Source organism: Martelella alba (genome assembly GCF_006516955.1).
GTDB lineage: Bacteria > Pseudomonadota > Alphaproteobacteria > Rhizobiales > Rhizobiaceae > Martelella > Martelella alba.
The window spans coordinates 286,462-401,804 of record NZ_VHLG01000002.1 but is presented as its reverse complement, the minus strand read 5'-3'; the positions used below and the strand labels follow the sequence as shown (position 1 = coordinate 401,804).

At 58.7% G+C, this 115,343-nt stretch carries 95 protein-coding genes, 2 tRNA genes and 1 pseudogene (2 of these 98 only partly in view); 45 read left to right on the top strand and 53 right to left on the bottom strand.

What is annotated here, in order from left to right; genetic code table 11:
* A protein-coding gene (locus FJU08_RS05300; RefSeq protein ID WP_141147926.1) for an autotransporter outer membrane beta-barrel domain-containing protein crosses the window boundary here: on the top strand, positions 1 to 5,202 show its 3' portion. 798 nt of this gene lie to the left of the window's left edge; only the last 5,202 of its 6,000 coding nucleotides appear in the window; its start codon lies off the left edge, out of view; the stop codon is at positions 5,200 to 5,202.
* A 625-nt stretch (positions 5,203 to 5,827) separates the two neighbouring features.
* A complete protein-coding gene (locus FJU08_RS05295) occupies positions 5,828 to 10,906 on the top strand; it encodes an autotransporter outer membrane beta-barrel domain-containing protein (RefSeq protein WP_141147925.1) in 5,079 nt (1,692 codons plus the stop codon).
* 35 nt (positions 10,907 to 10,941) lie between these two features.
* Here FJU08_RS05295 and FJU08_RS05290 read toward each other — a convergent pair.
* Positions 10,942 to 11,560 (bottom strand): annotated as a pseudogene (locus tag FJU08_RS05290) (IS3 family transposase); the annotation flags it as partial.
* A gap of 581 nt (positions 11,561 to 12,141) precedes the next feature.
* On the opposite strand from FJU08_RS05290, the gene leuB reads away from it, so the two are divergent.
* The 4 genes from leuB (at position 12,142) to FJU08_RS05270 (ending at position 16,320) form a co-directional block, all read left to right on the top strand.
* Positions 12,142 to 13,257, top strand: a complete 1,116-nt coding sequence (gene leuB, locus FJU08_RS05285) for a 3-isopropylmalate dehydrogenase (RefSeq protein ID WP_141147924.1) — start codon at positions 12,142 to 12,144, stop codon at positions 13,255 to 13,257.
* Positions 13,258 to 13,446: 189 nt separating this feature from the next.
* A complete protein-coding gene (locus FJU08_RS05280; protein WP_181409755.1) occupies positions 13,447 to 14,103 on the top strand; it encodes a phosphatase PAP2 family protein in 657 nt (218 codons plus the stop codon).
* 164 nt (positions 14,104 to 14,267) lie between these two features.
* The gene (locus FJU08_RS05275; protein ID WP_181409754.1) at positions 14,268 to 15,032 is read left to right on the top strand and encodes a phosphatase PAP2 family protein; all 765 of its coding nucleotides are present in this window, start codon (positions 14,268 to 14,270) and stop codon (positions 15,030 to 15,032) included.
* Between the two features lie 256 nt (positions 15,033 to 15,288).
* Positions 15,289 to 16,320, top strand: a complete 1,032-nt coding sequence (locus FJU08_RS05270) for an aspartate-semialdehyde dehydrogenase (protein ID WP_141147921.1) — start codon at positions 15,289 to 15,291, stop codon at positions 16,318 to 16,320.
* 63 nt (positions 16,321 to 16,383) lie between these two features.
* On the opposite strand, the gene FJU08_RS05265 is transcribed toward FJU08_RS05270, so the two are convergent.
* Both FJU08_RS05265 and FJU08_RS05260 read right to left on the bottom strand, forming a co-directional pair.
* Positions 16,384 to 17,097, bottom strand: coding sequence for an aspartate/glutamate racemase family protein (locus tag FJU08_RS05265; protein ID WP_141147920.1), 714 nt, complete (start codon positions 17,095 to 17,097; stop codon positions 16,384 to 16,386).
* Positions 17,094 to 17,801 carry a GntR family transcriptional regulator gene (locus tag FJU08_RS05260; protein ID WP_141147919.1) on the bottom strand — a complete coding sequence of 236 codons (708 nt, stop codon included), beginning with the start codon at positions 17,799 to 17,801 and terminating at the stop codon, positions 17,094 to 17,096. The genes FJU08_RS05265 and FJU08_RS05260 overlap by 4 nt, the downstream gene beginning before the upstream one ends.
* Before the next feature lie 112 nt (positions 17,802 to 17,913).
* Between FJU08_RS05260 and FJU08_RS05255 the strand changes: the two genes are divergently transcribed.
* The 6 genes from FJU08_RS05255 to FJU08_RS05230 all read left to right on the top strand — a co-directional run bounded on the left by FJU08_RS05255 (position 17,914) and on the right by FJU08_RS05230 (position 24,796).
* Positions 17,914 to 19,617: a thiamine pyrophosphate-binding protein gene (locus tag FJU08_RS05255; RefSeq protein ID WP_141147918.1), complete on the top strand. Its 1,704-nt coding sequence runs from the start codon at positions 17,914 to 17,916 to the stop codon at positions 19,615 to 19,617.
* The gene (locus FJU08_RS05250; protein WP_141147917.1) at positions 19,618 to 20,868 is read left to right on the top strand and encodes an NAD(P)/FAD-dependent oxidoreductase; all 1,251 of its coding nucleotides are present in this window, start codon (positions 19,618 to 19,620) and stop codon (positions 20,866 to 20,868) included. It abuts the gene before it with no gap.
* Positions 20,869 to 20,906: 38 nt separating this feature from the next.
* Positions 20,907 to 21,881 carry a TRAP transporter substrate-binding protein gene (locus FJU08_RS05245; protein WP_141147916.1) on the top strand — a complete coding sequence of 325 codons (975 nt, stop codon included), beginning with the start codon at positions 20,907 to 20,909 and terminating at the stop codon, positions 21,879 to 21,881.
* A 68-nt stretch (positions 21,882 to 21,949) separates the two neighbouring features.
* Entirely contained in the window at positions 21,950 to 22,489 is a 540-nt protein-coding gene (locus FJU08_RS05240) for a TRAP transporter small permease (protein ID WP_141147915.1), read from the top strand.
* Positions 22,490 to 22,491: 2 nt separating this feature from the next.
* Positions 22,492 to 23,805 (top strand): TRAP transporter large permease, encoded by a 1,314-nt coding sequence (locus tag FJU08_RS05235; RefSeq protein WP_141147914.1) that lies wholly within the window; start codon positions 22,492 to 22,494, stop codon positions 23,803 to 23,805.
* 40 nt (positions 23,806 to 23,845) lie between these two features.
* On the top strand, positions 23,846 to 24,796 hold the full coding sequence (locus FJU08_RS05230) for a hypothetical protein (RefSeq protein ID WP_141147913.1): 951 nt from the start codon (positions 23,846 to 23,848) through the stop codon (positions 24,794 to 24,796).
* Here FJU08_RS05230 and FJU08_RS05225 read toward each other — a convergent pair.
* The 3 genes from FJU08_RS05225 to FJU08_RS05215 all read right to left on the bottom strand — a co-directional run bounded on the left by FJU08_RS05225 (position 24,781) and on the right by FJU08_RS05215 (position 27,801).
* Positions 24,781 to 26,022, bottom strand: a complete 1,242-nt coding sequence (locus FJU08_RS05225) for a zinc-binding metallopeptidase family protein (RefSeq protein ID WP_181409753.1) — start codon at positions 26,020 to 26,022, stop codon at positions 24,781 to 24,783. The two genes, FJU08_RS05230 and FJU08_RS05225, sit on opposite strands and share 16 nt — an antisense overlap.
* 23 nt (positions 26,023 to 26,045) lie before the next feature.
* On the bottom strand, positions 26,046 to 27,395 hold the full coding sequence (locus FJU08_RS05220; protein WP_181409752.1) for a M20/M25/M40 family metallo-hydrolase: 1,350 nt from the start codon (positions 27,393 to 27,395) through the stop codon (positions 26,046 to 26,048).
* A 262-nt stretch (positions 27,396 to 27,657) separates the two neighbouring features.
* Positions 27,658 to 27,801, bottom strand: a complete 144-nt coding sequence (locus FJU08_RS05215; RefSeq protein ID WP_141147910.1) for a DUF1127 domain-containing protein — start codon at positions 27,799 to 27,801, stop codon at positions 27,658 to 27,660.
* 369 nt (positions 27,802 to 28,170) lie between these two features.
* Here FJU08_RS05215 and FJU08_RS22695 point away from each other — a divergent pair, with 369 nt between their 5' ends.
* Positions 28,171 to 28,413 carry a hypothetical protein gene (locus FJU08_RS22695; RefSeq protein WP_181409751.1) on the top strand — a complete coding sequence of 81 codons (243 nt, stop codon included), beginning with the start codon at positions 28,171 to 28,173 and terminating at the stop codon, positions 28,411 to 28,413.
* A gap of 214 nt (positions 28,414 to 28,627) precedes the next feature.
* On the opposite strand, the gene FJU08_RS05205 is transcribed toward FJU08_RS22695, so the two are convergent.
* The 4 genes from FJU08_RS05205 to dgcN form a co-directional block, all read right to left on the bottom strand.
* Positions 28,628 to 28,771 (bottom strand): DUF1127 domain-containing protein, encoded by a 144-nt coding sequence (locus tag FJU08_RS05205; RefSeq protein ID WP_141147910.1) that lies wholly within the window; start codon positions 28,769 to 28,771, stop codon positions 28,628 to 28,630.
* Between the two features lie 259 nt (positions 28,772 to 29,030).
* Positions 29,031 to 29,966, bottom strand: a complete 936-nt coding sequence (locus tag FJU08_RS05200; protein ID WP_141147909.1) for a dihydrodipicolinate synthase family protein — start codon at positions 29,964 to 29,966, stop codon at positions 29,031 to 29,033.
* A gap of 204 nt (positions 29,967 to 30,170) precedes the next feature.
* The gene (gene dgcA, locus FJU08_RS05195; protein ID WP_141147908.1) at positions 30,171 to 31,157 is read right to left on the bottom strand and encodes an N-acetyl-D-Glu racemase DgcA; all 987 of its coding nucleotides are present in this window, start codon (positions 31,155 to 31,157) and stop codon (positions 30,171 to 30,173) included.
* Positions 31,154 to 32,155 carry an N-acetyltransferase DgcN gene (gene dgcN, locus FJU08_RS05190; RefSeq protein ID WP_141147907.1) on the bottom strand — a complete coding sequence of 334 codons (1,002 nt, stop codon included), beginning with the start codon at positions 32,153 to 32,155 and terminating at the stop codon, positions 31,154 to 31,156. The genes dgcA and dgcN overlap by 4 nt, the downstream gene beginning before the upstream one ends.
* A 444-nt stretch (positions 32,156 to 32,599) precedes the next feature.
* Between dgcN and FJU08_RS05185 the strand changes: the two genes are divergently transcribed.
* Positions 32,600 to 32,676, top strand: a tRNA-Pro gene (locus FJU08_RS05185).
* Between the two features lie 73 nt (positions 32,677 to 32,749).
* Here FJU08_RS05185 and FJU08_RS05180 read toward each other — a convergent pair.
* Entirely contained in the window at positions 32,750 to 33,403 is a 654-nt protein-coding gene (locus FJU08_RS05180; protein WP_141147906.1) for a ribonuclease HII, read from the bottom strand.
* 106 nt (positions 33,404 to 33,509) lie between these two features.
* On the bottom strand, positions 33,510 to 34,583 hold the full coding sequence (locus FJU08_RS05175; RefSeq protein ID WP_407943686.1) for a PA0069 family radical SAM protein: 1,074 nt from the start codon (positions 34,581 to 34,583) through the stop codon (positions 33,510 to 33,512).
* Between the two features lie 188 nt (positions 34,584 to 34,771).
* Here FJU08_RS05175 and FJU08_RS05170 point away from each other — a divergent pair, with 188 nt between their 5' ends.
* Positions 34,772 to 35,296: a glycosyltransferase gene (locus FJU08_RS05170; protein WP_141147904.1), complete on the top strand. Its 525-nt coding sequence runs from the start codon at positions 34,772 to 34,774 to the stop codon at positions 35,294 to 35,296.
* Positions 35,297 to 35,311: 15 nt separating this feature from the next.
* Here FJU08_RS05170 and moaB read toward each other — a convergent pair whose 3' ends face one another.
* The 4 genes from moaB to FJU08_RS05150 all read right to left on the bottom strand — a co-directional run bounded on the left by moaB (position 35,312) and on the right by FJU08_RS05150 (position 39,687).
* Positions 35,312 to 35,860, bottom strand: a complete 549-nt coding sequence (gene moaB / locus FJU08_RS05165; protein ID WP_141147903.1) for a molybdenum cofactor biosynthesis protein B — start codon at positions 35,858 to 35,860, stop codon at positions 35,312 to 35,314.
* The gene (locus FJU08_RS05160) at positions 35,857 to 36,765 is read right to left on the bottom strand and encodes a 4-(cytidine 5'-diphospho)-2-C-methyl-D-erythritol kinase (RefSeq protein ID WP_141147902.1); all 909 of its coding nucleotides are present in this window, start codon (positions 36,763 to 36,765) and stop codon (positions 35,857 to 35,859) included. Before FJU08_RS05160 ends, moaB begins: the two co-directional genes overlap by 4 nt.
* Complete coding sequence (locus FJU08_RS05155; RefSeq protein WP_141147901.1) at positions 36,762 to 38,597, bottom strand: tetratricopeptide repeat protein; 1,836 nt, start codon at positions 38,595 to 38,597, stop codon at positions 36,762 to 36,764. Before FJU08_RS05155 ends, FJU08_RS05160 begins: the two co-directional genes overlap by 4 nt.
* 73 nt (positions 38,598 to 38,670) lie before the next feature.
* Positions 38,671 to 39,687, bottom strand: coding sequence for a polyprenyl synthetase family protein (locus FJU08_RS05150; RefSeq protein WP_235890581.1), 1,017 nt, complete (start codon positions 39,685 to 39,687; stop codon positions 38,671 to 38,673).
* A gap of 109 nt (positions 39,688 to 39,796) precedes the next feature.
* Here FJU08_RS05150 and FJU08_RS05145 point away from each other — a divergent pair, with 109 nt between their 5' ends.
* The 10 genes from FJU08_RS05145 (at position 39,797) to glyS (ending at position 51,289) form a co-directional block, all read left to right on the top strand.
* Positions 39,797 to 40,021, top strand: a complete 225-nt coding sequence (locus tag FJU08_RS05145) for a putative signal transducing protein (protein WP_141148144.1) — start codon at positions 39,797 to 39,799, stop codon at positions 40,019 to 40,021.
* Positions 40,018 to 40,809 (top strand): tRNA1(Val) (adenine(37)-N6)-methyltransferase, encoded by a 792-nt coding sequence (locus FJU08_RS05140; protein ID WP_141147900.1) that lies wholly within the window; start codon positions 40,018 to 40,020, stop codon positions 40,807 to 40,809. The genes FJU08_RS05145 and FJU08_RS05140 overlap by 4 nt, the downstream gene beginning before the upstream one ends.
* A 105-nt stretch (positions 40,810 to 40,914) precedes the next feature.
* Entirely contained in the window at positions 40,915 to 41,772 is an 858-nt protein-coding gene (locus FJU08_RS05135; protein WP_141147899.1) for a S49 family peptidase, read from the top strand.
* A 30-nt stretch (positions 41,773 to 41,802) separates the two neighbouring features.
* A complete protein-coding gene (locus tag FJU08_RS05130) occupies positions 41,803 to 41,994 on the top strand; it encodes a hypothetical protein (protein WP_141147898.1) in 192 nt (63 codons plus the stop codon).
* A 410-nt stretch (positions 41,995 to 42,404) separates the two neighbouring features.
* On the top strand, positions 42,405 to 43,895 hold the full coding sequence (gene putP, locus FJU08_RS05125) for a sodium/proline symporter PutP (RefSeq protein WP_141147897.1): 1,491 nt from the start codon (positions 42,405 to 42,407) through the stop codon (positions 43,893 to 43,895).
* Between the two features lie 178 nt (positions 43,896 to 44,073).
* On the top strand, positions 44,074 to 44,997 hold the full coding sequence (locus FJU08_RS05120) for a glycine--tRNA ligase subunit alpha (protein WP_141148142.1): 924 nt from the start codon (positions 44,074 to 44,076) through the stop codon (positions 44,995 to 44,997).
* 85 nt (positions 44,998 to 45,082) lie between these two features.
* Complete coding sequence (locus FJU08_RS05115; protein ID WP_141147896.1) at positions 45,083 to 45,646, top strand: LemA family protein; 564 nt, start codon at positions 45,083 to 45,085, stop codon at positions 45,644 to 45,646.
* A gap of 41 nt (positions 45,647 to 45,687) precedes the next feature.
* Entirely contained in the window at positions 45,688 to 46,956 is a 1,269-nt protein-coding gene (aroA, locus tag FJU08_RS05110) for a 3-phosphoshikimate 1-carboxyvinyltransferase (protein ID WP_141147895.1), read from the top strand.
* A gap of 77 nt (positions 46,957 to 47,033) precedes the next feature.
* Positions 47,034 to 48,956 (top strand): DUF2207 domain-containing protein, encoded by a 1,923-nt coding sequence (locus FJU08_RS05105; RefSeq protein WP_235890601.1) that lies wholly within the window; start codon positions 47,034 to 47,036, stop codon positions 48,954 to 48,956.
* Positions 48,957 to 49,174: 218 nt separating this feature from the next.
* Positions 49,175 to 51,289, top strand: coding sequence for a glycine--tRNA ligase subunit beta (gene glyS, locus FJU08_RS05100; protein ID WP_141147894.1), 2,115 nt, complete (start codon positions 49,175 to 49,177; stop codon positions 51,287 to 51,289).
* A gap of 293 nt (positions 51,290 to 51,582) precedes the next feature.
* Here glyS and FJU08_RS05095 read toward each other — a convergent pair whose 3' ends face one another.
* Both FJU08_RS05095 and cdd read right to left on the bottom strand, forming a co-directional pair.
* Positions 51,583 to 52,326: a creatininase family protein gene (locus tag FJU08_RS05095; RefSeq protein WP_141147893.1), complete on the bottom strand. Its 744-nt coding sequence runs from the start codon at positions 52,324 to 52,326 to the stop codon at positions 51,583 to 51,585.
* Positions 52,323 to 53,282 (bottom strand): cytidine deaminase, encoded by a 960-nt coding sequence (gene cdd, locus FJU08_RS05090; protein WP_181409750.1) that lies wholly within the window; start codon positions 53,280 to 53,282, stop codon positions 52,323 to 52,325. The genes FJU08_RS05095 and cdd overlap by 4 nt, the downstream gene beginning before the upstream one ends.
* A 163-nt stretch (positions 53,283 to 53,445) precedes the next feature.
* On the opposite strand from cdd, the gene FJU08_RS05085 reads away from it, so the two are divergent.
* From FJU08_RS05085 to FJU08_RS05060, 6 genes are all read left to right on the top strand, one after another.
* Entirely contained in the window at positions 53,446 to 54,789 is a 1,344-nt protein-coding gene (locus FJU08_RS05085) for an amidohydrolase family protein (protein WP_141147891.1), read from the top strand.
* Positions 54,790 to 54,893: 104 nt separating this feature from the next.
* A complete protein-coding gene (locus tag FJU08_RS05080; protein ID WP_141147890.1) occupies positions 54,894 to 55,949 on the top strand; it encodes a BMP family lipoprotein in 1,056 nt (351 codons plus the stop codon).
* A 71-nt stretch (positions 55,950 to 56,020) separates the two neighbouring features.
* On the top strand, positions 56,021 to 57,562 hold the full coding sequence (locus FJU08_RS05075) for an ABC transporter ATP-binding protein (RefSeq protein ID WP_141147889.1): 1,542 nt from the start codon (positions 56,021 to 56,023) through the stop codon (positions 57,560 to 57,562).
* Complete coding sequence (locus FJU08_RS05070) at positions 57,562 to 58,635, top strand: ABC transporter permease (protein ID WP_141147888.1); 1,074 nt, start codon at positions 57,562 to 57,564, stop codon at positions 58,633 to 58,635. Before FJU08_RS05075 ends, FJU08_RS05070 begins: the two co-directional genes overlap by 1 nt.
* A gap of 11 nt (positions 58,636 to 58,646) precedes the next feature.
* Positions 58,647 to 59,597, top strand: a complete 951-nt coding sequence (locus FJU08_RS05065; protein WP_141147887.1) for an ABC transporter permease — start codon at positions 58,647 to 58,649, stop codon at positions 59,595 to 59,597.
* A gap of 214 nt (positions 59,598 to 59,811) precedes the next feature.
* Complete coding sequence (locus FJU08_RS05060; protein ID WP_141147886.1) at positions 59,812 to 61,209, top strand: MATE family efflux transporter; 1,398 nt, start codon at positions 59,812 to 59,814, stop codon at positions 61,207 to 61,209.
* Between the two features lie 40 nt (positions 61,210 to 61,249).
* On the opposite strand, the gene FJU08_RS05055 is transcribed toward FJU08_RS05060, so the two are convergent.
* The gene (locus FJU08_RS05055; protein ID WP_141147885.1) at positions 61,250 to 62,566 is read right to left on the bottom strand and encodes a serine hydroxymethyltransferase; all 1,317 of its coding nucleotides are present in this window, start codon (positions 62,564 to 62,566) and stop codon (positions 61,250 to 61,252) included.
* A 106-nt stretch (positions 62,567 to 62,672) separates the two neighbouring features.
* Here FJU08_RS05055 and FJU08_RS05050 point away from each other — a divergent pair, with 106 nt between their 5' ends.
* The 3 genes from FJU08_RS05050 to ubiA all read left to right on the top strand — a co-directional run bounded on the left by FJU08_RS05050 (position 62,673) and on the right by ubiA (position 65,952).
* Positions 62,673 to 63,578 carry a LysR family transcriptional regulator gene (locus tag FJU08_RS05050; protein WP_141147884.1) on the top strand — a complete coding sequence of 302 codons (906 nt, stop codon included), beginning with the start codon at positions 62,673 to 62,675 and terminating at the stop codon, positions 63,576 to 63,578.
* A gap of 91 nt (positions 63,579 to 63,669) precedes the next feature.
* Positions 63,670 to 64,929 carry an SAM-dependent methyltransferase gene (locus FJU08_RS05045; protein WP_141147883.1) on the top strand — a complete coding sequence of 420 codons (1,260 nt, stop codon included), beginning with the start codon at positions 63,670 to 63,672 and terminating at the stop codon, positions 64,927 to 64,929.
* 69 nt (positions 64,930 to 64,998) lie between these two features.
* Positions 64,999 to 65,952, top strand: coding sequence for a 4-hydroxybenzoate octaprenyltransferase (gene ubiA / locus FJU08_RS05040; protein WP_141148140.1), 954 nt, complete (start codon positions 64,999 to 65,001; stop codon positions 65,950 to 65,952).
* Here the strand turns inward: ubiA and FJU08_RS05035 are convergent.
* The 4 genes from FJU08_RS05035 to FJU08_RS05020 form a co-directional block, all read right to left on the bottom strand.
* Positions 65,949 to 66,470 (bottom strand): DUF6101 family protein, encoded by a 522-nt coding sequence (locus FJU08_RS05035; protein WP_235890580.1) that lies wholly within the window; start codon positions 66,468 to 66,470, stop codon positions 65,949 to 65,951. The genes ubiA and FJU08_RS05035 overlap by 4 nt on opposite strands.
* Positions 66,471 to 66,728: 258 nt before the next feature.
* The gene (locus FJU08_RS05030) at positions 66,729 to 68,219 is read right to left on the bottom strand and encodes an FAD-binding oxidoreductase (protein WP_141147881.1); all 1,491 of its coding nucleotides are present in this window, start codon (positions 68,217 to 68,219) and stop codon (positions 66,729 to 66,731) included.
* Positions 68,182 to 69,153, bottom strand: coding sequence for an L-threonylcarbamoyladenylate synthase (locus tag FJU08_RS05025; protein ID WP_141147880.1), 972 nt, complete (start codon positions 69,151 to 69,153; stop codon positions 68,182 to 68,184). The genes FJU08_RS05030 and FJU08_RS05025 overlap by 38 nt, the downstream gene beginning before the upstream one ends.
* A 364-nt stretch (positions 69,154 to 69,517) precedes the next feature.
* Entirely contained in the window at positions 69,518 to 71,107 is a 1,590-nt protein-coding gene (locus FJU08_RS05020) for a pectate lyase family protein (protein ID WP_141147879.1), read from the bottom strand.
* A 344-nt stretch (positions 71,108 to 71,451) separates the two neighbouring features.
* Here FJU08_RS05020 and FJU08_RS05015 point away from each other — a divergent pair, with 344 nt between their 5' ends.
* The 4 genes from FJU08_RS05015 (at position 71,452) to FJU08_RS05000 (ending at position 77,376) form a co-directional block, all read left to right on the top strand.
* A complete protein-coding gene (locus FJU08_RS05015; protein WP_141148139.1) occupies positions 71,452 to 72,696 on the top strand; it encodes an aromatic ring-hydroxylating oxygenase subunit alpha in 1,245 nt (414 codons plus the stop codon).
* A gap of 32 nt (positions 72,697 to 72,728) precedes the next feature.
* Entirely contained in the window at positions 72,729 to 73,814 is a 1,086-nt protein-coding gene (locus tag FJU08_RS05010) for an FAD-binding oxidoreductase (protein ID WP_141147878.1), read from the top strand.
* 118 nt (positions 73,815 to 73,932) lie between these two features.
* Entirely contained in the window at positions 73,933 to 74,916 is a 984-nt protein-coding gene (gene mbfA / locus FJU08_RS05005) for an iron exporter MbfA (RefSeq protein ID WP_141147877.1), read from the top strand.
* Between the two features lie 183 nt (positions 74,917 to 75,099).
* A complete protein-coding gene (locus tag FJU08_RS05000) occupies positions 75,100 to 77,376 on the top strand; it encodes a putative bifunctional diguanylate cyclase/phosphodiesterase (protein ID WP_141147876.1) in 2,277 nt (758 codons plus the stop codon).
* 2 nt (positions 77,377 to 77,378) lie between these two features.
* Here FJU08_RS05000 and rocF read toward each other — a convergent pair whose 3' ends face one another.
* The 7 genes from rocF to FJU08_RS04970 form a co-directional block, all read right to left on the bottom strand.
* Positions 77,379 to 78,302, bottom strand: a complete 924-nt coding sequence (gene rocF, locus FJU08_RS04995) for an arginase (RefSeq protein ID WP_141147875.1) — start codon at positions 78,300 to 78,302, stop codon at positions 77,379 to 77,381.
* A 114-nt stretch (positions 78,303 to 78,416) separates the two neighbouring features.
* A tRNA-Phe gene (locus tag FJU08_RS04990) sits at positions 78,417 to 78,492 on the bottom strand.
* Between the two features lie 164 nt (positions 78,493 to 78,656).
* Complete coding sequence (locus FJU08_RS04985; protein WP_141147874.1) at positions 78,657 to 79,013, bottom strand: ArsR/SmtB family transcription factor; 357 nt, start codon at positions 79,011 to 79,013, stop codon at positions 78,657 to 78,659.
* Between the two features lie 118 nt (positions 79,014 to 79,131).
* Positions 79,132 to 79,608 (bottom strand): glyoxalase superfamily protein, encoded by a 477-nt coding sequence (locus FJU08_RS04980; protein ID WP_141147873.1) that lies wholly within the window; start codon positions 79,606 to 79,608, stop codon positions 79,132 to 79,134.
* A 208-nt stretch (positions 79,609 to 79,816) separates the two neighbouring features.
* Positions 79,817 to 79,990: a hypothetical protein gene (locus tag FJU08_RS22690; protein ID WP_176086160.1), complete on the bottom strand. Its 174-nt coding sequence runs from the start codon at positions 79,988 to 79,990 to the stop codon at positions 79,817 to 79,819.
* 22 nt (positions 79,991 to 80,012) lie between these two features.
* The gene (locus tag FJU08_RS04975) at positions 80,013 to 80,675 is read right to left on the bottom strand and encodes an acyl-homoserine-lactone synthase (RefSeq protein ID WP_141147872.1); all 663 of its coding nucleotides are present in this window, start codon (positions 80,673 to 80,675) and stop codon (positions 80,013 to 80,015) included.
* A gap of 257 nt (positions 80,676 to 80,932) precedes the next feature.
* A complete protein-coding gene (locus FJU08_RS04970) occupies positions 80,933 to 81,670 on the bottom strand; it encodes a helix-turn-helix transcriptional regulator (RefSeq protein WP_235890578.1) in 738 nt (245 codons plus the stop codon).
* A gap of 463 nt (positions 81,671 to 82,133) precedes the next feature.
* Here FJU08_RS04970 and FJU08_RS04965 point away from each other — a divergent pair, with 463 nt between their 5' ends.
* The 3 genes from FJU08_RS04965 to FJU08_RS04955 all read left to right on the top strand — a co-directional run bounded on the left by FJU08_RS04965 (position 82,134) and on the right by FJU08_RS04955 (position 85,635).
* Entirely contained in the window at positions 82,134 to 83,906 is a 1,773-nt protein-coding gene (locus FJU08_RS04965; RefSeq protein ID WP_141147871.1) for a sugar phosphorylase, read from the top strand.
* A gap of 457 nt (positions 83,907 to 84,363) precedes the next feature.
* Entirely contained in the window at positions 84,364 to 85,257 is an 894-nt protein-coding gene (locus tag FJU08_RS04960) for an MBL fold metallo-hydrolase (RefSeq protein ID WP_141147870.1), read from the top strand.
* Between the two features lie 42 nt (positions 85,258 to 85,299).
* Positions 85,300 to 85,635: a protein tyrosine phosphatase family protein gene (locus tag FJU08_RS04955; protein ID WP_141147869.1), complete on the top strand. Its 336-nt coding sequence runs from the start codon at positions 85,300 to 85,302 to the stop codon at positions 85,633 to 85,635.
* Here the strand turns inward: FJU08_RS04955 and FJU08_RS04950 are convergent, their stop codons facing one another.
* On the bottom strand, positions 85,636 to 86,454 hold the full coding sequence (locus FJU08_RS04950; protein ID WP_407943678.1) for a molybdopterin-synthase adenylyltransferase MoeB: 819 nt from the start codon (positions 86,452 to 86,454) through the stop codon (positions 85,636 to 85,638).
* A 71-nt stretch (positions 86,455 to 86,525) separates the two neighbouring features.
* Here FJU08_RS04950 and FJU08_RS04945 point away from each other — a divergent pair, with 71 nt between their 5' ends.
* Positions 86,526 to 86,732 (top strand): SlyX family protein, encoded by a 207-nt coding sequence (locus FJU08_RS04945; RefSeq protein ID WP_141147868.1) that lies wholly within the window; start codon positions 86,526 to 86,528, stop codon positions 86,730 to 86,732.
* Here the strand turns inward: FJU08_RS04945 and recF are convergent.
* From recF to FJU08_RS04910, 7 genes are all read right to left on the bottom strand, one after another.
* Positions 86,726 to 87,853 (bottom strand): DNA replication/repair protein RecF, encoded by a 1,128-nt coding sequence (recF, locus tag FJU08_RS04940; RefSeq protein WP_141147867.1) that lies wholly within the window; start codon positions 87,851 to 87,853, stop codon positions 86,726 to 86,728. The genes FJU08_RS04945 and recF overlap by 7 nt on opposite strands.
* Positions 87,854 to 88,470: 617 nt before the next feature.
* Positions 88,471 to 89,343 (bottom strand): hypothetical protein, encoded by an 873-nt coding sequence (locus FJU08_RS04935; protein ID WP_141147866.1) that lies wholly within the window; start codon positions 89,341 to 89,343, stop codon positions 88,471 to 88,473.
* A 391-nt stretch (positions 89,344 to 89,734) separates the two neighbouring features.
* Positions 89,735 to 90,331: a hypothetical protein gene (locus tag FJU08_RS04930; protein ID WP_141147865.1), complete on the bottom strand. Its 597-nt coding sequence runs from the start codon at positions 90,329 to 90,331 to the stop codon at positions 89,735 to 89,737.
* Positions 90,332 to 90,794: 463 nt separating this feature from the next.
* Positions 90,795 to 91,934 carry a molecular chaperone DnaJ gene (gene dnaJ, locus FJU08_RS04925; RefSeq protein ID WP_141147864.1) on the bottom strand — a complete coding sequence of 380 codons (1,140 nt, stop codon included), beginning with the start codon at positions 91,932 to 91,934 and terminating at the stop codon, positions 90,795 to 90,797.
* 93 nt (positions 91,935 to 92,027) lie between these two features.
* Entirely contained in the window at positions 92,028 to 93,953 is a 1,926-nt protein-coding gene (gene dnaK / locus FJU08_RS04920; RefSeq protein WP_141147863.1) for a molecular chaperone DnaK, read from the bottom strand.
* 196 nt (positions 93,954 to 94,149) lie between these two features.
* Positions 94,150 to 96,312 (bottom strand): transglycosylase domain-containing protein, encoded by a 2,163-nt coding sequence (locus FJU08_RS04915; RefSeq protein WP_141147862.1) that lies wholly within the window; start codon positions 96,310 to 96,312, stop codon positions 94,150 to 94,152.
* A gap of 186 nt (positions 96,313 to 96,498) precedes the next feature.
* Entirely contained in the window at positions 96,499 to 97,884 is a 1,386-nt protein-coding gene (locus FJU08_RS04910; RefSeq protein WP_141147861.1) for a M20/M25/M40 family metallo-hydrolase, read from the bottom strand.
* A gap of 476 nt (positions 97,885 to 98,360) precedes the next feature.
* Between FJU08_RS04910 and polA the strand changes: the two genes are divergently transcribed.
* Both polA and FJU08_RS04900 read left to right on the top strand, forming a co-directional pair.
* Positions 98,361 to 101,351: a DNA polymerase I gene (gene polA / locus FJU08_RS04905; protein ID WP_407943677.1), complete on the top strand. Its 2,991-nt coding sequence runs from the start codon at positions 98,361 to 98,363 to the stop codon at positions 101,349 to 101,351.
* A 31-nt stretch (positions 101,352 to 101,382) separates the two neighbouring features.
* Complete coding sequence (locus FJU08_RS04900) at positions 101,383 to 101,727, top strand: DMT family transporter (protein WP_141148136.1); 345 nt, start codon at positions 101,383 to 101,385, stop codon at positions 101,725 to 101,727.
* 35 nt (positions 101,728 to 101,762) lie between these two features.
* Here the strand turns inward: FJU08_RS04900 and phnN are convergent, their stop codons facing one another.
* The 14 genes from phnN to phnG all read right to left on the bottom strand — a co-directional run bounded on the left by phnN (position 101,763) and on the right by phnG (position 114,055).
* The gene (gene phnN, locus FJU08_RS04895) at positions 101,763 to 102,341 is read right to left on the bottom strand and encodes a phosphonate metabolism protein/1,5-bisphosphokinase (PRPP-forming) PhnN (protein WP_181409749.1); all 579 of its coding nucleotides are present in this window, start codon (positions 102,339 to 102,341) and stop codon (positions 101,763 to 101,765) included.
* Entirely contained in the window at positions 102,341 to 103,480 is a 1,140-nt protein-coding gene (locus FJU08_RS04890) for an alpha-D-ribose 1-methylphosphonate 5-triphosphate diphosphatase (protein WP_141147859.1), read from the bottom strand. The genes phnN and FJU08_RS04890 overlap by 1 nt, the downstream gene beginning before the upstream one ends.
* A 22-nt stretch (positions 103,481 to 103,502) precedes the next feature.
* Positions 103,503 to 104,189 carry a DUF1045 domain-containing protein gene (locus tag FJU08_RS04885; protein WP_141147858.1) on the bottom strand — a complete coding sequence of 229 codons (687 nt, stop codon included), beginning with the start codon at positions 104,187 to 104,189 and terminating at the stop codon, positions 103,503 to 103,505.
* A gap of 115 nt (positions 104,190 to 104,304) precedes the next feature.
* Positions 104,305 to 105,822 (bottom strand): phosphonate ABC transporter, permease protein PhnE, encoded by a 1,518-nt coding sequence (phnE, locus tag FJU08_RS04880; RefSeq protein WP_141147857.1) that lies wholly within the window; start codon positions 105,820 to 105,822, stop codon positions 104,305 to 104,307.
* Between the two features lie 14 nt (positions 105,823 to 105,836).
* A complete protein-coding gene (gene phnE, locus FJU08_RS04875) occupies positions 105,837 to 106,802 on the bottom strand; it encodes a phosphonate ABC transporter, permease protein PhnE (protein ID WP_141147856.1) in 966 nt (321 codons plus the stop codon).
* A gap of 81 nt (positions 106,803 to 106,883) precedes the next feature.
* Positions 106,884 to 107,789 (bottom strand): phosphonate ABC transporter substrate-binding protein, encoded by a 906-nt coding sequence (phnD, locus tag FJU08_RS04870; protein WP_141147855.1) that lies wholly within the window; start codon positions 107,787 to 107,789, stop codon positions 106,884 to 106,886.
* 86 nt (positions 107,790 to 107,875) lie between these two features.
* Positions 107,876 to 108,745, bottom strand: a complete 870-nt coding sequence (phnC, locus tag FJU08_RS04865) for a phosphonate ABC transporter ATP-binding protein (protein ID WP_141147854.1) — start codon at positions 108,743 to 108,745, stop codon at positions 107,876 to 107,878.
* 150 nt (positions 108,746 to 108,895) lie between these two features.
* On the bottom strand, positions 108,896 to 109,507 hold the full coding sequence (locus FJU08_RS04860; protein ID WP_141147853.1) for a DapH/DapD/GlmU-related protein: 612 nt from the start codon (positions 109,505 to 109,507) through the stop codon (positions 108,896 to 108,898).
* Positions 109,504 to 110,211: a phosphonate C-P lyase system protein PhnL gene (gene phnL, locus FJU08_RS04855; protein ID WP_141147852.1), complete on the bottom strand. Its 708-nt coding sequence runs from the start codon at positions 110,209 to 110,211 to the stop codon at positions 109,504 to 109,506. Before phnL ends, FJU08_RS04860 begins: the two co-directional genes overlap by 4 nt.
* 3 nt (positions 110,212 to 110,214) lie before the next feature.
* Positions 110,215 to 111,000, bottom strand: a complete 786-nt coding sequence (gene phnK / locus FJU08_RS04850; protein WP_141147851.1) for a phosphonate C-P lyase system protein PhnK — start codon at positions 110,998 to 111,000, stop codon at positions 110,215 to 110,217.
* On the bottom strand, positions 110,997 to 111,872 hold the full coding sequence (locus tag FJU08_RS04845; RefSeq protein WP_141147850.1) for an alpha-D-ribose 1-methylphosphonate 5-phosphate C-P-lyase PhnJ: 876 nt from the start codon (positions 111,870 to 111,872) through the stop codon (positions 110,997 to 110,999). The genes phnK and FJU08_RS04845 overlap by 4 nt, the downstream gene beginning before the upstream one ends.
* On the bottom strand, positions 111,869 to 112,969 hold the full coding sequence (locus tag FJU08_RS04840) for a carbon-phosphorus lyase complex subunit (protein ID WP_141147849.1): 1,101 nt from the start codon (positions 112,967 to 112,969) through the stop codon (positions 111,869 to 111,871). Before FJU08_RS04840 ends, FJU08_RS04845 begins: the two co-directional genes overlap by 4 nt.
* A 4-nt stretch (positions 112,970 to 112,973) precedes the next feature.
* Positions 112,974 to 113,582: a phosphonate C-P lyase system protein PhnH gene (gene phnH, locus FJU08_RS04835; protein WP_141147848.1), complete on the bottom strand. Its 609-nt coding sequence runs from the start codon at positions 113,580 to 113,582 to the stop codon at positions 112,974 to 112,976.
* Positions 113,582 to 114,055, bottom strand: a complete 474-nt coding sequence (phnG, locus tag FJU08_RS04830) for a phosphonate C-P lyase system protein PhnG (protein ID WP_141147847.1) — start codon at positions 114,053 to 114,055, stop codon at positions 113,582 to 113,584. Before phnG ends, phnH begins: the two co-directional genes overlap by 1 nt.
* Positions 114,056 to 114,187: 132 nt before the next feature.
* Here phnG and phnF point away from each other — a divergent pair, with 132 nt between their 5' ends.
* The gene (gene phnF / locus FJU08_RS04825) at positions 114,188 to 114,937 is read left to right on the top strand and encodes a phosphonate metabolism transcriptional regulator PhnF (RefSeq protein ID WP_141148134.1); all 750 of its coding nucleotides are present in this window, start codon (positions 114,188 to 114,190) and stop codon (positions 114,935 to 114,937) included.
* A gap of 269 nt (positions 114,938 to 115,206) precedes the next feature.
* Here the strand turns inward: phnF and FJU08_RS04820 are convergent, their stop codons facing one another.
* Positions 115,207 to 115,343 carry the 3' portion of a 2,3-bisphosphoglycerate-dependent phosphoglycerate mutase gene (locus FJU08_RS04820; protein ID WP_141147846.1) on the bottom strand. It continues 499 nt past the right edge of the window, so the window shows 137 of its 636 coding nt (coding positions 500-636); the start codon falls outside the window, past its right edge; it ends in the stop codon at positions 115,207 to 115,209.

Below are 115,343 nucleotides of genomic sequence, written 5' to 3'. Positions count from 1 at the left end.
AAAATCGCCGACGGTGGCAGTTTCAACATCGACAATTTTGGAGTAACAACGCTCGGCCCGTCAAATGTAATTTCGAATGAAGAGCAATTAGGTGGCACATTCACTATTTGGGGGGACGACAGGGATCGCGACATAGTGGTTCTTAACTCAGATTCATCCGGTTTCACCGGAGAAACCACGGTTAAGAAGAAAGCGCAACTTACCGGTAACGGTAAAATATCCGGTATCGTCAATTTCGAATATAACACTTATCTTTCCGGCGTAGCCGGCACAACGCTGACGCTTGGCGATAGTTCACTCAACTTCAACACTGGAACCAGTGACCCGGACGTCGCTGCAATCAAAGTCGAACTCGATAAGAACTACAAGCAGATGGCGCTTTTTGAAACCTATGATCTTAGCCTCAAAGGTGTCGAATTTATAGTTAGCTTCAGTTCGGACGCCGATGTCGGGGTGTATTCAATCATAGATTATACCGGAAACCTCAATGACGATCAATTCGAAGAGACAATAACTGGCGTTCAGGGCTATATTCTGGCGGACAGCCACTTGGTGCGTTTGGTCGTTTTGGGCACTGTTCCCCCCATTCCCGATCCGACTTTTGCGCAGTATTGGGATGGCGACCCGACCAGCACCAACGAAGATGACGGTACAGTAGAAGGCGGCAATGGCACTTGGAAGATCGGCGCCAATAACTGGACCAACGCAAGTGGCACCAATAACGCGGTCTGGGCCGAGTCAGAGGCGATATTTGCAGGTGAAAGCGGCGGCACCGTCACTGTTGAAGGCACGCAGTTGTTCAGCACGCTGACATTCAGGGCGACCGGTGATGGCAAGTCCTATACGCTTGTGACAGATGTCGGTGACACCGGTGAACTGTCTCTGACCCCATATTCTGTCACGTATGGTACAATTTATGTCGATGCCGGTGTGACAGCAACCATCGGTGTCGACATCGTCAAGGGCACCTCAAGAGATAATGGCACTGACATAAACGTCCTCACCAAGCTCGGTAGTGGCGCCGTGGTCTTTATCAATTCGGCCGGCAGCTACGAGGGCTCCACGAATGTTGAAGATGGAACCCTGCAGCTTGGAAACGGAAGCACGCCCGGCAGCCTGGATAAATCCTCTAACGTCATCATCAGCAGCGGTGCGACTTTTATCATTGATCCATCAGAAACGCCACAGAGTTTCAGCAATGTCCTGAAAAGCGCAACGTCAGTTTCTGGCGATTTTAGAGTCGTCGGTGGAGATACGAGCCTGGATATTGTTAAATTCACAAGTGATAGCAGCGAATTTTACGGCGCTACGACGGTATCCGCAGCCAGACTCGACCTCATTCAAGCAAAACTGGGCGGCGATGTCACGGTTGATAAGAGTGGTATACTTGCAGGATACGGCCAAATTGGTGAAGACGTCGTCGTTGAATCGAACTCGACAATTGCAGCCGAACAGGGGCAGAAGCTTGAAATTCTGGGAACGATAACCCTGGAGAGCAGCTCGAATTTCGATGCTGTTCTGCATGCAACGCCGAATGATAAACCTGCCGATGCGCTTATCATCGTGACGGGACTTGCCACCATCGATGACACTACGGTCATTGATCTCGGCGGTTCTACACTGGGATCTGGCACCTATTATCTTATGACATACGAGTCCGGCAGTTCCGTTAACGCGGCCGCGCTGAACAGCAATTTGCATTATACTAGTTCCCAATACACCGCTGTACTGCAGACAGACGCAACCTCTCTATTCCTGACCGTTCTCGATGTCGGGGAAGAATATTACTGGAACCCGGATCAGCACACTTCCACTCCGTTGGGCGGCGATGGAACATGGTACGGACCAAACTATCAACAAACAAAGGATTGGTCAGACTCGGATGGCTCCGATCAGAGATACTGGGCGAACGACAATTTTGCAATTTTTGACGAAGATGCCGGAACTGTCACGGTCGACAGCATAACCCATGGAAGTATCTCCGTTTCTGGTATGCAATTTTCAGAGCCCGGCTATCTCCTGACGCCAAACGACCCAGATAATGACAAGATCGAGCTGAAGGACGTTGCTGGCAATGTCCCTATAATCGATGTCCAGGACGGAACAGCAGTCGTCAACGTGATACTCACCGGTTCGCAGGGTTTCAAAAAGGCAGGACCGGGCCAGCTGGACCTTGGCGCCAAGAATGATGTGGCCGGAACGGTAGAGGTTAAAGAAGGTACTTTGCGTCTTTTGAATACGTCCTCAGCAGACGGCTCGCTGAGTGGCGCGATAAAAATTGACGAAGGTGCAATCTTTGCCACCTTCAGCATAAATGGGGACATTACGCTTGATACTGCAAATATACTGTCCGGCTCCGGCTCTTTCAACGTCGAAAGAGGCAAGACCGTGTTCGAGTCGACCAGTTCCAGTTTTACGGGTAAGACCACTGTCAACGGTGATGGCATTCTGACCGGCACAGGACAACTGGGCGGCGAAGTCACGATTTCGAAATCCGGAACGCTCTATGGCGAAACCGGCAGCGTGATGACAATGACGGACAGTCTCGAATTCGCATTGGGCTCGGTGCTGGAAGTCAAGCTGAATAATGACACATCGCCGGCTCTTTTTAAAACGAACACGCTAACATTGTCCGCGTCACAAGAGCTGAAGATAGACTCAAACCAGCCGCTGCCGCTGCCGGACGGCGAATACAAGCTCATCCTATATGATAACATCATCGGGGACGCAACCGACTTTGACCTGAAAGCTTACAACAACGCGAATGGCGTCTTCAGCAGGACGGCTTCAAGGACCATAGGCTCCGAAGATTACGTCGTCCTGCTCTCGGGGGCAGACTATGCGGGCCTCTATTGGGATGCCGATGGTTCTGGGCCGGGCGCAAAGAAAGGCGACGGTGGTAATGGAACATGGACCGCCATATCCACGAATTGGACGAACTACGAAGGCAATCTGGATCAGGACGACAGCTGGTATGACGGTGGCTATGCCTATTTCGCTGGAGCAGCCGGAACTGTTACCGTTGACGCCTCAACAAAGGGCGAAATAACTGCTGCAAGCCTGAATTTTTCGCAAAACTACACCTTAGAATCTGGAACTACGCAAGACGTCCTCGATCTTTCTGGGGACTTATCGCCAGACACTTTTGTCCATATCAGTGTTGCTTCCGGTTTTGAAGCCAAGATAACGGCGCAGCTGGCCATTGAGAGCGACCTGATTGTCGAAGGTGGCGGCACCTTGCGCATCGCCCCGGCAGACGCAAGCAATGAAACCACAGGAGATCGAAATGTGACAATTCAAAACAATTCGACCCTCAGCCTTGGCGACCCGACGTGGGATATAGAATCAAACTTAGCATTGCCAGAGAAGTCGAATTTTACCATCAAAAAAGGCTCCACACTGAACCTCGATGCGGGCCAGAAGTACAGTTATGATTTCAACGGGAAGCTGTCCGGCGAAGGCACGATGAATCTCGGCGGCGAATACCGCACCGTCGGGATTACCGGCAAAGAGAACGACTTCAAGGGCGTAACAAATATGATTGGTGGCTACCTGCAGATGGGGGATGGTTCAAAACTTCTTGGAACGCTGAATGTTTCGAATAACAGCCCGTTCTATCCAACAACATTGGCATTAGGCGGCAACGTGACATTGGGAACTGTGAATGTTTTAGAAAATTCCAGTCTTGATTTTTCGACGACTGCCAGTTTTAAATCCGTGGCTACTATGGATAATCTCGTTTTGAAAACAGGTGGCCAAGTCAAATTTATTGCCAGCGACGTCGAGGCTTCTTCATCGAAGATAGTAACGGAGAACGCGACCATCGATGGCACGGAATTTTACGTTGAACTCGGCGGCTCAATCAGTTCGCCTGCGACATTTACACTGATACAATCGACAAATGATATAAACTACGTGAATAAAGATAATATTACGGTGCAGCCACAGCAATCGCAGAAATATAGATTGTTAAAGGTGCTTAATGCTAAGAGTTTTCAGGTGGATCTGACCGTTAATAGTGATTTTTTCGCAACGGAGGCGGAAAGCGCATTTGGAACCAATGCCAGACGGACGGTCAATTCCCTGATTTCACTTGGAAGCAGGCACGACCTCATGTTCGACTACGCTGCAATCGACGATCCTCTTGAAAGAGAAAGGACGGCGGAAATCCTGTCTGGTGACATCTACGCATCGACGGCTTCGGCAATGGTGGCAAACAGCCGTTATGTGCGGGATGCGACCGGTCAGCATATGCGGGATATTTCGGGTGGTATTTCGGCGGGCCAGGCAATGTCGACGGTCTCGAATTATGCAGCCCAGCCCGCGACAACGACTCCGGCCTTCGATGGCTTCACCGAAACCAATAGCGGCATCGACCTCTGGTCCACCGGCTATGGCGCATGGTCGAGCGTTGACGGGGACAGTGATGCCGGAATCGCCGGCGCATCAAATAATGTCGGCGGGTTCATATTCGGCGCGGATGCCGCAGCCTTCGGCAATCTTCGCCTCGGCGCCCTCGGTGCCTATGGTCACTCGTCCTTCAAAGCCGACGACCATTACAGCAGTGGCAACAGCAATGATGTCACCTTCGGCATGTATGGCGGTGGCAATTGGGGCGGCATCGGCGCCAATTTCGGCGCGAGTTATACATGGCATGATATCACCACAAGTCGCAGCATCAATCTGAGCCACTTCGATGATAATCTTGACAGCGATTACAGTGCCGGAACCTTCCAGCTGTTTGGCGGTCTGGGTTATACCTTTGATTTTGGCAGCGGCTTCCGGCTTGAGCCCTATGCCGATGCTGCCTATGTGCATTATCAGTCGGATGACATGGGCGAGGTGGGCGGACCTCTTGCTCTGAGTGTTCTGGGGAGCGATATGAATACCGGCTACTCGACCATTGGCCTTCGGGGTGGCTGGGATATCAATGTCGGCGCCACCCAGAACAAACTAAGCGGTGCGATCGGCTGGCGTCATGCCTATGGTGATATCGAACCGTTTGCCAATATCGGCTTTGTCGCCGGGGGCGACACGCAGATGATACTGGGAACGCCCCTGGCACAGGACCAGGCCGTGCTGAATATTGGCTGGGAAACCCAGTTCAGCAACACCGTGTCCTTCGGTGTCGATTATACCGGCCTGTTCGGCGGCGGTTCTGACAGCCAGACCGTGTCGGGCAAGCTTAGCATCCGCTTCTGAGCAGGCAAGGTGTGCAAAACAGGCCGGGGCGCGGGCAGCGCCCCGGCCTCACGGGTTCATGGCTGCGTCATATGCGGCTCACCCTCTCTGTCAGCCCCCCTGTCAGCTGACCGGATCTTTCGCGCAGCAGGCTCTGGCGCTTCTGCCGATGGCGTCATTTCGGCGGAATTATTTGCCCGGAGACTGAAGGCCCCTTGCCCGGCATGTCGATAAGATGATGCGGAGAGGCAATAATACCAGGAATCAATGATTTCACGCGGAAAGCAGAAACCCGCAAGCCGAAGCATATCGGCTGAAATCCTCAACCCCGCCAAAACGGGGAGGATTACCACCCCGCGAGATCATCTTCCTGGCAAAGCCCTGCAAAGTCATGCCGTTGTCGGGCGCGGGCATCAAGGGCTGGAAGCATTCCGTCCGCTATCGCAAGTCTATGAAAAGATATATGATTCATTTCATTTGAAAATATTTATCAGTTGATAATATTGTGTGTATTTATCATCTGTAACAAGTAAATATTGGGAAAAATAATTAAATTGACAATATTTTTATTCTTTAATAGGTATTAAACAATGATTCCGAATATTGTATTCGAAATAGATTCGGATTTATATCGTAGGGGGCGAAATTGAGCGTTTCAACAGACTTTAATATTATTTCTGAGAAAAGTACTACTTGTATTGATTTTTGTCGCCAGAAACGGAAGAAAAGGCGTCTGTCGAGGACGTTGATCTCCGGAACCTTTTTGTCGTTGATAACGTTGATTGAAATCTATTCAGCCAAGCCATCTTATGCCGATACGCTTTATTGGATTGGCACCTTGAATTATCCGACTGATGGCACGTGGGCCACGACAGTGGAAAGCTGGACTGCCACGCCCTACACCGGCACGCCGGTGAGTTACGGCGACATGGTCGGATGGCCAGACACAACTGGCATGACGGCTTCCTTTTCAAATCTCAATACTGGCGCAATAGCTGTCACTGTCTATGGTTCGGTGAAATTCGAGAAGATCCATCTGGATCAGGTTTCAGGCAGTTCAGGTGATCGCAGCTACAATTTCAGGCAAGGATCGCTTTCTATCGCCCCCGATACAGGAACAACCAGCTATATTGAGGGCTATAAAATCCCTGATCTTATGGTTTCTAGCGGGTTAAGTAGCGCTGTTATTATTGACGGGGTCAACACTGCTGGCGAGCTGGCGAATAATATTGGCATAATCGGCGGAGTTTCATTTTATTTTGGCGTTGACCAGCAATATACTGGGACGACATCAATTCTTGATGGAAGTACACTCTATTTTGGAGGTACCAATAATACATCAACAGTGCTTGGTGGAATCATTCTTGATTCACAAAGTACGCTCTATATTGATCTTTATGCCGGTGACAGCGGCTTGACCCCCGACAACGTCGTTTCCAGCGCACATTCAACGGATACCGATGCATTGTTGCAGGTGGTCGGCAGCTCAACGGTGCCGACGTCGACTTTCACGATCGATTCCGTCAGTGATGACTATGTTGGCCTTACCGAAGTTAAACGTAATGTCAATGTCACTGGGACAGGGCGCATTGGTGGTGATGTTTCCTTCTACGGAGGAACCATGATCACAGGTACCGCCGGGACAACCCTGGGCCTTGGGACGTCGCTGACGCTGAACAAGGCGAGTTCTGCCTCGTCGGACTTTCAGTTCCTGGCAGATCTCGATCAGGCAAATTCCCACATACCTTTGGTCAGCACCGGCAATCTCACACTCGGTGGCGCTATAACCGTAAATGCGACCGGGGCATCAGGCGTTTACAACATTATTCAGTATGATAGTGGCAACCTCAGTGGAGAATTTGATCCGGCCGCGATCTCGATTTCGATTAACGGATCCGGATCAGAGCCGTATCGGCTACTCACGGATGGCGGCATGGTGCGGCTGGTGGCCCTTGACTCATCGACAGGGCAGATTTCGCAATACTGGAATGGTAGCGAGGATCCAGCCGATGGCGGCGTGCTGGTCGGCGGCAGCGGGACCTGGAATACGAGTCTGGCGAATTGGACGGATAGTTCGGCCAGCACCAACTCCGAGCGGATATGGTCTCAGTCCGTTGGTGTTTTCGGTGGTCTGAGTGCTGGTATCGTGACGGTCAGCGATGACCTGAATTTCGACGCGCTGCAGTTCCTCGAGACACCATCCACACCGGAAGGCTATAAGCTGACGGGCAGCGGCAGTCTCACCTTCAGTCCCTATTCTGCCGGCGTCGCGACAATTGATGTTGCCGCTGGGGCGAAGGCGACCATCGCAGTGGATATGAGAGATGGCAGCCTGGTCAACAGTCTTGAGAAGACGGGTGGCGGCTCACTGGTGTTAACCGGTCAGAAGTCCTTTTCCGGGGATACGAGGATCATTTCCGGTGCGCTCGTTCTTGGCGACAGTAGCGAAAGCGGAGGGCTTTCATCGAACGTGATCACCAGCACTGACACCACCTTCGGAGGATGGGGGAGCGTTGACGGTGATGTCACGGTCGTTGATGGAGCCACTCTTGTGAGCTCGCAACATCAACAGACACTCACAATCTCCGGCACATTGAGGCTTGAGGAGGGGGCAACGATTGCGGTCAACCTTGATGCCTCTGCACCCAATTCCAATGCCCTGTTTGCAGCAGAGAATCTCGTCCTTGGCGGCAATGGTTCAGCTGGTTTGACTCTGACCGTGGACAGTGATGGGCTGCCGCTGACGCAAGGCAACTACTATCTGATGACTTATTCAGATGGCCTGACAGGTTCGATCAAGAACATTGTTCCATATGTCACAGTGGCCGCCTCGTCCGAGGTGAATATTGTTGATCTGCCGACGGGGAACATCTATCTGAGTGTCTCGGGACCGGATATGCTCTATTGGAATGCTGATAGTCGCGGCTCCACGCTTGTCGGCGGGGATGGCATATGGAATATGTCGAACGACAATTGGACCGACGACCCTCCGGGGAGCTATTCATCATGGGCGTCGGGTGCGGTCGCTGTTTTTGCAGGCACGACTGCCGGGACAGTGCAGATTGATGCCGGTGCCAATCCTGTTTCCGTCAGCGGCCTTCAATTCGCAACCGATGGTTATATCATAGATGGCGATAGCCTAACCCTGACGCCCCAGTCCGGAGCCAGCTATGTTGAAATTGCGGTGAACCAGCCGAATGCGCCTGCTGGCTCCATTTCCGCGACAATCAACAGCGTGCTTGCAGGAACTGCAGGCATCTACAAGACGGGTTCAGGGCAACTCACCTTGACAGGGCAAAATGAGTATGTCGGCGGAACCTTCATCTCTGCTGGCATCCTTGCTGTTGAACAGGATAGCAATCTCGGCGCTGCAGCTGGCAGCGTGACCCTCGATGGCGGAACATTGCAGATTTCAACTGGCTTCTCAACAGCAAGGGATGTTTTGCTTGGCAGTGGCGGTGGAACGATTGCCGTCCTGAGTGGAACTCAAGTTCTGGCCGGTTCTGTCGATGATATTGCGACTGCTTCCGGCGCCTTGGTCAAGACGGGTGATGGTACGCTGCAACTTGACCATGCCAATGGTTATTCGGGCGGGACATTCGTTCTCGGCGGACGCCTGCTGGTCTCCGACGATGCAAATCTCGGCGATGCTGCTGGTAGTATTACCCTGAACGGGGGGACGTTGGCAATCACGCAGGGCTTTGACACGTCACGCTCTTTTGCGCTCGGTGGCAGTGGTGGCACGATTGAAGTGGCGGCCGGAAAGCAGGTTCTGTCCGGCGTTCTCTCTGATGTCGCATCGGAAAGCGGCAGCCTGGTGAAGACCGGAAATGGCTCTTTGGTGTTGACCGCAATGAACAGCTATTCGGGTGGAACGACGATTGCGGCAGGGGAGCTTCAGCTCGGTGATGGCGCCCATGACGGTGCCATCTCTGGTGATGTTGACGTTAAGGCGGGGGCCAAATTCAATGTTCTGGACCTGGGCACATTCGACTATGCAGGTCAGCTTTCCGGTGAAGGCGCATTCAATCTAAGTGGATCAGGAACGACAACGCTGACCGGAGACAGTTCGGCTTTTGAGGGCATAACAACGGTAGCAGACGGATTGTTGAACGTTACTGGCCGTCTTGGAGGATCCATTTTTGTACCATCCGGCATTCTCGGAGGTTCCGGTTCGCTCGGTGACGTTAGCATCGGCAGCGGCGGTTCAATCATTGTTGGCACCACGACCGATGCGACTACGATGAGGACCGGCTCGCTCGATTTTGCTTCTGGATCAAGTCTTTACGTTAACTGGAATGAGGATGGCACGCATGATGAAATTATCGCCAGTGATGCTGTTTCGATAGCTGGTGGTACTGTTTATCTGACAACCAACGGCAAGGGATTCAGTGAAGGTGAGCAGATCACGATTATCTCTTCGTCCGCGTCGGTCACCACAACAGACGGTGACGGCGATGGTACCCTCGGCTTTGACCGAGAGGCGAAGATGGATTCAGCCTATCTGACCGCAGATGTCGCATATACCGATTCGACTGTATTGCTTTATATTTCGCAGATCGGCGACGGCACATTTTGCCTTGATGGCATGACGGAAAACCAATGCAATACCGGTAATGGTGTATACGGCCTTGGACCAGACAATCCGCTCTATGGAATTATTCAGGGACTATCGGATGACGAGGCCGGACCGGCGCTCGATCAGCTTTCCGGAGAAATCTACAGCACCATTGACGCCGCGATAATCAATAACTCACGATATGTGCGCGAAGCAACCTCAAGACGCATCTATCAGGCCCAGCGCGATTCCGAAGTTCCCGGGCACTCGCAAGTCAGCAACTATGCCGATGAACCGGACTATCCGGCTGCTTTCGGACAAATGGCGAAGGCTTCAGACGAAAACCGCATGTTCTGGGCGGCGGGCTATGGTTCTTGGAACACACTTAAATCGAATGGCAACGCTGCGAAAATGGACAATCCTGTCGGCGGTATTTTTATGGGCGGCGACATCCCGCTATTCGATACGATGCGCTTCGGTATTGTCGCTGGTTATGGCCATTCCGACTATAAAGTTGATAGCCGGAATTCATCCGCCTCGAGCAATGATTATACCATCGGTCTTTACGGCGGCGGAACATGGGATGCGGTCGATGTTTCTGTTGGCACCGCCTATAGCTGGTCAAATGTCTCGGCCGAACGGCAGATCAGTTTTTCTGGGCTAAACGAGCAGGATGGTGCGGACTATAGCGTCGGCCTATTCCAGCTCTATGGTGATGTCGGGTATCGAGTTGATGTAGCGACAGATCTATCTATAGAACCATATCTTGGAGCGGCTTATATCTATCAGAATAGTGAGTCTTTCTCGGAGAATGGCGGAGTAGCGGCCCTGATGCGGGATAGTGCTGACAGGAGTGTAGGTCTGACCAATATCGGCGTGCGAACGGCATATGACTTGGGCCGTAATCTCGAGAATAGCCAGTTGGCGGCATCGATCGGTTGGCGACACGCCTATGGTAATCTTGATCAGGCGTCTCACATGCAGTTTGTCGGAGGAAGTCCGTTCGACATTGTCGGCCTTCCAGTTGCATCCGATCAAGCAGTTTTCACTCTGGGATTTAGTTCGAAACTGAATGCGCGTACTGATGTCGAAATCGGTTACACTGGTTTATTCGGTGATGGGGTTACCAGTCAGAACATCACGGGGAGACTGAGCCTCCGATTCTAGCACTGCTTTAGCAGAACTGTAATTTTCGGGATTGCCTTTCTATAAAGACGAACCAGTGTATCAAGCTTCCGGGGCGACGCGCGCACCAGAAATGCTGGTATCGGCAACAGGCACAGGCTTTCCCGGCAGCAATCGTCAATCACCGCCAGCGCGCGGAATTGGCGGGACCTGCCGAAGCTGTCCGACAGAAAATCGAGTGTCCAGCGGGCGTTGGCATGTGCGGCATCGGTGAAGGTGAGCCACGTGCGCTTTTGCGTCCACGCCCACCTTTTGCCGACAGCCCCTCTTCACGATAGAGCCGATAGAGCTTCTTGTGATTCATGATCATATCCTTGCGCTCAAGCAGGACGCCGATCCGGCGATAACCAAAGCGGCGACGAACATCGGCGATATCCTTCATCTCCTTACGGACTTCCGGGCAGTCCGGCGGGCGTTGTCGCCGGACGGTCTTCGGGTCGACACTGACAAGCCTGAAGGCGCGGCATTGCGAGATGTTGTGATCCGGCATCGCACGCAGCGCTGCATCTCGCTGCTTGCTCAATGTCGTCAGTTGTCTCCCGGGAGGTCCTTCAGCACGACATTGTCGAGCATCGTATCGGCGAGAAGGCGTTTGAGCTTGGCGTTTTCGTCTGCCAAAGCCTTGAGCCGGGCGGCCAGGAAAGCACGAGCGTAAAACAATCCATCATGCCTGTGCAGCATGCCGGAGATGTCCGCCAAGGATAGGGAACTCTCGACATAGATTGGGACAGGCATCCGTTCCTACAGAGGGGCAAGCCCGCATCGAATATGGTCAGGTGGTTACAAATCCGCGGATGAGAGTATGACAACCAGCGGTTCGGCCACCATCTCCAGCACTGTGTACAGGCTTCATCATTTGACCGGTCGCGTTCAAACGGGCTAGCTTAACTGCGTGCGGAAAACCTAAAATCGCTCATGTGAGATATGGAGAGGCACCGCAGAAACGCGGGTCGGATTACCTCCGGCCGGAGAAACTGACCCTTGTTCAGCTTTTGCGTCGTGGGCGGTCGAATTAGCGTTGCAGTGCGATTTCACGATCGGAATCACGCGCAGGCGTACCGAAGCGGCCCGCATCGGCTTGAATTGGGTCCCCGTGCAGTCTAGAACCCAGCCATGACAGGCCGTGCGGCTTATCCCCGGCGGCTTTTCAGAACAACAATTCAGCACGCCACCGGCGGGCGCCGCCGGAGGCCCATTATTGCTATCGGGAGGTGCCTATGACCAATCGCTCGCTTTTCCTTCTGCCCGGTGACGGCATCGGCCCGGAAATTACCGCCGAACTCGTCAAGATCATCGATTTTCTGAACCGCGAAACCGGTGCCGGCTTTGTCACCGAAACCGGCCTTGTCGGCGGCTCGGCCTATGATGCGCATGGTGTTGCGATCTCCGATGATGACATGGCCCGCGCAATGGCCGCCGATGCGGTGATCCTGGCTGCTGTCGGCGGACCGAAATGGGATGGCGTTCCGTATGACGTTCGCCCCGAGGCCGGGCTTTTGCGCCTGCGCAAGGACATGCAGCTATTTGCCAATCTGCGCCCCGCCATCTGCTATCCGGCATTGGCCGCCTCTTCCTCGCTGAAACCCGAACTGGTTGAAGGCCTCGATATTCTGATCGTCCGCGAACTGACCGGCGGCGTCTATTTCGGTGAGCCGAAGGAAATCATCGACCTCGACAATGGTCAGCAGCGGGCGATCGATACGCAGGTCTATGATACCTATGAGATCGAGCGTATTGCCGCCGTCGCCTTCGAGCTTGCCCGCACACGCGATAATCGCGTCGTCTCGATGGAAAAGCGCAATGTCATGAAGTCTGGCCTGTTCTGGAACCAGATCGTGACCCGTGTTCATGATGAAAAATTCAAGGATGTTCAGCTCTCGCATATGCTGGCTGATGCTGGCGGTATGCAGCTGGTGCGTGCGCCGAAGCAGTTCGACGTCATCGTCACCGACAATCTGTTCGGTGATATCCTGTCCGATGTCGCCGCCATGCTGACCGGTTCGCTCGGCATGCTGCCATCTGCATCACTCGGTGCACCGGATGCAACGACTGGCAAGCGCAAGGCCATGTATGAGCCGGTGCATGGCTCCGCACCTGATATTGCCGGCATGGGCATCGCCAATCCGCTGGCCATGATCGCCTCCTTCGCCATGTGCATGCGCTATTCCTTCAACATGATCACCGAGGCCGAGGCGCTGGAAGCGGCGATCGCTTCCGTGCTGGAAGATGGCTACCGCACCGGCGATATCATGGCGGAAGGCTGCAAGCGGGTGAACACCGTGGAAATGGGTGAGGCCGTGCTGAAGGCCTTTGCGGCCAAGCTGAAGGGCTGATCGGCTATTTTTTCAAAAGCGTTGCGGCCGGGGCTTTATAAATGCCCCGGCCGATCTATTTTGAAGGCTATGTCGATGTCCGATCGCCCCGCTTTTCCGCCCGGCCGTCCGGTCGTGCGGTCTGGCCGGTTCATGCCAGGCCCGCAACGGCGGATCAGGTTTGCCGCAACATGCTGGCCGGAATTTTTGTTGCCAGGTGCAACCCTGGTGGTGCTGTGCCTTGCCGTGCTCGACCAGCCGGTGGTCATGGCTGCCGACGGTATCCTGCCTGCCTTCCGCCAGCTTGCTGTCGCGCTCACCGATCTGTCGACTTCCATGTGGGTTCTGAGTGTCTCGCTTGTCTTTGCCTGCCGGGCCCTTGCCGCCAGTGCAGGGGGCGGCCCCCGAAGGCAGCGGGTTACGGCTTTGCTGCTGGGGCAGCAGGCGCTCTATGTCTTTGCCGCGCTGGCAAGCGCTGCGTTTGCAGCCAACATCATCAAGCGGCTGATCGGGCGGGCGCGGCCGGAGCTTTTTGACAGTCTCGGCTTTTTCCATTTCGGCGGTGGCCTTATGTCCTACGCGCATCAAAGCTTCCCGTCGGGCCATTCCACGGCGGCTGGCGCTTTCTTCATGGCGATGTCCATGCTTGCGCCGCGCTATCGGCCGCTATTCGTCAGCTTCGCCCTGTTTTTCGGCTTCGCCCGCATCGCTGCCGGGGCGCATTATCCAAGCGATGTCGCTGCAGGTCTTGTTTTCGGCGCCTGGGTCGCCTTTTGCATGGCGCTTCTGTTTTCACGATACCGCCTTGTCTTTACGCCAGACAGATCGGGCCGGCCGGTCCTGCGCCGGCACTGCCTGCCACATTGAAATGACACCTATTAATTGTCAGAATATTATGGCAGCAAGCATAAATTGCTGTAACTTCAATCTGTTGTTACAAAATTGTGCCAGAAGACGGTTGAGGCTTCAGTCGGGAATGTTCGATGCTGAAAATATTCCGGAACAGCGGAAAGCTAGCGCAATCCAGATGTGTGGATATCAGGATAAGCTGGCGTGGTTATCTGTTTTCGACGCTGGCGAGTATATTGCTGGCCTTTGCTGTTTTCGATGAGCCGCTTGGCCTTTCGCGGCAGGACCTGTCTCCGGTGGTGCTGATTTATGGCGCGTTCGCGTCCGGTTTCGGCAATTCTGCCTGGATCATCGTCGGCGCTCTTGCCGCCCTGCTCCTGGCTCTGGTGGCGTGGCGGCTGGCTGTGAGGCGACGGCCAAGGGCGCAAGCGCTGATTTTGGCACAGTCTGCGGTGTTTTTCCTCATCACCATTGTCGGATCGGGCATCACGGTCAATCTGATCAAGCGGGTCATCGGCCGGGCACGGCCTTCAGAATTCATCCATCATGGCATTTTCAGTTTCGAGCCCTTTTCCTTCAATGCCCATTTCGCCAGTTTTCCCTCCGGCCATGCGACGACGGTCGGCGCTTTCTTTGCAGCCCTTTCCTTTTTCCTGCCGCGTTACCGGCTGGCTTTCTTCATCGCGGCTGCATGGCTTGCGGTTGGTCGGGTGATTGTCGGTGCGCACTATCCGAGTGATGTTGTTGCGGGTCTGGCCTATGGCGGATGGTTTTCCTATGCGGTGGCAATTTTATTTGCCCGCCGGCGCTTGTTGTTCAGGCTCAACGATGGTGGTTTCCCTGTGCCGCGACCGGGCCTGCGGATCCTGAGGTTCAATCTATCTCGCCCTGCGTCTTCACGGTCAGTCAAAACGTATCTTGACTTGGGCGCGCAAAGGGGCCATTAGCCTCCTGTCAGAGGAAGCGTCCCATGTTTCAGGTGAATTTTATCATCGGTGAACGGATGAGCCAGGCAGAATATGCCGGGTGTGACTTCCCTGTTTCCGCTTTTTGCACAAAAACGGCCAAAACGACGACGAAAACCGTCTGATCGTCTCTGGCCACGCCGCTCTCTCCCCGGTCCGGCCGGGGACTGAAAGGCCGCTAAACCAGCGCCTTTCGCTCCAGCCCCAGCGAGGAGAGACTGAAAGAGAGCTGTTAGCCATGGGTTTCAAGATTGCAGTCGCCGGTGCCACCGGCAATGTCGGACGCGAAATGCTCGCCATTCTGGCTGAGCGCGGTTTTCCGGCCGATGAAGTTGTCGCGCTGGCCTCCAGCCGTTCGGTCGGCACGGAAGTGTCCTTCGGCGACAAGACGCTTCGTGTCTCCAACCTTGAGAACTATGATTTCTCCGATACCGATATCTGCCTGATGTCTGCCGGTGGCTCGGTCTCGCAGAAGTGGTCGCCGAAGATTGGCGCCCAGGGCTGCGTCGTTATCGACAACTCGTCGGCCTGGCGCTATGACGCCGATGTTCCGCTGATCGTGCCGGAGGTCAATCCGGATGCGATTTCCGGCTTTACCAAACGCAATATCATCGCCAATCCGAACTGCTCGACCGCCCAGCTGGTTGTTGCGCTGAAGCCGCTGCATGATTTTGCCAAGATCAAGCGCATCGTCGTCTCGACCTATCAGTCGGTTTCCGGTGCCGGCAAGGATGGCATGGACGAGCTTTTCAACCAGACCCGTGCCGTCTTCGTTGCCGATCCGATCGAGAACAAGAAGTTCACCAAGCGCATTGCCTTCAACGTGATACCGCATATCGATGTCTTCATGGAAGACGGCTATACCAAGGAAGAATGGAAGGTTCTGGCCGAAACCAAGAAGATGCTTGATCCGAAGATCAAGGTGACCTGCACCGCCGTGCGCGTTCCGGTCTTCATCGGCCACTCCGAAGCCGTCAACATGGAATTTGAAAACGAGATCACCGCCGATCAGGCCCGCGATATTCTGCGGGAGGCACCCGGTTGCCTCGTCATCGACAAGCATGAGGATGGCGGTTACATCACCCCGGTCGAATGCGCTGGCGAAGATGCCACCTATATTTCGCGAATCCGCGAAGATGCGACGGTTGAAAACGGTCTGGTCATGTGGGTTGTCTCCGACAACCTTCGCAAGGGCGCTGCGCTGAATGCAGTCCAGATCGCAGAGCTTCTGGTCGAGCGCAATCTGGTCAAGCCGCGCGCGGTTGCGTGATTGCTCTTCAGTGAATGACATCTGGACGGCCGGAGGGGGACCACCGGCCGTTTTCATTTGGCCTCAGCCATAGCGACGCGGCACGAGCGCGGCCTGGAACCAGCGCACGAAGGTCTCAATGGAAAAGACCGGCAGGCCGGTTGTTGCGGCAATATCGGCGGCATAGGGGATCATATTGGTGCATTCGAGCACGATGGCTCCGAGATCCGGATTATCGGATACCAGCCTTGTCGCCGCCTCGATATTGTCCTGACGCGCCAGATCGACATCCAGCTCCAGTTCGTTTTTCATCAGCACGCGGGTGAATTCTCGAAGCCCTTCGGTGGTGCCGATCGGCGTGCCTTCGGGAACGCCTGCGAGCGCCAGATGCTGTTCCGTCAGCGTCGAGCCGGAGACGGTGAGAATGCCAGCGCGCTTTCCCGGCGCCAGAAGCCGGTTGACGAGGGAAACCTGCATCAGTGACGAGGTCGCGACCGGTACGGGTACGGCAGCGGCCAGTTCGGCCTGGAACAGCGACAGAAACCCGCAATTGGTGGTGATGCCATCGACGCCATCGGCGACCAGTTCGCGGGCGGCCTCGATAAAGACATCGAGCAGGCCCTCCGCGCCCTGCAGCACCACGCGTTCCGGCGTTGCCGAGCGCACCACCTTGTAATGCACAGGGAAGGGCCAGGTCAGAGCATTGCCCATATCGCCCGGAATACGCGGAAACTGCGCCTCCAGCATCAAAATCCCGACAGACGCGCCATAGACCGCCTTGCCGCCCTTTGCCTTCATGATGATCCGTCTCCCGGTTCAAGCCGGCGTTCGGTCAGTTCTTCCGGGCCGGCAACATAGATATTTGAATAGCCTTCACGCACCGAGGCAACGATCTGATCCATGCGCTTGACCACGTGGCTGCGCATGGTGCGCGCCGCACTGTCAGCGTCGCGCCGCTCCAGCGCCTCCATGATCAGCCGGTGCTCACCTTTGGTGCGGACTACGGCGGCGGCCATGTCGACCCAGCGGATGAAACGGATGCGGTCATTGATATGGTCGAGTTCGCGGCAGAGTTCCGCATTGCCCGAAAGCGTCGCCACAGCCATGTGGAAGGCCTCGTCGGCAGCACTTGCCTCACCAATCGTGCGGTCCTCATAGACCAGACCATTCTCGAAAGCGCCGGCGCGCAGCGCCGCCAGATCCTCGTCGCTCGCCCGGCGGCAGGCAAGGCGCACGGCCGATTCCTCCAGGATTGCGCGCAGCTCGTAAAGATCGAAGATCGACTGGGCATCAAGGCTGCGGCAGAAAAAGCCCTTGCCGGGGGAAAAATCAAGCAGCCGCTCGGCGACCAGCCGGTTCAGCGCCTCGCGCAGTGGTGTGCGGCTGGCACTCAGCGTGCGGGCAAGCGCAACCTCGTTGACGCGTTCACCGGGGCGAAGCTTGAAGTTCACGGTCATTTCCTTGACGCGTGTGTAAAGCGCTTCGACACGGGTTTCGCTCAACGGGATCTCCTTAGAAACAGATCAAGGCCTTCCTTGACACAAGTCTGCAAAACCATCAACATGCAAAACTGTATACAGTTCAGCGTACAGAAACAAGTGCAGGAAAACACCGATGTCAGATACCACATTGCCGAACCGCATGAGCGGAGCGGAAGCCATGGTTCACATGCTCAAGGCCCATGGCGTGACCGATATGTTCGGGCTTTGTGGGGACACGACGCTGCCCTTTTATGATGCGCTGGCGAGGCTCGATCACGGCATCCGCCATTTCCTGACGCGCGATGAGCGTCATGCCGCCTATATGGCTGATGCCTATGCCCGTGTTACCGGTAAGCCCGGCATTTGCGAGGGGCCGTCGGGCGGCGGTGCGACCTATATTCTGCCGGGCCTTGTGGAGGCGAATGAAAGTTCGATCCCGGTTCTGGCCATTACCACCGATGTTTCGACCACGGCACGCGGGCGCTATCCGCTGACCGAGCTCGACCAGGTGGCGCTGATGCGTCCGCTGACCAAATGGAATGGTTCGATTGACGATCCGGCCAAGGTTCCGGCGATGATGCGCGCCGCCTTCAGGGCCATGACCACGGGCAAGCCCGGCTCGGCCCATATCGCGCTGCCCTTCGATACCCAGAAGGGCGAGACCGATCCGGCCGAGATCTGGGCCGATCCGCGCCATGCCCATTTCCCGGCGGAACCCTCCGGCCCCGATCCGGCGGCGATTGAAGCGGCTGCGGATGCTCTGCTTTCGGCGAAATCCGCCCTGGTGATTGCTGGCGGCGGGCCGGTGATCGCGGGTGCCGAGGCTGCCCTTCTGCGCCTTGCCCGCATGCTCGACCTGCCGGTTGCCACGACCGTTTCCGGTCAGGGCACGATTGCCGAAACCGATCCGCTGGCCGTTGGTGTCGTTGGCTCCAATGGCGGTGTCGCTGCCACCCGCGCCGTCGTGGATGCGGCCGATCTGGTGATCTTCATCGGCTGCCGGGCGGGATCGGTTACCACCGAGCGCTGGCGTTCGCCGAAGACATCGGTCCGTGTCATCCATATCGACAGTGATCCGCAGGTGATCGGCGCCAATTATCAGACAGAGGTGGCGATCGTCGCCGATGCGAAGCTGGCGCTGGATGCGCTTGGTGATGCCGTGGCAGCGCGCAAGCCGGCGCTGTCTTTCGGCGGCCAGGCGCGCGCGGTTGAAGCCTGGGCTGGCAAGCTTGCCGCCTTTGAGCCGCTCGCAGCCTCTTCTGAACGGCCGATCCGCCCGGAACGGGTGATCGCCACATTGCAGCGGCTGCTGGATGATGATGCGATCATCTGCGCTGATCCCGGCACGCCCTGTCCCTATTTTTCGGCGCACTACCGCTGGCGTGACGCTGGGCGGCATTTCATCACCAACCGCGCCCACGGGGCGCTCGGCTATGCGCTGGCCGCCTCGATCGGCGCGCATGCGGGCCGGCCGGATGTCAAGACAGTGGCCGTGATGGGAGATGGTTCCTTCGGCTTTTCCTGCGGCGAACTGGAAACGCTGACGCGCTACCGCATGCCGATCACGGCGATCGTCTTTTCCAACGCCACCTTCGGCTGGATCAAGGCCGGGCAGAATTCCGGTTTCGGCAAGCGTTTCTATAATGTCGATTTCGGCCGGACGGACCATGCGGCGGTTGCCAGCGCCTTCGGCATCAAGGCTTTCCGCGTTGAAGATCCGGAAATGCTGGAGCCTGTGCTTAAGGAAGCGCTTGCATTTGACGGCCCGACATTGATTGATGTGATTGCCCAGCCGCTGCATGAAGCAGCTGCGCCGGTCAGTGAGTGGGTTGCATAGATGAACGAAAAGAAGAGACATATCGGCATTGTCGGAGCGGGGATTGTCGGCGTCTCGAGCGCTATCTGGCTGCAGCGTGCCGGTCACAGGGTCACGCTGATCGACCGGCTGGGGCCGGGCGAGGGCACCAGCTATGGTAATGGCGGCGTGCTGGCCTCGGCCTCGATCGTGCCGGTGACGGTGCCGGGACTGATGAAGAAGGCGCCGGGCATGCTGTTTGACCCCGGCCAGCCGCTGTTTCTCAAATGGTCCTATCTGCCGAAACTGGCGCCCTGGCTGCTTCGCTACATGTCTCATGCCAATGCGCGGGATGTGGAACGGATCGCGACCGCCATTCACGGCATTGTCGGTGATAGCCTGACCGAGCATCAGGCGCTTGCCGCCGGCACGCCAGCCGAGCGTTACATCCGGCCGTCCGACTATGTCTTTGTCTATCGTGACCGTGCCCATTTTGAAGGCGACAATTTCGGCTGGGGTATCCGCAAGGCGCATGGCATCCATTGGGATGAGCTGGAGGGCGACAGGTTTACGGCCTATGACCCGGTTTTCTCCGCCGATTGCGGCTTTGCCGCTCGCGTGCCCGATCATGGCATGATTATCGATCCAGGTGCCTATGTGAAAGCGCTTGCTGCCCATGCCGAGACGCAAGGGGCTAAGATCTTGAAGGCGGAGGTCAGCGATTTTACGGTCGAGAACGGCGCGGTTACCGGCGTTCGGGCTGGCGGTGAAACGCTGTCTTTCGACGATGTGGTGATTGCGACCGGGGCCTGGTCGAAGCCGCTTGCGGCAAAGCTCGGTCTCAAGGTGCCGCTTGAAAGCGAGCGCGGTTATCATATCGAGCTTTGGGAGCCCAATATCATGCCGCGCTCGCCGGTGATGCATGCGGGCGGCAAATTCGTGATCTCACCGATGGAGGGCCGTTTGCGGCTGGCCGGCATTGTCGAGTTCGGCGGTCTTGACGCTCCGCCCTCTGAAGCGCCGTTCCGGCTTTTGATGGATAATATCCGCGCCGCCATTCCGGGTCTGACCTTCAAGGAGAAGACCGAATGGATGGGCCACAGGCCAGCGCCTGCCGATAGTATTCCGCTGATCGGGGCGGTTCCGAAGAAAAAAGGTGCCTGGCTCGCCTTCGGTCATCATCATATTGGCTTGACGGGCGGCCCGAAGACAGGAAGGCTGCTGACGCAAATTCTGACGGGACAAAAGGTTAATCATGACCTTGGCCGTTATGATCCGGCACGCTTCGCTTAAGATGAGGCGGCCAATAATTAAAAAAGGGGAACTTGAACATGAAGACGATGATGGGCCTTCTGGCCGCAACAGCTCTTGGCCTTGGTGCCGCAACTGCCGCCAATGCCGAAACCTGGGATATGCCGATGGCCTATCCCGCCAGCAATTATCACACTGAAAATGGCACCAAATTTGCCGAATGCGTGACCTCTGCAACCGATGGCGCGGTGGAAATCGTCGTTCATCCGAACGGTTCACTGTTTGCCGGTAACGACATCAAGCGCGCCGTCCAGACCGGGCAGGCGCCGATCGGCGAACGGCTTCTGTCGGCCCATGCCAATGAAAATCCGCTTTTCGGCCTCGATTCCATTCCGTTCCTGGCAACCTCTTTTGATGCTTCCGACAAGCTCTGGGCGGCCGGTATTGATGACATCAAGGCAGCGCTTGCCGAGCAGAACCTTGTCTATGTCTATTCGGTTCCGTGGCCGCCGCAGGGTCTCTATACCAAGAAAGAGATCAATTCTGCCGCTGACCTGAAGGGCATCAAGTTCCGCGCCTATAATGCGGCAACCGCCCGCATTGCCGAGCTTGCCGGTATGGTTCCGGTGCAGATCGAGGCAGCAGAGCTGTCGCAGGCACTGGCGACCGGTGTTGCCGAAAGCTTCATTTCCTCCGGTTCGACCGGGGTCGACAGCAAGGTCTGGGAAAGCCTTGATCATTTCTATGATGTTCAGGCCTGGCTGCCGCGCAATGTCATCTTCGTCAACAAGGATATGTTCGACGGTCTTGATGAAGCCGGCCAGAAGGCGATCATGGATTGCGGTGCGGAAGCTGCAACCCGCGGCGAGGATACCGCCAAGTCGCTGACAGAAGGCTATCTGAAGACCTTGGCTGAAAACGGCATGACCGTTGCCGCGCCGAGCGAACAGCTGAAAACCGATCTGGAAGGCTATGGCGGGGTCATGACCACCGAGTGGCTTTCCAGCGCTGGCGATCAGGGCAAGGCGATCATCGACGCCTACAAGGCAAACTGACACCCCATCACAGAACCCGGTGCGCTTGTTGCGCGCCGGGGCGTTGTCCGATCTGTCGGGGGTAAGGCATGCTCGAAATTTCACCCAATAATCCAATCCGCAGAGGGCTGGATGGTCTTTATCATCTTGCCGGCTATCTGGCTTCTGCCTGTCTCGTCGCCATGCTGGGCGTCATCGTCGCGCAGATGGTGGCGCGCTGGTCGGCGCTGATCTTTCCGGGCGGCGCGGAATATGCCGGCTATCTGATGGCGGCCTCATCCTTTCTCGCCTTTGCCTATGCGCTCAATCACGGCACCCATATCCGGGTGAACCTGTTTTTGACGGCGCTTGGGCGGTTTCGCTTCCTCGGCGAATTCTGGTGCCTTGCCATCGCTGCAGCGGCATCAACCTATATGGCATGGTACGCGGTCAAGCTCGTCTACTGGTCGCGCAAGCTGCATGATATCAGCCAGGGACAGGATGCGACCTTGCTCTGGTATGTCCAGCTTCCCGTTGCGGTCGGCGCGGTGCTTCTGGCGCTCGCCTTTGTTGACAATCTGGTGACCCTCATCCTGACCGGCCAGTCCAATATCGCGGAAAACCCGGAAGATCAGGAGCAGGCGGAATAATCATGGCCAGCGAACTTCTTCCCATCGGCGTCTTTCTTTTCGTCCTCTTCATTCTTCTTGGTTCCGGGGTCTGGGTCGGGCTGGCGCTACTCGGCGTCGCCTGGTTCGGCATGGAGCTCTTCACCTCGCGTCCCGTCGGCGATGCCATGATGACGATCATCTGGCGATCCTCCTCCTCCTGGACGCTGACGGCGCTGCCGCTGTTCATCTGGATGGGCGAAATCCTCTATCGAACGCGATTGTCCGAGGACATGTTCAAGGGGCTTTCACCCTGGATGGCCAGGCTTCCGGGCGGGCTTTTGCATACCAATGTCGTCGGCTGTACCGTCTTTGCTGCCGTTTCCGGCTCGTCTGCCGCGACGCTGATGACGGTCGGCAAGATGTCGGTGCCGGAGCTCAGGCGTCGCAACTATCCCGAACATCTGGTGATCGGCACGCTGGCGGGGGCGGCGACGCTCGGCCTGATGATCCCGCCATCGCTGACCCTGATCGTCTATGGCGTGACGATCAATGAATCGATCACCAAGCTCTTTATGGCGGGCATTGTTCCGGGGCTGGTCCTGGCCGCGCTGTTCATGGGCTATATCGGCATCATCTCCAAACTGTCGAAAAACTATCGGCCAGAACCGGAGCCCCGCATGACCTTTGCTGAAAAGGTGAAACAGTCGCGGTTCCTCATTCCGGTCATGACCCTTATTCTGGTGGTCATCGGCTCGATGTATCTCGGCTTTGCCACGGCAACGGAGGCCGCCGCTTTCGGTGTTATCGGCGCCATGGTACTGGCTGCGGTGCAGGGCTCGCTGACGCGCCAGTCGCTGATCGACAGCCTGCTGGGGGCGACGCGGACTTCAGCCATGATTGCGCTCATTCTGGCTGGTGCTGCCTTTCTGTCGCTCTCCATGGGCTTTACCGGCCTGCCACGGGCGCTGGCCGCCTGGATCAATTCATTGCATCTGAGCCGGTTCGAATTGCTGATGGCGCTTCTGGTATTCTACATCGTGCTCGGCTGCTTTCTGGATGGCATTTCCTCCGTTGTGCTGACCATGGCCGTGGTGGAGCCGATGATCCGTCAGGCGGGGATTGATTTCATCTGGTTCGGTATTTTCGTCGTGGTGGTCGTGGAAATGGCGCAGATCACCCCGCCGATCGGCTTCAATCTCTTTGTCATGCAGGGGATGACCGGGCACCAGATGAATTTCATCGCCAAGGCGGCCTTTCCGATGTTCATGATCATGGTGGTGATGGTGTTTATCCTGATCGCCTTTCCGGATCTGGCGACCTGGCTGCCATCTCATATGCGCGAGATCGGACTTTGAGCCCGTCTGCTCAAGGTCAAAGCCGCCCGCAGGATAAGCCATGGCCCTGATTTTTCCCTGTCTCGCCTTTCTTGCCCGGCAGGGACGCATCGTGCTTGTGGCGGGGCTTGTCGTCGGCATCGCCCTGCCGCCGCTTGCCGCGACGCTGCAGGCTTATATTCCTGAGGTCGTGGCGGTGATGCTGTTTCTCGCCGCCTTCCGCATCGGCCCCTCAGCGGCCATCGGCAGGCTTTCGGGGCTGAAAACGACGGTCTCCATTGTCATTCTGTTTCAGGTGGCGTTGCCCTGTCTGCTGGCGCTTGGTTTCCGGCTTTGCGGCTTTTCCGGCCCGCTTGCCAATGCCGTGGTGCTGGCCGCTGCCGCTTCACCGATTTCCGGCAGCCCGAATCTGACGCTGATGGCCGGTCATGATCCGGCGCCGTCGCTCCGGCTTCTGATTGTCGGCACGGCGCTTCTGCCGCTCACCGTTCTCCCGGCCTTTTTCTTCTGGCCGCTCTTTGGTGCGCCGTCAGCGGTGGTGTTTTCGTCATTGCGCCTGCTTGTCATCATCGGTTCTGCGGCAGGGCTTGCCTTTGCGCTCCGCCATTTCTGTAAACCGGTCTTGAGCGAGCGGGATGTGATTGCGGTTGACGGTCTTTCCGCCTTTGCCATGGCCTTTGCCGTCATCGGGCTGATGGCGGCGTTCGGCACGACGATGCGCGAAGAACCCATGCAGCTGCTGGCACCGCTGGCGGCGGCGTTTCTGTTCAATTTCGGCCTGCAGATTGCCGCCTATATCTTCCAGATGAAGAGCGGCATTGGCCGCAATGGCGCGGCCGCCCATGCGATTTCCGCCGGCAACCGCAACAATATGCTGTTTCTCGCAGCCCTGCCGGCGACGATCATGGCGCCGCTTTATCTGTTCATCGCCTGCTATCAGATCCCGATGTATCTGACGCCGCTTCTGCTCGGCCGTTTCTACCGCGGGCCTGCTGATCAGTCGTCGTCATAGCCCGTGAAAAAGGCAGATGCGGCGAGAAAGGCGGAAATCAGCCCCGTCGTCGCGGTCACGTCGGCTTCGGCACAGACTTCGCGGATCGAATGCATGGCGAAGATCGGCGCTCCGAGATCAATGGTGCGGATCGAAAGGGCGGTGGAGGAATGCGGCCCCAGTGAGCCGCCCTGTCCGCGGTCGGCCCGATAGGTGAATTGCTGCAGAGGGCAGTCGATCTGGCTGGCCAGCAGCCGGATCTGGGCCATCAGATTGGCGGAATAGGCATAATTTCCGCGAATCCCATATTTGCAAACCGGCCCGCCAGCCATCATCGGCGATTTCTGGCTGTCGAACAGTTCCGGCGTCAGCGGATGCACCGCATGGGCGACGTCGAGCGAGATCTGAGCGGAACGGCCGATCATGGCGGTGACATCATCGCCGCCGAGCTTCTTCAGCAGGTTCTCAAGCAATGGCGACTTCGCGCCAAGCCAGGTGCCGCTGCCGATCTCTTCGGCGTCGAACAGCGCCACCATGGGGATAGTGTTGCCTGTTGCCGATTTTGTCCCGGCAAGGGCTGAAAGCGCGGAGAAGCAGGAAATCAGATTGTCGAGCCGGCCGGAACTGACAAAGCCGTCATCAACGCCAAAATGGGATGCGCCTGCAGCCTCATGCAGATAGAGATCATGCTCCAGCGGCTGGCCGTTGTCGTCGCCGGTCAGCATTTCCCAAAATGTTTCAGGGCTCAGCGCCTTGCCGGTACCGAAAAAGGCATGCAGATCGGTCTGCGCGTTGATCGCATCACCGCCCGGTGACATATGCGTCGGCAATCCGATCGTGCGAAAGCCAAGGTCAGGTGCTATCATTTTCGGCCTGACGCGGCCCTTGTCGCTGACATAGATCCGTCCGGCAAGCTTCAGGTCACGATCCATCCAGCGGGCAAGATTGGGCCCGTCATAGGGGTGGATGGCCAGGAAGTGGCTGCCAAGCCTGCTGATATAGGGCTCGGTCTTGACCCTGAGCGAGGGGAAATCCGTATGCGCAGAGACGATGTGAAAGGCATCGGCCTGTTCCGGCGCAATCCAGGCAAAAAGCGTCTTGCCACCGATAACGGTGTAATGCTTGCCGGGCTTTGCCGGAGCTTCCGGGATGAGCCGCTCGAAACCGGCCGTCTCCAGCAGCGCAATTGCCGTCGTGACCGTGTGATAGGGGCTGACGGCTTGATTGAGAAAATCAATGAGTTTCATTTCTGGCACTTTCATGCATCCGCTCAGGCGATCGGGTTTTCGATCGTGAAGTCTTTCAGGAATGCGGCATAGGCGTCGCGGGTGGTTTTCAGGTCCTCGGTAGAGAGGATTTCAAACGGCGAATGCATGCCGAGCACCGGCGGCCCCATGTCGAAGACCTGAACGCCCTGGCGGGTGAAATGCATCGCCACCGTGCCGCCCCCGCCGAAATCGACCTTGCCGAGTTCGCCCGGCTGCCAGGCGATCCCTTCGCGGATCATGATATTGCGCATCTGGCCAACAAGTGATGAGTCCGCCTCGCTGGCGCCGCGTTTGCCGCGCGCGCCGGTATATTTGGCAATGCAGACCCCCTTACCGAGATGGCCGCTATTGTTCTCATCGGTCGGCCCGGACCAGGTTGGGTCGCAGGCGACATTGACATCGCCGCTGACCATCACCGAATTGGAGATTGCCCGGCGCAGGCGGAAGTAATTGTTGTCACCGAATTTCTCGAACACCTCGAAAAGGAAGCGTTCCAGCATGTTGGAATCAGCGCCATGAATGCCCTGCGAACCGACCTCTTCACGGTCGGTGAAGACGAAGCCGTAATTGCCGTTTTCGTCATCGATATCAAACATGGCATGAAGGGCTGCAAAGGTGCAGGAGCGGTTGTCGTGGCCATAGGCGCCGATCAGATCGCCGCCAAAACCGATATAGCGCGGTGCGACCGCCGGCACGGCCTCGAACTCACCGGTCACGAAATCTTCCGGCTTCAGATCGAGCGCCTGAAGCAGCGTTTCAAACACCTTAGCCGGGCGCCCCGCTTCACTGTCGCTGCCGCGCAGGCCGGAGATCAGGTTCAGATGTTCGGCGGTAATCGTCGTGCTGTTTTTCGGTCCGCCCTCCGGCTGGTGGCGCAGATGCGGGGCGAGATCGGAAATGGTGAAGACCGGCTCGTCAGCCTCACGGCCGATGCGGACGGAAAATGATGTGCCGTCGGCACGCTGGCCACGGCCATGCAATTCCAGCGGCATGCCGACCCACTGATAGAATCGAACGCCGCCATAATAGCGCGTCTGCAAGGTGCCAATGCCGTATTTCTCTGTCGCCGGGGCGGGCTTCAGGTCAAGACGAGGGCTGTCCACATGGGTTGCAAGAAGCTTCAATCCCTTGTCGATATTGGCGAAATCGCCAATCGATAACAGAATACCGCAGCGCTTGTTCAGTCGGAGCGAGATCTTCAGCCTGCCGCCATCATGGACTGCGGACGCATCGGCAAAGCCATGCTTCAGCGCTTCTTGATGGATGAAGTCGCAGACTTCGACACCGGTCTTGCAGCGGCTGAGGAAATCAAAATAGGCGGCGGTGAGGGGAGACGTTTCGGTCAATGTCATGGCAAACCAGATCATAGTGAATGAAGCTGGTTTCAACATAGTCGTCGCGGGCGGCCTGTCAAAGGCAGAAGCGGACGGACGTTGCCAATGGCTAACCATTCGACAAAAAATAACGCCCACCGGGGGAGGAGGATCCGGTGAGCGTCATTGGGTTTGGTTGACGATTGGGAGGAGGAGTACCGTCAACCATATCGAGGCGACGCTGGGAGGAGGAGTGCGTCGCAACGAATTGATGTCCCGGCCCTGACGGCCAGGGGAAAGCTTAGAACGAAGCCTTGCGGGCGACGCGGCGAATGTCTTCGCGGTTGATGCCGAGATCCGACAGTTCCCGTGTCGACATGCGGTCGAGCTCGCTGACGGTCTGACGATACTTCACCCAGTTGTTGAAGGAACGTGCCATGCCCATCGTAAAATCTCCGTCTCTTGAGCAAGCTAGTCTGTTGCTCACCAATCTGTATTGACTGACATATAGCGAAGGTCTCATCGGTGAGGCAGTGGCTTTGCCGCAAGGCGTCTATGCACTCAGCGCAAGGCTGGGTGAAAGCCACGCCTGACACTGCGCAAAACGCAGGCAGCCCCTCCCGAGCTGCCCTGTGGCCAGGCGCTGTCGGTGATCGTGGATTTGAGAAAGCCATATTTCGCTCATATCCCGCGCAGGGCATGGCGGAGCGCGTGACACAAGTCCTTTATTTTCAGTTCCAGCTGCGGTCGCATCATTAAAATTAAAGAATTTTTTATCGCGGTTTCAATGGCTACGGTCGTGGAAGTGTAATCTATGGGAGCTTTTGAAATGGCAATTCAGCCTTATGGCGATAGATCCCGGTCAAGGTCCATCGATACCGCGGCGCGCGAGCAGTTGCGCCGGGATAGAGAGGCTCAGGAACGGGCCGCGGCGGCGGCGCGGGCAGAGGCAACGCGGGAGCAGGAAGAACGACAGCGAGAAGAGAATGAGCAGAAAATCAAGGAGCTTCACGAGCAGGAAATCCGCCGGCTTGCCAATCGGCGCGGGGCCTCATGACATTCGCCTGCCTGACCTGCCAGCCATGCGACGCAACCCGTGAATGACGTCCGTAGAATAGCAAAACGCCCACCGGGGGAGGAGGATCCGGTGGGCGTCATTGGGTTGATTGACGATTGGGAGGAGGAGTATCGTCAACCATATCGAGGCGACGCTGGGAGGAGGAGTGCGTCGCAACGAATTGATGTCCCGGCCCTGAAGGCCGGGGGGAAGCTTAGAACGAAGCCTTGCGGGCGACGCGGCGAATATCTTCGCGGTTGATGCCGAGATCCGACAGTTCCCGTGTCGACATGCGGTCGAGCTCGCTGACGGTCTGACGATACTTCACCCAGTTGTTGAAGGAACGTGCCATGCCCATCGTAAAATCTCCGTCTCTTGAGCAACCTAGTCTGTTGCTCATCAATCTGTGTTGACTGACATATAGCGAAGGTCTCATCGACGAGGCAGTGGCTTTGCTGCAAGGCGTCTATGCACTCAGCGCAAGGCTGGGCGAAAGTCATGTCTGACGCTGCGTAAATTGAAGGCAGTGTCGCCGGTGCCGTCGCGTTGAACCGGGTCGGCCCCAGCCTGCTGACAAACCTTGCCCCCTTCTGCTGATGTCATGCCGGCCCGTTCTGTCAGGCCGGATAGCGCGACGCGTACCAGGCCTTGAACAGGGCGTACTGGTTTTCGAGATGGCGCTGCTGAGAGGGGCTCAGTGCATCGCTTTCATTGAAGTGCAGGCGGTATTTCTCATCACCGTTCAGCACCATCAGATATTTATAATGCAGGACCAGGTCAGGGCCTTCATCATAAGTCGACAGCACCATCAGCGCGTCTTCCAACTCTTTTGCCTCGCGGCGGGCGGCTGCATCGCCGGTGGCAGCCTTTTCGCAAAGCGTGACGAGATGCAGGACTTCGCGCGGCAGGGCGTTGCCAATACCGGTAATCGCGCCGACGGCTCCGCAATTGACGAAGCCATGGAAGACGCCGGTGTCGACGCCGATCATCAGGCTCAGCGTATCGTCACCGGTGGTGATGTTTTCTGCCGCATAGGTCATGTCGGCCTTACCACCGAACTCCTTGAAGCCGACGAGATTGGCGTGTTTGGCGCGCAGTTCGAAGAAGAGTTCGGCGCGGGTCGCAAAGCCATAATAGGGGCTGTTGTAGATCACGGCAGGCAGGCCTGCGCCGGCCTCCAGCAATGCGGAAAAATGCGCCTTCTGCGCGCTGAGCGAGGAGCCGCGCGATAAAACCCGCGGGATCAGCATCAGGCCCTTGGCACCGACTTTGGCAGCATGGGCTGCATGGCTTGCTGCCGATTTGGTGTTGACGGCGCCCGTGCCGACAATCACGGGAACGCCGGCCTTGACGAGAGCTTCGACGCCTTGCTGGCGTTGCTCATCGCTTAAAAGCGGCCAGTCGCCCATCGAGCCGCAATAGACAACGGCAGACATGCCGAGAGCAATAAGCTCCTTGCCCTTTTCAGCAAGTGCATCGAAATCCGGCGTGCGATCGGCATGGCAGGGCGTCATCAGCGCTGGCATGCATCCCTTGAAAACTGAGTTGCTCATGATTGTCCCGTTGTCGTAGGGCCCGAAATTGCGGGCTTTTTCTTCACTTTCTTCGTCATTAACAGTCAGGCGACGAATTGTCGACAAAAAAAATACAGAGATTTTGCGCGTGATGAACCGGTGTCGGCAAGGGCGTGTGGCGAAAGAAAAAATGCCGGCGCGCTGGGCGGCCGGCATCAGGTTACAAAGATTGTCGTGATCCCGTCAGCCCCAAAGGGCCGGTTCGGGGAGGTGCATTTTCGATCCTTCAAAGCGGATCGCATGATCGCGATCCGCCGCCAGCAGCAGCGGTCCATCGAGATCGACAAAGGCGGTATTCTGGGCGACCAGCATGGCCGGGGCCATGGCAAGCGAGGTGCCAAGCATGCAGCCCGTCATGATCTGAAAACCGGCCTTTTCGGCCTCCGCCTTCAAGGCAAGTGCTTCCGTCAGCCCGCCGGTCTTGTCGATCTTGATGTTGATCGCATCATATTTGCCGGCAAGATCGGCCAGTGACTTGCGGTCATGGCAGCTTTCGTCCGCGCAGACGGGAAGCGGGCGGGCGATATCCTTCAAGGCTTCATCATTGCCGGCAGGCAGAGGCTGCTCGACCAGTTTGACGCCAAGTCGCACCAGTGTCGGAGCGAGCGCCTGATAGGCCTCCACCGACCAGCCCTCATTGGCATCGACGATGATATCGGCATTGGGGGCACCCGCACGCACGGCTTCGATCCGTTCCAGATCGCCATCGGCGCCCAGCTTGACCTTCAGCAGTGGGCGATGGGCGTTTTCAGCGGCCTGGTTTCGCATTTTTTCCGGTGTGCCAAGCGAGATCGTATAGGCCGTCATCAGCGGACCGGGCGCAGCAAGCCCGGCAAGCTGCCACACAGGCTTGCCTGCCCGCTTTGCTTCCAGGTCCCAGAAGGCACAGTCCAGCGCATTGCGCGCAGCACCGCCCGGCAGGCGTGTCTGCAGGGCAAGCCGGTCCATGCCACCGGCAATGGCGCTTTCCAGCGTCATGATGTCGGCAATCACGCCATCGACGGTTTCGTTATATCGGGCATAGGGTACCGATTCGCCCTGGCCGCGATGCGTTCCATCATCCAGCGTGACTGTGACGACACGGATCTCGGTGCGGGAGCCGCGCGCGATGGTGAAGCTTCCGGCAACCGGAAACACATCTTCGCGCGCGTGAAGTGTTACGCCGCTCATAGGGCAAGGAGCGCGTCGGCAAGACGCTTGGCGCCATGGCGGAACGGGTCAACCGTCGGCAGACCCATGCGGGCTTCGGTCTCGGCGCAGATTTTCGCGGCGTCCTCATCCGACATGCCATGGGTGTTGAGTGAAATGCCGACAACCTCGCAGGCCGGATTAACCACGCGGGCAAGCTTCAGCGCAACATCGCGCAGGTCTTCCAGCGACGGCAGCTGATAGTCGGGCAGGCCGCGCATATGCGGGCGGTTCGGAACGTGGCACAGAACCAGAGCATCGGGCTGGCTGCCATGGACGAGCGCCATGGTGACGCCGGAATAGGAAGCGTGGAACAGGCTGCCCTGGCCTTCGACCAGGTCCCAGTGATCGGCGTCGTTTTCCGGGGTCAGATATTCGACGGATCCGGCCATGAAATCGGCGATCACAGCATCAAGCGGAACACCTTCGCCGGTGATCAGGATGCCCGTCTGGCCGGTGGCGCGGAAGCTGGCCTTGGCACCGGCTTCAAGCAGGGCTTTTTCAACGCAAAGCGCGGTGTACATCTTGCCAACGGAGCAGTCGGTGCCGACAGCGAGCATGCGCTTGCCGGCGCGCTTCTTGCCATTGGCAATCGGGTATTTGACCGAAGGAATGCGGACATCATGTAGCACGCGGCCCAGTTCCTTGGCCTTGGCGGCAAGATCAGCTTCGTCGCGCAGCAGGTTATGCAGGCCGGAGGCGATGTCGAGACCGGCGTCGAGCGCTTCAAGCAGAACGCTCTTCCAGGCCGGCGAAATGATGCCGCCGCGATTGGCAACGCCGATGACAAGCGTCTTGACGCCCTTTTCCACGGCTTCTGAAATCGAAAGATTCGGCAGGCCGAGATCGGCATTGCAGCCGTCAAGCTTCAGCTGACCAAGGGCAAATTCCGGGCGCCAGTCCTTGATGCCCTGGGCAACCTTGGCTGCCAGCTGGTCGGGCGCATCGCCCAGAAACAGAAGATAGGGAGTGTTGATCATGCGTGTTCACCGTTACCCGATAATCTTGAGAAGCCTTGAAACGAAAATAAGCCTTGGGACACCGATTTTGCGTCGGAACGCGAAGGATTGCCAGACTTTAGGTCTCTGGCATGCCTTGCGCGTGTCTTGCACGCGCGCGAGCCAGCCGCCAGCCGGTATTTCCTTTGGCCTTCACATAGCGTGACAGCGAGGCCGTGGTCAAGCGGCACGAATGTGGAATCGTGCGTCAATATCGAGTTTGATTGATGATTGAACCAAAAATTTCTAAACAAAGAAGGAAATCATCGAAAATTTGCGGATCGTATGCAATTCATGATCGATGTGATTGCAGTCTGGAACCCGGTTCTGCCTGCTGTCCAAGTCATCATACATAAAAGTGTCAGAAAATTCGCTTTGACCGCTTGCCTCATCGTAAGGGCTGGTCTATAGAAGCGCCGCTGGTCACGGAGTGTAGCGCAGTCTGGTAGCGCACCTCGTTCGGGACGAGGGGGTCGCGTGTTCGAATCACGCCACTCCGACCATCATTTTTCCCGAGAATTTCTCCTTTTTTTAGCTGAGCCGCGCGTGAGCGCGATACATGCAGTAGCCGCGTTCTCAGTCCTGTTTCAGTGGGCGAAAGCTCATGCGGTGAAGCGGGCAGGGGCCGTGCTGGCGGATGGCGGCGAGATGGGCAGCCGTGCCGTAGCCGGCATGTTTTTCGAAGCCATAGGCGGGAAAGATGTGCGCCGCCTGATCCATCATCCTGTCACGCGTGACCTTGGCGACGATCGAGGCGGCGGCGATCGAAAGCGATCGGGCGTCGCCCTTGATCACGGCGCTCGCCTTCATCGCGATATTCGGCGGCGTGTCGCGGCCGTCGGTCAGTACCATATCGGGGGCTCTCGCGAGAGCTTCGACGGCACGACGCATGGCGTCAAGACTGGCACGTAGAATATTGATCCGGTCGATCAGTTCGGGACCGCTGGAGGCGATGCCAACGGTGGCATGGGCCATGATCTCGGCATAAAGGGCCTCGCGTTTCTTCGCCGTCAGCTTCTTCGAATCATTGAGGCCCGCCGGGACATGGGCGGGATCCAGAATCACAGCTGCCGCGACAACCGGCCCTGCAAGCGGCCCGCGTCCTGCCTCATCGCAGCCGGCGACCAGTCTGAAGCCGTTCTTCTGCGCCTGGTGTTCCAGGGCAAAATCAGGCCCTCCGGGCGGGATTTCAAAAAGGGTTGGAGAATCGGCTGGTTTGCGTGGTGACATGGCGCCATTTCACACAACCAGCCGATCTCCTGCAAGTCCCCAAAAGCGGCGGCAGGGGACTTCATCGGCCGGAAAACAAGGGCGGCTTCCGGCCGGAAGAGGCGGATCAGAACAGCGAAAGCTGGGTTCCCCCCGGATTGGGCGGCGAAAAAAGATCATCACGCAGCGCAATGCCGCGTTTCATCAGGCCGAGGCGCTTGGCCGTCATGTCGAAGCGGCGTGCGATCTGCCAGGCATAAGGTCCGCTGCCCTTCATCCGCCGGACAAATTCGGCATCGTAATCCTTGCCGCCGCGCATGGAGCGGATCAGGCTCATCACGTGACGGAACCGTTCAGGATAATGCTCAAGCAGCCAGTCCTTGAACAAAGGAGCGACCTCCAATGGCAAGCGCAGCAGAATATAGCTTGCCTCAGAGGCGCCAGCAGCCTTGCCGCTATCAAGAATGCGCTCGATCTCATGGTCATTGAGTACGGGGATTACGGGAGCCAGCGATATCCCGACCGGTATGCCGGCGTCCGACAGGGCGCGGATCACTTCCAGCCGGCGTGGCGGTGTTGCTGCACGTGGCTCCATCAGCCGGGCAAGCTTGCGGTCCAGGGTCGTCACCGACATCATCACCTTGACCAGCCGTTTTTCCGCCATGGCTTGCAGCAGGTCCAGATCACGCAGGACCAGCGCCGACTTGGTGGTGATCGTGACCGGATGGTTGGCGGCCGAAAGCACCTCAAGGATCTGGCGCATGATCCGCCATTCCTTTTCGATCGGCTGATAGGGATCCGTATTGGTGCCGATGGCAATGGTCTTCACCCGGTAGCCGGGCTTGGACAATTCGTTGGCAAGTTGGCGCGCGGCATCCGGCTTGGCGAACAGCCGGGTCTCGAAATCAAGGCCTGCCGAAAGCCCCATGAACCCATGGCTCGGCCGGGCAAAGCAATAGATGCAGCCATGTTCGCAGCCGCGATAGGGATTGATGGAACGTTCGAAAGGCACATCCGGCGACGTGTTGCGGGTAATGACCGTTCGCGACTTTTCAATCTGCACGTCTGTCTTGAGTGGAACCGGCGTCTCGTCGCGGTCCCAGCCATCGTCGAAATGGGTCCGGTTCAACACTTCGAAGCGGCCATCAGGATTGGTTGTTGCGCCGCGACCCCTGCGCCGACCGCTGTCAATCAGCTCCATGCCGGTTTCAGGCGAGAGGGAACCGGCCTCAAAAGCCGCATCAGGACCTGCCATCATGCGCACGACTTCGTTCATCGGAACCTCCATAGAAGCGTTTATGGGATTCTGATAACGGATTAGTTAGAACAAAGCAAGAACATAGTGAAGAAAGCCTTCACATTTCCGTCAAGCTCTGCATAAGAATAGGCATGCTGACCGTCATTATCGAATGCAAAAATCAGGAACCGGCGCTGGCGCACACGCTTTCCAGCCTCGTGACAGGCGCTGTCGAGGGGCTTGTCAGCGATGTCATTGTGCTGGATCACGGCTCGACGGACGGTACGGAGGTCGTTGCAGAGGCTGCGGGCTGTCGCTTCCATCGTGAATGGGATCTGAAATCGGTGATCAACTCGGCGCGCGGCGACTGGGTGATGCTGGTCGAGCCCGGTGCGCGGCCATTGACGGGCTGGGTTGAAACGGTGACCGAACATATGGCGCTTGAAAGCCGGCCGGCGCGCTTTACCCAATCCAGCCGCTACCGGCGTTCCTGGCTGACCTCGCTGTTCCGGCGCAGATGTCCGCTGGAAACGGGCTTGCTGATGCCGAAACAGGTTGCATTGCAAAAAGCGGAAGACTGCGGTTCCTCGCCCTTTGCCCTTGCCGGACGCATGAATTCGCGGCGGCTTTCCTGTGAGATTATTCCGGCCTGGGTGACGGAGCGCGCGCGCGCGTGAGGCCGTTTGCCAAACTCAACCCTTTTTCCGCTGCAGATGTTCATCGAGCCGCGGCATGATCTCGACGAAGTTGCAGGGCTGGTGACGATAGTCGAACTGCCCGCCGATAATGCCGTCCCAGGCATCCTTGCAGGCGCCGGGCGACCCTGGCAGCACGAAAACGAAGGTGGTGCCGATCAGCCCGGCTGTTGCCCGTGACTGCACGGTCGAGGTCCCGATCTTTTCAAAGGAGATGCGGTGGAAGATGGCCGAAAACCCGTCCATCCGCTTGTCGAACAGCGGCTCGATTGCTTCCGGCGTCACATCGCGGCCGGTAAACCCGGTTCCGCCGGTCGTCACGACGACATCGATATCGTCACGCCTTGACCAGGCCGTCACCGTTTCACGGATCTGCACGCAATCATCGGGCAGGATTGCCCTTTCGCTCAAGACATGTCCAGCGTCGGCAATGCGCGCGGCAAGGGTAGCGCCGGAACGGTCATCTTCAAGCGTGCGGCTGTCGGAGACGGTCAGCACTGCAAAGCGCACGGGGATAAAGGGGCGGTCTTCACCGGTTCTGCTCATGGTTTTTCTCCCGAAACCGTGCTGGCGGCCATCACGAACCAGTCGGGAAAGGCGTGCGTCAGCCGTCCAGCTGCGTCCGTCGCAGCATTTTCATCGTCATAAAGGCCGAAGCAGCTGGCGCCCGATCCCGACATTCGGGTGAGTTTTGTCCCGGTTTTTTCCAGCGCCTGCAAAACGGCGCCGATCTCAGGCAGAAGGGCGAGCGCCGGCACTTCCAGATCATTGCGCCCGGCGGCAATCAGCAAGGGCCATTTCTCCGGCTCGGCTGCGGTGGGAATGGCGGGCAAGGGCGGATTTTCGCGATTGGTCAGGGCCGCAAATACGGCCGGTGTCGCAACCGGCGAAAGCGGGTTGACCAGCACCATATTCAGCGGCGGCAAATGGGGAAGGGGGATCAGTTCCTCGCCGATACCGCGCGCCAGAAGAGGCCGGCTTGCCACGCACATCGGGCAGTCGGCACCAAGCGCAAGGGCTGCCTGCTCCAGACGCTCAGGCGGAAGGCCAAGCCGCCAGAGCCTGTTCAGTCCGCGAAGCGTTGCCGCAGCATCTGCCGAGCCGCCGCCAATGCCGGAGGCGGGGGGCAGGTTCTTTTCAAGGTGAATATGCACAGGCTCTGCCGTTCGGCCTTCCGCTGCGGCCAGCCTATGCATGAGGTCCAGCGCCCTGACCACCAGATTATCGGCTTGTGCTGCGGGGCCGGAGGGCACGCGTCCGCCAAAGCGGCCGGACACGGTGAACCGATCCTCGTCAGCTGCGGCAAAGAACAGCCGGTCGCCCGTTTCGGTAAAGGTCACGAGCGTGTCGATGAGATGATAGCCATCCGGTCTTCGTCCGGTTATGTGAAGCGCCAGATTGATTTTCGCCGGCGCTTCCTCGGCAAGGTCGAAGGCGTCAGCCGTCGTCATTGGGCCGGAGCCGGGTCGGCGCTGTCGCTTGCAGGCGGCGCGGTGCTCTCGGCGCTTGCCGCCTTTTCACTGTCTTCTGTCGCAGGCAGGTCCGGCAGGCCATGGGCGAGGCGATCCTTGATCTCGGGAATATCATCGGGCTCGGGGCCGAGAGTAAGCGCCTTGCTCCACTGATACATCGCCTCGAGCTTGCGCCCGGTGCGCCAGTAGGCGTCGCCCAGATGGTAGTTGATCGTCGGATCGGAACTATCCAGTTCCACGGCATGTTCGAGTTCGTTTGCTGCATCGTCAAAGCGGCCGAGGCGGAAATAGGCCCAGCCGAGTGAATCAACGATGTAGCCATCATCCGGCCGTTTGTCGACGGCGGTCTTGATCATGTCGAGACCCTTGTCGAGATTGATCCCCTGATCGATCCACGAATAGCCGAGATAATTGAGCACTTCGGGCTGTTCGGGATAGAGGTCAAGCGCCTTGAAGAAATTGGGCTCAGCCTTGTCCCACTGATGCAGCCGCTCATAGGCGATGCCGCGCCGGTAGAAAATACCCCAGTCGTCAGTGGCGGGAACAGGACCGATCACCTCGACGGCCTTGTCGAGTACGCGGGCCATATCCTCATATTCCTTATCCGAGGAATAGATGGCTGAAAGCGCCAGATAGCCACGCCTGTCATCGGGCGACGCGGCGATCAGATCTTCCAGCTTGGCCTTGGCCTCGTCGCTCTTGCCGGTATCGGCGAGCGCCAGTCCGCTCTGCAGCTCGGCAAGGCGATATTGCGGGGCCGTTGCGGGAATGCGGGAGAAATAGGACAGTGCCAGTTCGGGGTCCTTGGCGTTGACGGCCAGCTGTCCCTGAAGAAACAGAATGCCGGGATCACTGGCATCCAGCGCGGCGGCGAGCGCAACATAGAGCGAGACGAGATCGTCGGAGCCGCCCTGATTCAGCGCAGCGCCGAGCATGAAGAAAGCGCTGGCGCCACCGGCCTCGATCGAGGCCGCCTTGCCCTCAATCGGCACACCGTTATTGATCTGGTCGCGCAATGGCGTCAGGACGGCGTCGTTCAGCCCGTACCCTTCGGCAACGGAGACGACGTCGAGTGCCTTTTGCGTATTGCCTGCAGCCTGTTCGATGGCGGCAAGGGCGGTAACGATCTTCAACAAGGTATCGGGGGCGGCGCGTACGCCGGCCTCATCGAAAAGCGCATTGTTGAAATAGGTGCGGGCCTTGGCGGTCATACCGGCCTGATCGGCAATGGCGCCGGCAGTGTAATTGACGAAAACCTTGAACCACTCCGGTCCCTTGATCCCGTCAAGGCTGTCGAGCGCGCCATCCACATCCCCCTTGCCTACCATGGCCCAGGCGGAAACGAGATTGGCAGCGAGCCGGTCGATATCGCTGTCCTTATAGGTGCCGAGCTGCTTCAGCGCATCATCGTAGTCGCCACGCTTGAAGCTGTCGAGACCACGGGCCAGCGATACGAGCGGGGCAAGCTGGATATTGCCGCCGACATTGCCGGATTGAGCCGTCGCCCCTTCAACATCGCCGCGAAACATCAGGGCGACGAAGAGCTGGCTGTTGGTGCCCGGATCGTCCGGAGAGAATTGCAAAGCACGGCGAAAGAAGGCGATGGCGCTTTCAAGATCATTGTCATTGGCGGCCATCTGGCCGGCCAGAAGCGCCCCGGCAAAGCTGTTGGCCGTCATCGACATGGCTTCGGCCGATGTCACCGGCGCCGTATCTGCACTGGCAATGGCGGGAAAGCCAAGCGCAAGGGCAAGGGCTGCCGTCGTCAGGAAGCGTCTGGAGCCAGTGTTGAAGCGGCGCTTGCTATCCATCAAATTTCTTCTCCATCCGTGCTATCGAGATTCCAGCTGTTTTGCGGCCTGAAGACGGCAATATTCCGGCAGGTCAGCTTATCCGGGCGATACAGAAGTCGACCACGTCCACCAGGGCCTGCTTGATCGGCGACGGCGGCAATGCAGAAAGCGCCGAACGCGCCTCTTCACCATAATCAAGCGCGCGGGCGATCGTGTCTTCAAGAGCGCCATGCCGGGCAATCAGGCTCTTGGCCCGGGCGAGCGCTTCGTCGTCGTTCTGCCCTTCTTCCATGGCTTTGCGCCAGAAAGCCTTCTCGTCGTCATCACCGCGCGCATAGGCCAGAATCACCGGAAGCGTGATCTTGCCCTCGCGGAAATCATCGCCGGTATTCTTGCCGAGATCGGCGCTGGATCCGCCATAGTCCAGCACATCGTCGACCAGCTGGAAGGCAAGGCCGAGCGCCATGCCATAGTCGCGCAGCGCCGTGCGGGCAGCGGGTGAGGCATTGGCAATGATCGGGCCGACTTCGGCGGCGGCGGCAAAAAGTTCTGCGGTCTTGCCGCGAATCACGTTGACATAGTCCGCCTCGCTGGTCTCCATCTTCTTGGAAACTGCGAGCTGGAACACCTCGCCTTCGGCAATGACGGCGGCGGCGTTCGAAAGGACGGCAAGCGCATCCATGGAGCCGGCATCGACCATCATCTTGAAGGCCTGGCCGAGCAGGAAGTCGCCGACAAGAACGCTGGCCTGATTGCCCCAGATCATCCGGGCTGAAGACTTGCCGCGCCTCAAATCGCTTTCATCAACCACATCGTCGTGCAGAAGCGTGGCGGTGTGCATGAACTCGACGCTGGTGGCCAGAAGCACATGGCCTTCGCCGGAATAGCCGAAGAGTGATGCCGCTGCCAGGGTCAGCATCGGGCGCAGGCGCTTGCCACCGGAGGAGATCAGGTGGTTGGCCACTTCGGGAATCATCTGGACATCCGAGCCTGCCTTGGACAGGATGAGCGCGTTGACGCGCTCCATATCCGCCTTTGTCAGGTCGACAATCGGCTTTATGGATGCGGGTTGTTCGGTTTTTTTGGCTAGCGGTGTGACGACGCCCAAGGCTGATCGCTCCTGTTAACGGAATTGTCGCTGACAATAGGGAGGCAGCCCTGATGCGACAAGAGGCAAATTGTTTCGTTACGCTCAAATCTTGGAGAAGCTCTTGTCATTGATCAACCTCATGCGCACAAATGACGCAGTGCTGCTGAGCCTTGTGGAAAGCCTGCTGAAAGAGGCCGGGATTCACTTTTTCGTGGCGGATCAGGCCATGAGCCTGACCGAAGGTTCGCTTGGTCTCCTGCCGCGTCGGCTTATGGTGGATGATGGTGATGCCGAGGAGGCGCGCGCATTGCTGGTCGATGCCGGGCTGGAAAAGGAGCTCAGGCAGGAATGAGGGCGGCGGCCGAATCCATCGCGGCGACCGAGACGGTCGACGCTTTCCATCGTGGCGCTTTCTACCTGGTTCAGCCGAAGGGGCGCGGTCACCGCATTGGCATGGATGCCATGCTTCTGGCCTCCATGGTGACCGGTACGGGGGCAATTCGTGTTGCCGATCTCGGTGCGGGGGCGGGGGGCGCCGGCATGGCCGTTGCCGCGCGGTTGCGTAACGCCCATGTTTGTCTGTTCGAGCGCTCTGCCGACATGGCAGGCTTTGCCGAAAAGACGCTTGCTCTGGCCGAAAATGCCGGAATTGCTGAACGTGTCAGCCTGTTTGAGGCAGATGTGACCCTGCGCGGGGCGGCGCGCAATGCAGCCGGTCTTGTGGATGACAGTTTCGACCATGTGATCATGAATCCGCCTTTCAATGATGCGTCCGACCGGGCCACGCCCGATCCGCTGAAGCGCGATGCCCATGCGATTGCCGGCGATCTGTTCGAGGACTGGATCCGCACGGCCGGTGCAATTTTGAAGCCGTCGGGTACGCTGTCGCTGATCGCACGGCCGCAATCCATCGCCGCAATCATTCAGGCCTGTGGAAAGCGTTTCGGCGGGCTGGAGATCACGCCCATTCATGCCCGGGCGGGCGAAAATGCCTTCCGGATATTGGTCAGCGCGGTCAAGGGATCACGGGCGCGGCTGAATATCCGCAGCGCACTTGTCATGCATGCAACCTCCGGTCACGCTTTCAGCAAAGATGTCGACGATCTGAATAATGGCCGTGCTGCCTATGCACGCCTTTAGGGCGAAGATTATTTTCCATGCATGTCTGCCCTTGTCTTTGATGCGCGAGCCCATACATCTAGCACGCCCGGACAACCGGCACGCATTGATTGAGAGGGATACCCGATGAAGGATGCATTGAAGAGGCTTGTGCCAGCGCGGTTTCGCAAGGACCGGACAATCATTCCCGTGGTGCGCCTGTCCGGCACCATCATGGCGGGTGGTTCACGCACCCGGCCGGCACTCAATCTTGCATCGGTTGCGCCCGCGCTGGAAAAGGCCTTTTCGCTCAAATCCGCACCCGTTATCGCCATTTCGGTCAATTCGCCGGGTGGATCGCCTGTCCAGTCACGGCAGATTTTCGAGCGGATTCGCCTCCTGGCAGAAGAAAAGCACAAGAAGGTACTTGTCTTCGTTGAGGATGTGGCCGCATCGGGTGGCTATATGATCGCGCTTGCCGGTGATGAGATCTTCGTCGATCCCACTTCAATTGTCGGTTCCATCGGCGTGGTTTCGGGTGGTTTCGGCTTTACCGGGCTGATCGAGAAGCTCGGGATCGAGCGGCGCGTCTATACCTCGGGCGAAAACAAGGTGATGCTGGATCCGTTCCAGCCGGAAAAGGAACGTGACATCACCTATCTGAAAACGCTTCAGAGCGAGATCCACGACGTCTTCATCGATATGGTGAAGGAACGGCGCGGTGCAAAGCTTGCCGATGATCCGGATCTGTTCACCGGCATGTTCTGGACCGGAAAGCGCGGTGTCGCGCTCGGTCTGGTCGATGGTATGGGCGATATGCGCAAGACACTTGCCGATCGCTATGGCGAAACTGTCGAGCTCAAGCTGATCACCGGCCCGACCACGCTTCTGGGGCGCAGGGTGCCGGGCGTCGATTTTTCCGGCGAACGGATTGCCGCAGGTCTTGCCGCCGGTCTTGCCGAACAGGCGGAAGAGCGTGCATTATGGTCGCGTTACGGGCTTTAACGCGCGGTTCACAGGATTAAAGAGGCACATATGCCGCAATTGCTGGTCATGGCTGCTATTTTCGGCGGCGGATACATGCTTTATCGCAAGTTCATCGCTGATGCCGAGAAGACGACGGCGCGGGGAGAACAGCGCCGTGCCGAGAAGAAGAATGGCGCGATCGGAACTCTGGTAAAGGACCCCGATACAGGGGTCTACAGTGTCCGCAAGGATCAGGAATAGCCTGTTTTAACGGGCTTGGACGGGCTGACTGCAGTTGCTTTTCACAGTGTTGCAGTTCCTGTCTTTCTCTCTTTTTATAAATCGGGCCCTTTATAAATCGGGTGGTGCAGTGATACGATCCTGCCTATGGCTGCCAGGCCTGCGCGGTGGTGCGGCGGGCGTTTTTCATGAAAATTTGCAGCCTTGCCGCGATTGATGCCGGGTTTTTCAGGCCCTGTCTCAATGACGCAGACGGGGCTGGCCGGGGAAATTCTCCAAAAGGGTTGTGACAGCGGTTGATCGGGTGGTACAGCTTTTGCGGGAGGATTCGGTAAGCTGTATGCTGGTTTGCGTGTGTTTGCCGGACAACAAGGATATCCCCGCCTGAGCTTTTGATCGCGCCGGGCGGCAAACAGAAGGGGGACGCGATCATGAGCACCGGAATCTGGATCAGCCTGTCGATCTATTTTCTTTTGATGCTGGGGATCGGTTTTTACGCCTGGCGCAAATCCACATCGAGTTCGGAAGAATATATTCTTGGCGGCCGCCAGCTCTCGCCGGCTGTTGCCGCCCTTTCTGCCGGTGCATCGGATATGAGTGGCTGGCTACTGATGGGGCTTCCCGGCGCATTGTTCGTCAGCGGCCTCGCCCAGAGCTGGATCGGCATCGGGCTCGTGATCGGGGCGTTTTTCAACTGGGTTATCGTTGCGCCAAGGCTTCGCGAACAGACCGAACGCTATGACAATGCGCTGACCATCCCCGAATTCCTGTCGAACCGCTTTCCCAGCAGGTCGACCATGCTGCGCACGGTGTCAGCCGTTGTCATCGTTGTCTTTTTCGCGGTCTACACGGCATCTGGTCTGGTGGCTGGCGGCAAGCTGTTCGATACCGCCTTTCAGGATCTCGTCACGATCAAGGGGCTGAACCCCTATCAGGTCGGCATTCTCATCACGATGGGGATCGTTCTGGTCTATACGCTGATCGGCGGTTTTCTGGCGGTGAGCCTGACGGATTTCGTTCAGGGCTGCATCATGATGGTCGCGCTGGTGATCATGCCGATCGTCGTCGTCATCCGTGCCGGCGGCTTTGGTGTGTCTGAAGCGCGTATGCTGAGTGTCGACCCGAATTTCCTGTCGATGATCCATGGCGTCACGGTGATCGGCTGGCTCTCGGCGGTTGCCTGGGGACTCGGCTATTTCGGCCAGCCGCATATCATCGTCCGTTTCATGGCGGTGCGCAGCGTCAAGGATGTTCCGGCAGCGCGCAATATTGGCATGGCGTGGATGGTGATCTCGCTGCTTGGTGCCATCGGCGTCGGCATTTTCGGCCGCTCCTTCGTGGTTGGCAACAATATCACCGTTGCCGATCCGGAAACGATCTTCATCATTCTGGCTCATCAGCTGTTCATTCCGCTGATCACGGGCTTTTTGCTCGCCGCCCTTCTGGCTGCCGTCATGAGCACGATTTCGAGCCAGCTTCTGGTGTCGTCCTCCTCGCTGACGGAGGATTTCTACCGCCTGTTCCTGCGCCGCCATGCCAGCGAGCCGGAACTGGTCAATATCGGCCGCTTCTTCGTTCTGCTGGTGGCCGTGCTCGCTGCCTGGATCGCCTGGAACCCGGATTCGAAGGTTCTTGGCCTCGTATCGCATGCATGGGCCGGTTTCGGTGCCGCCTTTGGGCCGCTGATCATCCTGTCGCTCACCTGGTCGCGCATGTCGGGCTGGGGGGCCGTTGCCGGTCTGGTTGTCGGTGCGGTGACGGTTGGCGGCTGGATCGCGCTTGGCTTCGATCAGAGCTTTATGGGTGGTGCCGGTGTCTATGAGATCATTCCCGGCTTTATCGCCGCCTTTATCGCCATCTGGATCGTCAGCCTGATGACGCCAAGCAAGGACGAGTTCCGGCCGCTGCCCACCAAGGCTTGATGCCGTTACACCGAAACTGAGCGGTGAGGTGCCGGAAATTGCCTGTTTGGCGGGTGATTTGCGGCCCCTGCCGTTCGATAAGCTTGACCCCTTGGCCCTTCCGTGGCACTCACCGCAACCGGAATGAAAAGCCAAGGAAAGCCGGTTCGCCATGTCTAAGGATGAGATTGCGCCCCATATGCACCCCAAACGCTCCTTCCAGGGGCTGATCCTGACGCTCCAGTCCTACTGGGCGGACAAGGGCTGCGCGATTTTGCAGCCCTATGACATGGAGGTGGGCGCCGGTACGCTGCATCCGTCAACGACGCTGCGTGCGCTCGGGCCGAAGCGCTGGAATGTTGCCTATGTGCAGCCCTCGCGCCGCCCGGCCGATGGCCGCTATGGTGAAAACCCGAACCGTTTGCAGCATTATTACCAGTATCAGGTTCTGCTGAAGCCCTCGCCGCCGGATCTGCAGGAGCTTTATCTCGGCTCGCTGCGAGCGATCGGGCTCGATCCGCTGCTGCATGATGTCCGCTTCGTTGAGGATGACTGGGAAAACCCGACCACGGGGTCCTGGGGGCTTGGCTGGGAATGCTGGTGCGATGGCATGGAAGTGTCGCAGTTCACCTATTTCCAGCAGGTTTGCGGTATTGAATGCGCGCCGGTGGCCGGTGAACTGACCTATGGTCTGGAGCGGCTTGCCATGTATGTGCAGGGCGTCGACAATGTTTATGACCTCAATTTCAACGGCCGAGAGGGCGACGAAAAGGTCACCTATGGCGATGTCTTCCTGCAGACCGAGCAGGAATATTCGCGGCACAATTTCGAATATGCCAATACCGAGATGCTGCATCGCCATTTCCTTGATGCGGAAGCCGAATGCAAGGCACTGCTTGACGCCGGCCACCCGACCGCTGCGGGCATGCTGCATAAATGTGTGTTCCCGGCCTATGACCAGTGCATCAAGGCATCGCATATCTTCAATCTGCTGGATGCGCGCGGTGTCATCTCGGTGACGGAACGGCAGAGCTATATTCTGCGCGTGCGCACGCTGGCCAAGGCCTGCGGCGAGGCGTTCCTTTTGACCGATGCCGGGGGCTATGCACCCGAAGCGGCCTGAAGCATCAGGCTTTTGGTTGGACATGCAGGATTGACATGCGGATGCGGCGATCTAGCCTCATTCCGATCAGTCAGGGAGAGTATCGATGCTGACCGCCCTTATCGTCATTGTCGTCATAGCTGCGGCGGTGATCTTTTATGCAATTTCGCTTTATAACAGCCTTGTCAGCGCCCGGCAGATGGCGGAAGAGGGGTGGTCCGGTATTGATGTGCAGCTGAAGCGCCGTGCTGATCTGGTTCCCAATCTGGTGGAAACGGTCAAGGGCTATGCCAGCCATGAACGCGGCACGCTGGAAGAGGTGGTTGCCATGCGCAACAAGGCGACGGCCGTGCCGGCAGGCGATGTGGCGGGACGCGCTGCTGCCGAAGGCGAGCTGACCCAGGCGTTGGGCCGGCTTTTCGCCCTTGCCGAAGCCTATCCCGACCTCAAGGCCAGCCAGAATTTTGCCGAATTGCAGAAGACGCTGCAACAGACCGAGAGCGAGATCCAGATGGCGCGCCGTTATTATAACGGTGCCGCCCGCGACCTGAACGTCAAGGTCGAGAGCTTTCCCTCCAATATGGTTGCCAGCCGCTACGGCTTTCACAAGAAAGACTATTTCGAGATCGACAACAGCGCCGATCGCGCGGTGCCGCAGGTCTCCTTTTGAACATTCCGGTCTCTTGAAGGCCCGTTGAGGACGAATTTCCGATGACTGACAAAGACAGGCTGACCGTCATTCCGCCGGAGCATGCGCTTTCCGGCCATGTCAGCCCGCCCGGTTCGAAATCCATCACCAATCGCGCGCTGTTGCTCGCCGGCCTGTCAAAAGGCACAAGCCGGCTGACCGGCGCGCTGAAGAGCGATGACACCCGTCACATGGCCAATGCGCTCAAAGCCATGGGCGTCATCGTGGATGAACCGGATGCGACGAGCTTTGTCGTCACCGGTTCCGGCGCGCTGCAGGCACCGGTTGATCCGCTCTTTCTCGGCAATGCCGGCACGGCAACACGGTTTCTGACGGCGGCCGTGGCAAGCGTCTCCGGCACGGTGGTGGTCGATGGCGACGAGCATATGCGCAAGCGCCCGATCGGGCCTTTGGTGAAAGCGCTGAGAAGCCTTGGCATTGATGCGGCTGCCCCGACCGGCTGCCCGCCGGTGACAATCCACGGCAATGGCCATTTCGGCACCGGACGCGTGGACATTGATGCCGGACTTTCCAGCCAGTATGTTTCCGCCCTGCTGATGGCCGCGCCGCTTGCGCCTGAAGGCGCGAACCAGCCGGTCACTGTTGCGCTGACGGGCTCTGAAATCGGCGCGCGCGGCTATGTCGATCTGACGCTTGATGCCATGGCAGCCTTCGGCGCTGCGGTGGAAAAGATCGACGAGGCAAGCTGGCGGGTGAAGCCGACGGGCTATCAGGCGACCGATTTCCATATCGAGCCGGATGCTTCTGCCGCCACCTATCTCTGGGCAGCGGAAAAGCTTACCGGCGGCGCGATCGATATCGGCACGGCGGCGGATAAATTCACCCAGCCCGATGCCTGGGCCTATCAGGTGATCGCATCTTTCCCGCATATGCCGGCGGTGATCGATGGCAGCCAGATGCAGGATGCGGTGCCGACGCTGGCCGTGCTTGCTGCCTTCAACCAGACGCCGGTGCGCTTTACCGGCATTGAAAATCTCCGCGTGAAGGAATGCGACCGCACCCGGGCGCTGTCGCTCGGGCTCAATGCCATCCGCGAGGGGCTGGCAGAAGAAGAGGGCGATGATTTGATCGTCCATGCCGATCCGGCCCTTGCCGGTCAGCATCTGCCGGCCGAGATCGACACCTTTGCCGATCACCGCATCGCCATGAGCTTTGCACTGGCGGGGCTGAAGATTTCCGGCATCACCATTCTTGATCCGCTCTGCGTCGGCAAGACCTATCCCGGCTACTGGGATGCGCTTGCAACGCTCGGCGTCACCTTCGAGGATTGAGGACGAAAACCATGGCGACAGCAGACCGGAACAGAAATGCCTCGGATTTGCTGGTTGAGGCCATGAAACGGCCAGCGATGCTGGCGGTTCTCTTTATGGCGCTCTTGCTGGCACCGGTCCTGCCGGCGCGGGCCGCCGAGGTGATCAACAGTTTTTCCTCGGATGTGACGGTGAAGCCCTCCGGTCTTTTTGATGTCACCGAGACGATTGCCGTTCATGCCGAGGGCGACCAGATCCGCCGTGGCATCTATCGCGATTTTCCGCTGAAGTTCCGGCAGGACAATGGCCGCAGCGGATCTGTCACCTTTGACCTTAAATCCGTCACGCTGGATGGCCGGCCGGCCCAGTGGCATACGGAAAGCATTTCCGGCGGCATCCGCATCTATATCGGCTCGGCCGATACCATGCTGCCGCCCGGCGATCACACCTATGTGCTGACCTATGATACCGACCGGCAGCTTCGCTATTTCGATGATCACGACGAGGTCTACTGGAATGCCACCGGCAATTTCTGGGCCTTTCCGATTGAAACGGCCACGGCGGTCATCCGCCTGCCGGAGGGGGTGACGCCGCTGAAGACGGATTTCTTCACCGGGGATTACGGTGCCATCGGCAAGGCCGCGCGTGAAAGCACAAACGGCAATGTGATCACCGTCACCACAACAGCGCCGCTTCCGCCTGAAGAGGGGCTTTCCGTCGTCGTCGCCATCCCGAAAGGGGCGATTACCGGGCCGGATCCGGCAACGGGCGCATCGTGGTTCTTTGACGACTACCGCAATTATTTTATCGGCTTTGGCGGTCTCATTCTGGTCTTTGCCTATTATATGATTTTCTGGCTGCGGGTTGGCCGCGATCCCAAGCCGGGCGTTGTCGTGCCGCGCTGGGAGCCGCCCGAGGGACTGTCGCCGGGGCTGGTTGCGTATGTCGAGCATCAGGGCTTCGGTTCGCACCGTTTTGATGCGATTGCGGCAACGGTGATCGATCTGGCCGTCAAGGGGTTTGTCACCATTGACGAGCCGAAAAAGGGCATGCGGATCACCCGCACGGAAAAACCCTTCGATCCGAGCCTGCCATCCGGTCAGCGCGCGGTGCTGAAGGATATTGATAATGTCGGCGGTGTCTTCATTATCGACAAGGCGCATTCAAGCTCGGTTTCGGCCATGGCCAGCGCCTTTACCGGGGCGATTACCGGCGAGCATCGCGGCGAATATTTCGTTTCCAATGGCGGCTATATCGGTGGCGGCCTGGCGCTGTCCGCCGTCTCGGTGATTGCGCTTCTGGCCTTCGGCATGATCAGCGATACGGTGATCCCGATCCTGTTTCTGTCGATTTTCATGGCGATTTTTGTCGGCCTGTTTGCCACCGCCATCTCCAAAAGCTTCAGCCGGCGCAAGAGCGGCGTGTTTCTGGTTGTGCGGCTGCTATTGCTGATCGCCTTTGGCGGTTTCTTCGCCATCCATACCATCGGCGGCATTATGCTCACCTTTTTCTCCGATGCGCTTTATGGAGAGGACTGGGCTGTCATTGTTTCCGTTGGCGGCATCGTGCTGATGAACCTTGTCTTCTTCACGCTGATGGGAGCGCCGACGCCTGCCGGGCGCAAGAAGATGGATGAGATCGCCGGGCTGAAGCAATATCTGGTGCTGGCGGAAGCCGACCGGATGAACATGGCAAGCGCGCCGAAAATGTCGCCGCAGCATTTCGAAACACTGCTGCCCTATGCAGTGGCGCTCGGCGTGGAAAAGCCCTGGTCGAAAACCTTTGATACCTGGCTTGCTGCGGCCGTTGCTGCGGGGACAGCCGGCTATTATTCGCCCTACTGGTATCACGGCGATTTCAGTCATCACCACCTGTCGGATCAGATCGGTGCCTTGTCCTCCTCCATGGCCTCGACCATGTCGTCGTCCATGCCGACGCAGAACACCTCCTCCTCCGGCTTTTCCTCCGGCGGTGGCTTTTCCGGTGGCGGCGGTGGTGGCGGCGGCGGCGGTGGCTGGTAGCAAAGTCCAGCCATTGCCTGATTGGCGGATGACTTTTGCCCGCCGACTTGCTAACACCCCCGTCACGATCATTTTGAGAACACGATAGAAGCCCGTCATGCCCGACCTATTGCTTGAACTTCGCTCCGAGGAAATTCCGGCCCCGCCCGCTCGACCGCAGCGCGGAAGCGCGAGGACGGGCAGAGCAGACGAAAACATGCGGGCGGAGGGTGTCGCACATGCCTGATTTATTGCTTGAACTTCGCTCCGAGGAAATTCCGGCCCGCATGCAGCAGAAAGCTGCCGGTGATCTGAGAAAGCTCGTCACCGATCAGCTTGTCGATCAGGGCCTGACCTATGAGGGCGCCAAGGAATACTGGACGCCGCGCCGGCTGACGCTGCATATCAAGGGACTGACGGCACGGTCTGCCGATGTGCGCGAAGAACGTAAAGGCCCGCGCGTCGGCGCACCGGAAAAGGCGCTGGAAGGCTTTCTGCGCGGCGCCGGTCTTGCCGATATTTCCGAGGCAAAGATCCAGTCGGACCCGAAGAAGGGCGATTTCTACGTCGCCATCATCGAAAAGCCCGGTCAGGACGCGCGCGACATCATCCGTTCGATCATGCCCGGCATCATCCGCAATTTCCCCTGGCCGAAATCGATGCGCTGGGGTGCGCAGTCGGTCAATCCCGGTGCGCTGCGCTGGGTGCGTCCGCTGCAGTCGATCGTCTGCACCTTCGGCACCGAGATCGAGGAAACCGAGGTCATCGATTTCGAGATCGACGGCATTGTCGCCTCCAACATTACCTATGGCCACCGCTTCCATGCGCCGCAAGGCTTTGCCGTGCGCCGTTTCGACGATTACGTCTCAGGGCTTGAGAAGGCCTGCGTCATTCTCGATGCCGAGCGCCGCAAGCATGTGATTGCTGACGATGCTGCCAATCTCGCCTTTGCCAACGGGCTGGAACTGGTGGAAGATGCGGCATTGCTCGATGAAGTATCGGGCCTTGTCGAATATCCGCAGGTTCTGCTCGGCGAATTCGAGGCGGAATTTCTGGCAATTCCGGACGAGATCACCCGGCTGACGATCAAGACCAACCAGAAATGCTTCGTCACCCGCGTGCAGGGCGAGGAAAAGCTTTCCAACAAGTTCATTCTGGTCGCCAATATCGCCGCTTCCGATGGTGGTGCGGAAATCCGCCATGGCAATGGCAAGGTGGTGCGCTCGCGCCTCTCCGATGGCCTGCATTTCTGGCACATGGATCAGCGCGACCTGCCCGACCTGAAGACGCTCGAAGCTTCGGCGGCCAAATTCGGGCTCGATCTGAAAAAGCCGCTCGACCAGCGCATGGCCAAGCTCGATGCACTGAACGTTACCTTCCATGCCAAGCTCGGCACGCAGGGTGCGCGCATTGAGCGCATCCGCGCCCTTGCCGGCAAGCTGGCACCGGTCGTCGGTGCCGATGCGGCAGAGGTTGACCGTGCGGTCGTGCTGGCCAAGGCTGATCTTCGCACCGAGGCTGTTGGTGAGTTTCCCGAGCTTCAGGGGCTGATGGGCCGCAAATATGCGAGCCTCCAGGGCGAGAGCGACGATGTCGCCGCCGCGATCGAGGAGCATTACAAGCCGCTCGGCCCTTCCGATGTCGTGCCGCGCGGCAAGGTCTCGCTCACCGTGGCGCTGGCCGACAAGCTTGATACGCTGACCGGTTTCTGGTCGATCGGCGAAAAGCCGACCGGCTCGGGCGATCCTTTCGCGCTGCGCCGCGCTGCCCTCGGCGTCATCCGCATCATTCTGGAACGCGGTGTCCGGCTGAAGCTGCTTTCGGTGTTTGACGATCGCGATCTGCTGTCCTTCTTCCATGACCGTTTCAAGGTTTACCTCCGCGACATGGGCGCGCGGCATGATCTGATCGATGCGGTGCTGACCGGGGATGCCGATGATCTGGAAGTCGTGGCGCGCCGGGTTGAGGCCTTGACCAAATTCCTCGATTCGGAAGATGGCCAGAACCTGCTGGCTGGTGAAAAGCGTGCGAGCCAGCTGCTGGCGGCGGAAGAAAAGAAGAAGACGAAGGTGGCCGAAAAGGTCGATCCGGCGCTGTTTGAGGTGCCGGCCGAAAAGGCGCTTTATGAGGCGATCCTGTCGGCCTCCGCCGCAGCGGAAAAAGCGGCGGCGGCGGAAGAATTCTTCCATGCCATGGAGGCGCTTTCTGCCCTGCGTGCACCGGTCGATGCCTTCTTCACCGATGTTCTGGTCAATGCGGATGATGAGGCCGTGCGCGCCAACCGCCTGGCGCTTCTCGCCATGATCCGCCAGGCCACGGAAAAGGTTGCCGATTTCTCGAAGATCTCCGGCTGATCACTGTTTTCGGATGACATGACGAGGCCCTCGCGCTGAAACGCGGGGGGCTCAGATTGTTGACGAAGTCGTTCAGATTGCCTGCTTGGGGTGGAATAGCCCCTCCCTCCGTCGTCATCCCCGTGCTTGTCACGGGGATCCAGATTCATAGGATATTGAATAGACGAGTTCTTTCGCCGCGCGGACGCGCGTCGGCTGGATGCCTGTGACAAACACAGGCATGACCTCAGAAAAAGGGGGAAGGTTTGTCCGCAATCTGGGCCCTTGCGCTGAAACGCAGGGGCCTTTTGCTGTCAGATACCGTGGCGTGTTCTGAACAGGCCGATCTGGCGGAGGCTCTCGGTAACGACGCCATCAATCAGGCTGCGGCCTTTTTCAGCCGTTGCCGGACGCGGATCACCGAAAACGCCGGAGCTGTTGAAATCGCGCAGCTGCATCGGTTCCATGCCGAAGGTCGGCGGAAAGTCGGGATATTCGGCTTCGGCCCTGTCCATGCGCACACTGTCGGGAGCCAGCGCCAGCATGAAAGATGTTTCCATCTCGTCGGCATGCATGAAGCCGAAACCGGCAGGCTTGCCGTCGAGAATGTCGGCACAAAGCGCGTCCAGCCCGGGATAATCGAGTGAGAGAACCGGCAGGCCGTTGCTGTTGCGGAGCCTGCGGGCGGCGAGCGCGATCGGCTCACGATTGCCGAAATGGCCGTTGACGGTGATGAGCGCGGAAAAGCCGATCCGCTTCACGCCCGCGCCGATATCGAAAATCATCGCCTGCAGCGTTTCTGGCGACAGCGAAATCGTGCCGGGAAAGGCCTCATTGTTCCAGGCCTCGCCATAAGTGACAGGCGGCAGCAGAACCGCGCTCTCTCGGCGGGCGATCTCGCGGGCAACGCCCTCGGCCATCACCGTATCGGTGACGAGCGGCAGATGGGGGCCATGCTGTTCGCAGGCGCCAACGGCAACGATGGCAAGCGCGCCCTCTGCGACCGCAGCTTCGATCTCCGGCCAGCTCGCCTTCGAGGCCTCGAGAAAGCCGCTCATAGCCCGCTCCAGTTATGGACATCAAGGCTTGCCTGCGGCGCGAGAATGGTCAGCAATTCCGCCGTTGAGCGGGCATAGTCGACCGGGCCGCCGGTGACGGTGCCAAGGGTTGCGCGCTCGATATCGTTATAGTCGAAGCCATGTGCCAGAAGGTCGATAAGGGCGGCCTGCAAAGGCGGCATGGTCGGGTTGAAGGCGACGCTTTCAATGGTTGCCCCGCTGATCAGCGCTCCGCCTTTCAGCTCCAGCACAACGGCGCCCGGCGAGCGGCTATAGGGGGCATGCGCGCGCTTGCCTGCGGCAAGCAGGGCAGGGGCGATGGCGTCGGAAATGCTATCGGCAAGGGCGAGGTCGGGGAAGTTGATTCGCCCGCCTTCCGCGCCCTTTTCATCCAGCGCTTCCGGAGAAAAAGGCCAGGGATAGAGATCGGCGAGCTTCAGCCTGTGGCCGAGGGGATCGACGAGGTTGAGATCGGCGCCTATGGCGAATTCGGACAGATATTGCCGGCAATGACCGCAGGGGTGGGCGCCCGAAAGCGCAATGGTCTTCACCGATGTGCCGCGCGAAAAGGCGCGCGAAGATACAAACCCCTCGCCATGGACAGAAAAACCAAGATGGGTGCCGGGAAATTCGAGATTGCCGCCAAGAATCAGGTTGCCGGTTTCAGCTTCCAGCCCGACCGCGCCGACGAAGAAGCCCGAGATCGGCGGGCGCGCGCGTAGCGCTGCCGTGTCCACGAGCAAGGCCATCAGAAACTCAATGTCCTCTATGTCAAACCGGTCGCAGATTTTCTCTGCGGCGGCCGCAGAAAGCACACTGCCGGCATTGGCTTTCAGCGCCTCGCGGCCGCGGCCGGCAAGGCTCTCTGCTTCCTGGCGGATGGCCGGGCCATGATTGTGTTCGATCTCGGCGATACGGTTCTTGCGGTTATTGTCAGGGGGCGCAATCGGGCTCACGCGGCTACCTTCCCGGGTTCGGGGTTCTTGATGAGAATGTGCAGCACTTGTGCGCTGCGGAAACAAGCGTATTTTTTAGGCATAGGGCGGGGAATAGGATTTGACAAGCCGGAAGCGGGCGCCAATAAGTCGCTACCTGAAACGATGAAAAAGAATGGGGAATATGGTTTCAGTTCTGCTTTCCGAAGCGACAATCCTGACCGTTGATCAGGCCGATACGGTCCATGAGCGCGGCTGGATTTCCTTCACCGATGGTCGCATCACCGGGCTTGGCCCATTGGAAACCCGGCCATCGGCCGAATGCTTTGACCAGCATTTCATCCTTGATGGCCATCTGGTCATGCCGGGGCTGATCAACGCGCATACGCATTCGCCGATGATCCTGTTTCGCGGCCATACCGAGGGTTACAGCCTGTTGACCATGGAGGGCTGGTATAATTCGGTGCGCGAGCCCGAGCTCTCGCTTGAGGCTTCCGATATCAAGCCGTCGGTGGCGCTTTCCTGTGCGGAGATGCTGCTTTCGGGCACCACGACCTTCTGCGAACAGTATTTCTTTGCTGATGAGATCGCCGAAGCCGCCGATGAAAGCGGTATCCGCGCGGTGATCGCCTATGGCATCGTGCAATTGGGCGACAGGGAGCGCGGCGAGCGGGAACTGGCGGCGGCCTCTGCCTTCATCGAACGCCAGTCGCGTGCCGGCGGGCGGATTGTCCCCTGGTTCGGCCCGCATGCGCCCTATGTCGACAATAGCGAGGACCTGATCCGCGCCGAGGTTGAGACGGCGATCCGCTATGGCTGCGGCATGCATCTGCATATGGCCGCCGGACCGGAGGATAACGCCGAAACCATGGCGCGCTACGGGCTGACGGCCACCGAGGCGCTGCACCGTGATGGCTTTTTCAATGGCCGCGTTCATGCCGCCCATTGCCTGGATCTGTCGCCGGAAGATATCGCCATCTTTGCCGCTGCGCCTGCTGCCTCTGTCGCCCATTGCGCCACGGCGGGTCTGCGCTCCGGCAAGCCCGGTATCTGCCCGGTGAAGGAATTGCGCGCGGCGGGCATCACCGTGGCGCTTGGCACGGATAATGTTGCGGCCAATAATTCCTATGACATGATCGCCGAAATGCGCGTCGCAGGCCTTGCCGCCTCACACCGCGAAGGCGTCGCCCAGCCGATCTCAAGCCGCGAGCTGGTGCGCATGGCAACCATTGACGGCGCCCGTGCGCTCGGCCTCGATCATGAAACGGGTTCGCTTGAGGTTGGCAAGGCTGCCGATATCATCGCGATTGACATGAATGGTCCCGGCTATTCGCCGGTTCCCGATATCGCGACACTTCTGGTCTATTCGGGCAGTGGCCGTGATATCTCCCATGTTTTTGTCGCTGGAGAGGCATTGGTTGTTGAAAAACGGCTGATCAAGCAAGATCTTGCCACCTTGCGCCACAAATATGAGACAACCTACAGGCGCTTCTGGGCGCGCGTGGAGGCTGCCCGCGAGGCGATTTGAATTTCGAGACGATGAGGGTCGTCTCCTGATTACTTTTTTCAAGGCGGTTGAGGCCGTCTTCGGGGACTGCAAAACAACAAGACGTTATGAGACAGGAGAACAGCATGCGCCTTCCTTCCCTTACCCGCCGTGCCTTCGGCCGGCTTGCCTTTGCCACGGGCCTTGCCCTTTCGGTTTCCGCACCGGCCGTGATGGCTGAGGATTATTCCGCCGACAACCCGTTGAAGGTTGCCTTCGTCGTTCACGGCACGCTGGGCGACAAGAGCTTTCTGGATTCTGCCGCTGCGGGCCTGAAAAAGGCTGAAGCCGAATTGCCGGTCAAGGCAACCGTCATCGAGGCGGGTTCGGATCGCTCGCGCTGGCAGCCGGCACTGGCCGATGTAACCGACGGCGATTACGACGTCATCATCGGCGGTACCTGGGAGATGACCGGTTATATTGCCGAGCTGGCCGATGAATATCCGGAAAAGAAATTCATCATCTTTGACGATGCACCGGATTTCTCCGGTGGTGCCTATCCGAATGTTCTGGCGATCCAGTACCGCACCTCGACGGCAGCCTATCTTGCCGGCTATGCCGCCGCGAAGATTTCCAAGACCGGCAAGCTCGGTGAAATTCTTGGCGTTGAAGGTTCCACCGTTCTCGAATTCGCCGTTGGTTTCGAACAGGGCGCCAAGGCTGCCAATCCCGATATCGAGGTGATGCGCTCGGTTGCCGGCTCCTTCACCGATCCGGCCAAGGGCAAGGAACTGGCGCTGGCCCAGTTCGCGCAAGGGGCTGATATCGTCTTCCCGATTGCCGGCGGTACCGGTGTCGGTGCGCTTCAGGCCGCCCGTGACGAAGGCAAGCTTGCCGTTGGCGTCGACAGCGATCAGGCAATGATCTTTGCTGACAGCGATCCGGCCCAGGCTGATGTGATCTTCACCTCGGTGGAAAAGAAGGTCGGCGATTCGCTGGTGACCGCGCTTGATGAAACCATCAAGGGGACTGCGCCTTACGGCTCGGCGATCCTTCTGGGGCTTGCAGACGGCGCCGTCGGCATCTCGGAAAATTCCTATTATGAAAAGCTGGTTCCCGCCGATGTCCGTGCCGAGGTCAAGACGCAGGAAGACGAGATCATCTCCGGCCAGATCACCGTCGATACGGCGATGGGTCAGTAATCCACCATTTGGCAGGCGCTCATCTTTTCAAGTGAAAGGATGGGCGCCTTTTCAGTTGAAAGGCAGGATTTATGGCTCCACTTCTTGAAGCCGCCGCCATCGGCAAGGTCTATCCCGGTGGCGTGGTCGCCAATGATGGTGTCGATCTTTCGGTCAATGCCGGTGAAGTCCATGCGGTCGTCGGCGAAAACGGTGCCGGCAAATCGACCTTGATGAAGATCCTGTTCGGGATCGAGCAGCCCAATAGCGGTGAGTTGCGGCTTGATGGCCATGCGGTGTCCTTCGCCAATCCCTCCGAGGCCATCGCTGCCGGGATCGGCATGGTCTTCCAGCACTTCTCGCTGGTTCCCTCTTTCACTGTCTATGAGAATGTCGTGCTGGGTGCCGAGCCGGGCTCCGGTTTCAAATTCGACCGCGAGAGCGCCATTGCCAGAGTGCGCGCGCTGTCTGAACGGTTTCATCTGAATGTTGATCCGCTGGCGCCCGTCGGCAAGCTGCCGGTCGGCCAGCAGCAGCGCGTCGAAATTCTAAAAGCGCTTTACCGCGATGCGCGGATCCTCATTCTCGATGAACCGACCGCGGTTCTGGCGCCGCAGGAGGTGGAGGAGCTGTTCACCGCCGTTCGCTCGCTGATTGCCGAAGGTCGCACCGTTATCTTCATCGCCCACAAACTGCCGGAAGTGCTGGAGATTTCCAATCGCATCACCGTCATGCGTGCCGGAAAGACCGTGGGTTCTGTCGCCGCTGACAAGACGAGCGAACAGGCGCTCGCCACCATGATGGTCGGGCGCGAGGTGAGCCTCAGGGTCGAACGATCAAAAGCGCGCGGCGACACAAGGCTTTCCGTTGAAAAGCTCAAGATTGTTTCCGAAAGCGGCACGACGGTCTGCGAGGATCTGTCGCTCAGCGTTCATGCCGGTGAGATAGTCGGTCTTGTCGGCGTTGAGGGCAATGGTCAGGCCGAGCTTTTGGAAGCCGTGGCCGGGTTGCGCAAAGCGGCTTCGGGGCGCATTGATGTCGATGGCGCCGATATCGTTGCCATGAGTGTCTTGAAACGGCGCGAAAAGGGCGTCGCCAGCATTCCCGAGGACCGCATCGCCGAAGGGCTGGCGACCGGTTCCAGCGTGGCTGAAAATCTGGTATCGACCAAGCTTGCCGATCAACGCTTTGTGCGCTCCGGCCTGCTCGATCTCAAGGCGATCCGCGCCAATGCCGAAAAGCTGATTGCACAGTTTTCGATCCGCGTCGGCGGGCCGGATTTTGCCGTCGGCACGCTGTCGGGCGGCAATATGCAAAAAGTGGTCGTCGCGCGCGAACTGTCGGAACAGCCAGGCGTGCTGCTGGTCAATCAGCCAACGCGTGGCGTTGATCTTGGTGCCACCCAGTTCATCTGGAAATCCATCGCCGATGCGCGTGATGGCGGTGCTGCCGTGCTCTTGAGCTCTGCGGACCTGTCGGAGCTTCTGGCGCTGGCTGACCGTCTGGTGGTGTTTTATCGCGGCCGCATCGTTGCTGCCTTTACCAATTCCGAGGAACTCACGGCCGAAACGCTCGGCATGTATATGCTCGGCATCGAAAAGCAGGACGCAGCAACCATGGCGAGGGCACTTTGATGGCACGCACAAAAAACTCCCGGTTCGAAGCGGTCTTCAATGAAGTTGGCCGCGCTGTCGTTGCCCTTGTCGGTGCGCTGATCGTCGCATTCATTGCCATCTGGTTCACCTCCGATGATCCCGGCAAGGCGATCGACACCTTGCTGACCGGTCCGCTTTCTTCCAAACGCACCATGGGGCTTTGGGTCGATGATGTCGCCAAGCTGACACTTACAGGTCTTGCCTTCGCGCTGGTGTTCCAGGCACGGCAGTTTTCCATGGGCGTCCAGGGGCAGGTCTTTGTCGGTGGACTTTTCGCCGCACTGGTGGCGCTTTCGCCGATCGGCACGACGGCGCTTGCCATTCCCACCGCCATTCTCGCGGCCATGGTGACCGGGGCGATTTACGGCTTCATTCCCGGCTATATCAAGGCCCGTTTCGGCGCCAATGAAATCGTCTCCTCGCTGATGCTGAACTATATCGCCATCAAGGTGGTGGATTATATCGTCCGTGCGGATCTTGCACCGGCCGGCTCCGGTCAGCTGATGTCGCCGAAATTCCCCAAGAGCGCGATCTTTCCGGCCTTCATACCGCATACGCGCTTCGATCTCGGTATCGTCATCGCGATCATCACCGTCGCGGTTGTCTGGTTTCTGCTTTACCGCACCCGCTGGGGGTTAAAGCTGAGGTTGGTCGGCCATAATCCGCGTTTTGCCGAATATTCAGGCATCCGCGCCAATACGATCATGGTGTCGGCAATGACCGTTTCGGGTGCCATTGGCGGATTGCTGGGGGCGGTTTTCGTGCAGGGCACAGCCTTTGGACGGATCACGATTGATTTCGATGGCGGGCTGCCGTTTGAGGGGATCCTGATTGCGATCGTCGCACGCAACCGGCCGCTGGCGGTACCGATCGTGGCGATCTTCTACGGCTATCTCAGGCAGGGCGCGCAGCTTATGGGCATCCGCACCGATGTTCCGGCGGAAATGATTTCGGTGGTTCAGGCGCTGGTGATCCTGCTGGTCGCCTCGTCCTTCTCGGTGCCGGGCCGCAAGCTGATTGCGCGTCTTTTTGCCAAGCCTGCAGCTGCCTGAGGGGGGTGACAATGCTTGATCTTCTTGCAACGATCTTTTCCGCGACCTTCCTCGTCATGGTGATCCGCACGGCGACGCCGCTGCTTTTCGCCACGATGGGCGGTCTGATTGCCGATCTGTCGGGGGCGCTCAATGTGGCGCTGGAAGGCATGATGCTGATCGCGGCGCTGACGGCGGTTATCACCTCGGTCTATGCGCCATGGTATGTGGCCGTTATCGCCGCCATGATGGCAGGAGGCCTGTTTGGCGCGGTGATGGGCTATTTCCATCTCAACCGCAAGGCCGATGTCGTGCTGGTGGGCTTTGCCATCAATATCTTTGCCACGGGCGGCACGGTCTTCGCACTGTCGCTTGCCACCGGCGGCGACAAGGGAACCTCCATCAACCTGATCTCCAAGGCGGTGCCGGAACTGCCGATCCCGGGGCTCAGTGCCATTCCGGTTGCCGGTCCTACGCTCGATGCGCTTTTCGGCCATAACTCGATCCTGTCCTGGCTTGCCGTGCTGTCGGTGATCGGCATCTGGTATTTCCTCTATCGCACGCCCTACGGGCTGTGGCTGCGCGGCGTCGGTGAATATCCGGCGGCGGCCGAAGCCGCCGGCATTTCGGTGATGGCGGTGAAGTTCTGGGCGCTCGTTGCCTCCGGCGCGCTTGCCGGCATTGGCGGGGCACAGCTTGCCATGTTCAACTATGTCGGCTTTACGCGTGACATGACGGCGGGGCGTGGCTTCATCGCGCTCGGCGCGGTTCTGCTCGGTGCACGCCATCCGGTGGGCGCGGCGCTTGCGGCGCTGTTTTTCGGCTTCTTCGAGGCGCTTTCGATCGTGATGCCGAACTTTTTCGCCTGGATCCCGGCGGAGATCATTCAGGCGATCCCCTTCGCCGTCACCATTGTCGCGCTTGTCCTCTTCTCCTATCGGGCCAATCGCGGGCGCAAGATGAAGACGCTGTCGGAAGCCTGACCGGGTGATAGCCGCACAGGTGCTGCGGGTGCTTGACAACCGGACGCTACCGGCCTTAATTGGCCGGCGTTAGGGGTTGCCGGCACCTGCCGCCCGCGCGTCGCTAAGACGTTGGTGAAGCCGGTCTGATTTCGTCTCCCATTTCGGATGTAACACCCGTTTTGGCGGCAATGCGGGCACTGGCTTTTCCCGGGTGTTCCTTTTGGAACCGAATATGACACGCGAAATCTCTCCGGATACGGGCAATCCGTATCTCACCGGTGCGCTTTGGCCGCTTTTTTTCAAAACGGCTGCACCGATTATTGTACTCATGCTGGTCAGCGGGCTTTTTACCGTCGTCGATGCCGTCTTTCTTGGTGTCTATGTCGGTGCTGATGCCTTGGCCGCCGTCACGCTCGTCTTTCCTGTTTTCATGGCGCTGAATGCCCTGTCCACGCTGGTCTCTTCCGGCATGGCCAGCATATTGGCGCGACGGCTTGGCTCGGGCGACAAGAAGGGTGCGCAGGCGGCGATGCAATCCGCGACATTTCTGGCCATTGCCATCTGCCTTGTGCTGATGCTGGTCTTCGCGCTCTCAGGTGCTTCGCTGATCAACTGGCTTTCGGCGGGTGATGCCGGTCTTGCACGGATGGGCATGATCTATATTGCCATCGTCATCTATGGCAGTCCTCTGACCTTTCTGATCGGCATTCAGGGTGATGCGCTGCGCTCCGAGGGGCTTGCCATGCTGATGGCGGTGATTGGTGTTGCGGTGACGCTTGCCAATATTGGTTTCAACTACATCTTCATTGTCCTGATGGGCTGGGGCGTGGCGGGGTCTGCCATCGGTACGCTTGCCGCGCAGGTGGCGGCGCTTGTCATTGCCGCAGCGCTCAGGCTTTCCGGTCGCACGCCGCTGAAATTATGGGCTATGACGGGACATAGCGGCTTTTCCGACTGGTGTGAAAACGTCAAGCTCGGCCTGCCGTCGTCTCTGACGCTGGCCGGTGTCAGTGTCACTTCCGGGGCGATGATCGTTGCCGAGCAGATCTGGGGCGGGGATCACTATGCCGCAACCATTGCTGCCTACGGCATCGTCACGCGGGTGATGACCTTCGCCTTTCTGCCGTTGATGGGGCTTAACCTCGCCTGTCAGTCGATCGTCGGCAACAATTTCGGCGCCAGCGCCTTTGGCCGCTCCGATCAGACGCTCAGGATCGGCCTTGTGGTTGGGCTGGTCTATGGTGTCGCCGTCGAGGCGATCCTGATGGCGATGCCGGGGCCGATCGCCCGGATATTCGTCACCGATCCGGCGACCATTGCCGAAATGGCGCGGATCACCCGGCTTCTGGTGATCACTTATGTGATCTATGCACCGATGATCATGCTGTCGGGTTATTTCCAGGCCATTGGCAATGCATTGGCGGCCGGTGCGCTCAGTCTGACACGGCCCTATCTCTTCGTGGTGCCGGGCATTTTTCTGCTGCCGCTTGCACTGGGGGAAACCGGGATCTGGCTTTCCGGCGCGGTCTCGGATCTTGCCATGCTCGGTGTCGCGGCAGTTGTGCTTGGCGCCAATCACCGGCGCACCGGTGCCGGTTTCGGCGTCATGATGGCGGGCCGGACGTCGTGATCGTGCCTGCGGCTTTTTCAAAGCCGCAGGCATCCAGTCCTCAGCCGTTGATGAAATGCAGCGACTGGTATCTGGCGCGCAATGCCCGTGTTTCGTCAGCCAGGCTTTCCGGCGCGTTGGACATAAGCACACGGGCGCTAAGTTCAGCGATTTCGCGGACATTGCTGCGGTTGACGCCGAAGCGCACCAGTTCCGGCGTGCCGATCCTGAGACCGTTATTGTCGCCGTCAACAGCGGCAATCGGCAGGCCGATGCCGCAGGCGAGAAAGCCGCCAAGCTCCAGCTTTTTCGAAGCCGTCTGGCCGCCGCCAAATCGGGCCGCTTCAATGGCGAACTGATGTGAGGCGGTTACGCCCCGTTCTGCTGCAAAAAGGGGTATTCCGGCCTCGGTCAACACCTCTGCGAAAGCCTGTGCCGTTGCGATCATCTCGTCAGCATAGGCCTGACCATGGTCGAGCCAGTCGGCCAGCGAAATGGCGAGTGCGGCCGTCTTGCCAGCGTCGAAATTGGCGGTCATGCCGGGAAAGGCGATGGCTTCCAGCCTCTCGGCAATCTCGGCATCATTGGTGACGATAAGCCCGCCCGCCGGACCACCAAGGCTTTTATAGGTGCTCATGGTCATGAAATGCGCGCCCTCTTCGAGCGGGTTTTTCCATGCCTTGCCGGCAATGATGCCGCATTGATGGGCTGCGTCAAACATCACCTTGGCGCCGATCTCATCGGCGATTGCCCGCACATCGGCAACGGGGTGTTCAAACAGGTTGAGGCTCTGGCCGACAGTAATCAGCGCCGGGCGGATTTCCCGCGCCATCCGTGCCAGCTGGTCGATATCGATGGAATAGCCTTTTGCGTCACTCGGCGCGGAAATGGTTTTCAGCCCGAACAGACCGGCGCATCCGGCGGCGTGATGGGTGACATGGCCGCCCACTTCCGCATCCGGTGCAATGATGGTGTCGCCCGGAGCGCAGGTGGCCATGAAGCCATAGAGATTGGCGATAGCGCCGGAAGGAATGCGCAGTTCAGCATATTTTGCATCGAAAACCCGGGCCGCGAGATCGGCCGCGATCACTTCGATTTCCTCAATCGCCTGCAGTCCCATCTCATATTTGTCGCCGGCATAGCCAAGCGACGGCCGCGATCCCAGACCGGCCGAAAGCATAGTCTCGGCGCGCGGGTTCATCACATTGGTGGCCGGGTTGAGGTTGAAGCAGCGCTTCGTATGGATCTCGGCATTTTCGCGGGCAAGCGCCTCGATCCGGGCCACGCTATCAATCGGCGAAAGGCCGATGGTCGTCTTGAGAATGGCGTTGATGCGCTCGGCACTTTGTGCGGGCAGCCAGTCGCGGTCGGCAAGCATGAAAAATCCCCTTTTTCGTTTGATGCCAGTCTAGAAGCGCCGCATCCATTGACAAGCGAGATTAATTGAATTTTGGCTTAGAAAAACTAGGTCAAGGATTCGCGTCATGCCGGTTGCTCCACCCCGTCCCAAAGGTCCGCCGCTCAATGCGCTGCGCGCGTTTGAGGCCGCAGCACGGCTTGGCGGCTTCAGCGCGGCGGCCGAAGAGCTTTCGGTGACGCCAGCGGCGATATCGCAGCATATCAAGGCGCTGGAAGACTGGGCGGGTGCGGCTCTGTTCGAGCGACGCTCCAAGGGGGTCAGGCTGACGGCGCTTGGCCGCGAGGTTATCGGTGATTTCACCCGCGCCTTTGATGCGCTGGGCGGGGCCCAGCACCGGCTGCGGGAGACGGCAAAGCCGAAACGCCTTCAGGTCGTGGCACTTCCCTCGGTTGCCCAGCTTTATCTGGCGCCACGGCTTGCAGCGTTGAAGCAGGTCTTTCCCGGTGTGACGATATCGGTGACGGCGCTGGAGCGGCCGCCCAATCTGGCGCGTGAAATGTTCGATTTCAGCCTGTTTTTCCGTAGCGTCGATCCGGCCGCGGGACAGGTTGTTCTGGCGACAGACGCCATGACACCGGTCTGCGTGCCGGCGCTTGCCGAAAAGCTTGAGACGCCCGATGACCTGCTTGCCTTTCCGCTGATTTCCGACGCGCTGTGGAACCATGACTGGCAGGACTGGTTCTGTCAGGTTATGAAGTGTGAGACTTCCATTCCGGAAGGGCCGGTTTTCTCACTTTACAGCATGGCGCTCGAAGAGGCGCTCAGTGGTGGCGGTATTCTGATGGGCCACCGGTCACTGATTGACCGGCATCTGGATCAAGGCAGGCTTGTCGCACCTTTCCCGACCCTGACCCGCGCCTGTCAGCCGCTTGTACTTGAATGTGCGGGGCGTTTTGCCCTGCGGGACCGGGTTGTATCGGCTATCGGGCTTTTGCCCTTGGAAACAAAGGAGAAATACGCGCAAAAGTAGAGTTAAATCGATTGCTTGTTTCTCGCTCCAAATTGAATAATGTGAGCCTGACGCATTAATATATGACAATAGCATTTATTCGGAGATTTTGATGGCATCCTCTCTGCCCAATCTCGTAGACAAGATTGTGAATACAGGAACGCTGAAGGTCAAATGGGCCGACGGCAGCGAAACCACCCATGGTGATGGCACCGGCGAACGCGTCAGCGTCGAGGTTACAGACGCTGAAGCAGAAAAGCTTCTTGCTTCCGATCCGGCCCTGACGCTGGGTGAAATGTACATGCAGGGCCGTTTCAAGCTGCATGACGGCGATATCTATGACTTCCTGTCATTGGTCCGCAAAAACACACTGTCTACGGTTTTTTCACCGATGATGGCGGTCAAGCTTTTTTGGCGAATCGGTCTGGCACAGCTCCACACCCGACTGCCGGTCAATCACAACCGGAAGAACGTATCGCATCACTATGATCTGACGCCATCCCTCTTCAACCTCTTCCTTGATGAGGACTGGCAGTATTCCTGTGCCTATTTCGATCCGCCGGGCATTTCGCTCGATGAGGCGCAATTGGCCAAGAAGCGGCATATCGCAGGAAAACTGTGTCTTTCTGAAGGCCAGCGCGTGCTTGAGATTGGTTCGGGCTGGGGGGGGTTGAGCCTTTATCTGGCCGAAATGGCTGGCGTTGACATGACCGGTATCACGCTTTCGCATGAACAGCTGGCGATTTCGGCCAAACGGGCGGAAAAGCGCGGCCTGTCCGATCGGGTTCGTTTCGAGCTTCAGGATTACCGGACGATGAAGGCGAAACCCTTCGACCGCATTGTTTCGGTTGGCATGTTCGAGCATGTCGGAACCGGGCGCTACAATAACTTCTTCCGGAAGTGTTTCGAGCTTCTTGATGATGACGGCGTCATGGTTCTGCATTCGATCGGCCGTGATGTCGCCGGTCACAACATGACCAACCCCTTCATCGAGAAGTACATTTTCCCCGGTGGCTATATTCCGGCGCTGTCCGAGGTGCTGCCAGCGGTGGAAAAGGCCGGTCTTCTGGTGCGCGACACCGAAATCCTGCAGATGCATTACGCCTATACGCTGCGCAACTGGCGCAATCGCTTCGTTGCCCGCAAGGAAGAAGCGATCAAGCTCTATGACGAGCAATTCTTCCGCATGTGGGAGTTCTATCTCGCCGGTTCGGAAATGGCGTTTGAGTGGGACAAGATGTTCGTCTTCCAGCTGCAGCTGTCGAAAAGCCAGTTTGCGACGCCCAATAACCGGCGCTATATGTTCGAGGCTGAGGAGAAATTCCGTCAGAAGGAAGCCTCACGCGCGCCGCTCGAACCGCTCGAATTCTAAGCTTCTCGCCAGCCGCTTCCGGGAGGAAATGGCTGGCGCAAACAATCTGGTAAGGGACCGTGGACGATGATGGACCAAGTTCGCGAGGATGACGGGCGCGTATTCGATGCGCCGTCGGAAAATTTCGTCTACCGCCTTTTGCCGCGCTGGCTCTGGCCCTATGCCCAGCTTGCCCGATGGGACCGGCCGATCGGCTGGCAATTGCTGATGTGGCCCTGTTTCTGGTCGGCTGCACTTGCCGCCGATGTTTCGGCCAATGCCGGAGCATTCCGTCCAGGGCAGTTTATTGCCCATCTCATCCTGTTTTTCATCGGCTCGGTTGCCATGCGCGGCGCCGGCTGCACCTATAATGATCTCGTTGACCACAAGATCGACGGCAAGGTGGCGCGCACACGCTCCCGGCCGCTGCCTTCGGGGCGGGTGACCCGTTTTCAGGCCAAGCTGTTTATCGCGCTGCAGGCGCTGGCTGGGCTTTTAGTGCTGCTGTGTTTCAACGGCTTCACCATCGGTCTTGCAATCGTGTCGCTGGTGGTGGTGGCGATCTATCCCTTTGCCAAGCGCTTTACCGACTGGCCGCAGCTTTTCCTTGGCCTGGCCTTTTCGTGGGGCGCACTGGTGGGATGGGCGGCGGTGTTCGGATCGCTGTCTTTCGCGCCGGTCCTGCTTTATGTCGGCGCTGTCGCCTGGACGATCGGTTATGACACGATCTATGCCCATCAGGACAAGGAAGATGATGCGCTGATCGGCGTCCGGTCCACCGCGCGGCTTTTCGCGGAAAACACCAAGCCATGGCTTCTCGGCCTTTACGGGCTCACATTGGCGCTGACGGCTCTTGCCTTCGCGCTGGCCGGTGTTGGTGCTTTCGCCTGGTTCGGGCTGGTCATTGCCGCAGCGATGATGGCCTATCAGATCACCGTTCTCGATATTGACGATGGCGATCAATGCCTGCGGCTGTTCAAATTCAATTTCTATGTTGGCCTGGTGGTCTTTCTCGGCCTGACGATCGCAGCCCTTGTTGCCTAACCGGCGGCGATCGTCTTTGCTGTATATTTCATGCTGACGCCAAGCTTGCCGCCTTTCAGCCGCATCATGGTGCGGGGGCTTTTACGCGCCGGGATGGTGCCGGTATTCTCGGTGTCATTGGCGGGGCGGATTACATCCGCGCCATTGGCGAGCGGGCGGGCGATACCGTCTGCTTCCACCATCAGCATCGGAATATCGTAGAGCGACGACCAGTTCTGCCAGTCGGCGACGATATCGTTCAGATCATGGGTGACGAGCAGCGGGATGCACATTTCCGGATCGGAATGGTGCAATTCCAGTGTCACCGTGATCTTGCCTTCGCGGTGGGCAATGGCGCGGGCGGCGACCCCCTTGAAGGCCCGGCCGGGCAGTGCAATCGAGAAGGGGAGCTTGCTTGACGGCAGGTCGCGGCGAACCACGGCGCCGCGTTCGTCCAGCTTCACGCCTATGCGCGCCTCGGCCCCCTTGGCGGCATAGCTGAACTTCTGCGGAAAATGCTGCGGATCAACCCTGATCATGGCGTCTTCCGCGTCCCTCGTCCTCTCCGAATACGACATTTGATCACCCTTTGTAACGGACCCGTTCCGGGCCTTCTGTCATGACGCTTGCTGCGTCTGTCTGAGGGCGATCATAGGCGAGGTTCTTACCAACCGTCTTAACAGCTAGGGTTAAGAAAATCTGGCGCTTGGTAATGGTTATCAAAACCCGTTCCGGCAGGGTTTAGAAGGTGTGAACACGCAGGTGACCGGGTGTTAACCAAGGCCTTGGCGAAGCGCTCAGCCTTCGACCTTCAAAACCTTGTCCGGGTTCATGATGCCTTCCGGATCGAAGGCGCGCTTGATCCGGTGCATCAGATCCATTTCGATCTCCGGGCGGATTTCGGCGAGTTCGTCGCGCTTCAGCCGGCCGATGCCATGTTCGGCGGATATCGAGCCGCCATGGGCCAGCACGATGGCGTGGACGACCTTGTTGACTTCGCCCCAGCGCCCCATGAATTCAGCCTTGTCGGCGCCGACGGGCTGGGAAATGTTATAGTGGATATTGCCGTCACCAAGATGGCCGAAGGCGCAGATGCGCGCGCCCGGCACGGTCTTCATCACCGCCGCGTCGGCTTCATGCAGGAAGGCGGGAATGGCGGAGACGGGTACGGAGACATCATGCTTGATCGATCCGCCTTCCGGTTTCTGCGCATCTGACATGGCGTTGCGCATATGCCAGATCTGGTCGATCTCGGCTTGCGACTTGGCAATCACCGCATCTTCGATCACGCCTTTTTCAAAGGCTTCCTCCAGCACAGCTTCAACCATGGCGTCGGCGGATTGCTGGGTATCGGGTGTGGAAACGTCAATCAGCACATACCAGGGATGTTGTTCGGCCAGCGGATCGCGCACGCCTTCGGTATGTTTGACGGTGAAGCCGACCACCATGCGAGCCATGAATTCAAAGCCGGTCAGCGCCGATGCGCAGCGGCTGGTGGCGATATTGAACAGCGCCAGCGCGCTTTCCGGCGAAGATACGCCGGCAAGCGCCACCTGATGGCCGCGTGGACGAGGGAAGAGCTTCAGCACGGCCCCTGTAATGATGCCGAGCGTGCCTTCCGCGCCGATGAAGAGATCGCGCAGATCATAACCGGTATTGTCTTTCTTCAGCGAGCGCAGCCCGTTCCAGATTTCCCCGGTTGGCAGCACCACTTCAAGGCCGAGGCAGAGGGCGCGCATATTGCCATAGGAAAGAACCGCTGTACCGCCGGCATTGGTGGACAGATTGCCGCCGATGCGGCACGAGCCTTCCGAACCGAGCGAGAGCGGAAACAGCCGGTCATGTGCTTCCGCTGCTTTCTGCACATCGGCAAGAATGGTGCCGCCATCGCAGACGAGGAAGTTGCCCGACGGGACGATCTCGCGAATGCGGTTCATCCGCTCCAGTGACAGCACGATATCGGTCCCTGCCTCGCGCGGCACATGGCCGCCGACATGGCCGGTGCGGCCACCAGCTGGCACGACCGGCGTTTTTGTTTCGCTGGCAAGCTTCATGATCGCCGCGACTTCCTCGGTCGAACCGGGTTTCAGCACCAGAACCGTGCGGCCGCGATAAAGGCCGCGATTTTCGGTGATATAGGGCTCAAGATCAGCGGCATCGCTCAGCACATGGGCCTTGCCGACAATAGAGGTGAAACGCGCGATCAGGGCGGGTTCGGGCAGATGGTCGGTCAACGGGATCTCCTGTGCGTCAGGGGCGCGGGGCGGCGGCGCGCGAAAGCCTGTCATTGATCGCCTCGCCAATGCCCGTTTTCGGGATCGGCGAAAAGGCGATCCGCGAGGCCTTCTCCGCATCTGCCTGTTTCATGATGTCGTAAAGCCGCGCGGCGGCTTCTGCAAGGTCGCCGGCCGCGCTCAACTGGTGGATCCGTGCGGCATTGTCGATATCGGCAATCTCGGGATGGCCGAACAGGACAAGCGTCTCGCCCGGCAAAACGGATGTGGCATTGAGCCGGACCGGTGCATTGGGCGCGTAATGGGACGCCATCATCCCCGGTGCCTCGATAGCACCGAAACTTTCCTTCCGGGTAATGGCGATGCCAGTCAGCGTCTCAACGGCGTCAAGGTTGATGCCGCCAGGGCGAAGCAGGGTGATTTCACCATCCGCGATTTTCAAAATGGTCGATTCCACGCCGACATCGGCGGCACCATTATCGATCACCAGTGCGATCTTTTCGCCGAGATCGGCTGCCACATGGGGGGCTGTTGTCGGGCTGATCCGGCCGGATGTATTGGCCGAGGGGGCCGCAAGCGGCCGGTCAAAGGCTGCGATCAAACGGTTGGAGAACCCCATCGGCACGCGGATGCCAACGCTCGGCAGACCCGCAGTCGCCGCAGCGGCAATGCCGCTGTCAGCCTTCAGTGGCAGGATCAGTGTCAGCGGGCCGGGCCAGAAGGCTTTCGCCAGCTTCAGCGCGATCTCGTCAAAGACGGCATAGCGCATGGCCATGGCAAGATCGGCCATGTGGCAGATTAGCGGATTGAAGGCGGGGCGGCCCTTGGCCGCGTAGATTTTCGCGATGGCTTCAGCATTGGTGGCATCGGCCGCCAGCCCGTAAACCGTCTCTGTCGGAATGGCAACGAGCGCACCTTCGCTGAGTGTTTTAACACCGGCGGCAAGGGCTTCATCCAGATTTTGCCTGCAATCGATGATCTGCGCCATTTTCGCATTCCTTTCGATCTGTCCGTTTAGAACGGTGGACCATCAAGCGAAAGGAAATTCTTGGCCCCAGGGCAAGGAAAAGGCGGAAGAAGCAAGGCGCAGGATCGTCTCCTGCGCCGCCAGGCTGCTGACAAAGCCATTCGGATTGCCTGTTTGGGGTGGAATAGCCGCCCCCTCTGTCGTCATCCCCGTGCTCGTCACGGGGATCCAGGCTCTTCAGGGCATTGGATTATAAGAGTCTTTCGCCGCGCGGACGCGCGTCGGCTGGATGCCTGTGACAAGCACAGGCATGACATCAGTAAAAGGGGGCGAGGTTTGTCAGCAGTCTGAGGGCGCAGGATTGCCTCCTGCGCCCCGGATGGTTTTATTTGTTTATTGGACTGAGCCATTCGGCGGTCGAAAGCGTGATCGCACCGGCGCCGGCATCGCTGGTGACGACCGCTTCCACCTTGTCTGTATCAAACAGGTTCTGCGGAACCGGCGGCTCGCCATTGTTCCACTTGAAGGGGATCGGCGGTGCTTCGGTCGGGCCAAGAGGTGTGCCGGACACGCCGCTGTCACCCTGCCAGACGATCCACTGGGTACCGCTCGCGTCGGTAATGGTGGATTGCGGTGCTGGGATCAAATCATCATCGGCGCCGGCAAGCAGTTCCATTCTGGTGTTGAAAGCTTCGATCGCTCCGGTATAGGTCGGATCCTCGGGCTTGGACTGGTTGTTGCGCAGCGGCGTCTGGACGCCTTTGTAAATGCTGTTGCGCACCATGACCGCGCCGCTTTCCGTCGAGATCGAGCCATTGGTGTAAAGCTTCAGCTTGTAGGGATCGCCACCAAGCTTTGCCGCCTTGTCCGGGTTATCGGCCAGCAGCTTGTCGTACCAGGCCATGGTTTCACGCACATCCGCGGCATCGGCGACAAGATTATAGACCTGAACATCACCGGTTCTCAGCCGCGGCATGCGGTCTTGCAAATCCTTGTAATAATTGTGGGCGAGGGTGACGACGAAGCCGGGTTTTTCCTTCTTCGAGGATGAGCCGATCAGGTGGCCTTTCTTCACCGGCATCTCGACTTCCATGATCTGGTCCTCCGTCATGAAGGAGCGCAGGAAATCATAGAAGGGATAGGCAGCCCGGTTTGCCTCCAGCGCGTCGAACTGTTCCTTCATGAAATCCGGATTGCCGCTGCCGGGCAGGATCTTGGTCCAGGAAATGGTGATACCGTTCTGTGCCTGGGTGTCGGGGCCATTGTCGGCCGGGTTGGAGGCGCCGCGCTTGATGTCGACGATCCCGTCATAGGCCTTGTAAAAGGTGCAGTGATCAATCCAGACCGCGCCGACCGCGCTTTTCTTGGAATTGCCGATGGTGATGTAATCCCAGTCATTTTCATCGTAATCACCGGCGGTTTTCTCATCCCATTCCCACATTTCGTCAAAGGTGAGATTGCGGATGATCAGGTTCTGTCCGTCATCAATGTTGAAGCCGGCATGTCGGATGGTCGCGCCGTTTTTTGAATAGATTGTCAATCCGTCAAAGCCGGTGATATTGATTTTGGAAACGCCGGTTTTCTTCAGCACAGCGCTGGTGAGTGCCGGATTATGCGCCGTGAAGAACGGATATTTTGCCGCTGTGGCATCGCCGCCAGCCTCGATATAGCCGAGATCAAGATCTGCGGTGATCTCGATGACGCGATAGGGTTCGTTGTCGGTATCGGATATGCTGGCAAGGGCGTTGAGAAATTCGTCTGCCGTCGCGACCTTGATATAGCGCGGATCATCCTCCGAATAGACCCCGCCACCGGTGACGCCAGCGACAGCGGCATAGCCTTCAATATTAAACAGCGATGGGTCGGATGGTGTGGCGCCTGCGGCAAGCGCCGTTACGGCGAAGCCTGCAGAAAGCAGCACAAAGGCTGCGGACGCCGTCAGCCGTGCGACGGTCCGCTGCGAAAAACGTGACATGAAGAGACCTCCCAAAAGTCTTCAAAAATTTCAACTTGCAGAAACTAATATGCAAGTATGCAGGAATGATAAGCCAGAAATTTGCCGTTGCAACAGGGAATTTGGCGCGAATGATGTGAAATATTTATAAGAACTGGCAAAGGCCAGGTGACAACAGGATGCGTCCATAGGTGTCGTGAACGTAAGAGTGCGCCTATCGGGCGCATTTCTCCTGCGGCCGGTTTTTCAGCGTGAATGACAGCGTGTCGTCATTCACGAAAGTCATGTCGTAGATGAGATGCAGGCCGCAACCGGGCGGTGTTTTAATGATCACAATTGCTTTCATTTCATCGCGCGAGGCCGCCATGACCATACGCCAGCAGATGCTTGAAGGGCTGAAGACCCGCAAGGACGGCTTCACCCTTGCCAGATCCTTCTATACCGACCCGGATTTTTTCCGCGTTGATATGGAGGAATTCTATTATCGCGACTGGCTGTTTGTCGGCCATGATTGCGAGTTGCCTAAGCCCGGCAATTATCTCACCCTCCAGGTGGGTGAATATGCTGTGATCCTGACCCGCGGGCGTGATCAGCAGATCCGGGCGCTGCATAATTCCTGTCGGCATCGTGGCTCACGGGTCTGCACCACGGAAAAGGGAACGTCTGCGAAGCTGGTCTGTCCCTATCACCAATGGACCTATGATCTCGACGGCACCTTGCAATTTGTCCGTCACATGGGCGACGATTTCGACAAGGCGAAATTCGGGCTGAAGCCGATCCATTGCGAGACGATTGCAGGTTATGTCTTTATCTGCCTTGCGGATGAGGCGCCCGATATCGCGCCCTTGCGCGCCGCGATCGGCCCCTATATGGCACCGCATCGCATTGCCGAGGCCAAGGTCGCCTTCAAATCGACGATCGTGGAGAAGGGCAACTGGAAGCTCGTCTGGGAAAATAACCGCGAATGCTATCACTGCTCGGCCAATCATCCCGAGCTTTGCCGCACCTATCCAGAGGCGTCCTCGGTTACGGGCGTTCAAGGCATGATGGATGACCCTGAAATTCTCGCTCATTGGGCGCATTGCGAGGCGGGCGGCCTGCCGTCCCGTTTCGATATGGGGGTTGACGGGCAATATCGTGTCGCCCGCATGCCGCTGATCCAAGGGGCGGAAAGCTATACGATGAGCGGAATGCCAGCCGTGAAGAAACTGCTGTCGCCGGATGTAACGACGCGCAATATCGGCACACTTCTGCTGTTCCACTATCCAACGACCTGGAACCATTTCCTGATCGATCACACGATCTCCTTCCGCGTTTTGCCGCTTGGGCCGGAGGAGACCGAGGTGACCACAACCTGGCTGGTCAACAAGGATGCCATCGAGGGCATTGACTATGACCTTGCCGAGCTGACCCATGTCTGGGTCGAGACCAATGATCAGGATCGCCGGATCGTTGAGGAAAATGCCCGCGGCATCCGTTCGCCGGCCTATGAGCCCGGGCCATACAGTCAAGAAGATGAAGGCGGCGTGATGCAGTTTGTCGAATGGTATGCCAACACGCTTGCGCGCCGGCTTTCCGGCCCGGCGCAGCCGCTTTCCGTCGTTGCCTGAGAAAACCGAGAAGTCCCGGAAGCTGAGAATTCATGGTCAAGAATCCACTGTTCAAGCATATTGATGAAATGGTGCCCTGGAATGCCCGCGAGCATATGCTTGAATGCGTGGCCTGGACGCCGGAAGCCCCGGATGTAATGACCTTCACCTTCCGGGCGGAGGCCAAGAATATCTGGTTTCGCTATCTGCCAGGGCAATTCATCACGCTGGAACTGCCAGTCGGGCCGGAGCCGGTGCTGCGCACCTATACGATCTCGTCTTCGCCGTCGCGGCCGTTCACCATTGCGGTCACGGTCAAGATGCAGGCTGACAGTATCGGTACGCGCTGGATGTTCGAACATCTTCAACCCGGCATGAAGCTCAAGGCTATCGGGCCGCTTGGCGATTTTTCCTATGTGCGTCACCCGGCCGACAAATATCTGTTCATCTCCGCTGGCTCGGGCATTACCCCGATGATGTCGATGACACGCGATCTCGGTGACCGCGATCCCGATGCCGATATCGCTTTTATCCATTGCGCCCGCTCACCCAATGACATCATTTTCCGCTGGGAACTGGAATATAAGGCGCGTTACATGCCTTTCTTTAATCTCGGCTTCATCGTTACCGAACTGGAACGGACCCAGCTCTGGTCCGGGCTGAAGGGCTGGATCGACAAGGCCAAGATTGCGCTTCTTGTGCCGGATTTTCTTGACCGCAAGGTGTTTTGCTGCGGGCCGGAACCTTTCATGGCGACGGTCAGGGAATCGCTTGCCGGCTCGGGTTTTCCCATGGCCGACAGCTATTTCGAGGAGAGCTTCAAGCCGGACAAGCCAGCGCCGATGGTGGTCGTCGGCGACAGCGGCGAGGAGGATGCGCGTCTTTCCGTGTCCTTCACCGAAACCGGCCAGACCGTTGAGGCTGAGCCCGGCTTCACGCTTTTGCAAACCGCGCGATCGGCGGGCATTCGTATTCCTTCGGCCTGCGAAAGCGGCATTTGCGGCACCTGCCGGGTCAAATGCCTCTCCGGCAAGGTCGATATGCAGCATAATGGCGGCATTCTCGACGAAGAGATTGATGAGGGCTATGTGCTCGCCTGCTGTTCACGCCCGCTGAGCGATGTTTCTGTAGAGGTCTGAACCTGTCCCCTGTCACGTCCGTATCGGAATACGCTGCAGCGCAGCAGGGTGATTGACATTTTTGCAAAATAGTTTAGAATAATTCTAAACTAAAGAATGCAAGTTTTACAGGTTCTAGATGTCTCCCTCGTTTTTTCCCGGCGCCAAGCGCTCATTTGAAAGTCTGTCCGAGCAGGAAGTGCTGGCGCTTGCCATTTCCTCCGAGGAAGACGATGCCCGTATCTACCAGGCCTATGCCAGCCGGCTTAAGGCTGACTTTCCGCAATCGGCCAAGGTGTTTGAAGACATGGCGGCGGTGGAGAACCGGCATCGCCAGGTGCTGATCGATATGCACAAGCGCCGTTTCGGGGACTATATTCCGCTGATCCGGCGTGGCCATGTTCGCGGCTTTTATGATCGCAGGCCCGACTGGCTGATGGGTACACTGTCGCTGGAGAAGATCCGCAACGCAACCATTGACATGGAGGCGCAGTCGGAACGCTTTTACCGGGCGGCCGCACAGCGCGTCTGCGATGCCGATACGCGCAAGCTCCTTGGAGATCTGGCTGCAGCGGAAGCGGGACATGGCGCGATTGCGCGTGAACTTGCCGACAAGCACACGCCGACCGAGGTTCTGGAAGAGGAAGATTCCCATGCCAATCGCCAGTTCATTCTAACCTTCGTGCAGCCCGGTCTGGCCGGTTTGATGGATGGTTCGGTATCGACGCTTGCGCCGATTTTTGCCGCCGCCTTTGCCACGCAGGATACCTGGCAGACCTTTCTGATCGGGCTTTCGGCTGCTGTCGGTGCCGGTATCTCCATGGGCTTCACCGAAGCTGCCCATGATGATGGCAAGCTGTCTGGCCGCGGCTCGCCGGTCAAACGCGGCCTTGCTTCCGGCATCATGACGGCTGTTGGTGGTCTTGGCCATGCGTTGCCCTATCTCATTCCCGACTTCTGGATTGCTACCGCCGTCGCCATTGTCGTGGTATTCTGCGAGCTATGGGCCATTGCATTCATTCAGAACCGCTATATGGAAACGCCCTTTCTGCGTGCTGCATTCCAGGTTGTTCTGGGCGGCGGGCTGGTGCTGGCAGCCGGCATTCTGATCGGCGGCGGCTGAATTTTTCGCACCGGACGATCCTTCTGCAGCCGAGCCTTTCCGAGAAACAGGCCATGGCAGCCCGGCTCACCCTATGCAGTTTTAAGTTCTGTCCGACGGGTTGCACTTCATCTACTTGTGGCGATGCCCTTTTAACCTGTATCCTGTCTGAGTATTGTTCGGGGTTGGGCGGGCGAGTGCCAAATGGAAACTAACAATATGGCCGGACGGACTGATGAACTGCGGCTGCGCAAGCATTCGCATGTCTTGTTTGGCGTTTTGGCGTTCGTTACGATTGTTGTTGCAGCCATATTGTTCGGCGTTTGGGCCGGGAAAAGCCGCGTTGATGATCAGCGTGCCACAATAGCAAGCGCTTTGGCGCATATCAGGGATGACCTGCTTAGGGATTTTGCCGGTGTTGCGGCGTTACAGCACGGTATCGGCAATGTCATTGCCGAGCAGAGAGGTGCGGTGTCTGAGATTGCCTTTGACCGGCTGGTGGAAGATTTTCTCATTCGCAATGAAAATGTCGCCGCCGCTGCCATTCTTGACAGCAATGGTATTCGCTTCAGCCATGGTTATAACCGGGCCGCCCTCGACTGGCTGTATCACGGAGCGGCCTGGCAGGATCCTGCCGAATTGGTGAACAGGCGTGCGGCGGTGAGCCTTGTGACCGCCGATCCCAAGGAAGATGGCGGATATTTTATCGGTTTGCTACAACCCTTGCCGCCCTCAGGGCAAGGCGACACTGTCAATCCCGGGCGGCGGAGCCTGGTCGTTGTGATCAATATTGCCGCTCTTTTTGCCAGCACTGTATCAGAGGCTTCCCAGTTTGGTGTCGTGTGCGCCATTGTCGACAGGGACGGGCATGTGGCTCTTGGCGCGCCTGCGGTCGGGGCCATTGAGGCTGGCAGGGCGGATCAGCTGGTCACATTGCCTGTTGATGCCTACTGGCCAGGGCCGACTGAACTGCGCCTGCTGCCGGCGGACTGGGTATTGGCCGGTATGCCCAAATCGGGCTGGGGTTTCAGTCTTTCGCAGAGGATCGGCATCTATGTTCTGACGGGTCTTTCAGGGCTCTGCGCCTTTTCCGTGGTTCTGTTGGCGCTTTATTTTTCCTGGACGCGCGGCAAGAGCAATGATCAGCTGAAGGTCAGTACGACGGCCTTGAGCAGTCGCGACCGCCGGCTTGCCTATCTGGCCGAACATGACGAGGCCACCGGGCTGAGAAACTATCGCTATCTGGAGATGTGGCGCCGGGGACAGGTGGGCAGGCCAGGACCGTTTTCCGTAATGCTGATCGACATTCACCGCTTCAAGAATGTCAATCTGACCCATGGGCCGGATGTCGGTAACCGGGTGCTGGCCACGATCGGAGCCCGCCTGCGCGAGGTGCTCGATGCAAGCTCGATCGCGGTGCGGATCGGCGGCGACAAGTTCATCATCATCTTCGCAGAGGCCATTCTGGAGGACAAAAAGCCGGCAATGCTGCAAGAAGTGGTTGATGCTGTTGAAATGCCGGTGGCGATTGATGATCACACGATCCGGCTCGGGACAGTCATCGGCATAGCGGTGGGGGCTATTGGCGACGAAGACAGGACGGAAATGCTGGGAAGAGCCGATATCGCGCTCACGGCGGCGTCAGAAACCGGGCGTGGCAGTGTTTGCTTCTTTGATGAGACGATGCGCAGGCGCTCGGCCGATATTCGCCAGATCGCTGATGATATTGTCAGCGCCATCGAGGATGATCAGCTCGTGGTGTTTTTCCAGCCGCAGCTTCGCGCCATCACCCATGCGGTGACCGGGGCCGAGGCGCTGGTCCGCTGGCAGCATCCGACACGTGGCATTCTGACGCCGGACAGCTTCATGCCGGCTGCTGAAATGATGAACTTGACGAGCCGGATCGATGCCATCGTCCTGAGAAAAACGCTTGAGCACCTCAAGGCCTGGGACGGTGCCGGGCTTTTCCTGCCGCGTCTTTCCGTCAACGTATCGGGCCCGAGGCTTGCCTCGCCCGATCTGATGGAGGATCTTGATGGACTGGATCTGCCCCCCGGTCGCCTGGCCTTCGAAGTGCTCGAAAGCGTTTATCTGGACGATGGCAATGCGGCGATGGTGAACAATCTTGCAGCTTTGCGCGCACGCGGCATTGAGATCGAAGTGGATGATTTCGGTACCGGCTTCGCCTCGATCATCTCGCTGTTGCGGTTGCGTCCGTCGCGGTTGAAAATCGACCGTCAGCTGATTTCGCCGATCATTGCAGACGAAGCGCAGCGACAGGTGATCGCAGCGATCGTCGACATTGCCCGGGCGCGCAATGTCGGGCTCGTGGCTGAAGGTGTCGAGACCCGGCGTCATGCCGAAATCCTTGAGGCGATCGGCGTTGAGACATTGCAGGGCTATGCCTTTTCAAGGCCGGTCCCGGCGGAAGATTTCGCCCGCTATCTGGCAAAACAGGGCGTGGAGCCTGTTTCAGGTTGATGTCAGCCAAAGCTGCGGGTCGGACGGTCCATCACCTGCCGGCCAAGCAGGCTGGCTGTCAGATCGCACAAAAGCGTCGCCGTGCGGCCGCGCTCGTCAAGAAAGGGATTGAGCTCAACGAGATCAAGGCTGGTGACCAGGCCGCAGTCATGCAGCAGTTCCATGACAAGATGGGCCTCACGAAAGGTGGCGCCGCCCGGTACCGTCGTGCCAACCGCAGGTGCGATCTGCGGGTCGAGAAAGTCGACATCAAGGCTGACATGCAGCATGCCATCGGCAGCGGCCACCTTGTCGAGAAAGGCCGATAGCAGCACGGCGATGCCGTTTTCATCAATGGCGCGCATGTCGTTTACCGTGACGCCGTTTTGCCGCAGGGCGCTGCGTTCGGCAGGATCAACGCTGCGAATGCCGATCATGCAGATATTTCGCGGATCAACGGGGGCCGTGAGATCGGGATAGATCCCGGAAAAGCCTGAAAGGCCTGAGAAATAGGCAACCGGGGTGCCGTGCAGATTGCCGCTCTCGGTTGTTGCCAGCGTGTGAAAATCGGGATGCGCATCCAGCCAGAGCACAAAGAGCGGGCGGCCGCGCTCCTTTGCGCGGCGGGCAACGCCGGCGACACTGCCTGCGGAGAGAATATGATCACCACCCATGAAAATCGGCAGGCCTGCTTCACTGATTTCATAGGCGCGTGCAACGATCGCATCGAGCCAGGCAACATTTTCGCCAAGCATTTTCAAGGCTGGATTGTCATGGGTGAGGGGTCTTTGCGGCGCGGGAGAAAGATTGCCGAAATCGCGAACCTCGTGGCCAAGCGCTGCAATCGCTTCGGCAAGGCCGGCCGTGCGCAGCGCACTTGGGCCCATCTCGCATCCCTTGCGCCCGGCGCCGCTTTGCACCGGTAATCCCAGCAATCGACATTCCATCAACACTCTCCCATTTGCATGATGCGCACCGCATCCAGCACCAGATTGCGCGCAGCATAGCGCTGCGGTCACGAAAAACGTAGATAGAGGTGCAGAAAAAAGATCGAAGGAAAGTGGTGCCCAGACGCGGATTCGAACCACGGACACGCGGATTTTCAATCCGCTGCTCTACCAACTGAGCTATCTGGGCATGACCTGCAAATCAGTTTTGCCGGTCCTCTCGGAGCAGCGTGGCGCCCCTTGAGTGAGCGCGTTTATAGCAGTTTGTTTTTTCAAGTCCAGCGTCAAATGATGCTTTTTTTAAGAAAAATGTTGTCTGTGGATGGCTGCAAGGTCGGGGAAACAGCCCGCTGCTCAGTTGAGCTCCGTCACAACCTCAAGCTCGGCCAGCGTGTCGAAAAACTGGCCGAAAGCCGGGTTGTTCAGACGGTAATAAACAAAGCGGCCGTCGCGTTCGGTGGAAACAAGGCCGCTGCGGCGCAGGGTCGCCAATTGTTGGGATAATTGTGCCTGGGCAAGGCCGGTTCGATGACACAATTCCGTGACGGAACATTCCTCCCCGCGCAGCGCTTCGAGTATGGCAAGCCGATGTGCATGAGCCAGCGTCTTGATCAGGCTGGAAATCCGCGTGATATCTTCAGTCGAGAGAAGTGGAGCACTCGGCCCCCTATTTTGATGCGCAACCATATTTTTCCCCTGCATCTGGGCCATGCAAGCGCTGTCATTTGTTTGTATGGCTTAGTTTCAGCTTAACAAATGACACGCGCTTGCCAAGTCGGTCAGCAGGCTTATGGTTCGTTTAAGTGAACTTACCAGAAAAAGTCTGCCCTTACAGGTCGATCACCAGATGCGGCGCCCCGTCGGAGGTGCGTGCCGTGCTGATCCTGCTTTTCCGGTCGATCGTTGCACTGATCCGCCGGCGCGGGAAAGAGAAGCTGTCGAAGGAGACAACATCAATCGGCTTGTCAAAAGCGATCGTTAGCTTGAGCGAGGCGTCGCCCAGCGTTTGCAGGGCGATGATCTTTCCCGAAAACGGATTGCCAAGATAGCGCCCCGTCACGGCGCTGCCGAGGCCCAATGTGGTCGCACTATCCGTCCTGGCGCCTTCTGTCTCACCATCGAACCTGGTGGAAAGAGCCTGGAGCGTGTTCCAGTCACGATAGCCGTGCTGGGCGGCAATCAGCTCAAGCGCGAAGCTGTGGGAAATGGTGTGTTCCTGGGCCTGCAGGGCCTGGCGCAGGCGGCGTGCCTGCCTTTTGAGGTCTTCACATGAAGGAAGGTGGCTTGCGCCATTTGCGGTGTTCATAGGCTGTCTTTCGTCAATGCGTGCAAAAAAACTGCATGGGCTCCGCATTGCCAGCCCGTCACGCCGAAAAAGCCATGATGGGAAAATCGGAAGTCTTCACCTTGTCCTGTTGCCAGGCTGCGGAGGGCAGGCGCTTCCAGCCGCCCTTCTGATAAACCAATCGCGCCGAAAATGGAAGCGGCGATGCGCCGCCTCCAATTGCTGTTCGTCAGTGAAGGCTTGCAGGATCTGATTTCTTGTTGATCTGTTCGAGCGCCATCTTGAGGATGTAGACGAGCGCTTCGTCATTGATTTCTTCTGCATCCCAAAGGGCAAGCCGGACCCAGCCGCGAATGGCGGCAAGCTTGTTCTGGTCAGTTGCGAGTTTTGTTGTGTCCTGCATAATGCCTCCGTCTATAGGCCGGTCAGGCGGCCGAAGCCATCAGTGCCCTGCCGGGTTGCGGCGCTGAGGCATTGGTAAAAAGGGAATGATTGACGCCGAGTTTGGCGCGCATGCGCTCCATGACCTCGTCGGAAACCTCGAAGGCACCGCAGCAAACCGGGTGGCGACCGTAACCATCGGCACGGCCCAGCTCGTCGACCTCGACGCCAGAGCGCCTGTAAACCCGCTTCATATGCGGCTCGTAGTTCGAGATCATCGTATGGATGCCGTGGTCGAGGGCGCATTCGCAAAGCGCAAGCAGCAACAGGCTGAAGGCATAGCCCGGGCTCATGTCGTCATGGTCGCGTTGAACGGCTTCGTCGTCAAGGCACATGCGTGTCCCTTCCCAGATGCCGGGGGCAACAAGGTCGATCGAACCCGGGAATGTGCTGCGGAAAACATCATAAAGCAGCGTCGGTCCCGTGGTCGGCATCAGCCGCATGCCGCCGTAAAGCGTCTTGCGGTCATCGCTGCACCACAGAAGGTAAACCGGGTTCATCCGGTCATAGGCATCGGCTTCACGCTCGTCGCTAACCTGAACATCCCAGCCGAGCTGATCGGCAAAGGTCTTCTTTCGCAGGCGCAGGAACTGGTCGACGAGATCTGCGTATTGCTGCTGCTGAAACTCCTGAACTGTTACAAACATTGCCTTCTCCTGTAAGGATTTCGTTGTGAGAATGAAGGCGCTCTATGGATTTGAAAATTGCCACAATTGAACGAGCACCCCTGTACGCGTACATTTGTACGGGGTTTTACGTGTAATTCAGATAGGCTTGCTGCATTGCGGCGATAAAAATGCGCGTTTTACGCGACCGTCCGCAACGCCTGATGTATAGGCGTGTCAGCGCGATCAACCGCCCGCTGATGACGGGCGGCTGTTACAGTACACGCTTAAGGAGAGGGTTAAGGGTTGATCAGCCGGAGGCGGATCGCCTTGGCGACGGCCTGGGAAATGGTGGCGCAATCAAGCTTGTAACGGGCAGAGCGCATATAGGAGCGGACCGTATGGTCGGAGATGCCGATGATCTTGGCGATCTCGCGGAATTCCTTGCCCTGGGAAATCCAGTAGAGCGTTTCAATTTCGCGCGGGCTCAGGCCGGGTGCGGGATCACTCTCGCCATAAAGTTCGCGGATCGCTTTCTTATGGATGGCGTGGGAGACCTCCATCCAGCTTTTCTTGTGGCGGGCGACGCGCTGGGGCCAGCCGGTCTCGCCAAAACGGGCATTGACGGACAGAAGCGCGCGCCGTCCTGCCTTGTCGGTGATCGGGATCGAATAACCCTCATCGGACAGACCATGGGCAAGGAAATCTGCCATCACGGCGCGGGAGCCGGCTGTTTCCTCAAGATCTGACCAGATGAAAGGCAGTGCACGGCGCAGCCCGTCGCGCACGACCGGATCGTGATTGACATAACCGCGGACGAGATAGCGGGACACCCATTCGGCGGGATAGGTTGTGCGCACAAAAGGAGCGTCGACATTCATGTCAGCTGGGACGGTCTGGGCATGGTGATAGGTGACATGACCGAGATTATAAAGGTCACGCAGCACGCGAATGGCAGCGTCAACATCGGCCGCCCTGTCAATCGCGTCAAAGACGCTTTCCTCATCCGGTTCCGTCATCGGACTGTCGCCGGACATGCCCAACTCCTTTGAATATGTGTGCACACCGTCGCGCAAGCAGTAGAGTGTAGAATTTCCAGTCAACAATGGCACACCCGCCTTACGGCCTTAATCCTAACCTTGACGTTTGCCGGTGTTCACCGGCAACAGTTCTTTCGTTCAAAAACTGGTTCACGCTTGCCTTTCATCCTGCCGAATTTGTTGCGCAGCAACAATGGGAAGGTCGCTGAACCCTGAAAACCCTGCCTTGCTGTGAGGAGCGGCTCGGGCTCCTGTCCTACTATCGCGAGGCAATGTTACCGTTATCTAAACGTATTTTAGGGTAATTGCACGTAAATTTGATGTGTTTGCAAAAGCTCACGGAAGCGAAATGAAGTGCTGCCATTGGGGGTTGTGCCGTCGATGCGCTAGCAGATTGTTGATTGGGAATTGCCAATCAGCCTCGACATGCTAACGTTAGCTCATGGGGAACGAGAGCTAAATGACGACGACAGACACACCGACCAGAACCACTGTGATCCCGCGTCGCTTGCGCGAGGGGATCAGACTCCACCTTGAAAGCATCTATCCCGAACGGGATTCCAGGGCGCTGACCCGGCAGGTGCTGGAAGCTTTCTGGGATGAAAATTCCGCACCGCGAAAAAGAGGTCGCGTTGCCGGAAACAGCATGTGGAGCGCTGAAAATGCCTATGTCATTACCTATGGCAATTCGCTGATCGATGGTGAGCACAAGCCGCTGGCGTTGCTGCATCATTTTCTGACGGAGAACCTGAAGGGGGTGATCCGTGGCGTTCATATCCTGCCCTATTTTCCGTATACGTCCGATGACGGCTTTGCCATTACCGATTATCGTGTTGTCGACAGTGGTCTTGGCGGCTGGGAGGATATCGAGCGCATCGGTCGCGAATTCCGGCTGATGTCGGATCTGGTGCTCAATCACTGTTCCAGCCAGAGCCCGTGGTTTTCGGAATTTCGCATGGGCCACGAGCCCTACAAGGATTTTTTCTTCACAGCTTCACCGGATGATGACCTTTCCCAGGTGGTCAGGCCGCGCGCGCATCCGCTTCTCAGGCAGGTGGAGACAGCCGATGGCGAGCGCTATGTCTGGTGCACCTTCAGTCACGATCAGGTAGATTTCGATTTTTCCAATCCAGACGTGCTGCTGGAATTTTTCCGGATCATGCGGTTCCATATCAATCGCGGTGTCCGCACCATAAGGCTGGATGCCTGCGCCTTCATGTGGAAGGAGGTTGGCACCTCCTGCATTCACCTGCCGCAGACACACGAGATCATCCGGCTGATGCGGTTGCTGGCCGATTTCAGTGAGGAAAGCATTGTTCTCATCACCGAGACCAATGTGCCGAATGTCGAAAACTTGAGCTATTTCGGCAATCGCAATGAAGCGCATATGATCTATAATTTCTCACTGCCGCCACTGATCGTGCATGCGCTTTTGAACGGAACATCGCAATTCCTCAATGCCTGGCAGATGGCGATGCCGCCGGCGCAGATGGGCTGCGCCTATTTCAACTTCACCGCATCGCATGACGGGATCGGGCTCAGACCAGCGGAGAGCCTTCTGTCCGATGAGGCGATTACCGGAATGGTGGAGACGGTTGAACGTTTTGGCGGGCGCGTGTCCATGCGCCAGCTTTCCGACGGTTCTGTCCGGCCCTATGAAATGAACGTCTCGCTGTTTGATGCGCTGAAGGGCACGATCAAGGGCGAGGATGACTTCAACATTGAGCGGTTCCTGTGCTCGCAGACGATTGCCATGGCGCTGGAAGGCATTCCCGCCTTTTACATCCACTCGCTGCTGGCGACGAGTAACGATATCACCGGCGTTGAGAAATCCGGTCATAACCGGGCCATCAACCGGCATCGCTGGAACTACGCCGCACTTGAGCATGCGCTGGCTGATGAGACGACCCAGCATGCCAGGGTCTTCAATGCCATGCGGCGGCTGATCGGCATCAGGATCCAGCAACCGGCCTTCCACCCCAATGCAACGCAGTTCACCCTGCATCTGGGCGAGAAGCTGTTCGGCTTCTGGCGTCAGAGCGTTGACCGGTCGCAGAGCATTTTCGCAATCAACAATGTCTCGGATGAAGCGATCGAAATTCCGGCCATGTCGCTGAATTTGATCGGTGGGGAGAACTGGGTTGATCTGATTACCGGCGAGACAATCGGACAAGGCAATCAAAAGATCAGTTTTGCGCCCTATCAGTGCCGCTGGATTTCAAATCGGATTTGAATGCCATCGCGATATTGGCTGTTTTGAAAAGGGGGCGCGGTTTTGCTGCGCCCCCCAGACTGCTGACAAACCCTGTCCCCTTCTCTAACGTCATGCCTGTGCTTGTCACAGGCATCCAGCCGACGCGCGTCCGCGCGGCGAAAGAACCTGCTTATTCAAATTCTTAAGAATATGGATCCCCGTGACAAGCACGGGGATGACGACGGAGGCGATGGCTACTTCACCCCAAACAGACAAGCTGAATGACTTTGTCAGCAGCCAGGGGGGCGCGGTTTTGCTGCGCCCCCTTTTTGTTATGCGGGCGTTGATCAACAAACCCGCTTTCGATTTTGCGCGCAAGCATATGATCGGATAACAGAGCGTGCCATTGGCAATTGACAAATTCGTGAATTCGTATATACGAATAACTGTAAATATGGATGGTGAAACTGAGTTTCCGTCCTGAAGGAGACCTTTCTTGCGCGAAACGCTTCCCTTTACGCCGGACCTTTCCGAGACAGCTGAGGTTGAGCCGTTTTTTGATTCGGCCACCAACACGGTGACCTATGTGGTCGCCGATCCGCGGACCAGCGCCTGCGCCGTGATCGACAGTGTGCTCGACATAGACTATGCCGCTGGCCGGATTTCAAGCGACAGCGCCGACCGGGTCATTGCCTTCGTTCGTGCGAAGGGGCTCAAGGTTGAATGGATTATCGAGACCCATGTCCATGCCGACCACCTTTCGGCAGCGCCCTATCTTCAGGATCAGCTTGGCGGCAAGCTTGGCATCGGTGCGCGGATCATTGAGGTGCAGGACGTATTCGGCAAGATTTTCAACGAGGGTACTGAGTTTCAGCGCGATGGTTCGCAGTTTGACCGGCTGTTTGAAGATGGTGACAGCTACGCCATCGGCAGCCTGACAGCTCATGTGATGCACACGCCGGGGCATACACCGGCCTGCATGACGCATGTCATCGGCAATGCTGCCTTTGTTGGTGACACGCTGTTCATGCCGGATGGCGGCTCGGCGCGGGCTGATTTTCCCGGTGGCGATGCGCGTGCGCTCTATCACTCGATCATGCGCGTCCTGTCCCTGCCCGATGAGGTCCGCCTGTTTATATGCCATGACTATGGACCGAATGGCCGGGCGATCGCCTGGGAAACCACCGTTGGGGAAGAGCGGCGAGCCAATATTCATGTGGGCGAGGGGAGCAATGAAGAGGCCTTTGTGGCGCTGCGCGAGGCGCGCGATAAAACGCTGGCCATGCCACGGCTGATCCTACCCTCGCTGCAGGTCAATATGCGCGCCGGACAGGTGCCGAAAGACAAGGATGGAAGGCCAATGCTCAAGGTGCCGCTCAACGCATTCTGAGGCATGGCAAAACGCCGCCGGATGCGGCACAGGAGTGAAGAAATGCATGCACGTCCCGTCACCCATAATTATCATGTCACAGGCCAGTTGAAGCCAGCTGACATGGCAGACGTTGCCAAGGCCGGCTATGAGGCCGTGATCTGCATGCGGCCAGACGGCGAAGGCTTTTTTCAGCCGAAATTCGCCGATGTCGAGACCGCTGCCAGATCCGCAGGGCTGAAGGTTTTCTATCTGCCTGTTGGCGGTACCTCTTCGCCTATTACCCAGGCGCCCAAGCTTAAGGCGATCCTGAAAGAGGTTCAGGGTCCGGTTCTGGCCTATTGCGCGTCCGGCGGGCGCTGCGCCAATCTTTATCAACTGGCCCAACAGGCGGGCTGATCACCTTGGCGTTTCGCGGCGGCGGTAGTTGATCGTATCAAAGCGGGCTGACAGCGCATCATAAAGCAGCAGCCTGCCGATCAGCGGTTCGCCCGTGCCGGTGGCAAGCTTGATTGCCTCCATCGCCATCAAGGTGCCGACGACACCGGTTGCGGCCCCCAAAATACCGGCCTCGGCGCAGGATGGCACCAGGCCTGGCGGTGGCTTTTGCGGAAAAATATCGCGGTAGCCGGGCAAAAGGCTGCCGTCATCTGCCGTTTCATAAGGCTTCAGCACGGTCAGCGAGCCGTCAAAACGGCCAACGGCGCCGCTGACGAGCGGGATCTGCGCCTGTTCTGCGGCATCTGCGGCCAGATAGCGCGTGTCGAAATTGTCCGAGCCGTCAATCACCAGATCAAAGCCCGAGAGCATGTTTGCCGCATTGTCAGCGGTAAGCCGCGTGTGGAACAGCCGGCAGGTCACATGCGGGTTGAGCCGGGCGATGGCAGCACGGGCGCTCTCCGTTTTTTCTTCACCGATCATGTCCGAGGAATGGATCACCTGCCGTTGCAGATTGGACAGGCTGACGCGGTCATCATCGGCAATGCCGAGCGTGCCGATGCCAGCGGCAGAAAGATAAAGCAGAACCGGCGCGCCAAGGCCGCCGGCGCCGATCACCAGCACGCGGGCTCGTTTCAGCGCCTGCTGGCCGGGGCCGCCGATTTCCGGCAGCACGATATGGCGGGCATAGCGTTCGATTTCGTCGTCTGACAGGAATTCACTCATGGTGGCGAAAATGGTGGTTTTCCGCTGATTTGCAAGCCCTGCTTGACATCGCATGTGCTTAACCGGAAGAAAGGCTGGAACGGTTCAGCTTAACGCGGCGCCGTTTTGCGGCAAGGAGACCACTGATGACTGAGGACGATCGGATCACCCATCTCGAGGAAGTGGTTGCCCATCAGGCGAACACGATTGAGGAACTTTCGGAACAGATTGCCGAACAGTGGCGGGTGATCGAGCGGCTGAAACGGCAGACCGAGGCGCTGACCGAAGGTTTTCTGGCGCTTGAAGAACAGGCACTGGAGCGGCCGGCCGTCACCAAGCCGCCGCATTATTGAAATTCAGATTGCGTCACGCCGCCATCGGACACGTGAAAGAACTGGCCGTTGTCACCGATCGCTTCAAAGAGTGCCCGGTCGGTGCCGGTCATGAAGGCTTGGCCGCCGATTTCATCGATCATGGCGAATAGCGCGGCGCGGCGATCGCTGTCCAGATGGGCGGCAACCTCATCGAAAAGCATGATCGGCGGGTGGCCGGAAATGCGGCGGGTGAGCCTTGCATGGGCAAGGACGAGCCCCAGCAGAAGAGCCTTCTGTTCGCCGGTTGAACCAAGTGCGGCCTCGATATCCTTCTGGGCGTGGTAGACGACCAGATCCGAGCGATGCGGGCCTTCAAGTGTGCGTCCGGCGGCCGCATCGCGGCGGCGGCCTTCTTCCAGCATGGCGATGTAGCGATCTTCGAGATCAATTGCGGGGCCTGACATGTCGTCGGCAAAAAAACCTGACAGACCGGTCCTTGGTGCAGGAAAGGGCGTTTCAACGTCACTGACAAGGCTTGCCAGCAGCGACAGCAATTCCCGCCTGGCCAATGTCATGGCAATGCCGAGCGAGGCCATCTGGTTTTCCAGGCCGGAAAGCCAGGCCGGATCGAGCCGTCCCTCGGCAAGCAACCGGTTGCGACTGCGCATGGCCTTTTCGAAATCGGAAACCCGGCGTCCATGGGTGGGGTCAATTGCCAGTACCATGCGATCGAGGAAGCGTCGGCGGTCGGCTGCCTGGCCGGTAAACAAGCCATCCATGGCCGGCGTGAGCCAGACGACGCGCAGATGTTCCAGCAAAGCCTCGGTGCTTGTGGCTGGCGCACCATTGATGCGGAGCTTCCGCGCAGCGCCTTCCACGCCATCCGTTCCGGTGCCGATTGCAACATCGCCGGCCATACCGTTCAGCGTGGCAAAAACCGAAAAGCCGGTTTGTTCACCCTGTCGCGCGATCTGGGCATAGACCGCCCGGCGTAATCCGCGGCCCGGTGAAAGAAGCGAGACCGCTTCGAGGAGATTGGTCTTGCCTGCGCCATTATTGCCCGTCAGCACGACATGACGGCCGTCAAATTGCAGGCCCGCCTGTCGATAGTTGCGAAAATCGGTCAGTTTGAGGCTGTTGAGGCAGATCTCTGCGGACATAAGGTGACTTAAACGTTCGGAATCGGTTTCCCGTCTTAGCGCAGACAAGGCTGATGCGAAATCGATTTCCGCGTCAAGCGTGCAAAGATATACTGGCCTGTAGCTGTTTTTGGTTCCAATTGGGCTGGTTCAAAAAGGCGAAACAAGTAGCTTATCATATCGTAGCTGGTGGTCGTGATTAAGCCGGCGTGACGATGTTGCAGAGAGATGGAAGCCGGCTTTCCGCGCGGTCCTGCCCCGTGAAATGAGATCGTCATTTCGATGACAGCATTTTCGCGACAAACCCCGGGCGCATGCGCCGACCGCAGTCAGGAGAAAAGCGACAAGGCTAGATGCCCTGGTTGTCGGATGACTGATCGGCGCTCAGATTGCTGGTGGCGCCATTCCGATGGCTGGATTGGTGTGATCCGCGTCTCCCATTGATGTCATTTCCGTGCTTGTTACGGAAACCAATGTTTTCAGGGCATTGAACAGAAAGGCGTCGCGCTCGCCGGGCCAATGCATGCCTGCCAGATATCTGTGGACCAGATACAGATATGAGGTCTGACGGAAGGTGGGGTTTTTCAACGATTTGAGCGCCGGTCTGAGTCCATCAGATCGGCGCCTTGGGTATCGCGTCAGGTCGGTGAAGCCGAGGTGGGCGGAATTTCGAACTCTATCACCGGTGTTGGCAGTGGTGTTGGCGTTGTGATCGTTACCTCGGTCGGTGTCGTTGTCGCAACTTCGGTCGGCGTCTGTGTTGTTGTTGCCTGTGATGGTGCTGGCTGTGATGTGCCCGGCACGGTCTTCCCGTCTGCGGTGTCATTGCTGCTGGAGCTCGAGTCGCTCCCACTGCTGGAACCCGAACTGCTGCCGGATGTTCCTGAACTCGATCCGCTTCCCGTAGTAGAAGAGCTGCTGGAACTCCCAGCCGATGAGGCAGAACCCGTGCTCCCGCCGGATGGGCTGCTGCCAATGCTGCCGCCAAAATTGCCATTATCCAGATCGAAGCCGCCGTCATCGGTGGGGTTTCCAGGAACCGAACCGGCCAAATTGGTCTGGGGCGCTACATTATTGAGGGCAGTGGTCACGGTTGTGCGGCTCGAGCCTCGGCTTGCCTGAATGGCAGCGTTGGAAACGGCAGACTTGGTATTGGCGGGCGCGGCCTGATAGGCCGCCGTTGCAACGGCAGCCCGGCCCGCTGCAGGCGTCGCCGCGATGGCCTGTTGTGTGATTTGTGGTGCGACCGAAGGGAAAGAGGTGATGAAGTCGCGGGTGATTGTGGCCGCCGCCGCCGGGTTCGCCTTGACGACCTGTGTCACGAGGTTGGCGACATTGATGTTGGGCCGCGCTCTGATCAGTTGCTGCAGCGCTTGCACGCGCTGGGCATCCGGCATCCGGGCGAGTGATCGAATGGTGGCCCGGTCAACGGTCGCGCTTTGTGCCGAGGCCGTTCCGGCACCGATGATTTGCCCCAAGGGCATATGTGGAACGGACGGCACTGCTGCCATGGGAGCTGTCAGAAAAAGGAAAGCAAAACTATATGACAATGCGGCTTTGTGCATCGTTGTCTCCGCAGATCGAGAATAGAAATTTGATATATTGTTATCACGCAAATATTAAAATGTTAAATTACTTGTATTAATTATTTTAGAATTTTTATGATTATTTTTTACATGTATTGTTGTATTTTATACATGTTGAAAACATTTATGCTGAATTTAAATTTTGCCAATGGTGAGGCCTTGGCCGTTTTTCCGGCTGATGGCACCGTGGACCGCCTATGTCTGTGGCACTGGGACTGCGAAAACGGACAACAAAAAACCCGCCAATTGGCGGGTTTCGGCTGCATCATTTCCCTGCCAGCGTCCTTGAAGGACGCCGGTAAGAGCTTTTAGGCGATCAGCTCGGCGAAGCGGGGCTGGCGTCACCGCCGTTGTTGCTGGTCGACGAAGATGTTGTAGAGCCGGAGACGCTCGTTGTCGTGGTGCCGCCGCCTGTCGTGGTGGTGGTGGTCTGATTGCCTGTCGTCACTGATCTGGTGCCGGTCTGCGTGTCCACAACAGTGGTTGTTCCACCAGACGTCGAGACACTGACTGAGCGGGTTGCGCTACCGCCATTGCTAACCTGCGAAGCAGTCTGCGTTGCAGCTGTTGCCGTCGTCGTGTTCAGGCTGGATTTTGCCTGCGTTGAGGAAACCGAGGGACTGTTGGCAACCGCGTTCACCGCGCCAACGACATCCGGCGTGGAGAAGGTCGTGTTGGTCGCGGCTGAAATCTCAGCAACAGCATCGGCAACAGCGGCCTGAACCTGTGCCGGCGTCGGGTTGGCACCAAGTGCGGCAACCTTGGCGGCGATACGCCCGGCGAGCAGGCTTTGCGGTGTTGTCACTGCCTGCGCGTAAGCAGCAGTCGGTACGGCAACGCCCATCGCGGCCGTCGTACCGAGTGTCAGGGCAACGGCAGTTGCCGCAGCGTAGAATGACCGTGAAAGGGGCATCAGGGAACTCCTCTGTTTCTATCTTGTAAGATAGTCAAAATGCTATTTTAGTCAAAGCTCATATGGGAGATTTCTGTTTTCTCATCCGTCTTGGTGTCGCATCGCATGTAAGTGTTGCAATGCAGCAACAGAAAATCGCCTTTCCAATAAGATGTGGGTCCTAAATTACATGGTTTACGTGTCTTTTCAAGTATGTATGCACCGCTCAAATGCTGGTTTGCGCTATCAAATTCAAATTCTTGATCAATAAAGCGTCAACGCAGGTTTAGGTTCCGATGGAATGGAAAGGCTGACGAAAGTCATGTCGGCGATGTCGCAAGGCGGCATCCGCAGCGACCAGATCTGTGGATCCGGGCTCCTTGTTAGGCGCTGCTATCCGCAAATGACTTGATAGATGGCGGGAGGATCAAGGCTGCAAAAGTCAGCCCCGCCGTGCAGATATGGCTGCAGGCGAGGCGACTATTTATTCCGTTCCGAAGAAGTCCTTCATCCGGGCGAAGAAGCCGTTTGATTCCGGGCTGTTTTCGCTGGAGGAGATTTCAGCGAATTCCTCCATAAGCTCGCGCTGGCGCTTGGTCAGCTTTTGCGGCGTCTCGACGCGGACCTGAATGTAAAGGTCGCCGCGCTGTGACGAGCGCAACACCGGCATGCCCTTGCCCTTCAGGCGGAACTGCTTGCCGGTCTGGGTACCTTCCGGCACGGCGACGCGGGACTTCGCGCCATCAAGCGTGGTCACCTCGAATTTGCCGCCAAGGGCCGCCTGGGTCATGGAGATCGGGATCACGCAATGCAGATCGGCGCCATCCCGCTGGAAGAAGGGATGGGGGGTGACGGAGAGAAATATATAGAGATCGCCCGAGGGGCCGCTACGCAGGCCCGCTTCACCTTCGCCCTGAAGGCGGATGCGGGTCCCGTCTTCAATACCGGCCGGAATGTTCACCGACAGCGAGCGTTCCTGCATCACACGGCCTTCGCCGCGGCATTTGGGGCAGGGGTCGGAAATGGTTTCACCACGTCCGTGGCAGGTCGGGCAGGTGCGCTCGACGGAGAAAAAGCCCTGAGCCGCGCGCACGCGGCCTGCGCCATGACAGGTCGGGCAGGTGGTGGGCTTGGTGCCGGGCTTGGCGCCGGAGCCCGAACATTCGTCACAGACGATCGAGGTCGGAACCCGGATCTGTGCCGTCTTGCCCTCAAAGGCTTCCTCAAGGGTGATTTCCATATTGTAGCGCAGATCCGCGCCACGTTCGCGACCACCGGAGGAGCGCCGCCCGCGGGCACCGCCCATCATCTCGCCGAAAATATCTTCGAAAATATCAGAGAACCCACCGGCACCGGAGAAGCCGCCTGCGCCGAAGCCACCGGCACCCGGACCGCCATTTTCAAAGGCGGCATGGCCGAAACGGTCATAGGCCGCGCGCTTTTGCGGGTCCTTCAGCGTTTCATAGGCTTCGTTGATTTCCTTGAACTTCTTCTCGGCCTCGGGATTGTCCGGATTCTTGTCCGGGTGATACTTCATTGCAAGTTTGCGGAAAGCGCTCTTCAGCTCCTTTTCGTCGGCCGTCTTGGCGACGCCGAGCGTTTCGTAATAATCCGCTTTTGCCATAAAGGTCCCAACCTCTTTATAGGAATGTCCGGCCGCGAATGCGCGGCCGGGCTTTTGGTAGTGATGTGATGTTATCCTGTCAGATCAGGATGCTCAGGCCGACTTCTTCTTGTCGTCGTCGTCGCTGACATCTTCGAAATCGGCATCGACAACATCGCTGTCGGCGTCCTTCTGGGCGTCAGCCGAGGCCTGTGCCGTTTCATCAGCCTGCTGGGCTTCATAGATCGCCTGGCCAAGCTTCATGGAAGCTTCCATGAGGGTCTGGGTCTTGGCCTGCAGGTCTTCGGCGTCCGGCGTTTCGGCAGCAACGGCTTCCTTCAGCGCATCGATCGCAGCCTGGATGGCATTGCGGTCTTCTTCGGAAACCTTGTCACCATGTTCTGCCAGCGACTTCTCGCTGGAGTGAACAAGGCTTTCGGCCTGATTCTTGGCTTCAACACCAGCACGACGCTTCTTGTCTTCCTCGGCGTGCGATTCGGCATCCTTGACCATCTGGTCGATGTCGGCGTCGGAGAGGCCACCCGAAGCCTGGATACGGATCTGCTGTTCCTTGCCGGTACCCTTGTCCTTGGCCGAAACCTGAACGATGCCGTTGGCGTCGATATCGAAGGTCACTTCGATCTGCGGAACGCCGCGCGGTGCCGGCGGCAGGCCGACGAGGTCGAACTGGCCGAGGATCTTGTTGTCGGCAGCCATTTCACGCTCGCCCTGGAAGACGCGGATCGTCACGGCCGACTGGTTGTCCTCGGCGGTCGAGAAGACCTGGGATTTCTTGGTCGGGATCGTGGTGTTGCGGTCGATCAGGCGGGTGAACACGCCACCCAGCGTTTCGATGCCGAGCGACAGCGGGGTCACGTCGAGCAGCAGAACGTCCTTGACGTCGCCCTGCAGAACACCGCCCTGGATCGCAGCACCGAGCGCCACGACTTCGTCCGGGTTAACACCCTTGTGCGGCTCCTTGCCGAACAGCTGCTTGACGGTTTCCTGAACCTTGGGCATGCGGCTCATGCCGCCGACCAGAACCACTTCGTCGATGTCGCTGGCGGAAACACCGGCATCCTTCAGTGCTGCCTTGCACGGGTTGATGGTGCGCTTGACGAGGTCTTCTACAAGGCTTTCGAATTTCGCGCGGGTCAGCTTCAGCGTCAGGTGCTTCGGGCCGGAAGCATCAGCTGTGATGAAGGGCAGGTTGACTTCGGTCTGCTGCGACGAGGACAGCTCGATCTTGGCCTTTTCTGCGGCTTCCTTCAGGCGCTGAAGGGCCAGCTTGTCGGAGGTCAGGTCAATGCCGTTGTCCTTCTTGAACTCGGCAGCCAGATATTCGACCAGTCGCATGTCGAAGTCTTCACCACCAAGGAAGGTGTCGCCATTGGTGGACTTCACTTCGAACACGCCGTCGCCGATTTCGAGGATCGACACGTCAAAGGTACCGCCGCCAAGGTCATAGACCGCAATGGTCTTGCCGTCATTCTTGTCGAGACCATAGGCGAGCGCTGCTGCCGTCGGCTCGTTGATGATGCGCAGCACTTCAAGGCCGGCAATCCTGCCTGCATCCTTGGTGGCCTGACGCTGGGCGTCGTTGAAGTAGGCGGGAACCGTGATGACAGCCTGCTCAACCTTCTCGCCGAGATAGGCTTCTGCGGTTTCCTTCATCTTCTGAAGGATCATCGCGGAAATCTGCGAGGGGGAGTAGGGCTTGCCAGCGGCTTCAACCCATGCGTCGCCATTGTCGCCGCGCACGATCTTGTAGGGAACCAGGCCCTTGTCCTTGGTCACGGTCGGGTCGTCGAAACGGCGGCCGATCAGGCGCTTGACGGCAAACAGCGTGTTCGTCGGGTTTGTGACGGCCTGACGCTTTGCCGGCTGTCCGACGAGACGTTCGCCATCATCGGAAAAACCGACCATGGACGGGGTCGTGCGGGCGCCTTCAGAATTTTCAATTACCTTTGCGTCCTTGCCATCCATGATGGCGACGCAGGAGTTGGTGGTTCCGAGGTCGATACCAATTACTTTTGCCATTTTTCGCTGTCTCCTTGTAGCAGGCCATCAGAACCCGTCAGGCATTCAATGGATGGCCCCTTGAGCTATGGTCTTAAACGATTACGCGGCGAAATCACCGTTGTGAGCGCTATATAATGAGCGAAAAAACGCTCTGCAAGGCACGTTCAATGGGTGATAACGGCATTTGCATGGCTTTTCTTGCTGCAAGCGGTGTTCAACCGCCTCCCAGAAGCTGCAACCAGCCGCCTGAACGCCGGGCCGGTTGCGGCTGCTGTGTGCCGACATCGCCAGGCGGCACCGGCATTGCCTGGTTATTTTGTGATGCAGAGCCCGTCGGCGGGGCCGATTGCTGACCATTGCCGGACAGCCGCCCGAGAAAATCTGTAATCGTGGTTGTGCCGCCATTGCCGGCGACAGCCGGGGCGCTGGAAGGTTCGATCAGCCTGCCGCCGCCATAAAGCGGTTTCGGTGTCAGTCCCTTATGGGCCGCCGCCATGAAATTGTGCCAGGTTTCGGCCGGCAATGTACCACCCGTCACGCCCTTCATCGGGCTGTTGTCGTCATTGCCAAGCCAGATGCCAGCCGTCAGATTGGAGGTGAAACCAATGAACAGCGCATCGCGGGAGGATTGCGTCGTGCCGGTCTTGCCTGCCACCTGCCAGCCGTCAATGGCGGCCCTGCGTCCGGTGCCTTCGGTGACGACATGCATCAGCATACCGTCCATATTGGCCGCCACTTGCGGGGCGAGCACACGCGGCGGGGCGCCGAAATCCGCCTTGTACAGCGATTTCCCCGATGAGGTTTCGATTGAGCTGACGAGATAGGGCGTCGCCTTGTAACCGCCATTCATGAAGGCGGTATAGGCACTGGTCAGCTCCATCAGCGTGACCTCTGACGTGCCAAGCGCGATTGAGGCATTGGGGGCGATATCGGATTCAATCCCCAGCCGGTGGGCAAGCTTGACCACATGGTCGGGGCCCGCCTCCATCACCAGCTGTGCGGCGATCGTATTGACGGAATGGGCCAGCGCCTCGGTCAGCGTGATCGGCCCTTCATAGGTCTTCTCGTAATTTTCCGGCGTCCAGTCACCGATCTTGATGGGCGCGTCATTGCGCACCGAATCAGGCCAGTCACCGATTTCCAGCGCCGAGGCGTAGACGAAGGGCTTGAAGGCGGAGCCGGGCTGGCGTTTGGCTGTCGCCGCGCGGTTATACTGGCTCTTGGCATAATCACGGCCGCCGACGACGGCGCGCACCGCACCCGTTGCGTCGACCGCTACCAGAGCACCCTGGCTGACGCGGTATTTCTGGCCCTTGCTGTCGAGCGTGTTCTGGATCGCCTCTTCGCCGGCCTTTTCCAGATGCGGGTCAATGGTCGTGTGGACAATGATGTCGCCCTTCACATCGCCGATCAGATCGGGCAGATCGGACATCACCATGTCGGCGGCATAATGCTGCGCGCCGGACCAGTAGCTCGGTGCCTTGGTCGGTTTGCGCGCCATGGCCGCTGTCATGTCCTCGTCGTCAATCATGCCCTGATCATGCATGGCCGTCAGCACCACCTGGGCCCGGTCTTCGGCAGCCTTCGGGTCATGGGCTGGCGACAGGCGTGAGGGGGCCTTGACGAGACCGGCGAGAAGGGCGGCCTCACCAAGGGTGACATCGCTTGCGGATTTGTGGAAATAACGCTGGGAGGCAGCCTCCACACCATAGGCGCCGGAGCCGAAATAGACGCGGTTCAGATAAAGTTCGAGGATCTGGTCCTTGGTGAACTTGGTCTCCAGCCAGACGGCGAGCAGCACTTCCTGCACCTTGCGCTCAAGCGTTCGGTCGGGGGACAGGAACAGGTTCTTCGCCAGCTGCTGCGTCAGCGTCGAACCGCCCTGCACGGTATGGCCGGAAATCAGGTTGGTCACCAGCGCGCGGCCGAGACCGATCGGATCGATGGCGAAGTGTGAATAGAAGCGCTTGTCTTCGATGGCGACGATGGCTTCGGGAATATAGGGCGACATGTCCGAAAGCGGCACGGCTTCGCCACCGGTCACGCCGCGATTGGCGATCAACGAACCGTCGACGGCGACGATCTTGACATTGGGCGGGCGGTCCGGAATGGCCCAGGTCGAGGCCGAAGGCATCTGTGCGCCATAATAGATGACGATGCCGGCAACGGCGACCACACACCATACGGCGGCAATGGCACCCCAGTAGAGCACAAACCGTGCGGTACGGGTGATCGGCCCCCTGCTCGTCTTGCGGCGGGCGCTACTCTTCTTGCTCTTGCCTTTGCCCGAACCTGTGCTGCGCCGCTGTGGCGGCGTCTTGTCATTATCGAACAGGGAGGGTTCGTGCTTGGTGCGCGCTTTTTTCTTTCCCGCCATAAGGCCTTATATCCATCCTCGTCACTGGTCCGCTGCGATGATCATAGCTCGCGCGGCTTTAAGGCCCTGTTAAGGCGTGCCGGCAATCGGCAGTGCACAAATCGCTCATACAGGATGAATGCAAGATGAAGGCGGCCGCATCCTTTCGGTGCGACCGCCTTGCAAGGCTTTTAATGTCCGGCTGTCTCAGTCTGCCAGCGCGGCCAGAATGCGGATCCAGGAGCGAATGCCCTTATGGAAGGAATTCAGCTCGTATTTCTCGTTCGGCGAATGGATGCGGTCATCATTGAGCCCGAAGCCGACCAGCAGTGAATCCATGCCCAGCTTCTGGAAATCACCGACGATCGGGATAGACCCCCCCATGCCGATAACAACGGCGGGCTTCGGCCATTCGTCGCTGAGCGCGATCTGCGCCTTCTTCAGGAAGGGGGCGTCATAATCAAGATGAATGGCAGGCGAACCGCCATGCGGGTTGAATGTCACCGAGCAGTCGCCGGGGATTTTTGACTGCACATAGGCGCGGAAGCTTTCGCGGATCTTTTCCGGATCCTGGCTGCCGACAAGGCGGAAGGAAACCTTGGCAGAGGCCTTTGCCGCAATCACGGTCTTGAAGCCTTCGCCGGTATAGCCGCCGGTAATGCCATTGACCTCGGCCGTCGGCCGGGTCCAGGTCAGTTCCAGCACGGAACGGCCCTTTTCGCCGGAGGGGATCGCCAGGCCGATCTCGCCGAGGAAGCGCTGATCGGTCTCGCCAAGGCTTGCCCAGCCCTGCTTGATCTGTTCCGGGGTTTCCTCGACGCCGTCATAAAAGCCCGGCAGCGTCACACGGCCGGTTTCATCGTGGAGCCCGGCAAGGATATCGGCGATAATATGGATCGGATTGGCGGCGGCGCCACCGAAGAAGCCGGAATGCAGATCGCGGTCGGCGGCGGTGATCACCACTTCGTCGCCGACGAGGCCGCGCAGCGAAGCGGCAATGGCGGGTGTTTCGCGGTCCCACATGCCGGTGTCGCAGACAAGCGCGAAATCGGCCTTGATCATGTCTGCATGGTCTCTCAGGAAGGCCGGAAGCGATGGCGATCCGGATTCTTCCTCACCCTCGAACATGATGGTGACCTTGACCGGCAGCGTTTCGCCTTCCTCGCGATAGGCCCTGAGCGCCTGCAGAAAGGTCATCAACTGGCCCTTGTCATCGGAGGTGCCGCGTCCGGTCAGGATCTTGTGACCGGGCTCGACCTCCTTGACCTTCGGATCGAAGGGGTCATCGTTCCACAGATCGATCGGATCAATGGGCTGAACGTCATAATGGCCGTAAAACAGCACATGTGGCGCACCTTCAGGCGCTTCGGGGCTGTCGGCAATCACCATAGGATGGCCGGCGGTGGGAACGGTTCGTGCGATAAAGCCCAGCGTCTTCAATTCACCGACAAGCCAGTCCGCTGCCTTGGCGCAATCGGCCTTATAGGCCGGATCGGTCGATATCGAGGGAATGCGCAGGAGCTCGAAAAGCTTGTCGAGGCTGGAAGGAAGGTTGCTGTCGGCACGCGCCAGAAGCGCGGAAAGATCGGTCATGTCATGCCTCGGTCATATCCAGATGAGACGGGATTCGTCGCGCCGACCATAGGCATTTTTGTCGGCCGAGGAAACCGCTTTCACGGTTTGAAACGGCAGTCCGTGCTACGGAAGCAGCGGTAGATAAAGTCAGGTAAAGCGAAGCGAGGGGGAGAAGAATAGAAAATGCCGCCATGGCCTGGAGGGGGACGAGCCATGGCGGCGTTTTATGGGATAAAGGCCGGAGAGGGGGGATGGAGCCTTTATCCTTGTCTGAAGAGGCGGGGGACGGGCCTCGTTCAGGCATCGGCGTGATCAATCGCCGCTGAGATCTAAATGTACTTTGAATTGTGTCGATTCAAGGGACGATTCTACCCCGTTCGATTACAAATCAGTAATCTATGCTTATTTCTTTATCGCAAAGACCTATCCTGATTGTCAGGGGGAATCCCTCTGTCGCAAGGCTTTGCGGATGGACCTTTGAGGGCGGCCGGGTTATGGCTTCCAGCATGAAGAAGAACGATCACATTTTCCTGATAGACGGTTCGGGTTTCATCTTCCGGGCCTTTCATGCCTTGCCGCCGCTGACGCGTAAGCCAGACGGCCTGCCAGTGGGAGCCGTGTCCGGCTTCTGCAACATGCTCTGGAAGCTTTTGACGGCCGCCCGCGACACTTCGGTCGGTGTCACGCCGACCCATCTGGCGGTGATCTTCGACTTTTCTTCCCAGACATTCCGCAAGGAGATCTATCCGGATTACAAGGCGCATCGTCCGCCGCCGCCGGAAGACCTCGTGCCGCAATTCGCGCTGATCCGCGAGGCGACCCGCGCCTTCAATCTGCCCTGCATCGAGATGGAAGGGTTTGAGGCTGACGATATCATCGCCACCTATTGCGATCTGGCCGTTGCCGCCGGTGCCGAGGCCACGATCATTTCCTCTGACAAGGATCTGATGCAGCTCGTCGGGCCGCAGGTGCATATGTATGACGGCATGAAGGACAAGCAGATCGGCATTGCCGAGGTGATCGAGAAATGGGGCGTGCCGCCGGAAAAGATGATTGATCTGCAGTCGCTGACAGGTGATGCGGTCGATAATGTCCCCGGCGTTCCCGGTATCGGGCCGAAGACGGCGGCAACGCTTTTGGAAGAGTTTGGCGATCTCGATACGCTGCTTGAAAAGGCCGAGACCATCAAGCAGACCAAGCGCCGTGAAAACATCATCGCCAATCGCGATCTGGTGAAGATTTCCCGGCAGCTGGTGACGCTGAAGCGCGATTGCCCGGTGCCGGTCGCGCTCGACGATCTGGCGCTTGAAGCGCAGGACGGACCGAAACTGGTCGCCTTTCTCAAGGCCATGGGGTTCAACTCGCTGACCCGGCGCGTCGCCGAGGTGACCGATACCGAGGCGGCGGAAATCGAAGCCGCAGAGGTCAATGTTCAATGGGGTGCGGATGCGCACGGACCGGATCTCGATCCGGGTGTTGCGGAAAAATCGGCGAATGGCGGCGAAACGCCTGCAGGCAAGCCATCCTCCCTACCGGCAGTGGACGGCGCGGAAACGCCTTCCGCCTTTGCCGAAGCGCGGATGAAGCGTTTCGCCAGCCTGCCCATCGACCGTGAGCGCTATGTCGCGATCCGTGATCTCGATACGCTGAAACTCTGGGTGGCCGAGGCGAAGGAACGTGGTCTCGTCGCCTTTGATACCGAGACGACATCGCTTGATGCGATGCAGGCCGAACTCGTCGGCTTTTCGCTGGCGCTTTATGACCCTGAGGCCAAGAGCGATGCCGATCTGATCCGCGCGGCCTATGTGCCGCTTGCGCACAAATCCGGCACGGGCGACCTGCTCGGTGGCGGGCTGGTGGACGGCCAGATCCCGTTCGATGATGCGGTCGCCGTGCTGAAGGATCTGCTTGAGGACCGCTCTGTGCTGAAGATCGCGCAGAACCTCAAATATGACTATCTCGTCATGGCCCGGCTCGGCATCCGGATCGAGAATTTCGACGACACGATGCTGATCTCCTATGCGCTGGATGCCGGGGACGGCAGCCATGGCATGGACGCGCTGTCGGAGCGTTTTCTCGGTCACACGCCGATCCCCTATAAAGAGGTCGCCGGTACCGGCAAGGCCATGGTGACCTTCGACATGGTCGATATCACGCGCGCCACGGCCTATGCTGCGGAAGATGCCGATGTGACGCTGAGGCTCTGGCTGGTGCTGAAACCCCGTCTGGTGGCGGAAGGCGTGACCCGGGTCTATGAGCGGCTGGAACGGCCGCTGATGCCGGTTCTGGCGCGCATGGAAGCACGCGGCATCTCGATCGACCGGCAGATCCTGTCGCGGCTTTCCGGCGAACTTGCCCAGCGTGCAGCCGCATTCGAAGATGAGATTTACGCACTGGCTGGCGAGAAATTCAATGTCGGCTCGCCCAAGCAGCTCGGCGAGATCCTGTTCGGCAAGCAGGGGCTTCCCGGCGGCAAGAAGACCAAGAGCGGTCAGTGGTCGACCTCGGCCCAGGTTCTCGAAGACCTCGCCGCCGAAGGCCATGATCTGCCGCGCAAGATTGTAGACTGGCGCCAGCTCACCAAGCTGAAATCGACCTATACCGATGCGCTGCCGGGCTTTATCAACCCCGAGACAAAGCGTGTCCACACCTCCTATTCGCTGGCCGCGACCACGACCGGGCGCCTGTCCTCGTCTGATCCCAACCTGCAGAATATTCCGGTTCGCACGGCGGAGGGCCGAAAGATCCGCACCGCCTTCATCGCTACGCCGGGGCACAAGCTTCTGTCGGCTGACTACAGCCAGATTGAATTGCGGGTGCTCGCCCATGTTGCCGACATTCCGCAACTGAAGCAGGCCTTTGCCGATGGGATCGATATTCATGCGATGACCGCGTCGGAAATGTTCGGCGTGCCGGTCGAGGGGATGCCGCCGGATGTGCGCCGCCGCGCCAAGGCGATCAATTTCGGTATCATTTACGGCATTTCCGCCTTCGGTCTTGCCAATCAGCTGTCGATCGCGCGCGGTGAGGCTGGCGATTATATCAAGCGCTATTTCGAGCGGTTCCCCGGCATTCGCGATTATATGGAAGCGACCAAGCAGGAGGCGCGCGACAAGGGCTATGTCGAGACGATTTTCGGCCGGCGTATCCATTATCCGGAAATCAGCTCTTCCAACCACCAGGTCCGAAGCTTCAACGAACGGGCCGCGATCAATGCGCCGATCCAGGGCTCGGCGGCTGATGTCATCCGCCGGGCGATGATCCGTATCGAGCCGGAAATGGAAAAGGCAGGTCTTTCCGATGATGCCGAGATGTTGCTGCAGGTGCATGACGAACTGATCTTCGAAGTGAAGAATGACGCCGTCGAGAAGACCCGCGATCTGGTCGTCTCGGTCATGGAAGATGCCGCCATGCCGGCCATTTCCATGGCGGTGCCGCTGAAAGTGGATGCCCGTGCGGCGGATAACTGGGATGAGGCGCATTGATAGCGCGAAACAAGACAGGTGGTGAGAGATGATGAACCCGGTTCTGGTGGCCTATGGCGCGCTCGCAGTTGCCATCATCTCAGAGGTGATCGGCTCGACGCTTTTGCAGAAGTCGGAAGGTTTTACCCGGCTTTTGCCGACGCTTGGCGTTGCCGTCTTCTACATCATTGCCTTCTTCCTGCTGTCGCAGGCGCTGAAAGCCATTCCGCTCGGGGTCGCCTATGCCATATGGGCCGGACTTGGAATCGTGCTGACGGCGGCCATTAGCGTTGTCTATCTGCGCCAGCCGCTTGATCTTGCCGGCATGATCGGCATTGCCATGATTGTCGGCGGTGTCGTGGTGATGAACCTGTTTTCCACCACGGCCGGGCACTGAGCGCGGCTTTCTGGCTGGTCAAACAGCGCTCGTAATCAGCTTGGCAGATAAGCGCGGAGCGTGGTGATGAACATGGCCGCGGCGGTGTCGAGGTCACCGGAATTGTCGATGGAAATCACGTCAAAATCGCCATGAACGGCCATATTGGCCCGCGACAGGCGGTTGAGGATCTCCTCCCGGCTTTCCCGTCCGCGCGCCTGAAGCCGTGCGGCGAGAATATCCGGCGTCGCCGTCACATTGATCACCGTCAGCGCCGTGAAGGCATCGCGAAACAGCGGCAGCGCCTTGCGCGATCCGTTGCAGATCGCAATGCCGCCTCCGGCGACGAAATCGCACGCATCGGCGGGAATGCCGTAATGGAGCCCGTGGGCGGTCCACGACACGGCGAAGGCGCCGCGCTCTGCCATCTCGATGAAGGCGTCCGGCGTGGCACTGTCATGATCCTCGGTCGCGCCATCGCGCGGCCGGGTGATCACACGGCGCTGGAAGCGGATACCGTCATGGTTGGCAAGACTGACGGCCGCCCGGTTGATCAGACTGTCCTTGCCGGCGCCAGACGGGCCGACAACGACGATCACCCGTCCGCCTTCAGGCTTCGGTGTCGCAAGGTTCATCACGCAACCCGCTTTCCGCCGCGCCATACGGCGCGTGTCACCGGCACGCCTTCGGGGCGATAGACCCGTACGATATCGGCACGAAGGCCCGGCGCGATCCGGCCGCGATCAGTCAGGCCGACGGTTTTGGCAGGTGTTGCTGTTACCATTTTCAGCGCTTGCGGCAAGGTGATGCCGTCGACTTCATCGGCCAGCACGAAGGGGGCATAGATCAGGCTGAGCGGCACATAATCCGACGACAGCACATCGAGAACAGCATTTGCTGCGAGATCGCGCGCGGCGATGTTGCCGGAATGGGATTTACCGCGCACCACATTCGGCGCGCCCATCAGCACTGAAAGGCCAGCGCCGTGGGAGGCGCGGGCGGCATCGAAACTGGTCGGAAACTCCGCCAACTTCACACCGTGATCAACCGCCTCGCTCACATGCGCTTCGGTGGCATCATCGTGGCTTGCAACGGTGATGGCGCGGGCGGCACAGTGATCGGCAATATAGCGGCGATGCTTTTCTGAATAAAGCGCTGAGGCCTCCTGGCGGCGTTTGATGAAGGCGTCGAAGGCCTCATCGGAAAGACCACGCTTGGTCTTGTAATAGAGCGTATATTGTTCGAGCTCGGTAAACTGGCGCTGGCCTGGGGCATGATCCATCAGCGAGGCGAGTTTCACATGCGGGTCGTCTTCGAAATCGGAGAAATGTTCCAGCACATCGCCTGCCGAAACCTCACAGCGCAGATGCAGGAAGTGCTGGGCGCGCAGCCGGTCTTCTCGCTCGGCCTTTGAAATGGCATCGGCCATCTCGCGCATTTCACCCTGCTTGAAACCGCCATCTTCATCAGAGCCGAGGCGCAGGCAGTCAAACACGGTGGTGATGCCGGAGGTGACGATCTGGGCATCATGGGCCTGGACCGCAGCAATCTGGTTCCAGCGCACGCCGGGGCGCGGGGAATAGTGTCCTTCCAGATGGTCAGTGTGCAACTCCACGAGGCCGGGGATCAGATAGTCGCCCTCGAAATCCTCGCCATGGGCGCTTGCCCCTTCAGAAATATCGGCAATAAGCCCATCGCGGACAAGGACCGTGCCCTGGATGATTTCATCCTCGAGCACGATCGCGGCATTGGTGAATATGGTTTCCTTGGTCATTTCGGTTCAAGCTTTCGTCTGTTCAGCCGGCAAGCTTTTGCCAGCGTCTTACGGTAAAAGGTCCACCGCGCGTTTCCTCGACAAACAGCGCCAGCCCGTTGATCGCGAGCGGGCGGCCGATAAAAGGCGCGAAATATTCAGCCGCTGCCGAGCGGATTACGGTCGCATCGGTGCCCTGCACCGGCCCGGTCAGCGTCATGTGGAAGCGGAATTCATCAAAGACATAAGGGTAGCCCCAGCGCAGCAGATTGGCGCGCTCGGTATCCGACAGGCTCTCCGGTTTGCGGCGGGCAATATCGGCTTCGGAAAGTGGCGCACGCATCGGCTCGAACTGGTCAACCACGCCTGCGGCGAAGGCCTGGAGATGCGGGTAGCGCTCTGCCGGCACGAGGGCGAAGAAATTGCCGAGCTCGCCAAGGGTGATTTCCGGCAGGGTGAAGGCGGAATGCTTGCGGCAGAAAACGTCGAACGCAGCCTCCAGGGCAGCCGGCGTGACACTTTCTTTCAGCGTAAAGGGCGCCTTCAGTGTTGCGTGGAAACCGTAGCGGGCAGCCGCAGCGGTGACAACCTGCATTCGGTCGGGGCTGACCGGCACGGTTTCGGGAAAGCCCGTGGGCTCTGTGGAAAAGGCGCTGCGACCGAGCCAGCTGCTGGCCGCAATGGTCAGCGGATCGGTCGCCTCGGGAGTGAAATAGATGGCGTAGCGCAAGAAACGAAATCCTCGAAAACATGAAACCGGCAGCAAGGTGAGGGGATTCGCCCTTTCACACAAGCAACCGGTAGGCGCGGGGGCGAAAACGTCACCGCCCGCCCCCGTCGGAATGCTAATGCTGGTCGGTCTTCGCGGTGCCCATCAAACGCGATCTGAGCGCATTTGAAATATTATCGAAGATGAAGACCACAATAAGGATCAGCACCACCATATAGGCGACATTTTCCCAGTCGGAATTGGTGCGCATCGCCTCCCACAATTTCAGGCCGATACCGCCAGCACCAACCGCGCCGATGATGGTGGCCGAGCGGGTATTGCTTTCCCAGAAATAAAGCGCCTGCGAGCAGAAGACCGGCAGAACCTGCGGCAGCACGCCGAAACGCTGGACGGCAATCGGAGATGCACCGACGGATTTGACGCCCTCGCGCTGCTTGTCATCGATGTTTTCCAGCGCCTCGGAATAGAGCTTTCCGAGTGTGCCGGTATCGGTGAAGAAGATCGCCGACATGCCGGCCAGTGGTCCGGGGCCAAAGGCGCGGGTGAAGAACAGCGCCCAGATGAACATGTCTACGGAGCGCTGGAAATCGAAGAAGCGCTTGACGATCTGGTTCACGGGCTTGTTGCGGAAGATGTTGCGCGCAGCGAGGAAGGACAGCGGAAAGGCTAAAATTCCGGCGAAAAGCGTGCCGACAAAAGCCATGACAATGGTCTGGCCGAGTTTGATCCAGACATCGAGATGCTGCCAGGAAGGGTTATAGAGGAAATCATTCATCGCCAGGGCGAAATTGCTCTTTGACGGATCGATGCGCGGCGCAGATACGATCTCATGCATCACCTGGCTGAAGGGCATGCCCCAGAAGGCGGAATTGGTGTCGAAGAAGAAGTTTTCCCAGCCGAGGAAACGGCGGTGGACGAGAACCTTGTCATCGCGGATTTCAACATAACCGGCAAAGCCGTAATAGGCATAGACCTTGGCACCCGGCCGGTCCTGCTCGGCCCAGGATGGCAGCGAATCAAGCGGATAGACACCCTGATCATGGCGCAGCTCCAGGCGGATGGTCTCTGAACCACGCTGAAGGGTGACCAGCCGCGGCAGTACCGTGACCGACTTTCTGCCGCCAAGACTGATCGAGGCACTTGTGACGACCTCTTCGGTCACCGTCTTGGTGGCTGGCGCCGCCGTTTCCGTCTTGCCCTGCTCGCCGGCATTTTGCGGCGCGACGAACATGAAGGAGGAGGAGGGCGTTGTGGCCGGGGCGGCTTGCGTCGCAGCGCCGGTATCGATGGTGCGCGTCATTGCCTCTGTCGTGGCGGAGACCCAGTCGGGATCTGGATGTTCGCCCAGCGGCGAGAAGCGCGGATAGGTGACCTCCATGGCGCCATCGGCGGAAATTTCCACCGTCGGGCGGCCCTCATAGGAGATCCAGTCGGCGAGATAATTGCCGGCGATCGCCCAGTTGGCCGAGCCAAGAACGGCGCCAACGGAGAAAAACCACCAGCAGAAGGCGAGATAGGCAAGGGTGCCAGCGATGATCGCAATGGCACGAATGCGTGACTTCATTGATCCCTTGAGGAGATCGGGATGCCTTGCGGCGACGGCTTCCATTTCGGAAACGGCAATAACGCTCATGGTTTGAGTTCCTCTCACATGGCCGGGGCAAAGGCCTGATTGCCGACGAGGCGGCGTCTCAGCCAGGCGGAGAACTGGTCAACGGCAACAATGGTGCAAAAGAGAAGCAGCACGATAGCGATGGTCTTGGCGGCATGGCCACGGCTGATCGACAGCCGGAGCTGCTCGCCGATGCCACCGCCGCCAACGGCGCCGATAATGGTGGAGGCGCGGACATTGATTTCCAGACGCAGGAGGAAATAGCTCATGAAGTTTGGCAGAACCTGTGGCACGACACCGAACCAGACCTGCTCGACCCAGTTGGCACCGGAGGCTTTCAGGCCTTCGACCGGTTTCATGTCGGCATTTTCGACCACTTCGAAGAACAGTTTCCCGAGCGCCCCGATCGTATGGATCGTCACGGCGATCATTGCCGGGATCGGGCCGATCGACAGAATGGCGAGGAAAAAGCCGGCCAGCACGATTTCGGGAAAGGCACGCAGCACTTCCATGAAACGGCGGACCGTGCCGCGCAGCCAGACATTGCGGGTGATGTTCTTTGCCGCGAAGAAGCACAGCATGAAGGCGAAGACGAAACCGATAATGGTGGACACGATGGCGATATTCAGCGTTTCCAGCATCTTCTCGAAATATTCCGGCACGTAGAACTGGGTGCCGAACAGGTAGATGCGGCCATCGGGATAATCATATTGCAGCGAGCCGTCATAATAGGGCGATGCGCGGTCGAACAGCGCGCGGAAGGGCTCCAGCGCATCGCGTGGCACCAGCTCGCCGGTAAAATCGAGAAAATGCGGCAGACGGTCGAAGAATTTGCCGGCATTGGTGGCATTGGCAAACCAGAAGGAGCCGGCCAGCGCCAGAAACAGGATAACGAGCGTCAGAACGGTGTAGAAGCGCTTCTGGGCCGCAAGCTTCTTCCAGTGTTCCTCGATCAGCGCACCGCTGTCGCTCAATTTTGGCCGGTTGTCGGACGTCTTCATGAAATCTGCCTGGGACAATGTCGATAAACAAGAAGGCCCGTATCGCCGTGGCGATACGGGCTTTGAGGGATGAGGCTGAAATCAGCCGCCGATGGTGGCCTTGCGGGCGTTGATGATCGGCTGGTAGAAATCGACGTTGACGTCGGCGAAACCGGTGAAGTCACCGCCTTCAACGGCTGCGAAGCATTCCGGATCGGTCTTCGGCAGGTTGACCATGAAGTCCTTGACCTTGGTCTTCATGTCATCATTCAGCGAGCTGCGGACAACGATCGGGCCGTTCGGGATCAGCGGGCTTTCCCACAGCTGAACCAGATCGTCCATGTTGAGGATGCCCTTGTCGACCATCTTGCGCAGATTGCCGGAGGTGTAGCCATCTTCGAAATCGCCAACGCCTGAAGCCCAGGTCGTGCCGGCATCGAACGTGCCCTTGACGACTTCGAGAACCAGGTTTTCATGGCCGCCGCCGAAACCGGTTTCGGAGAAGAACTGATCAACCGGCATGCCAACGGCTTCCGGCAGCGTCACAGTCGGGATCAGGTAGCCGGAAGTGGAATCCGGGTCAGCGAAACCGAGCTTCTTGCCCTTCATGTCGGCAAGCGTGGTCATGCCGCTATCCTTGCGGGCGACCATGACCGAGTGATAGCCCATGGAGCCATCGGTCTGGACCGTCGTGAGGATCGGCTCAACAGCGTTCGGGTCGGAGAGGTAAGCCTTGGCATAGCCGGAAGCGCCGAGCTCTGCATAATCAAGCGTGCCGCCGAGCAGGCCCTGGATAACGCCGTCATAATCGGCAGCCGGGAACAGCTGGATGCTTTCAACGCCGATGGCGGCCGGCATTTCGTCGACCAGGCACTGGAAGTTGCGCAGGCGGTCGGATTCATTTTCGCCGCCGAGAATGCCGATGCGGAAGACCTTCAGGTCTTCGGCCATGGCCGAGGTCGAAAGCGCGGCAAGGGCTGCCGTGGCCAGAAGAATTTTCTTGAACATGACTGTCTCTCCTAGATGTCCGGCGTCCCTGCCGGATTTTGGGGATCGTATTTGCCCTTCACGCGGGCGCTCGTTGAGGCGTCCCGTTAAGGCGTGGCTGCCTCGGCTTCCGTCAGCAAGGGGTTGCCAACGGTCGATTTCCGGGCGCTTGCGGCAACAGGGAGCTTTTCCTCGTTAATGCTTGTCGAGGTCATGCTCTCGTCGATGCCGGCGCCGTTCCGGTCGGAACCGTAGATTTCGTGTACCTTCTCCGCCGTCAGCTCCTGCGGCGTGCCGTCAAAGACCACGCGGCCCTGCGACATGCCGATAATGCGCTCGCAATAGGCGCGGGCGGTATCAAGCGTGTGCAGATTGGTGATGACCGTGATGCCCTCGCGCTCGTTGATATCGCGCAGCGCATCCATCACCACCTTGGCATTGAGCGGATCGAGCGAGGCGATCGGCTCATCGGCAAGCACCATTTTCGGATCCTGCATCAGCGCCCGGGCAATGGCGACGCGCTGCTGCTGGCCACCGGACAATGTGCCGGCCTTCTGCAGCGCCGTCTGCTCGATGCCGAGCCGTTCCAGGGCGGCAATCGCCATGATCCGCTCTTCACGGGTAAACGAGTTCATCAGCGACAGCACGGTGGAGCGGTGGTTCAGCCGGCCGAGCAGGACATTGGTCAGCACGTCGAGGCGCGGCACCAGATTGAACTGCTGGAAGATCATCGCGCAATCACGCTGCCAGTCGCGCAGCGGCTTGCCCTTGAGCTTTGAAACATCATGATCGCCGAACAGGATCTCGCCTTCAGATGGGTCGATCAGCCGGTTGATCATGCGCAACAGCGTCGACTTTCCGGCGCCGGAACGGCCGATCACGCCTACCATCTGTCCCTGCGGGATGACGATGTTGACATTGCTGACCGCTGTCTTGACGCCAAAGCGGCGGGTGACGTTCCTGATTGCGAAGTTCATGCGACAACTTTCAACGAGATTTAAACGCCGGGCGCACCGCGTCCGGCAGGTCGGGGTGAGCGACCTGTTAAGCGTTGTCATAACGGTGTTGTTTGAAGGCCGAATGTCAGTTTTGTATCGGAAATATAACAACCTGAGATTCGCACGGATTTACTCGTAGGTGTTCAGGAATTCTTCCGCGCTCATCGTCCGGAAATCAGAGAGTGCGGCGCGCAGCCGGTCATGCTCCCAGTCCCACCAGCAAAGCGCATCCATGCGTGCCGCGATCTCTCTGGGAAAGCGCTGCCGGATCGGCTTTGCCGCAACACCGGCAACGATCGTATAGGCCTCGACATCTTTCGAGACGACAGCGCCGGCGCCGATCACCGCGCCATTGCCGACGCTGATGCCCGGCAGCAGCGTTGCGCCATGGCCGATCCAGACATCATGGCCGATGACAATGCGCTTTTCCCGCCGTCTGGCAAAGAAGGCATGATCGGGCTCGGCATCATTCCAGTAGTCATTTGAGCGATAGGTGAAGTGATGCAGCGTTGCCCGTTCGACCGGGTGATTGGTGGCGTTGATGCGCACGGAAGCGGCGATATTGGCGAATTTACCGATCGTGGCGCACCAGACGGCGCCATCCTGCATGATGTAGGAATAATCGCCCATTTCCACATCCTCGATCCGGCAGCGCGCCTCGATCTCGCAATAGCGGCCAAGCCGGCTTTCCTTCACCGAGGCTGTCTTATGAATGACGGGGGCAATGCCAAGCCTGGTCATGCGGCGCTCCTGCGAGGCGAAAAGGCCATGACATCGATCACCGTGTCGGCAACCGCTTCGCGCACTTCAGAATCGTGAAAGATGCCGAGGAGCGCGACACCGTCGGCTTTCTTCTCGGCAATCATCTCGATCACCACCTTGCGGTTTTCGGCATCGAGCGAGGCCGTCGGCTCATCCAGAAGCAGGATCGAATGGCTGGTGATGAAGCCGCGGGCGATATTGACGCGCTGCTGTTCGCCGCCGGAAAAGGTCGCTGGCGGCAACTGCCACAAAGCCTCCGGCAGATTGAGACGGGACAGCAGTGCCTTTGCCTTGTCGCGCGCCTTTTTCTGTCCGCTGCCTGCGGCCAGAAGCGGTTCGGCGACAACGTCGATCGCCGAAACGCGCGGAACGGCGCGCAGGAACTGGCTGACATAGCCGAGCGTGTCACGCCGGACTGCGAGGATCAGGCGTGGATCGGCACTGGCGAGATCCACTGTTGCATCCTTGTGGGCGATGAGGATCTGACCCTGGTCGACGGCATAATTGCCATAGACCATTTTCAGGATCGAGCTTTTGCCGATTCCCGACGGTCCACCAAGCACGGCACAGCTGCCGGCCTCGACGGCAAAGGAGGCATTGTCGATGACGGGCAGTTTCAGCCCGCCGCGGAGATGCATGGTGAAGCTTTTGGAGACTTCGGAAACGATCAGCGGAACGGGCATGGCTTACACCTGCAGGATGGAGGAAACGAGAAGCTGGGTATAGGGCTCGCGCGGATCGTCCAGCACCCGGTCGGTGAGGCCCTGTTCGATCACCCGGCCGGATTTCATCACCATCATCCGATGCGAAAGAAGCCTTGCGACGGCAAGATCATGGGTGACGACGATTGCGGCGAGGCCGAGATCGTTGACGAGGCCGCGCACCAGATCGAGAAGCCGCGCCTGGACCGAAACATCGAGGCCGCCGGTTGGCTCGTCCATGAAGACGAGGCGCGGGCCGGTGACCAGATTGCGGGCGATCTGCAGGCGCTGGCGCATGCCGCCGGAAAAGGCGCGCGGCTGGTCGTCGATCCGGTCGGCGGCTATTTCGACGCGCTCCAGCCAGTCGGCGGCCGTCTCGCGGATCTTGCCGTAATGGCGATCACCGATCGCCATCAACCGCTCACCGACATTTGCGCCGGCCGAGACGGTCATGCGCAGCCCGTCGGCCGGGTTCTGGTGAACAAAGCCCCAATCGGTGCGCATCAGCACCCGCCGTTCTGCCTCGCCCATGCGGTAGAGATCGGAAAAACGGCCGTCGCGCATGCGATATTCCACCGTACCGGTGGTCGGTGTCAGTCGGGTGGAAATGCAGTTTAAAAGCGTGGTCTTGCCGGAGCCGCTCTCGCCGACGATCGCCAGAACTTCGCCGGGATAAAGCTCAAAACCGACATCAAGGCAGCCGGGCCTTTTGCCATAGAATTTCGAAACACCGGTGACCTTCATCAGCGGCTGGCTGGATTTAGCCGTCATGCTGCATCTCCTTCGCCCGTATGCCCCTCGGCGCGGCGGGTTTCGCAATGGTCGGTGTCGGAGCAGACAAACATTCGGCTGCCCTTGTCATCGAGCACCACCTCATCGAGATAGACGCCACGCGCACCGCAGAGCGCACAGGGTTTTTCAAATGTCTGGACCTCGAAAGGGTAGTCCTCGAAATCGAGACTGACGACATCGGTATAAGGCGGGACGGCATAGATGCGTTTTTCGCGACCGGCGCCGAAAAGCTGCAGCGCCTTCGAGCGGTGCATTTTCGGATTGTCGAATTTCGGCGTCGGTGAGGGGTCCATGACATAACGCCCGTCGACCTTGACCGGATAGGCATAGGTGGTGGCGATATGGCCGTTCAGCGCAATATCCTCGTAGAGTTTCACATGCATGAGGCCGTATTCGGAAAGCGCATGCATCTTGCGGGTCTCGGTCTCGCGCGGTTCGAGAAAGCGTAACGGCTCGGGGATCGGCACCTGAAATACGATCACCTGACCGGGCTTCAGCGGCGCCTCGGGAATGCGGTGCCGGGTCTGGATGATGGTGGCGTCGGCCGTGTGGGTGGTGGTGGCAACATCGGCAACATTGCGGAAAAACTTGCGGATCGACACCGCATTGGTGGTGTCGTCGGCGCCCTGATCGATCACCTTCAGGCAGTCATCGGGGCCGATGATCGCCGCCGTCACCTGCACGCCGCCCGTGCCCCAGCCATAGGGCATCGGCATTTCGCGCGAGGCGAAGGGCACCTGATAGCCGGGAATGGCGATCGCCTTCAGAATGGCGCGACGGATCATCCGCTTGGTCTGCTCATCGAGATAGGCGAAGTTATAGGTCGCAAGACCTGCGCGATGGACGTTCATTCGGCGGCCTCCTTACGGTTACTGCCATGGGTATTGTCGAAGGCGGAACGCATGCGGCGTACCAGATCAAGTTCGGCCTGGAAGTCGACATAATGCGGCAGTTTCAGATGTTCGACGAAGCCGGTCGCCTGAACATTGTCGCAATGGGAAATCACGAATTCCTCATCCTGGGCGGGATGTTCGCGATCTTCGCCAAGCTCTCCGGCGCGGAGCGAGCGGTCGATCAGAGACATGGCCATGGCCTTGCGCTCGGCCTGGCCAAAGACGAGGCCATAGCCGCGGGTAAATTGCGGCGGCGCCTTGGCCGAGCCCTTGAACTGGTTGACCATCTGGCATTCGGTCAGCCGGACATCACCGATCGAAACGGAAAAGCCAAGCTCCGGCGCGTCGATTTCAACCTCGACCATCCCGATGCGGATTTCGCCGGCAAAGGGGTGGCTGCGGCCATAGCCGCGCTGGGTTGAATAGGCGAGCGCCAGCAGAAAGCCCTCATCGCCACGCGCCAGCGCCTGCAGCCGGCTGTCGCGCTCAAGCGGGAAATCGAGCGGCTCGCGGGTAATGTCGCCCGGACGGTGATCCTCGGGCAGGGTGCCATCACCCTCGATCAGCCCCTCACCGGCGAGAATGTCGGAGACCCGCATGGCCCTGGCATCGTTCGTTTCGCGCCGCGCCGGGTCCTCGACCGGGCCGTCTTCGAGCAGGCCGGGATCGAGCAGGCGGTGGGTATAATCGAAAGTCGGGCCAAGCAGCTGACCGCCGGGCAGATCCTTGTAGGTGGCCGAGACCCGGCGCTCGATCCGCATATTGCCGGTATCGAGCGGCAATGACGCGCCAAAACGCGGCAGTGTGGTGCGATAGGCGCGTAACAGGAATATGGCCTCGATCATGTCTCCGCGCGCCTGTTTGATCGACAGCGCAGCAAGGTCGCGGTCGTAGAGCGAGGCCTCGCCCATGACCCGGTCAACGGCGAGCGCCATCTGTTCGATGATCTGATCGACCGAAATGGCGGGCAGCGACCGGTCGCCGCGCCGGCGGTCTGCCAGCAGGCGGTGGGCGTTGTCGATGGCGGCTTCGCCACCCTTGACGGCAACATACATCGGCTCAGCCCTCCGTGTTCATGACTGTGGTGGAGCGCGGCAGGCAAAGGATGGCGTTACCGCAGGTAAAGATGATGTCGATGCCGCGCGGGAAGCTGGCGCGGTTTCCGGCCCAGCGGGCAAGAAAATGCGGCGGCAGGCCGGACAGTATCACATCGCGGCTGCCATCAATGCCAGGGCCTGACAGTGTGAGCGGATCGCCTGCATCAAGCGCGTCGAGTTCGATGATCAGCGTCGTCGAGCGGTCGGGATAATCCTGGCTGCCGGTGGCGAAAAGCTCGAAAGAGGGCACGGATGCGCCTTTTTCGATCACGGCGAAGGCGGCGAAGGCCTTCTCATCCGTGACCGTCGCGCCGGTGTGAAAGGAGATCCAGCTCGCGAGTACGGTGTCGGCCAGGCTCTGGGTCAGCCAGTAGGGCGTGTCATTGTCGAGAAGCGTCAGCAGAACGGCGCTCATGGCGGTGCCAAGGGGCTCAGGCGCTTCGGCCGTTTCGGCGATGGTCCGGATTGTTCCGGGCTCGGCCATGGCTTCCATGACGTTGCGGAACACGGACTGGGCGTTGAAAACGGGATCGGGAAACCCGCCGTGAAGGATTGCGGCTTTTCCGTCCATCAGTCTTCTCCCCGCACCATGGTGAAGAAATCAACACGCGTTGCTGCTGTTTCCTCGGCCTGTCTGTTGCGCTCTGCGGCGATGCGGGCGCCAAGCGGCGCGAGCAGTGTTGTCTCGATCAGCGCGCCAAGATCCGGCCGCTGCATCAGGGCATCGAGAATGGCGATCATCTGCGCCTTGCTGCGATCGGCCCCCAGACAATAGCCATGCCCCACCCGGCCATCGCCGAGACGCACCGAGGCGCGGCTGGCGGTTGCCTCGCCCAGATTGAAAGCGGCACCGCCACCACCGATCCGGCCGCGCAGCATCACAAGGCCGGTTTCTGGACCGCGCAAGGGGCTGACGGCTTCGTCGGGGGCGATGCGGTTCAGGGCGCTGCCCAGTTCTTCGGCGCTGGCGCGGGCCAGAAGACCGGCGGCCCTTTTCCGTGCTCTCTGGCCGGCACTTAGTTTTTCTGCTTCAGCGGATGTCATTGCCAAACCTCTAAATGTCTATTAATATAGACAACTATACATATGCCTATGGTTATAGAACCATGCTGTGACAGGTTTATGAAGTCTGAATGTTGATCGGGGGCGGTGTCAGTGGAAAGAAGCGAAGCGGAGATTGCCGGCGTCTCGGCGCTTGCACGCAGCAATGGCGTTGCGCTCTGGCGTCAGATCGCCGACCTGATCCGCGAGGAGATTGCCGCTGGCAGCTTTGATTCCACCGGCATGGTGCCGCCGGAGATGGAGCTTGCCGCCCGTTTTGCTGTCAACCGGCATACGGTGCGCGCAGCCCTTGCGGCGCTGGCGCAGGAGGGCGTCGTGCGCTCGGAACGCGGACGAGGAACCTTCATCGCAAGACAAGCCGATTTCGCTTTTCCGATTTCACGCCGAACCCGGTTTTCCGCAGGGCTCGGCGATCAGGCACGGGTTTTTTCCGGCAGTCTGCTGGAGGCGGCGCGCGAGCGGGCGCCGGGGCGGGTGGCGCGCGCGCTTGATCTTGAGGACGGTGAAGAGGTAATCCGCACCGAGACCGTGCGGCGCGCCGATGGTCTGGCGCTGTCGCGGGCGACCAGCTTCTTTCCGGCAAACCGTTTCGGCGGCATTGGCGATGTTCTCGCCGACACGCTTTCCGTGACGGCGGCGTTGAAGCGTTTTGGCGTGGAGGATTATTTGCGGCGCGAAACGGAGGTGACGGCACGTCATGCCAGCCCCGAAGACTGTGCGGCACTCGATCTTTCGCCCGGCGCGATCCTGCTTGTCGCCCGTTCGGTCAATACCGATCCTGACGGCCGGCCGATCCAGTATTCCCTGACCCGTTTCGCCGCCGACCGGGTGCGGCTGACGATTGATGCGGCCGATCTGGAGTGAAAAAGGGCGGCCCGAAGACCGCTGACAAAGCCATTCATATTGCATATTTGAGGTGGAGCAGCACCTCCCTCCGTCGTCATCCCCGTGCTTGTCACGGGGATCCAGATTCATAAGACATTGAATAGACAAGTCCTTTCGCCGCGCAGACGCGCGTCGGCTGGATGCCTGTGACAAGCACAGGCATGACGTCAGAAAAAGGAGCGAGGTTTGTCAGCAGCCAGAGGGCGGCCCGAAGACCGCCCCTTTTGAAACTCCAGCTGTCTGCGACCTCAGTGGGCGCCGGACATGTCGCCGAGAACCTTCTTGCTGGCGACGGTGGAATCGGCGTTCAGCGTGTAGACCATCGGCACGCCGGTGGCGAGGTTGAGCTTCAGGATCTCTTCCTGGCTCAGACGGTCCAGCACCA

Bases quoted from the DNA above. Each gene is read 5' to 3' on its own strand.
- leuB (WP_141147924.1), top strand. From the start codon at position 12,142: ATGACCAATCGCTCGCTTTTCCTTCTGCCCGGTGACGGCATCGGCCCG.
- FJU08_RS05270 (WP_141147921.1), top strand. From the start codon at position 15,289: ATGGGTTTCAAGATTGCAGTCGCCGGTGCCACCGGCAATGTCGGACGC.
- FJU08_RS05265 (WP_141147920.1), bottom strand. From the start codon at position 17,097: ATGAAGGCAAAGGGCGGCAAGGCGGTCTATGGCGCGTCTGTCGGGATT.
- FJU08_RS05255 (WP_141147918.1), top strand. From the start codon at position 17,914: ATGTCAGATACCACATTGCCGAACCGCATGAGCGGAGCGGAAGCCATG.
- FJU08_RS05250 (WP_141147917.1), top strand. From the start codon at position 19,618: ATGAACGAAAAGAAGAGACATATCGGCATTGTCGGAGCGGGGATTGTC.
- FJU08_RS05245 (WP_141147916.1), top strand. From the start codon at position 20,907: ATGAAGACGATGATGGGCCTTCTGGCCGCAACAGCTCTTGGCCTTGGT.
- FJU08_RS05240 (WP_141147915.1), top strand. From the start codon at position 21,950: ATGCTCGAAATTTCACCCAATAATCCAATCCGCAGAGGGCTGGATGGT.
- FJU08_RS05235 (WP_141147914.1), top strand. From the start codon at position 22,492: ATGGCCAGCGAACTTCTTCCCATCGGCGTCTTTCTTTTCGTCCTCTTC.
- FJU08_RS05230 (WP_141147913.1), top strand. From the start codon at position 23,846: ATGGCCCTGATTTTTCCCTGTCTCGCCTTTCTTGCCCGGCAGGGACGC.
- FJU08_RS05225 (WP_181409753.1), bottom strand. From the start codon at position 26,022: ATGAAACTCATTGATTTTCTCAATCAAGCCGTCAGCCCCTATCACACG.
- FJU08_RS05220 (WP_181409752.1), bottom strand. From the start codon at position 27,395: ATGACATTGACCGAAACGTCTCCCCTCACCGCCGCCTATTTTGATTTC.
- FJU08_RS05215 (WP_141147910.1), bottom strand. From the start codon at position 27,801: ATGGGCATGGCACGTTCCTTCAACAACTGGGTGAAGTATCGTCAGACC.
- FJU08_RS22695 (WP_181409751.1), top strand. From the start codon at position 28,171: ATGGGAGCTTTTGAAATGGCAATTCAGCCTTATGGCGATAGATCCCGG.
- FJU08_RS05205 (WP_141147910.1), bottom strand. From the start codon at position 28,771: ATGGGCATGGCACGTTCCTTCAACAACTGGGTGAAGTATCGTCAGACC.
- FJU08_RS05200 (WP_141147909.1), bottom strand. From the start codon at position 29,966: ATGAGCAACTCAGTTTTCAAGGGATGCATGCCAGCGCTGATGACGCCC.
- dgcA (WP_141147908.1), bottom strand. From the start codon at position 31,157: ATGAGCGGCGTAACACTTCACGCGCGCGAAGATGTGTTTCCGGTTGCC.
- dgcN (WP_141147907.1), bottom strand. From the start codon at position 32,155: ATGATCAACACTCCCTATCTTCTGTTTCTGGGCGATGCGCCCGACCAG.
- FJU08_RS05180 (WP_141147906.1), bottom strand. From the start codon at position 33,403: ATGTCACCACGCAAACCAGCCGATTCTCCAACCCTTTTTGAAATCCCG.
- FJU08_RS05175 (WP_407943686.1), bottom strand. From the start codon at position 34,583: ATGGAGCTGATTGACAGCGGTCGGCGCAGGGGTCGCGGCGCAACAACC.
- FJU08_RS05170 (WP_141147904.1), top strand. From the start codon at position 34,772: ATGCTGACCGTCATTATCGAATGCAAAAATCAGGAACCGGCGCTGGCG.
- moaB (WP_141147903.1), bottom strand. From the start codon at position 35,860: ATGAGCAGAACCGGTGAAGACCGCCCCTTTATCCCCGTGCGCTTTGCA.
- FJU08_RS05160 (WP_141147902.1), bottom strand. From the start codon at position 36,765: ATGACGACGGCTGACGCCTTCGACCTTGCCGAGGAAGCGCCGGCGAAA.
- FJU08_RS05155 (WP_141147901.1), bottom strand. From the start codon at position 38,597: ATGGATAGCAAGCGCCGCTTCAACACTGGCTCCAGACGCTTCCTGACG.
- FJU08_RS05140 (WP_141147900.1), top strand. From the start codon at position 40,018: ATGAGGGCGGCGGCCGAATCCATCGCGGCGACCGAGACGGTCGACGCT.
- FJU08_RS05135 (WP_141147899.1), top strand. From the start codon at position 40,915: ATGAAGGATGCATTGAAGAGGCTTGTGCCAGCGCGGTTTCGCAAGGAC.
- FJU08_RS05130 (WP_141147898.1), top strand. From the start codon at position 41,803: ATGCCGCAATTGCTGGTCATGGCTGCTATTTTCGGCGGCGGATACATG.
- putP (WP_141147897.1), top strand. From the start codon at position 42,405: ATGAGCACCGGAATCTGGATCAGCCTGTCGATCTATTTTCTTTTGATG.
- FJU08_RS05120 (WP_141148142.1), top strand. From the start codon at position 44,074: ATGCACCCCAAACGCTCCTTCCAGGGGCTGATCCTGACGCTCCAGTCC.
- FJU08_RS05115 (WP_141147896.1), top strand. From the start codon at position 45,083: ATGCTGACCGCCCTTATCGTCATTGTCGTCATAGCTGCGGCGGTGATC.
- aroA (WP_141147895.1), top strand. From the start codon at position 45,688: ATGACTGACAAAGACAGGCTGACCGTCATTCCGCCGGAGCATGCGCTT.
- FJU08_RS05105 (WP_235890601.1), top strand. From the start codon at position 47,034: ATGCTGGCGGTTCTCTTTATGGCGCTCTTGCTGGCACCGGTCCTGCCG.
- glyS (WP_141147894.1), top strand. From the start codon at position 49,175: ATGCCTGATTTATTGCTTGAACTTCGCTCCGAGGAAATTCCGGCCCGC.
- FJU08_RS05095 (WP_141147893.1), bottom strand. From the start codon at position 52,326: ATGAGCGGCTTTCTCGAGGCCTCGAAGGCGAGCTGGCCGGAGATCGAA.
- FJU08_RS05085 (WP_141147891.1), top strand. From the start codon at position 53,446: ATGGTTTCAGTTCTGCTTTCCGAAGCGACAATCCTGACCGTTGATCAG.
- FJU08_RS05080 (WP_141147890.1), top strand. From the start codon at position 54,894: ATGCGCCTTCCTTCCCTTACCCGCCGTGCCTTCGGCCGGCTTGCCTTT.
- FJU08_RS05075 (WP_141147889.1), top strand. From the start codon at position 56,021: ATGGCTCCACTTCTTGAAGCCGCCGCCATCGGCAAGGTCTATCCCGGT.
- FJU08_RS05070 (WP_141147888.1), top strand. From the start codon at position 57,562: ATGGCACGCACAAAAAACTCCCGGTTCGAAGCGGTCTTCAATGAAGTT.
- FJU08_RS05065 (WP_141147887.1), top strand. From the start codon at position 58,647: ATGCTTGATCTTCTTGCAACGATCTTTTCCGCGACCTTCCTCGTCATG.
- FJU08_RS05060 (WP_141147886.1), top strand. From the start codon at position 59,812: ATGACACGCGAAATCTCTCCGGATACGGGCAATCCGTATCTCACCGGT.
- FJU08_RS05055 (WP_141147885.1), bottom strand. From the start codon at position 62,566: ATGCTTGCCGACCGCGACTGGCTGCCCGCACAAAGTGCCGAGCGCATC.
- FJU08_RS05050 (WP_141147884.1), top strand. From the start codon at position 62,673: ATGCCGGTTGCTCCACCCCGTCCCAAAGGTCCGCCGCTCAATGCGCTG.
- FJU08_RS05045 (WP_141147883.1), top strand. From the start codon at position 63,670: ATGGCATCCTCTCTGCCCAATCTCGTAGACAAGATTGTGAATACAGGA.
- ubiA (WP_141148140.1), top strand. From the start codon at position 64,999: ATGGACCAAGTTCGCGAGGATGACGGGCGCGTATTCGATGCGCCGTCG.
- FJU08_RS05035 (WP_235890580.1), bottom strand. From the start codon at position 66,470: ATGATCAGGGTTGATCCGCAGCATTTTCCGCAGAAGTTCAGCTATGCC.
- FJU08_RS05030 (WP_141147881.1), bottom strand. From the start codon at position 68,219: ATGACAGGCTTTCGCGCGCCGCCGCCCCGCGCCCCTGACGCACAGGAG.
- FJU08_RS05025 (WP_141147880.1), bottom strand. From the start codon at position 69,153: ATGGCGCAGATCATCGATTGCAGGCAAAATCTGGATGAAGCCCTTGCC.
- FJU08_RS05020 (WP_141147879.1), bottom strand. From the start codon at position 71,107: ATGTCACGTTTTTCGCAGCGGACCGTCGCACGGCTGACGGCGTCCGCA.
- FJU08_RS05015 (WP_141148139.1), top strand. From the start codon at position 71,452: ATGACCATACGCCAGCAGATGCTTGAAGGGCTGAAGACCCGCAAGGAC.
- FJU08_RS05010 (WP_141147878.1), top strand. From the start codon at position 72,729: ATGGTCAAGAATCCACTGTTCAAGCATATTGATGAAATGGTGCCCTGG.
- mbfA (WP_141147877.1), top strand. From the start codon at position 73,933: ATGTCTCCCTCGTTTTTTCCCGGCGCCAAGCGCTCATTTGAAAGTCTG.
- FJU08_RS05000 (WP_141147876.1), top strand. From the start codon at position 75,100: ATGGAAACTAACAATATGGCCGGACGGACTGATGAACTGCGGCTGCGC.
- rocF (WP_141147875.1), bottom strand. From the start codon at position 78,302: ATGGAATGTCGATTGCTGGGATTACCGGTGCAAAGCGGCGCCGGGCGC.
- FJU08_RS04985 (WP_141147874.1), bottom strand. From the start codon at position 79,013: ATGGCCCAGATGCAGGGGAAAAATATGGTTGCGCATCAAAATAGGGGG.
- FJU08_RS04980 (WP_141147873.1), bottom strand. From the start codon at position 79,608: ATGAACACCGCAAATGGCGCAAGCCACCTTCCTTCATGTGAAGACCTC.
- FJU08_RS22690 (WP_176086160.1), bottom strand. From the start codon at position 79,990: ATGCAGGACACAACAAAACTCGCAACTGACCAGAACAAGCTTGCCGCC.
- FJU08_RS04975 (WP_141147872.1), bottom strand. From the start codon at position 80,675: ATGTTTGTAACAGTTCAGGAGTTTCAGCAGCAGCAATACGCAGATCTC.
- FJU08_RS04970 (WP_235890578.1), bottom strand. From the start codon at position 81,670: ATGTCCGGCGACAGTCCGATGACGGAACCGGATGAGGAAAGCGTCTTT.
- FJU08_RS04965 (WP_141147871.1), top strand. From the start codon at position 82,134: ATGACGACGACAGACACACCGACCAGAACCACTGTGATCCCGCGTCGC.
- FJU08_RS04955 (WP_141147869.1), top strand. From the start codon at position 85,300: ATGCATGCACGTCCCGTCACCCATAATTATCATGTCACAGGCCAGTTG.
- FJU08_RS04950 (WP_407943678.1), bottom strand. From the start codon at position 86,454: ATGCGATGTCAAGCAGGGCTTGCAAATCAGCGGAAAACCACCATTTTC.
- FJU08_RS04945 (WP_141147868.1), top strand. From the start codon at position 86,526: ATGACTGAGGACGATCGGATCACCCATCTCGAGGAAGTGGTTGCCCAT.
- recF (WP_141147867.1), bottom strand. From the start codon at position 87,853: ATGTCCGCAGAGATCTGCCTCAACAGCCTCAAACTGACCGATTTTCGC.
- FJU08_RS04935 (WP_141147866.1), bottom strand. From the start codon at position 89,343: ATGGCAGCAGTGCCGTCCGTTCCACATATGCCCTTGGGGCAAATCATC.
- FJU08_RS04930 (WP_141147865.1), bottom strand. From the start codon at position 90,331: ATGCCCCTTTCACGGTCATTCTACGCTGCGGCAACTGCCGTTGCCCTG.
- dnaJ (WP_141147864.1), bottom strand. From the start codon at position 91,934: ATGGCAAAAGCGGATTATTACGAAACGCTCGGCGTCGCCAAGACGGCC.
- dnaK (WP_141147863.1), bottom strand. From the start codon at position 93,953: ATGGCAAAAGTAATTGGTATCGACCTCGGAACCACCAACTCCTGCGTC.
- FJU08_RS04915 (WP_141147862.1), bottom strand. From the start codon at position 96,312: ATGGCGGGAAAGAAAAAAGCGCGCACCAAGCACGAACCCTCCCTGTTC.
- FJU08_RS04910 (WP_141147861.1), bottom strand. From the start codon at position 97,884: ATGACCGATCTTTCCGCGCTTCTGGCGCGTGCCGACAGCAACCTTCCT.
- polA (WP_407943677.1), top strand. From the start codon at position 98,361: ATGGCTTCCAGCATGAAGAAGAACGATCACATTTTCCTGATAGACGGT.
- FJU08_RS04900 (WP_141148136.1), top strand. From the start codon at position 101,383: ATGAACCCGGTTCTGGTGGCCTATGGCGCGCTCGCAGTTGCCATCATC.
- phnN (WP_181409749.1), bottom strand. From the start codon at position 102,341: ATGAACCTTGCGACACCGAAGCCTGAAGGCGGACGGGTGATCGTCGTT.
- FJU08_RS04890 (WP_141147859.1), bottom strand. From the start codon at position 103,480: ATGACCAAGGAAACCATATTCACCAATGCCGCGATCGTGCTCGAGGAT.
- phnE (WP_141147857.1), bottom strand. From the start codon at position 105,822: ATGAGCGTTATTGCCGTTTCCGAAATGGAAGCCGTCGCCGCAAGGCAT.
- phnE (WP_141147856.1), bottom strand. From the start codon at position 106,802: ATGAAGACGTCCGACAACCGGCCAAAATTGAGCGACAGCGGTGCGCTG.
- phnD (WP_141147855.1), bottom strand. From the start codon at position 107,789: ATGTTCAAGAAAATTCTTCTGGCCACGGCAGCCCTTGCCGCGCTTTCG.
- phnC (WP_141147854.1), bottom strand. From the start codon at position 108,745: ATGAACTTCGCAATCAGGAACGTCACCCGCCGCTTTGGCGTCAAGACA.
- FJU08_RS04860 (WP_141147853.1), bottom strand. From the start codon at position 109,507: ATGACCAGGCTTGGCATTGCCCCCGTCATTCATAAGACAGCCTCGGTG.
- phnL (WP_141147852.1), bottom strand. From the start codon at position 110,211: ATGCCCGTTCCGCTGATCGTTTCCGAAGTCTCCAAAAGCTTCACCATG.
- phnK (WP_141147851.1), bottom strand. From the start codon at position 111,000: ATGACGGCTAAATCCAGCCAGCCGCTGATGAAGGTCACCGGTGTTTCG.
- FJU08_RS04845 (WP_141147850.1), bottom strand. From the start codon at position 111,872: ATGAACGTCCATCGCGCAGGTCTTGCGACCTATAACTTCGCCTATCTC.
- FJU08_RS04840 (WP_141147849.1), bottom strand. From the start codon at position 112,969: ATGTATGTTGCCGTCAAGGGTGGCGAAGCCGCCATCGACAACGCCCAC.
- phnH (WP_141147848.1), bottom strand. From the start codon at position 113,582: ATGGACGGAAAAGCCGCAATCCTTCACGGCGGGTTTCCCGATCCCGTT.
- phnG (WP_141147847.1), bottom strand. From the start codon at position 114,055: ATGACATCCGCTGAAGCAGAAAAACTAAGTGCCGGCCAGAGAGCACGG.